General features: G+C 71.4%; 100 protein-coding genes, 7 tRNA genes and 1 other RNA gene (2 of these 108 only partly in view). 39 read left to right on the plus strand and 69 right to left on the minus strand.

The features are described from left to right. A protein-coding gene (locus BQ6202_RS06355) for an ABC transporter permease (RefSeq protein WP_072313609.1) crosses the window boundary here: on the minus strand, positions 1–994 show its 5' portion. It extends 20 nt beyond the left edge of the window; the window shows 994 of its 1,014 coding nt (coding positions 1–994); its start codon is at positions 992–994; the stop codon falls past the left edge of the window. Continuing rightward, positions 991–2,517, minus strand: a complete 1,527-nt coding sequence (locus BQ6202_RS06360) for a sugar ABC transporter ATP-binding protein (protein ID WP_072313610.1) — start codon at positions 2,515–2,517, stop codon at positions 991–993. Before BQ6202_RS06360 ends, BQ6202_RS06355 begins: the two co-directional genes overlap by 4 nt. A gap of 96 nt (positions 2,518–2,613) precedes the next feature. On the opposite strand from BQ6202_RS06360, the gene BQ6202_RS06365 reads away from it, so the two are divergent. Then, the gene (locus tag BQ6202_RS06365) at positions 2,614–3,795 is read left to right on the plus strand and encodes an ROK family transcriptional regulator (RefSeq protein WP_072313611.1); all 1,182 of its coding nucleotides are present in this window, start codon (positions 2,614–2,616) and stop codon (positions 3,793–3,795) included. On the opposite strand, the gene BQ6202_RS06370 is transcribed toward BQ6202_RS06365, so the two are convergent. The 6 genes from BQ6202_RS06370 to ruvA form a co-directional block, all read right to left on the minus strand. Next, positions 3,774–6,017, minus strand: a complete 2,244-nt coding sequence (locus BQ6202_RS06370) for a RelA/SpoT family protein (protein ID WP_072313612.1) — start codon at positions 6,015–6,017, stop codon at positions 3,774–3,776. The genes BQ6202_RS06365 and BQ6202_RS06370 overlap by 22 nt on opposite strands. Positions 6,018–6,045: 28 nt before the next feature. Next, positions 6,046–7,017 carry a protein translocase subunit SecF gene (gene secF, locus BQ6202_RS06375; RefSeq protein WP_072313613.1) on the minus strand — a complete coding sequence of 324 codons (972 nt, stop codon included), beginning with the start codon at positions 7,015–7,017 and terminating at the stop codon, positions 6,046–6,048. After that, entirely contained in the window at positions 7,017–8,678 is a 1,662-nt protein-coding gene (secD, locus tag BQ6202_RS06380; RefSeq protein WP_072313614.1) for a protein translocase subunit SecD, read from the minus strand. Before secD ends, secF begins: the two co-directional genes overlap by 1 nt. 3 nt (positions 8,679–8,681) lie before the next feature. Next, complete coding sequence (locus BQ6202_RS06385) at positions 8,682–9,050, minus strand: preprotein translocase subunit YajC (protein WP_072313615.1); 369 nt, start codon at positions 9,048–9,050, stop codon at positions 8,682–8,684. A 93-nt stretch (positions 9,051–9,143) separates the two neighbouring features. Next, positions 9,144–10,172 (minus strand): Holliday junction branch migration DNA helicase RuvB, encoded by a 1,029-nt coding sequence (ruvB, locus tag BQ6202_RS06390; RefSeq protein WP_072313616.1) that lies wholly within the window; start codon positions 10,170–10,172, stop codon positions 9,144–9,146. Beyond that, positions 10,169–10,765, minus strand: coding sequence for a Holliday junction branch migration protein RuvA (ruvA, locus tag BQ6202_RS06395; protein WP_072313617.1), 597 nt, complete (start codon positions 10,763–10,765; stop codon positions 10,169–10,171). The genes ruvB and ruvA overlap by 4 nt, the downstream gene beginning before the upstream one ends. A gap of 113 nt (positions 10,766–10,878) precedes the next feature. On the opposite strand from ruvA, the gene BQ6202_RS06400 reads away from it, so the two are divergent. Beyond that, a complete protein-coding gene (locus tag BQ6202_RS06400; RefSeq protein WP_072313618.1) occupies positions 10,879–11,073 on the plus strand; it encodes a hypothetical protein in 195 nt (64 codons plus the stop codon). A gap of 18 nt (positions 11,074–11,091) precedes the next feature. Here the strand turns inward: BQ6202_RS06400 and ruvC are convergent, their stop codons facing one another. The 9 genes from ruvC to BQ6202_RS06445 all read right to left on the minus strand — a co-directional run bounded on the left by ruvC (position 11,092) and on the right by BQ6202_RS06445 (position 20,020). Beyond that, the gene (gene ruvC / locus BQ6202_RS06405) at positions 11,092–11,685 is read right to left on the minus strand and encodes a crossover junction endodeoxyribonuclease RuvC (protein WP_072313619.1); all 594 of its coding nucleotides are present in this window, start codon (positions 11,683–11,685) and stop codon (positions 11,092–11,094) included. A gap of 4 nt (positions 11,686–11,689) precedes the next feature. Next, on the minus strand, positions 11,690–12,454 hold the full coding sequence (locus BQ6202_RS06410) for a YebC/PmpR family DNA-binding transcriptional regulator (RefSeq protein ID WP_072313620.1): 765 nt from the start codon (positions 12,452–12,454) through the stop codon (positions 11,690–11,692). A gap of 85 nt (positions 12,455–12,539) precedes the next feature. Next, complete coding sequence (locus BQ6202_RS06415) at positions 12,540–13,145, minus strand: hypothetical protein (RefSeq protein ID WP_143143660.1); 606 nt, start codon at positions 13,143–13,145, stop codon at positions 12,540–12,542. 171 nt (positions 13,146–13,316) lie between these two features. Next, positions 13,317–14,264 (minus strand): DMT family transporter, encoded by a 948-nt coding sequence (locus BQ6202_RS06420; protein ID WP_234946137.1) that lies wholly within the window; start codon positions 14,262–14,264, stop codon positions 13,317–13,319. A 12-nt stretch (positions 14,265–14,276) separates the two neighbouring features. Continuing rightward, positions 14,277–14,894 (minus strand): pyridoxal 5'-phosphate synthase glutaminase subunit PdxT, encoded by a 618-nt coding sequence (gene pdxT / locus BQ6202_RS06425; RefSeq protein ID WP_072313623.1) that lies wholly within the window; start codon positions 14,892–14,894, stop codon positions 14,277–14,279. Between the two features lie 2 nt (positions 14,895–14,896). After that, positions 14,897–15,787 (minus strand): pyridoxal 5'-phosphate synthase lyase subunit PdxS, encoded by an 891-nt coding sequence (pdxS, locus tag BQ6202_RS06430; RefSeq protein ID WP_072313624.1) that lies wholly within the window; start codon positions 15,785–15,787, stop codon positions 14,897–14,899. Between the two features lie 45 nt (positions 15,788–15,832). Beyond that, positions 15,833–16,351, minus strand: coding sequence for an HIT family protein (locus BQ6202_RS06435; protein WP_083587118.1), 519 nt, complete (start codon positions 16,349–16,351; stop codon positions 15,833–15,835). Between the two features lie 152 nt (positions 16,352–16,503). Continuing rightward, positions 16,504–18,429 carry a threonine--tRNA ligase gene (gene thrS, locus BQ6202_RS06440; protein ID WP_083587119.1) on the minus strand — a complete coding sequence of 642 codons (1,926 nt, stop codon included), beginning with the start codon at positions 18,427–18,429 and terminating at the stop codon, positions 16,504–16,506. Positions 18,430–18,559: 130 nt separating this feature from the next. Beyond that, positions 18,560–20,020 (minus strand): protein adenylyltransferase SelO, encoded by a 1,461-nt coding sequence (locus BQ6202_RS06445; RefSeq protein WP_072313965.1) that lies wholly within the window; start codon positions 20,018–20,020, stop codon positions 18,560–18,562. 111 nt (positions 20,021–20,131) lie between these two features. Between BQ6202_RS06445 and BQ6202_RS06450 the strand changes: the two genes are divergently transcribed. Beyond that, positions 20,132–20,374: a hypothetical protein gene (locus BQ6202_RS06450; protein ID WP_072313626.1), complete on the plus strand. Its 243-nt coding sequence runs from the start codon at positions 20,132–20,134 to the stop codon at positions 20,372–20,374. Between the two features lie 37 nt (positions 20,375–20,411). On the opposite strand, the gene BQ6202_RS06455 is transcribed toward BQ6202_RS06450, so the two are convergent. The 3 genes from BQ6202_RS06455 to BQ6202_RS06465 form a co-directional block, all read right to left on the minus strand. Further along, positions 20,412–20,486 (minus strand) — tRNA-Val (locus tag BQ6202_RS06455). A 14-nt stretch (positions 20,487–20,500) separates the two neighbouring features. Continuing rightward, positions 20,501–20,571: transfer RNA gene (locus BQ6202_RS06460), tRNA-Cys, on the minus strand. Between the two features lie 37 nt (positions 20,572–20,608). Beyond that, positions 20,609–20,680: transfer RNA gene (locus BQ6202_RS06465), tRNA-Gly, on the minus strand. 158 nt (positions 20,681–20,838) lie between these two features. Here BQ6202_RS06465 and BQ6202_RS06470 point away from each other — a divergent pair. Next, a tRNA-Val gene (locus BQ6202_RS06470) sits at positions 20,839–20,914 on the plus strand. A gap of 94 nt (positions 20,915–21,008) precedes the next feature. Here the strand turns inward: BQ6202_RS06470 and BQ6202_RS06475 are convergent. Both BQ6202_RS06475 and BQ6202_RS06480 read right to left on the minus strand, forming a co-directional pair. Then, positions 21,009–21,503, minus strand: coding sequence for a DUF4126 family protein (locus BQ6202_RS06475; protein ID WP_072313627.1), 495 nt, complete (start codon positions 21,501–21,503; stop codon positions 21,009–21,011). 125 nt (positions 21,504–21,628) lie between these two features. Continuing rightward, positions 21,629–22,855, minus strand: a complete 1,227-nt coding sequence (locus BQ6202_RS06480) for an ammonium transporter (protein WP_072313966.1) — start codon at positions 22,853–22,855, stop codon at positions 21,629–21,631. Positions 22,856–23,034: 179 nt separating this feature from the next. Here BQ6202_RS06480 and BQ6202_RS06485 point away from each other — a divergent pair, with 179 nt between their 5' ends. Continuing rightward, complete coding sequence (locus tag BQ6202_RS06485; protein ID WP_072313628.1) at positions 23,035–24,243, plus strand: Na+/H+ antiporter NhaA; 1,209 nt, start codon at positions 23,035–23,037, stop codon at positions 24,241–24,243. Between the two features lie 9 nt (positions 24,244–24,252). On the opposite strand, the gene zapE is transcribed toward BQ6202_RS06485, so the two are convergent. After that, on the minus strand, positions 24,253–25,254 hold the full coding sequence (zapE, locus tag BQ6202_RS06490; protein WP_072313629.1) for a cell division protein ZapE: 1,002 nt from the start codon (positions 25,252–25,254) through the stop codon (positions 24,253–24,255). A gap of 117 nt (positions 25,255–25,371) precedes the next feature. Between zapE and BQ6202_RS06495 the strand changes: the two genes are divergently transcribed. Both BQ6202_RS06495 and BQ6202_RS06500 read left to right on the plus strand, forming a co-directional pair. Further along, entirely contained in the window at positions 25,372–26,262 is an 891-nt protein-coding gene (locus tag BQ6202_RS06495; protein ID WP_072313630.1) for a sulfurtransferase, read from the plus strand. Further along, positions 26,259–26,687 (plus strand): SufE family protein, encoded by a 429-nt coding sequence (locus BQ6202_RS06500; RefSeq protein WP_072313631.1) that lies wholly within the window; start codon positions 26,259–26,261, stop codon positions 26,685–26,687. The genes BQ6202_RS06495 and BQ6202_RS06500 overlap by 4 nt, the downstream gene beginning before the upstream one ends. Positions 26,688–26,870: 183 nt before the next feature. On the opposite strand, the gene BQ6202_RS06505 is transcribed toward BQ6202_RS06500, so the two are convergent. After that, positions 26,871–28,085: an alpha/beta hydrolase family protein gene (locus BQ6202_RS06505; protein ID WP_143143662.1), complete on the minus strand. Its 1,215-nt coding sequence runs from the start codon at positions 28,083–28,085 to the stop codon at positions 26,871–26,873. Positions 28,086–28,110: 25 nt separating this feature from the next. Here BQ6202_RS06505 and BQ6202_RS06510 point away from each other — a divergent pair, with 25 nt between their 5' ends. The 5 genes from BQ6202_RS06510 to BQ6202_RS06530 all read left to right on the plus strand — a co-directional run bounded on the left by BQ6202_RS06510 (position 28,111) and on the right by BQ6202_RS06530 (position 34,961). Continuing rightward, positions 28,111–28,707 (plus strand): DUF3000 domain-containing protein, encoded by a 597-nt coding sequence (locus tag BQ6202_RS06510; RefSeq protein WP_072313632.1) that lies wholly within the window; start codon positions 28,111–28,113, stop codon positions 28,705–28,707. Between the two features lie 91 nt (positions 28,708–28,798). Then, positions 28,799–29,977 carry an HRDC domain-containing protein gene (locus BQ6202_RS06515; protein ID WP_072313968.1) on the plus strand — a complete coding sequence of 393 codons (1,179 nt, stop codon included), beginning with the start codon at positions 28,799–28,801 and terminating at the stop codon, positions 29,975–29,977. Between the two features lie 73 nt (positions 29,978–30,050). Next, the gene (locus BQ6202_RS06520) at positions 30,051–31,259 is read left to right on the plus strand and encodes a thiolase family protein (protein ID WP_234946164.1); all 1,209 of its coding nucleotides are present in this window, start codon (positions 30,051–30,053) and stop codon (positions 31,257–31,259) included. Next, entirely contained in the window at positions 31,256–33,397 is a 2,142-nt protein-coding gene (locus tag BQ6202_RS06525) for a 3-hydroxyacyl-CoA dehydrogenase NAD-binding domain-containing protein (RefSeq protein ID WP_072313633.1), read from the plus strand. Before BQ6202_RS06520 ends, BQ6202_RS06525 begins: the two co-directional genes overlap by 4 nt. 52 nt (positions 33,398–33,449) lie before the next feature. Then, the gene (locus BQ6202_RS06530; RefSeq protein ID WP_072313634.1) at positions 33,450–34,961 is read left to right on the plus strand and encodes a DUF7059 domain-containing protein; all 1,512 of its coding nucleotides are present in this window, start codon (positions 33,450–33,452) and stop codon (positions 34,959–34,961) included. A 24-nt stretch (positions 34,962–34,985) separates the two neighbouring features. On the opposite strand, the gene BQ6202_RS06535 is transcribed toward BQ6202_RS06530, so the two are convergent. The 7 genes from BQ6202_RS06535 to dut form a co-directional block, all read right to left on the minus strand. Beyond that, on the minus strand, positions 34,986–35,786 hold the full coding sequence (locus tag BQ6202_RS06535) for an ADP-dependent NAD(P)H-hydrate dehydratase (RefSeq protein WP_072313635.1): 801 nt from the start codon (positions 35,784–35,786) through the stop codon (positions 34,986–34,988). A gap of 47 nt (positions 35,787–35,833) precedes the next feature. Next, positions 35,834–36,241, minus strand: a complete 408-nt coding sequence (locus tag BQ6202_RS06540) for a hypothetical protein (RefSeq protein ID WP_072313636.1) — start codon at positions 36,239–36,241, stop codon at positions 35,834–35,836. Positions 36,242–36,305: 64 nt separating this feature from the next. Beyond that, positions 36,306–38,282, minus strand: coding sequence for a 1-deoxy-D-xylulose-5-phosphate synthase (gene dxs, locus BQ6202_RS06545; protein ID WP_072313637.1), 1,977 nt, complete (start codon positions 38,280–38,282; stop codon positions 36,306–36,308). A 73-nt stretch (positions 38,283–38,355) separates the two neighbouring features. Next, the gene (locus BQ6202_RS06550; RefSeq protein ID WP_072313638.1) at positions 38,356–41,187 is read right to left on the minus strand and encodes an aconitate hydratase; all 2,832 of its coding nucleotides are present in this window, start codon (positions 41,185–41,187) and stop codon (positions 38,356–38,358) included. Between the two features lie 128 nt (positions 41,188–41,315). Further along, a complete protein-coding gene (locus BQ6202_RS06555) occupies positions 41,316–42,086 on the minus strand; it encodes a DUF3159 domain-containing protein (protein ID WP_072313639.1) in 771 nt (256 codons plus the stop codon). Further along, positions 42,083–42,679, minus strand: a complete 597-nt coding sequence (locus BQ6202_RS06560) for a DUF3710 domain-containing protein (protein WP_072313640.1) — start codon at positions 42,677–42,679, stop codon at positions 42,083–42,085. The genes BQ6202_RS06555 and BQ6202_RS06560 overlap by 4 nt, the downstream gene beginning before the upstream one ends. Further along, positions 42,676–43,128: a dUTP diphosphatase gene (gene dut / locus BQ6202_RS06565; RefSeq protein WP_072313641.1), complete on the minus strand. Its 453-nt coding sequence runs from the start codon at positions 43,126–43,128 to the stop codon at positions 42,676–42,678. Before dut ends, BQ6202_RS06560 begins: the two co-directional genes overlap by 4 nt. 79 nt (positions 43,129–43,207) lie before the next feature. Here dut and BQ6202_RS06570 point away from each other — a divergent pair, with 79 nt between their 5' ends. Beyond that, the gene (locus BQ6202_RS06570) at positions 43,208–43,675 is read left to right on the plus strand and encodes a DUF3093 domain-containing protein (protein ID WP_072313642.1); all 468 of its coding nucleotides are present in this window, start codon (positions 43,208–43,210) and stop codon (positions 43,673–43,675) included. A 1-nt stretch (position 43,676) separates the two neighbouring features. Here BQ6202_RS06570 and BQ6202_RS06575 read toward each other — a convergent pair whose 3' ends face one another. Then, positions 43,677–43,964, minus strand: coding sequence for a DUF4193 family protein (locus BQ6202_RS06575; RefSeq protein ID WP_072313643.1), 288 nt, complete (start codon positions 43,962–43,964; stop codon positions 43,677–43,679). A gap of 246 nt (positions 43,965–44,210) precedes the next feature. Here BQ6202_RS06575 and sepH point away from each other — a divergent pair, with 246 nt between their 5' ends. The 4 genes from sepH to BQ6202_RS06595 all read left to right on the plus strand — a co-directional run bounded on the left by sepH (position 44,211) and on the right by BQ6202_RS06595 (position 49,127). Beyond that, positions 44,211–45,449, plus strand: a complete 1,239-nt coding sequence (sepH, locus tag BQ6202_RS06580; RefSeq protein WP_072313644.1) for a septation protein SepH — start codon at positions 44,211–44,213, stop codon at positions 45,447–45,449. Positions 45,450–45,618: 169 nt separating this feature from the next. After that, on the plus strand, positions 45,619–46,986 hold the full coding sequence (locus BQ6202_RS06585) for an MFS transporter (protein WP_072313645.1): 1,368 nt from the start codon (positions 45,619–45,621) through the stop codon (positions 46,984–46,986). A gap of 105 nt (positions 46,987–47,091) precedes the next feature. Further along, positions 47,092–48,006 carry an NAD(P)-dependent oxidoreductase gene (locus tag BQ6202_RS06590; RefSeq protein WP_072313646.1) on the plus strand — a complete coding sequence of 305 codons (915 nt, stop codon included), beginning with the start codon at positions 47,092–47,094 and terminating at the stop codon, positions 48,004–48,006. Next, the gene (locus BQ6202_RS06595) at positions 48,006–49,127 is read left to right on the plus strand and encodes an alcohol dehydrogenase catalytic domain-containing protein (protein WP_072313970.1); all 1,122 of its coding nucleotides are present in this window, start codon (positions 48,006–48,008) and stop codon (positions 49,125–49,127) included. Before BQ6202_RS06590 ends, BQ6202_RS06595 begins: the two co-directional genes overlap by 1 nt. Here the strand turns inward: BQ6202_RS06595 and BQ6202_RS06600 are convergent. Then, complete coding sequence (locus BQ6202_RS06600; RefSeq protein ID WP_072313647.1) at positions 49,120–49,560, minus strand: hypothetical protein; 441 nt, start codon at positions 49,558–49,560, stop codon at positions 49,120–49,122. The two genes, BQ6202_RS06595 and BQ6202_RS06600, sit on opposite strands and share 8 nt — an antisense overlap. A 257-nt stretch (positions 49,561–49,817) precedes the next feature. Continuing rightward, positions 49,818–50,843, minus strand: coding sequence for an alkaline phosphatase family protein (locus BQ6202_RS06605; protein ID WP_234946138.1), 1,026 nt, complete (start codon positions 50,841–50,843; stop codon positions 49,818–49,820). 77 nt (positions 50,844–50,920) lie between these two features. Here BQ6202_RS06605 and BQ6202_RS06610 point away from each other — a divergent pair, with 77 nt between their 5' ends. Further along, positions 50,921–53,395 (plus strand): DNA gyrase/topoisomerase IV subunit A, encoded by a 2,475-nt coding sequence (locus tag BQ6202_RS06610; protein WP_072313649.1) that lies wholly within the window; start codon positions 50,921–50,923, stop codon positions 53,393–53,395. 198 nt (positions 53,396–53,593) lie between these two features. On the opposite strand, the gene BQ6202_RS06615 is transcribed toward BQ6202_RS06610, so the two are convergent. Continuing rightward, positions 53,594–55,687, minus strand: a complete 2,094-nt coding sequence (locus BQ6202_RS06615) for a DNA gyrase/topoisomerase IV subunit B (RefSeq protein WP_072313650.1) — start codon at positions 55,685–55,687, stop codon at positions 53,594–53,596. Between the two features lie 197 nt (positions 55,688–55,884). Between BQ6202_RS06615 and BQ6202_RS06620 the strand changes: the two genes are divergently transcribed. Then, complete coding sequence (locus tag BQ6202_RS06620; RefSeq protein WP_072313651.1) at positions 55,885–56,106, plus strand: DUF7455 domain-containing protein; 222 nt, start codon at positions 55,885–55,887, stop codon at positions 56,104–56,106. 88 nt (positions 56,107–56,194) lie between these two features. Here the strand turns inward: BQ6202_RS06620 and BQ6202_RS06625 are convergent, their stop codons facing one another. From BQ6202_RS06625 to BQ6202_RS06650, 6 genes are all read right to left on the minus strand, one after another. Then, on the minus strand, positions 56,195–56,959 hold the full coding sequence (locus BQ6202_RS06625; RefSeq protein ID WP_072313652.1) for an amino acid ABC transporter ATP-binding protein: 765 nt from the start codon (positions 56,957–56,959) through the stop codon (positions 56,195–56,197). Then, a complete protein-coding gene (locus BQ6202_RS06630; RefSeq protein ID WP_072313653.1) occupies positions 56,949–57,605 on the minus strand; it encodes an amino acid ABC transporter permease in 657 nt (218 codons plus the stop codon). Before BQ6202_RS06630 ends, BQ6202_RS06625 begins: the two co-directional genes overlap by 11 nt. Before the next feature lie 59 nt (positions 57,606–57,664). After that, the gene (locus tag BQ6202_RS06635; RefSeq protein ID WP_072313654.1) at positions 57,665–58,498 is read right to left on the minus strand and encodes an amino acid ABC transporter substrate-binding protein; all 834 of its coding nucleotides are present in this window, start codon (positions 58,496–58,498) and stop codon (positions 57,665–57,667) included. 104 nt (positions 58,499–58,602) lie between these two features. Then, positions 58,603–60,063, minus strand: a complete 1,461-nt coding sequence (locus tag BQ6202_RS06640; RefSeq protein ID WP_072313655.1) for an RNA polymerase sigma factor — start codon at positions 60,061–60,063, stop codon at positions 58,603–58,605. 186 nt (positions 60,064–60,249) lie between these two features. Next, the gene (locus tag BQ6202_RS06645; protein ID WP_072313656.1) at positions 60,250–61,578 is read right to left on the minus strand and encodes an MFS transporter; all 1,329 of its coding nucleotides are present in this window, start codon (positions 61,576–61,578) and stop codon (positions 60,250–60,252) included. Next, positions 61,575–62,495: a PAC2 family protein gene (locus BQ6202_RS06650; RefSeq protein ID WP_072313657.1), complete on the minus strand. Its 921-nt coding sequence runs from the start codon at positions 62,493–62,495 to the stop codon at positions 61,575–61,577. The genes BQ6202_RS06645 and BQ6202_RS06650 overlap by 4 nt, the downstream gene beginning before the upstream one ends. A 45-nt stretch (positions 62,496–62,540) precedes the next feature. Between BQ6202_RS06650 and BQ6202_RS06655 the strand changes: the two genes are divergently transcribed. The 3 genes from BQ6202_RS06655 to sucB all read left to right on the plus strand — a co-directional run bounded on the left by BQ6202_RS06655 (position 62,541) and on the right by sucB (position 67,452). Continuing rightward, positions 62,541–63,992 carry a leucyl aminopeptidase gene (locus tag BQ6202_RS06655; protein WP_072313658.1) on the plus strand — a complete coding sequence of 484 codons (1,452 nt, stop codon included), beginning with the start codon at positions 62,541–62,543 and terminating at the stop codon, positions 63,990–63,992. A gap of 103 nt (positions 63,993–64,095) precedes the next feature. Beyond that, positions 64,096–65,469 carry a dihydrolipoyl dehydrogenase gene (gene lpdA, locus BQ6202_RS06660; protein ID WP_072313659.1) on the plus strand — a complete coding sequence of 458 codons (1,374 nt, stop codon included), beginning with the start codon at positions 64,096–64,098 and terminating at the stop codon, positions 65,467–65,469. A gap of 24 nt (positions 65,470–65,493) precedes the next feature. Next, positions 65,494–67,452 (plus strand): 2-oxoglutarate dehydrogenase, E2 component, dihydrolipoamide succinyltransferase, encoded by a 1,959-nt coding sequence (gene sucB, locus BQ6202_RS06665; RefSeq protein WP_072313660.1) that lies wholly within the window; start codon positions 65,494–65,496, stop codon positions 67,450–67,452. Here sucB and BQ6202_RS06670 read toward each other — a convergent pair. Beyond that, positions 67,449–68,828 carry a protein kinase family protein gene (locus tag BQ6202_RS06670; RefSeq protein WP_143143664.1) on the minus strand — a complete coding sequence of 460 codons (1,380 nt, stop codon included), beginning with the start codon at positions 68,826–68,828 and terminating at the stop codon, positions 67,449–67,451. The genes sucB and BQ6202_RS06670 overlap by 4 nt on opposite strands. 93 nt (positions 68,829–68,921) lie before the next feature. Between BQ6202_RS06670 and BQ6202_RS06675 the strand changes: the two genes are divergently transcribed. Further along, complete coding sequence (locus BQ6202_RS06675; protein WP_072313662.1) at positions 68,922–69,611, plus strand: DUF4191 domain-containing protein; 690 nt, start codon at positions 68,922–68,924, stop codon at positions 69,609–69,611. Positions 69,612–69,712: 101 nt separating this feature from the next. Continuing rightward, positions 69,713–71,137, plus strand: coding sequence for a type I glutamate--ammonia ligase (gene glnA, locus BQ6202_RS06680; RefSeq protein ID WP_072313663.1), 1,425 nt, complete (start codon positions 69,713–69,715; stop codon positions 71,135–71,137). Positions 71,138–71,364: 227 nt separating this feature from the next. Here glnA and BQ6202_RS06685 read toward each other — a convergent pair whose 3' ends face one another. Genes BQ6202_RS06685 through BQ6202_RS06695 form a run of 3 tightly spaced genes read right to left on the minus strand, consistent with a single transcriptional unit; the run spans position 71,365 to position 75,860 of the window. After that, a complete protein-coding gene (locus tag BQ6202_RS06685; RefSeq protein ID WP_072313664.1) occupies positions 71,365–71,568 on the minus strand; it encodes a zinc-ribbon domain-containing protein in 204 nt (67 codons plus the stop codon). Positions 71,569–71,606: 38 nt separating this feature from the next. Then, on the minus strand, positions 71,607–74,525 hold the full coding sequence (locus BQ6202_RS06690; RefSeq protein WP_072313665.1) for a bifunctional [glutamine synthetase] adenylyltransferase/[glutamine synthetase]-adenylyl-L-tyrosine phosphorylase: 2,919 nt from the start codon (positions 74,523–74,525) through the stop codon (positions 71,607–71,609). A 3-nt stretch (positions 74,526–74,528) separates the two neighbouring features. After that, positions 74,529–75,860 (minus strand): glutamine synthetase family protein, encoded by a 1,332-nt coding sequence (locus BQ6202_RS06695; RefSeq protein ID WP_072313666.1) that lies wholly within the window; start codon positions 75,858–75,860, stop codon positions 74,529–74,531. Between the two features lie 67 nt (positions 75,861–75,927). Here BQ6202_RS06695 and panB point away from each other — a divergent pair, with 67 nt between their 5' ends. Together panB and BQ6202_RS06705 are read left to right on the plus strand one after the other, a co-directional pair. Then, positions 75,928–76,803 (plus strand): 3-methyl-2-oxobutanoate hydroxymethyltransferase, encoded by an 876-nt coding sequence (gene panB / locus BQ6202_RS06700; protein ID WP_234946165.1) that lies wholly within the window; start codon positions 75,928–75,930, stop codon positions 76,801–76,803. Between the two features lie 2 nt (positions 76,804–76,805). Further along, positions 76,806–77,336 (plus strand): DUF1697 domain-containing protein, encoded by a 531-nt coding sequence (locus BQ6202_RS06705; RefSeq protein ID WP_072313667.1) that lies wholly within the window; start codon positions 76,806–76,808, stop codon positions 77,334–77,336. 71 nt (positions 77,337–77,407) lie between these two features. Here BQ6202_RS06705 and BQ6202_RS06710 read toward each other — a convergent pair whose 3' ends face one another. The 3 genes from BQ6202_RS06710 to BQ6202_RS06720 all read right to left on the minus strand — a co-directional run bounded on the left by BQ6202_RS06710 (position 77,408) and on the right by BQ6202_RS06720 (position 80,448). Beyond that, positions 77,408–77,587, minus strand: coding sequence for a hypothetical protein (locus BQ6202_RS06710; RefSeq protein WP_072313668.1), 180 nt, complete (start codon positions 77,585–77,587; stop codon positions 77,408–77,410). An 87-nt stretch (positions 77,588–77,674) separates the two neighbouring features. Further along, positions 77,675–79,558 (minus strand): glycoside hydrolase family 15 protein, encoded by a 1,884-nt coding sequence (locus BQ6202_RS06715; RefSeq protein WP_083587060.1) that lies wholly within the window; start codon positions 79,556–79,558, stop codon positions 77,675–77,677. Beyond that, entirely contained in the window at positions 79,555–80,448 is an 894-nt protein-coding gene (locus BQ6202_RS06720; protein WP_072313669.1) for an SDR family oxidoreductase, read from the minus strand. Before BQ6202_RS06720 ends, BQ6202_RS06715 begins: the two co-directional genes overlap by 4 nt. Before the next feature lie 102 nt (positions 80,449–80,550). Between BQ6202_RS06720 and map the strand changes: the two genes are divergently transcribed. Next, positions 80,551–81,420, plus strand: a complete 870-nt coding sequence (gene map / locus BQ6202_RS06725; protein WP_072313670.1) for a type I methionyl aminopeptidase — start codon at positions 80,551–80,553, stop codon at positions 81,418–81,420. A gap of 65 nt (positions 81,421–81,485) precedes the next feature. Then, positions 81,486–82,241 (plus strand): polyphosphate--glucose phosphotransferase, encoded by a 756-nt coding sequence (ppgK, locus tag BQ6202_RS06730; RefSeq protein WP_072313671.1) that lies wholly within the window; start codon positions 81,486–81,488, stop codon positions 82,239–82,241. Positions 82,242–82,274: 33 nt separating this feature from the next. Here ppgK and rnpB read toward each other — a convergent pair. From rnpB to BQ6202_RS06750, 4 genes are all read right to left on the minus strand, one after another. Beyond that, an RNA gene (gene rnpB / locus BQ6202_RS06735) (RNase P RNA component class A) lies at positions 82,275–82,656 on the minus strand. A 24-nt stretch (positions 82,657–82,680) separates the two neighbouring features. Beyond that, entirely contained in the window at positions 82,681–83,769 is a 1,089-nt protein-coding gene (locus tag BQ6202_RS06740; RefSeq protein ID WP_072313672.1) for a hypothetical protein, read from the minus strand. An 87-nt stretch (positions 83,770–83,856) separates the two neighbouring features. Continuing rightward, a complete protein-coding gene (locus BQ6202_RS06745) occupies positions 83,857–84,597 on the minus strand; it encodes a zinc ribbon domain-containing protein (RefSeq protein WP_083587061.1) in 741 nt (246 codons plus the stop codon). Further along, entirely contained in the window at positions 84,588–85,424 is an 837-nt protein-coding gene (locus BQ6202_RS06750) for a Nif3-like dinuclear metal center hexameric protein (protein ID WP_072313673.1), read from the minus strand. The genes BQ6202_RS06745 and BQ6202_RS06750 overlap by 10 nt, the downstream gene beginning before the upstream one ends. 58 nt (positions 85,425–85,482) lie before the next feature. Here BQ6202_RS06750 and BQ6202_RS06755 point away from each other — a divergent pair. Continuing rightward, positions 85,483–85,555, plus strand: a tRNA-Val gene (locus tag BQ6202_RS06755). Between the two features lie 3 nt (positions 85,556–85,558). Here the strand turns inward: BQ6202_RS06755 and BQ6202_RS06760 are convergent. Next, a complete protein-coding gene (locus BQ6202_RS06760; RefSeq protein ID WP_072313674.1) occupies positions 85,559–86,017 on the minus strand; it encodes a peroxiredoxin in 459 nt (152 codons plus the stop codon). Positions 86,018–86,083: 66 nt separating this feature from the next. Between BQ6202_RS06760 and aceE the strand changes: the two genes are divergently transcribed. The 6 genes from aceE to BQ6202_RS06790 all read left to right on the plus strand — a co-directional run bounded on the left by aceE (position 86,084) and on the right by BQ6202_RS06790 (position 93,597). Beyond that, complete coding sequence (aceE, locus tag BQ6202_RS06765; RefSeq protein WP_072313675.1) at positions 86,084–88,852, plus strand: pyruvate dehydrogenase (acetyl-transferring), homodimeric type; 2,769 nt, start codon at positions 86,084–86,086, stop codon at positions 88,850–88,852. Continuing rightward, positions 88,839–90,095 carry a PucR family transcriptional regulator gene (locus tag BQ6202_RS06770; protein ID WP_234946141.1) on the plus strand — a complete coding sequence of 419 codons (1,257 nt, stop codon included), beginning with the start codon at positions 88,839–88,841 and terminating at the stop codon, positions 90,093–90,095. The genes aceE and BQ6202_RS06770 overlap by 14 nt, the downstream gene beginning before the upstream one ends. 4 nt (positions 90,096–90,099) lie before the next feature. Further along, complete coding sequence (locus BQ6202_RS06775) at positions 90,100–91,020, plus strand: ACP S-malonyltransferase (RefSeq protein WP_072313676.1); 921 nt, start codon at positions 90,100–90,102, stop codon at positions 91,018–91,020. Then, a complete protein-coding gene (locus BQ6202_RS06780; RefSeq protein WP_072313677.1) occupies positions 91,017–92,012 on the plus strand; it encodes a beta-ketoacyl-ACP synthase III in 996 nt (331 codons plus the stop codon). The genes BQ6202_RS06775 and BQ6202_RS06780 overlap by 4 nt, the downstream gene beginning before the upstream one ends. 36 nt (positions 92,013–92,048) lie before the next feature. Further along, positions 92,049–92,297: an acyl carrier protein gene (locus BQ6202_RS06785; protein ID WP_072313678.1), complete on the plus strand. Its 249-nt coding sequence runs from the start codon at positions 92,049–92,051 to the stop codon at positions 92,295–92,297. Between the two features lie 64 nt (positions 92,298–92,361). Next, positions 92,362–93,597: a beta-ketoacyl-[acyl-carrier-protein] synthase family protein gene (locus tag BQ6202_RS06790; protein WP_072313679.1), complete on the plus strand. Its 1,236-nt coding sequence runs from the start codon at positions 92,362–92,364 to the stop codon at positions 93,595–93,597. A gap of 117 nt (positions 93,598–93,714) precedes the next feature. On the opposite strand, the gene BQ6202_RS06795 is transcribed toward BQ6202_RS06790, so the two are convergent. Together BQ6202_RS06795 and BQ6202_RS14755 are read right to left on the minus strand one after the other, a co-directional pair. Further along, on the minus strand, positions 93,715–94,242 hold the full coding sequence (locus BQ6202_RS06795) for a DUF3145 family protein (RefSeq protein ID WP_072313680.1): 528 nt from the start codon (positions 94,240–94,242) through the stop codon (positions 93,715–93,717). Positions 94,243–94,426: 184 nt separating this feature from the next. Then, positions 94,427–95,260: a DUF1684 domain-containing protein gene (locus tag BQ6202_RS14755; RefSeq protein WP_072313681.1), complete on the minus strand. Its 834-nt coding sequence runs from the start codon at positions 95,258–95,260 to the stop codon at positions 94,427–94,429. A 65-nt stretch (positions 95,261–95,325) separates the two neighbouring features. Here BQ6202_RS14755 and BQ6202_RS06805 point away from each other — a divergent pair, with 65 nt between their 5' ends. Further along, positions 95,326–96,138, plus strand: coding sequence for an LLM class flavin-dependent oxidoreductase (locus BQ6202_RS06805; RefSeq protein ID WP_072313682.1), 813 nt, complete (start codon positions 95,326–95,328; stop codon positions 96,136–96,138). A gap of 9 nt (positions 96,139–96,147) precedes the next feature. On the opposite strand, the gene BQ6202_RS06810 is transcribed toward BQ6202_RS06805, so the two are convergent. From BQ6202_RS06810 to BQ6202_RS06825, 4 genes are all read right to left on the minus strand, one after another. Then, positions 96,148–97,236: an alanine racemase gene (locus BQ6202_RS06810; protein ID WP_234946142.1), complete on the minus strand. Its 1,089-nt coding sequence runs from the start codon at positions 97,234–97,236 to the stop codon at positions 96,148–96,150. Position 97,237: 1 nt separating this feature from the next. Further along, positions 97,238–97,311, minus strand: a tRNA-Ile gene (locus BQ6202_RS06815). Positions 97,312–97,338: 27 nt separating this feature from the next. Continuing rightward, positions 97,339–98,538, minus strand: a complete 1,200-nt coding sequence (locus tag BQ6202_RS06820) for a glycosyltransferase (RefSeq protein WP_072313683.1) — start codon at positions 98,536–98,538, stop codon at positions 97,339–97,341. Then, on the minus strand, positions 98,531–99,472 hold the full coding sequence (locus BQ6202_RS06825; RefSeq protein ID WP_234946143.1) for a DMT family transporter: 942 nt from the start codon (positions 99,470–99,472) through the stop codon (positions 98,531–98,533). The genes BQ6202_RS06820 and BQ6202_RS06825 overlap by 8 nt, the downstream gene beginning before the upstream one ends. A 42-nt stretch (positions 99,473–99,514) precedes the next feature. Here BQ6202_RS06825 and def point away from each other — a divergent pair, with 42 nt between their 5' ends. Continuing rightward, on the plus strand, positions 99,515–100,078 hold the full coding sequence (gene def / locus BQ6202_RS06830; RefSeq protein ID WP_072313684.1) for a peptide deformylase: 564 nt from the start codon (positions 99,515–99,517) through the stop codon (positions 100,076–100,078). A gap of 51 nt (positions 100,079–100,129) precedes the next feature. Here the strand turns inward: def and BQ6202_RS14890 are convergent, their stop codons facing one another. Continuing rightward, entirely contained in the window at positions 100,130–100,300 is a 171-nt protein-coding gene (locus tag BQ6202_RS14890; protein WP_159433621.1) for a hypothetical protein, read from the minus strand. A gap of 162 nt (positions 100,301–100,462) precedes the next feature. Continuing rightward, positions 100,463–100,535, minus strand: a tRNA-Asn gene (locus BQ6202_RS06835). Positions 100,536–100,650: 115 nt separating this feature from the next. On the opposite strand from BQ6202_RS06835, the gene BQ6202_RS06840 reads away from it, so the two are divergent. After that, positions 100,651–101,364, plus strand: a complete 714-nt coding sequence (locus BQ6202_RS06840) for a hypothetical protein (RefSeq protein WP_072313685.1) — start codon at positions 100,651–100,653, stop codon at positions 101,362–101,364. Positions 101,365–101,404: 40 nt separating this feature from the next. Here BQ6202_RS06840 and dnaG read toward each other — a convergent pair whose 3' ends face one another. Genes dnaG through BQ6202_RS06860 form a run of 4 tightly spaced genes read right to left on the minus strand, consistent with a single transcriptional unit; the run spans position 101,405 to position 107,024 of the window. Continuing rightward, positions 101,405–103,255, minus strand: a complete 1,851-nt coding sequence (gene dnaG / locus BQ6202_RS06845) for a DNA primase (protein ID WP_072313686.1) — start codon at positions 103,253–103,255, stop codon at positions 101,405–101,407. Positions 103,256–103,262: 7 nt separating this feature from the next. Further along, positions 103,263–104,519, minus strand: a complete 1,257-nt coding sequence (locus BQ6202_RS06850; RefSeq protein WP_072313687.1) for a deoxyguanosinetriphosphate triphosphohydrolase — start codon at positions 104,517–104,519, stop codon at positions 103,263–103,265. Beyond that, the gene (gene dusB / locus BQ6202_RS06855) at positions 104,494–105,648 is read right to left on the minus strand and encodes a tRNA dihydrouridine synthase DusB (RefSeq protein ID WP_072313688.1); all 1,155 of its coding nucleotides are present in this window, start codon (positions 105,646–105,648) and stop codon (positions 104,494–104,496) included. The genes BQ6202_RS06850 and dusB overlap by 26 nt, the downstream gene beginning before the upstream one ends. Next, positions 105,645–107,024, minus strand: a complete 1,380-nt coding sequence (locus BQ6202_RS06860; RefSeq protein WP_072313689.1) for a glycine--tRNA ligase — start codon at positions 107,022–107,024, stop codon at positions 105,645–105,647. Before BQ6202_RS06860 ends, dusB begins: the two co-directional genes overlap by 4 nt. A gap of 195 nt (positions 107,025–107,219) precedes the next feature. Here BQ6202_RS06860 and BQ6202_RS06865 point away from each other — a divergent pair, with 195 nt between their 5' ends. Next, on the plus strand, positions 107,220–107,822 hold the full coding sequence (locus BQ6202_RS06865; RefSeq protein ID WP_072313690.1) for a nucleotidyltransferase domain-containing protein: 603 nt from the start codon (positions 107,220–107,222) through the stop codon (positions 107,820–107,822). Between the two features lie 225 nt (positions 107,823–108,047). Here BQ6202_RS06865 and BQ6202_RS06870 read toward each other — a convergent pair whose 3' ends face one another. The 4 genes from BQ6202_RS06870 to BQ6202_RS06885 form a co-directional block, all read right to left on the minus strand. Next, complete coding sequence (locus BQ6202_RS06870; protein WP_072313691.1) at positions 108,048–108,827, minus strand: isoprenyl transferase; 780 nt, start codon at positions 108,825–108,827, stop codon at positions 108,048–108,050. Beyond that, the gene (recO, locus tag BQ6202_RS06875) at positions 108,824–109,555 is read right to left on the minus strand and encodes a DNA repair protein RecO (RefSeq protein ID WP_072313692.1); all 732 of its coding nucleotides are present in this window, start codon (positions 109,553–109,555) and stop codon (positions 108,824–108,826) included. The genes BQ6202_RS06870 and recO overlap by 4 nt, the downstream gene beginning before the upstream one ends. A gap of 18 nt (positions 109,556–109,573) precedes the next feature. Continuing rightward, positions 109,574–111,361, minus strand: a complete 1,788-nt coding sequence (gene leuA / locus BQ6202_RS06880; RefSeq protein ID WP_072313693.1) for a 2-isopropylmalate synthase — start codon at positions 111,359–111,361, stop codon at positions 109,574–109,576. Between the two features lie 149 nt (positions 111,362–111,510). Then, positions 111,511–112,337, minus strand: the 3' portion of a protein-coding gene (locus tag BQ6202_RS06885) for an ABC transporter permease (RefSeq protein WP_072313694.1). 637 nt of this gene lie beyond the right edge of the window; 827 of the gene's 1,464 nt are visible here — the last part of the coding sequence; its start codon lies beyond the right edge, outside the window; its stop codon occupies positions 111,511–111,513.

A 112,337-nucleotide genomic window follows, 5' to 3' on the forward strand; every position in this document is an offset into this window, starting at 1 on the left:
CATGGAACCTCGGTGGTCGGCGCTGCAGGCTGCGCCAGGCGTACAGGGCGACGGCCACGATGATGACGGCGCCGCGCACGAAGTCCTTGAAGAACGGGTTGACCTCGAGCGCACCCATGGTGTGGTCGAGCACCGCGAAGATCGCGACGCCGCCGATCGTGCCGAGCACGCCGCCCGAGCCGCCGGCGAGCAGCGTCCCGCCGAGCACGACCGCGGCGATCGACATGAGGTCGTAGCCGCCCTGCGAGCCGATCGTCGGGCTGCCGACGGAGGTGCGCGCGAGCAGCAGGAGCCCAGCGAGGCCCGCGAGGGTCGAGCACAGGATGTGCGAGACGACGACCGGCACCTGCGTGCGCACGCCCGAGAGCCGTGCGACGTGGGCGTTGCCGCCGACTGCGTAGATGTGGTGCCCGAGCGCCGTGCGGTGCAGCAGCAGTGCCGCGAGCCCCGCGCACACGAGCATGATGATGGTCGAGAGCGGCACGCCGGCGATCGTGGTCGCGCCGAGCAGGCGGAACTCGGGCGGAGCCGAGCCGAAGGAGCCTTGGAAGCTCGTGCCGAGCCAGCCGGAGATGATGAGCCCGACGCCGAGCGTGGCGATGAAGCCGTGCACGCGCAGCTTCGTGACGATCAAGCCGTTGACGGCGCCGATCGCAGCGGACACCAACAGCGCGGCGGCGACGCCGGGCACGATGCCCCCGGTGCCCTGGGCCATGATGCCCGCGCCGACGATGGATGCGGTGCTCACCACGTAGGGCACCGACAGGTCGAGGCTGCCAGAGATGATCACGAGCGTCTGCCCGATCGCGACGAAGCCGAGGATCGACATGAGCGTCAGGATGCTCGTGAGGGTGCCGCCCGTGAAGAACGACTTCCCGGCGGCAGCGACGAGCACGGCGCTGAGGGCGATGACGCCCACGAGCACGATGTAGACGATGGCCGTCGTCGAGATGCGCGTGCGACGCACGGGCCTGGTGCCGGTGATGGCGGTCATGCCGCGACCTCCTCGTCGGCGCCGGTCGCAAGCGCCAGCACGTCTTCCTCGCTCGATGTCCTGGGCAGCTCGCCCGCGAGCCTGCCGTCCCGCATGACCAGGATGCGGTCGCTCATGCCGAGCACCTCCGGCAGCTCGCTCGAGACCATCAGGATCGCGACGCCGGAGGCGGCGAGCCGTCGCATGACCTCGTAGACGCCGTACTTCGCACCCACGTCGATGCCGCGCGTCGGCTCGTCGAGGAGCACGACACCCGGTGCCACCGCCAGCCATCGCGCGAGCACGACCTTCTGCTGGTTGCCGCCCGAGAGGAACTGCACCTCCTGGTCGAGGCCACGCGCCACGAGCTCGAGCTCGGCGAGCGAGGCAGGCATGGCGGTGCGCGCTGCCGCCGCGCGGGACGGGAAGACCGCGCGCACGACGCCGAGCGCGTTCTGCAGCACCGTCAGGTTGAGCGAGAGGCCCTGCGTCTTGCGGTCCTCGGTGATGAGCGCGAGACCGGCACGCACCGCGTGGCGCGGCGAGCGCGGCCGGAAGGCCTTGCCGTCCACCCGCATCGTGCCCCGCGTGAAGGGGTCGGCGCCGAAGATGCCGTGCAGCAGCTCCGTGCGTCCGGCGCCCTGGAGTCCGGCGATGCCGACGATCTCGCCAGCCCGAGCGGTGAGCGAGACGTCGTCGACGAAGTCGTTGCCGGCGGCCTCGAGCTCGAGCATCGGCGCGCCGGGCTCGGTGCCGGCGACCGGGTCGGGGAAGAAGGCGGAGAGCTCGCGGCCGACCATGCGGCGCACGAGCGTGCGCTCGTCGAGCTCGGCAGTGGGCCACGTGCCCACGAGCTCGCCGTCCTTCAGCACGGTGATCGTGCTGCAGAGGTCGAAGATCTCGCGCAGCCGGTGGGAGACGTAGAGGATCGCGATGCCGCGGTCGGTGAGGCTGCGGATGATGCGCGCGAGCAGCGCCACCTCGTGGTCGGCGAGCGCGGCCGTCGGCTCGTCCATCGAGATGACCTTGGCGTCGAGGCTCACGGCCTTCGCGATCTCGACGACCTGCTGCTCTGCCACGGAGAGCTGGCGCACCGGGAGCGAGGGGTCCAGGTCGGGCACGCCGATGGTCGCGAGCAGCTCGCGCGTGTCGCGCAGCATGCGGGCGCGGTCCACCAGCGGGCCGCGCCGCGGCTCGCGGCCGAGCCAGATGTTCTCGGCGATCGTCCGATCCACCAGCAGCGTGAACTCCTGGTAGACGGTGGCGATGCCCGCACGCTGCGCCTGCAGCGGCGAGGAGAAGCTGATGGCCTCGCCGTCGAGCTCGAGCGAGCCTCTGTCCGGCTGGTGCACGCCCGCGATGATCTTCATCAGCGTCGACTTGCCTGCGCCGTTCTCGCCCACGAGCCCGTGCACCTCGCCCCTGCGCAGCTCGAGGTCGATCCCGTGCAGCACGGTCGTGCCGAGGAACGACTGCACGATGCCCTCAGCGCGCAGCACGATCGCTCGGGTGCCCGCGGCGGTTGTCTTGACGTCTTCGTCCACGGCGCTACTGTGACACACCTTCAGCACTTTTGTCGACTGCTGGCAAAAGTTGCGTACGGCGTGTCGGAAGTCGACTCGTGTGCTTCACTGATCGTCATGCGAACGAGCGAGATCTTCGACCTGCTGCGCGACGGGCGGGCTCGCACCCGCTCCGAGCTCGCGCGCGAGTCAGGGCTCGCGCGGTCGTCCGTGGCGCTCCACATCGACACGCTGATGAGCCTGGGCTACGTCGCCCCCGTCGGCGACGCGGCCTCGACCGGCGGCAGGCCGGCATCCCTCTTCGCGCTGAACCCGAGCGCGCGCCTGGTGGTCGGCGTCGACGTCGGCGCGACCCACGTCATCGTCGAGCTCGCCGACCTCAGCGGTGTCGGCATCGCCGCCGCTCGGGCTGAGCTCGAGGTCTCCGAGGGTCCGGAGGCGGTGCTCGGCTGGGTCGCGGAGGCCGCGCTCGCGCTCGTCGCCGAGCAGGGTCGCGCGCTCGACGACGTGGTCGCGGTCGGCATCGGCCTGCCCGGCCCCGTCGAGCACGCGACCGGCCGGCCCATCAGCCCGCCGATCATGCCGGGCTGGCACCGCTTCGACGTGGCCGGATGGCTGCGCGAGCGACTCGGATGCCCCGTGCTCGTCGACAACGACGTGAACATCATGGCCCTCGGCGAGCAGCGCACCGCATGGCCGGAGACCGACGACTTCCTGCTCGTGAAGGTCGCGACGGGCATCGGCGCCGGCATCATCTCCGGCGGTCGCCTGCAGCGCGGCGCGCGCGGGACGGCCGGCGACCTCGGGCACGTGCGCGTGCCGGGATCGACGGCCCCCTGCCGCTGCGGCAACCAGGGATGCCTCGAGGCCGTCGCCGCGGGGCCCGCGATCGCTGCCCGCCTGCGCGAGCTCGGCGTCGACGCATCCAGCACGGGCGAGGTCGTCGAGCTCGCCGCGCAGGGCTCGATCGAGGCCGCGCAGGTCCTGCGGGATGCCGGGCGCGCGATCGGCGAGGTGCTCGCGATGGTCGTGAACCTGGTCAACCCATCCGTCATCGTCGTCGGGGGACGGCTCGCCGGCGCCGCGAACGAGCTGCACGCCGGCATCAGCGAGGTCGTCTACCGGCGCTCGCTGCCGCTCGCGACCGAGCACCTGCAGATCGCCGCCAGCGCCACGAAGGGCGACGCCGGCGTCCGCGGTGCGGTCGTGCTGGCCATCGAGCACGCGCTCTCGCCCGACGTGCTCGACGCCGAGCTCATCGCGCTCAGCCGGCCGGCTCAGCCGGTCGTGATGCGGTAGACGTCGTAGACGCCGTCGATGCGGCGCACCGCGTTCAGCACGTTGTCGAGGTGCGTCACGTCGCCCATCTCGAAGGAGAAGCGGCTGATCGCCAAGCGGTCGGTGCCCGTGTGCACGCTCGCCGAGAGGATGTTGACGTGGTGCTCGCTCAGGATCCGCGTGATGTCGCTCAGCAGCGCTGAGCGGTCGAGCGCCTCGACCTGGATGTTGACGAGGAACAGGCCCTTCGACACCGGCGCCCACTCGACCTCGATCATGCGCTCGGGCTCCGCGAGCAGGCCCTGCACGTTGGGGCAGCTGCGCTGGTGCACGCTGACGCCCTGACCACGCGTCACGAAGCCCACGATGTCGTCACCGGGCACGGGCGTGCAGCACTTCGAGAGCTTGACGAGGATGTCGTCGGCACCGCGCACGAGCACCCCGGATGCGCTCGACGGCGGGCGCGGAGCCCTGCTCGGGATGATGGGCTCGGGCGCGTCGTCGCCGCTGCCCTCCTCCGCGCGGATGATCGCCACGACCTTCTCGAGCACCGACTGCGTCGAGACGTGCCCCTCGCCCACCGCCGCGTAGAGCGCCGTGACGTCCTCGTGCTTCAGCTGCGCCGCGACCTGCGCGAACGCATCCCGACCCATGAGCTTCTGCAGCGGCAGGTCGTGCCGGCGCATCGCCTTCGCGATCGCCTCCTTGCCGACCTCGACGGCCTCGTCGCGGCGCTCGCGCTGGAACCACTGCTTGATCTTGCTGCGGGCGCGCGGCGAGGTGACGAACGAGAGCCAGTCCTGGCTGGGGCCGGCGTCGGGGTTCTTCGAGGTGAGCACCTCGACGATGTCGCCGGTGGTGAGCTTGGTGTCGAGCGGCACGAGGCGCCCGTTGACCTTGCCGCCCATCGTGCGGTGGCCGACCTCCGTGTGCACCGCATAGGCGAAGTCGATCGGCGTGGCCCCGGCCGGCAGGCCGATGACCTTGCCCTTCGGCGTGAAGACGTAGAGCTCCTTCGCCCCGATCTCGAAGCGCAGGGAGTCGAGGAACTCGCCCGGATCGGTCGTCTCCTCCTGCCAGTCGTTGATGTGCTGCAGCCACGCCATGTCGGTCGACGACATCTGCCCACCGCTGCTGCTGCCGCTGCCGCCCTGCTTGTACTTCCAGTGGGCCGCGACGCCGAACTCGGCCCGCCGGTGCATCTCCTCGGTGCGGATCTGGATCTCGACGTGGTGCCCGCGCGGGCCGATCACCGTCGTGTGGAGCGACTGGTAGAGGTTGAACTTCGGTGTCGCGATGTAGTCCTTGAGGCGGCCAGGCATCGGCTGCCAGCGCGCGTGGATCGCGCCCAGCACGGCATAGCAGTCGCGCACCGACGGCACGATCACACGCACGCCCACGAGGTCGTAGATGTCGGTGAAGTCGTGCCCGCGCACCTGCATCTTCGTGTAGATCGAGTAGTACTGCTTCGGGCGCCCGGCGATGCGGCCGCGGATGCGGCCCGCCTTCATGTCCTCGCTGAGGGCCGCGACCACGTCGTCGAGGTACCGCTCGCGCTCGGGCGCCCGCGCATCCACGAGGTTCTTGATCTCGAGGTAGACCTTGGGCTGCAGCACCGCGAACGAGAGGTCCTCGAGCTCGACCTTGATGGTCTGGATGCCGAGGCGGTGCGCGAGCGGTGCGTAGATCTCGATCGTCTCGCGCGCCTTGCGCTGCGCCGACTCGCCCGAGACGAAGCCCCAGGTGCGCGCGTTGTGCAGGCGGTCTGCCAGCTTGATCACCAGCACGCGGATGTCCTTCGACATCGCGACGACCATCTTGCGCATCGTCTCGGCCTGCGCGCTCTCGCCGTACTTCAGCTTGTCGAGCTTCGTGACGCCGTCGACCAGCATCGCGATCTCGTCGCCGAAGTCGGCGCGGCACTGCTCGAGCGTGTACGTCGTGTCCTCGACGGTGTCGTGGAGCAGGGCCGCCGCGACGGTGATCGCACCGATGCCGAGATCCGCGAGGATCTGCGCGACGGCGACGGGGTGCGTGATGTAGGGCTCGCCCGACTTGCGGTACTGCGCTCGGTGCGCCTCCTCGGCGATGATGTAGGCGCGCTGGATCAGCCCCGTGTCGGCCTTCGGGTGCTGGGCCTTGACCGAGCGGATGAGCTCGTCGATCGCACCGGCGCGGTGCGACCGCGAGAAGAGGAACGGCAGGAGCGTGCGGAAGCCTCCGCTGGGCTGTGCCTCGCTCATGCTGCTCCTCCCCTCGGGCTGCGCCGGCTCAGACCACCGCGCCCTGGTCGCGCTTGGCCTTCACCTGCTCCTCGCCGATCTCGTCGTTCTGCCGCAGCTGAGCATAGACAGGAGCGGCGACGAAGATCGACGACCAGGTGCCGACGATGGTGCCGATGAACAGCGCCAGCGCGATGTCGCGCAGCGTGCCGGCACCCAGCGCGAAGGCGCCGATGAAGAGGATCGAGGCGATCGGCAGCGTCGCGACGATCGAGGTGTTGATCGAGCGCACCAGCGTCTGGTTCACGGCCAGGTTGATCTGGCCGAGCATCGTGCCGCTCGAGCCCGGCGCCGTGTTCTCGCGCACCTTGTCGAACACCACGACGGTGTCGTAGAGCGAGTAGCCGAGGATCGTCAGGAAGCCGATCACCGCGGCCGGCGTCACCTCGAAGCCGATGATGCCGTAGACCCCGGCCGTCACCAGGAGGTCGAAGCCGAGCGATGCGAGCGCGGCGAGCGACATCTTCCAGGTGCGGAAGTAGACCGCGAGCACGACCGAGACGATCGCGAGGAAGACGACGAGCGCAAGGAGCGCCTGGCGCGAGACGTCCTGGCCCCACGACGGGCCGATGAACGAGAACGCGACGTCGCCGGTCTCGACCCCGTACTCCTCGGCGAGCGCTGCGCGGATCTCCGCCGCCTGCTCCTCGGTCACGACGTCGGTCTGCACGCGCACCGTATCGGTGCCGAGCGTCGCAGCGCGCGAGTCGCTGCCGGGCACGATCGACTCGACCACCTCGGTCGCGCCCTCGGTCGTGGCCGCCTCGAGCTCCGCCACGCGGAACTCGCTGCCGCCGGTGAACTCGATGCCGAAGACGAAGCCGCCGCGCACGACGGTGCCGAGCGCCAGCACGATGAGGATGATCGCGGTGACCATGAACCACATCTTGCGCCGCGGGACGACGGGGAGCGAGCGCTCCCCCGTGTAGAGCTCGTTGCCGATGGTGGTGAGCGATGCCATCAGGACTCCTTGCCCGTCGTCGCAGCAGCGGACTTCCGCTCGGCGATGGTCTGGCGCCGCTGCGCCTCCTTGGCCGAGGTCGCGCCCTTGCCCTCGAGGGTCGGCGTGCGGAACTTCGCCCGACCGCGGTAGACGGCGCCGAGCGCCTGCGGGTCGAGGCCCGAGAGCCGGTGGCCGGAGGAGAAGAAGCGCGTGCGCGACAGGATGCGCAGCAGCGGATGCGTGAACAGGGCCACGACGATGATGTCGATGAAGGTCGTGATGCCGAGCGTGTAGGCGAAGCCGCGCACGTTGCCCACCGACAGGAGGAACAGGATGACCGCCGCGAGGAAGCTCACCGCGTCCGAGATCAGGATGGTGCGGAAGGCCCGCTTCCAGCCCGTCTCGAGCGCGGAGCTCAGGTGCTTGCCCTCGCGCAGCTCGTCTCGGATGCGCTCGAAGTACACGATGAACGAGTCGGCGGTGATGCCGATCGAGATCACGAGGCCCGCGATGCCGGCGAGCGAGAGGCGGTAGCCCTCGGTGCTCGACAGGAACGTCACGACGAGGTAGCTGAGGATCGCGGCGACGAGGAGCGAGAAGACCACGACGACGCCGAGCGCGCGGTACTGCAGCACCGAGTAGAAGATGACGAGCAGCAGGCCGATGAGGCCGGCGATGAGGCCCGCCTGCAGCTGGCTCGCGCCGAGCGTTGGCGAGATCGTCTCCTGCGAGAGCACCTGGAAGCTCACGGGCAGGGCACCGAAGCGCAGCTGGTCCGCGAGGCTCTGCGCGCCATCCTGCGTGAAGCCTCCGGTGATCTGCGCGTTGCCGTCCGTGATGATCGCGTTCGACGTGATGGCCAGCAGCACCGTCGCGTCGAGCACGACGGCGAACTGGTTCGTCGGCTCCGGCAGCCCGGTGATCGCTCGCGTCACGTCCTCGAAGTTCGACGGGCCGTCGCCCTGCAGCTCGAGGTTCACGGCCCAGCCGCCGGTCGCCTGGCCCTGGGAGTTGGTCGCGGCAGACACGCCCGCGTCTGCGATGTTGGCGCCGTCGACCGCCACGGGACCGAGGATGAAGCGTGCCGTGCCGTCGTTCGAGCACGTGAGGAACGGCTTCGTCGGGTCGGCGACCTGCGTCGGGTCGACGTCGGAGCACTGGAAGGCGTCGAAGTCGGCCTGCACCTGGGGCGTGATCCACGCCTGATCCCAGGCGTCGGTGGGGGCGGATGCCTCGGCCTCGGCCTCGGGGTCGGCCTCGGTGGGTGCCGGGGTGGCGCCGGGCGCGTTCGCGGCCGCGGATGCCAGCACCGGGCGGAACTCCATCTTGGCGCTCGCCTGGATGCGCTGCAGCGTGGCGGCGTCGGGCTCGCCGGGCAGCGCCACGACGATGTTGCGGCCACCCTGCGTGGTGATCTCGGTCTCCGAGATGCCGGAGGCGTCGACGCGCTGGCGGATGATCGAGACGGCCTGGTCGAGCTGCTCCTGCGAGATCGACTCGCCCTCAGCGAGCCGGGGCTCCAGCACGATCTGCGTGCCGCCCTCGAGGTCGAGCGCGAGCTGCGGCATCCACGAGCCGCCGCCCCACTGCACTGCCGCGAGGTTCGCGCCGGTCAAGCCGGCGATGAGCACGACCAGCCAGACGAGGGCGCGCGCGCCCCGGGTACGAGCCTTGGCCACGACTCAGGCGCGGTCGCGGGGCTCGTCGGCCTCGCCGGTCTCGTCGACCGCGTCGTCGAGCACCGGCTCGTCCTGCACGACGCGGGCGAGGGTCTGGCGGTGCACGCGCACGATCGTGCCGGGAGCGATCTCGATGAGCGCCTCGTTGCGCTCGGTGTCGATCTCGCGCAGCTCGCCGAAGAGGCCGAAGTTCGTCATGACCTCGGCGCCGGGCACCATCTGGTCCTGCAGCTCAGCAGCCTGCGCCTTGCGCTTCTTGTTGCTGCGGAACATGAAGAAGATCATCGCCGCGAGCACGACCAGCATGATGATCGTCAGGGGGTCGAACGTGAACCCTTGCTGGGCGGTGGCGGTCGTCTGCAGGAACAGCATCGTCTGAAGGGGCCTCTCAGGGGTGGTTCGTCCAGCGCAGCTGCGCACAGGACGGATGGTCGCAGGACCGATGGTCGCAGCACCAAGGGCCCATCATACCCCGTCGAGTGTCGTCGCCCCGCTCGGTCCGACCGCCGTGTCGGCGCCCGCGTGCCGCATCCCAGCGATCGTCGCGACACGCCCCCTGGGCGTGCGCCCGATCAGTCCCTCGCGCACCAGGAAGGGCTCGACGACCGACTCGATCGTGTCGGCCTCCTCACCGATCGCCGCGGCGAGCGTCGAGAGCCCGACCGGTCCCCCGCCGAAGCGATGGGCGATGGCGTGCAGCACGGCGCGGTCGATGCGGTCGAGCCCCGCGGGGTCGACGTCGTAGAGCTCGAGCGCCGCCTGCACCCCGTCGATGTCGCTCGAGCCGGCGTGCACGAGCAGCCAGTCGCGCACGCGACGCAGCAGCCGGTTCGCGATGCGGGGCGTGCCGCGCGAACGACCGGCGAGCTCGGCGAGCGCGGCCGGCACGAGGTCGACCTCGAGCAGCCGAGCGGAGCGCACGAGCACGCGCTCGAGGTCGTCGGTCTCGTAGAACTCCAGGTGCGCGGTGAAGCCGAAGCGGTCCCGCAGCGGCGCGGGCAGCATGCCGGAGCGCGTGGTCGCGCCGACGAGCGTGAAGGGTGCGAGCTCGAGCGGGATCGACGACGCGCCAGCGCCCTTCCCGACCATGATGTCGATGCGGAAGTCCTCCATCGCGAGGTACAGCATCTCCTCCGCGGCGCGCGACATGCGATGGATCTCGTCGATGAAGAGCACCTCGCCCGGCACGAGCGCAGAGAGGACGGCCGCGAGGTCGCCGGCGTGCTGGATCGCGGGGCCTGAGGAGTAGCGGATCGGTCGCCCGGTCTCGGCGCCGATGATGGTGGCGAGCGTCGTCTTGCCGAGCCCGGGTGGGCCGGCGAGCAGGATGTGGTCGGGCGCGCGGTCCTGCAGCCGAGCGGCCTGCAGCAGCACCTGCAGCTGCCCCTTCACCCTCGGCTGGCCGACGAAGTCGGCGAGGCTCGTCGGCCGCAGCGCGCCCTCGAAGGCGAGCTCGTCCGGCGATGCGCCGGCGCCCACGAGCGGGTCGGTCACTGTCGCGCCCCCGGTCCGAGGATCGCCAGCGCCGCGCGCAGCAGCGCGCCGGTGGTGCCGACGGTGTCGGGCGCGGCGACGGCGGCGCGCTCGATGGCGTCGACCGCGGTGCGCTCGGGCCACCCGAGCCCCGTGAGGGCCGTGAGCACGTCGGCTCGCGCATCCGAGCCCTGGGCCGTCGCCTGCGCGGCCGGCGCCGCCAGCTTGCCGCTCAGCTGCAGGATGAGCAGCTTCGCGGTCTTCGGGCCGATGCCGCTCACCGCCTTGAAGGCACGCTCGTCCTGCTCGTCGATCGCGCGCGCCAGCGCGTCGGGCGAGAGGTGCGCCAGCACGCCGAGGGCAGACTTCGGGCCAACGCCCGAGACACCGATCAGCAGCTCGAAGGCCTCGAGCTCGGCCTCAGACTCGAAGCCGTAGAGCGAGAGCTCGTCCTCGCGCACCACCAGGTGCGTGTGCAGCGCGACGTCGCGCCCGGCAGCGGCGGTGAGCGAGGTCTGCGGCGTCACGGCGACGGCGTAGCCGATGCCGCCGACGCCGACCACGAGCCGCTGCCCGCGGGCGGAGAGCACGGTGCCGTCGAGCCTGGAGATCACCACGTCAGCCTAGGCGTCGACCACGCGATACGGTGGGTGGCACACCCCTGCGGGCGAAACCGCTGGAGCTCCGGCTCCCGCCCTCGCCACCCGGCACCGCGAAACGGAGTCCCATGAACGTCACCACTGTGCTGAGCTTCGTGCTGGCGATCATCTTCGTCGTCGGCGGGTTCCTGCTCATGGGCTACGCGTTCGAGACGCCCGGGCTCGAGTTTGCGCTCTTCGCGGCAGGCGCTGCCGCCGAGTTCATCGGCTTCTCGCTGCCGCCCGTCATGTGGCGACTCAGCCAGCGCAAGACCCAGCAGTAGGTCGTTCGCACCGCGTCGTCAGCGACGCGCGGCTCTGCCGCCTGCCGTGCCCCTCGGCTTCGACGCGCGCGCCGCGGACTCTGCCGCTGCCCAGGCGCGCTGAGCGGGCGTGACGGCGCTGCCGCCGGCCACGGGCATCCGCGGCTTCCATCCCTCGGCGATCGCGATCGCCAGCGCATCGGCCGCATCAGCGGGCTTCGGCGCCACGTCGAGCCGCAGCAGCCTGCGCACCATCTCGCCCACCTGGCGCTTGTCGGCGGCGCCATAGCCCGTCACCGCCGCCTTGACCTCGGTCGGGGTGAGGAGCGCGATGGGGATCCCGCGCTCGGCCGCGGCGCGCAGCACGATGCCCGAGATCTGCGCGACGCCCATGACGCTCTGCAGGTTCGCCTGCGCGAACACGCGCTCGAGCGCGATGCGCTCCGGCTGATGCGCGTCGATCGCGGCCTCCACACCGCGGGCGATGCGCAGCAGCCGCTGCTCGATGGCCTCGTCGGCGCCCGAGCGCAGCACCTCGACGTGGACGAGGCTCGGCACGCGGTGCTCGACGTCGACCACGCCGACGCCGCAGCGCGTCAGGCCCGGGTCGACGCCGAGCACGCGCATGGGCATGCGGCTACTCGTCGTCCTCGTCGAGCTGCGCCTGCACCTCAGGCGGCACGTCGAGGTTGACGTAGACGTTCTGCACGTCGTCGCTGTCCTCGAGCGCGTCGATGAGGCGGAACACCTTGCGGGCCGTCTCCGCATCGCCCTCGACCTTGAGGTTCGGCACGAACTCGACGTCGGCCGAGTCGTAGTCGATGCCCGCGTCCTGCAGCGCCGTGCGCACGGCGACCAGGTCGCCAGCCTCGGAGAGGATCTCGAAGCCGCCACCCTGATCGGTGACCTCCTCCGCCCCCGCGTCGAGCACGGCGAGCAGGATGTCGTCCTCGGTGACGCCCTCGGTCTTCGTGACCGAGACGACGCCCTTGCGGTTGAAGTTGTAGGCGACCGAGCCGGGGTCGGCCATCGTCCCGCCGTTGCGCGTCATGGCGGTGCGCACCTCGGCCGCGGCGCGGTTCTTGTTGTCGGTGAGGCACTCGACCATGAGCGCCACGCCGTTCGCGGCGTAGCCCTCGTAGACGATCGTGGCGTAGTCGATCGACTCACCCGTCAGCCCCGCGCCGCGCTTGATGGCGCGATCGATGTTGTCGTTCGGCACGCTCGTCTTCTTGGCCTTCTGCACGGCGTCGACGAGGGTCGGGTTGCCGCTCATGTCGGCGCCGCCGATCTTGGCTGCGACCTCGATGTTCTTGATGAGCTTCGCGAACGACTTGGCACGACGGGCGTCGATGACGGCCTTCTTGTGCTTCGTCGTCGCCCACTTGGAGTGTCCGGACATGGTGCTTCCTGGTCGTGGGACGGGGACGCCCCATCCTATGCGCGCCGCCGCGCTGCTCGCTGGCGCTGCGCGTGCGGGGCGCCGCTCAGGCGCGCACCCCCGCCGACCGCAGCTCGATCGCCGCAAGCGCTTCGAGCCCCGCGGCATCCGCCTCGCGGAACGCGCCGACCGGGTCGGGCACGGCGGCGAGCAGGCGCGCCGTCGGCTGCCCGACGAGCGCACGGAGCGCCAGCAGATCACGCCCCTCCCGCGAGCGGGCGAGCCTGCCCGTCGCGCCTGCTCGCACGGCAGAGCGCACGCGCGGCAGCACCCACAGCAGCAGCACCACGAGCACGGGCAGCAGCCAGAGCGCCGTGCCGACCGCCGTCGCGAGCGTGTCGACGCCCGAGCGCAGCGAAACGCCCGCGGCGGCGAGCTCGTCGGCGGGCACCGAGGCGTCGCGGAAGGGCTGCGCAATCCCCTCTCCCACGAGCGGCACCTGCGCGAGGGCCTCGCCCGCGTCCCGCAGGCTCGTCGAGAAGCCGCTCCCGGCATCCTCGATGCGCGTGCCGAGCACGCCGAGCGACGCGATCGCCTCGCGCACGAGCTGCGAGATCCAGATCGAGAGCACGACGATCGCGATCGCGAGCAGATCGCCTGCGATCTGCAGCAGGGCGCGGATGGGCTGGGCCGAGTAGAGCTGCACGGTCACGATCCAAGCACGGCCGGCGCGAGCGGGCGCGGTTGTCCGAGAGTTGCAGTGAGTGGCCCCGGATTCGAAGGTCTTGGCGCCACTCACTGCAACTCTGCGGGGGGAGAGGGGGGAGGCAGGTCGAGCACCCGCGCGTCGCGGCCGAGCGGGTCTCCGAGCGCGCAGGCGGCCTCAGGCCGGAGCAGCCACGCCGGCCTTCGCCTTCGGCCGCTGCCCGACGAGCACGCCGGCACCGATGACGACGACCGCCCCGATCACCTGCCACACGCCGAGCGACTCCCCCAGCACCAGCACGCCGAGCGTCACAGCGACGACCGGGATCAGGTAGGTGACGGTCGCGCCGACCGTGGGACCGACGGCGCGCACCACCTCGAACTGCAGGATGTAGGCGACGCCGGTGCCGACCGCGCCGAGCGCGACGACCGCCAGCAGCGACGACCAGAGCGTCTCGGGGTCGCCGTGCACCGCGACCGGCGACCAGCCCTCGACGAGGCAGGTGGCGAGCAGCGCGACGAGCGTCATCGGGAACCCGGTGATCATGAGGGCGGTGGGATGGGCGATGCCCGGCACCTCCGTGCCGGCGAGCAGGCGGCGGTTCAGCGTCCAGCCGATGCCGTACGAGACGCCGCCGAGCACCGCGATGCCGAAGCCGAGCAGGTCGGGGCCTCCCTCGGCGCTCCACGGCTGCGCGATGAGCACGACGCCGGCGAGCCCCAGCAGCACGGCGGTGAGCTTGCGCGGCGTCAGCCGATCGCTCGGCAGCAGCAGCAGCAGCGCGAACAGCACGGTCGCGACCGGCGAGATCGCGTTGCCGAGCCCCGCCGCCGCCGAGGAGATGCGCGTCTCGGCGACCACGAAGCAGGTGAAGGGCAGTGCCGTGAGGAAGAAGGAGCAGAGGCTCAGCAGCCCCCAGGTGCGCCGATCCCCCGGCAGCCTGGTGCGCGTCGCAGCCACGAGCACGAGCAGCGTGATCGCAGCGATGCCGACCCGGAGCGCCGCGATCTGCATCGGGTGCAGGGCATCGAGCCCGAGCCTCATGAGCAGGAACGATGAGCCCCAGATGACGGCGAGGACGATCCACATCGCCTGCCACGGGATCCGACTGAGCGCACTGGTCACCGGTGCATCAGATCACACACTGGTGACGCGGGCGACATGCGCGAGGAAGCGGCGGTGGAAGCGCAGCTCGCCGTCGACCTCGGGGTGGAAGGCCGTGCCGAGGAGCGCCCCCTGCTCGACCGCCACGACGCGATCGCCGACGCTCGCCAGCACCTCGACGCTCGCGCCCACGCGCTCGACCGCCGGCGCCCGGATGAAGGTGGCGTGCAAGGGCGCCTCCCCCATCGCCGGCGCGTCGAGCAGCGCCTCGAAGGAGTCGACCTGGCTGCCGAAGGCGTTGCGCCGCACGTCGACGTCGAGGCCGCCGAAGCTCTGCTGCGTCGGCAGACCGTCCAGGATGCGGTCGGCGAGGAGGATGAGGCCGGCGCACGTGCCGAGGGCGGGCATGCCGGCGGACAATCGATCGACGATCGGCCGGCGCAGCCCGAACGAGCGCGCGAGCTTGTCGATCACGCTCGACTCGCCGCCGGGGAGCACCAGCCCATCGACGGCCGCGAGCTGCGCGGGCGAGCGCACGAGCACGACCTGCGCGCCCAGCGCCGCGAGCACCGCAGCGTGCTCGCGCACGTCGCCCTGCAGCGCGAGCACGCCGACCCGCGGCGCGCCGCTCGTGCGGCGCCCGCCGTCCACCCCTACCAGCCGCGGTCCGCCAGGCGGTGCGGCGCCGGCAGGTCGGCCACGTTGATGCCGACCATCGCCTCGCCGAGCCCCCTGGACGCATCCGCGATCGCCTTGGGATCGTCGAACGCGGCGGTCGCCCGCACGATCGCCGCTGCGCGCCGCTCGGGCTCGCCCGCCTTGAAGATGCCGGAGCCGACGAAGACGCCGTCGGCGCCGAGCTGCATCATGAGCGCGGCATCGGCGGGTGTCGCCACACCGCCAGCGGTGAAGAGCACCACCGGCAGCGCGCCGCGCTCGGCGACCTCGGCGACGAGCTCGTAGGGCGCCTGCAGCTCCTTCGCGGCGACGTAGAGCTCGTCCTTCGCGAGCGTCTGCAGCCGACGGATCTCACCGGAGATGGTGCGGATGTGCTTGGTCGCCTCCGAGACGTCGCCGGTGCCGGCCTCGCCCTTCGAGCGGATCATCGCCGCGCCCTCGGTGATGCGGCGGAGCGCCTCCCCCAGGTTCGTGGCGCCGCAGACGAAGGGCACCGTGAAGGGCCACTTGTCGATGTGGTTGGCGTAGTCGGCGGGGCTCAGCACCTCGGACTCGTCGATGTAGTCCACCTCGAGCGCCTCAAGCACCTGCGCCTCGACGAAGTGGCCGATGCGGGCCTTCGCCATCACGGGGATCGAGACCTCTGCCTTGATGGCGTCGATCAGGTCGGGGTCGGACATGCGGGCGACGCCGCCCTGCGCGCGGATGTCCGCGGGCACGCGCTCGAGCGCCATCACGGCGACGGCCCCGGCGTCCTCGGCGATGCGCGCCTGCTCGGGGGTGACGACGTCCATGATGACGCCGCCCTTCAGCATCTCGGCGAGGCCGCGCTTGACGCGTGCGGTGCCGGTGGTGGGTTCTGCCATGGTGCGTCTCTCTCCTGGCCGCGCCGGGCTGGGCGCGGCATGCTGTCAGGCCGGCCAGGCCGCCTGGATGTCGCGCCGCATGTCCTCGAGGAGGATGGGCAGCGCCTTCGTCTTCGCGATGATCGGGAAGAAGTTCGAGTCGAGGCTCCAGCGCGGCACGATGTGCTGGTGCAGGTGGTCGGCGATGCCGGCACCGGCGATGCGCCCCTGGTTCATGCCGATGTTGAAGCCCTGGCAGTGGGTCACCTGCGAGAGCACGCGCATGGCCGTCTGCGTGAGGACGGCCATCTCGGCGACCTCCTCGGTGGTCGCCTGGTCGTACATCCCGACGTGCCGGTACGGGCACACCATCATGTGGCCGGTGTTGTAGGGGTAGAGGTTGAGCAGCACGAAGCACGTCTCGCCGCGCGCCACGATGAGCCCCTGATCGTCGCTGAGCTCCGGCGCGCGGCAGAACGGGCAGGCGTCCTCCTCGGGCATCTGCCCCTGCTGGATGTAGACCATGCGGTACGGGGTCCACAGCCGCTGGAAGTGGTCGGGCACCCCTGCCAGCTCGCTCGACATCTGCGTCGGGGCGCCCCACGCGTGCTCGGCCACGAGCGGCGCATCCTGCTCGGGCGCGGGCACGAAGCCTGGCAGCGCGTCGCGGTGGAGCGCGGCCCGCTCGGCGGGCTCGTCGCGCGCGGGATCGTCGCCGTGGCGGTGCCCGTGCTCGCTCACACGTGCGCCTTCGTCTCGATGGCCTCGAGGATGCGCGCGATGGCCTCGTCGACGGGCACGCCGTTGTCCTGCGTGCCGTCGCGGAACCGGAACGAGACGCTGCCGGCCTCGCTGTCGGTCGCGCCGGCGATGAGCTGGAACGGCACCTTCGCGAGCGTGTGGGTGCGGATCTTCTTCTGCATGCGCTCGTCGGAGCGGTCGACGTCGATGCGCACGCCCTTGGCGCGCAGCTTGGCCGCGATCTCCTCGAGGTAGTCGGCGTAGTCCTCGGCGACGGGCACGGCCACGACCTGCACGGGAGCGAGCCAGACGGGGAAGGCGCCGGCATAGTGCTCGAGCAGGATCGCGAAGAAGCGCTCGATCGAGCCGAAGAGCGCGCGGTGGATCATGATGGGCCGCTGCTTCGAGCCGTCGGCGGCGGTGTACTCGAGGTCGAAGCGCTCCGGCAGGTTGAAGTCGAGCTGCACGGTCGAGAGCTGCCAGGAGCGGCCGATCGCGTCGGTCACCTTGAGGTCGATCTTCGGCCCGTAGAAGGCGGCCTCGCCCGGCTCCTCGACGACCTCGAGGCCGGACGAGCGCGCGACGCGCCGCAGCGCATCCGTCGCCGTCTCCCAGATGGCCTCGTCGCCGATCCACTTCGCCTTCTCGTCGTCGCGCATCGACAGCTCGAGGCGGAAGTCGGTGAGGCCGAAGTCCCCCAGCAGCGACAGCACGAACTCGAGGACCTTCGTGGTCTCCTCCTCGAGCTGCTCGGGCGTGACGAACAGGTGGGCGTCGTCCTGCGTGAAGCCGCGCACGCGAGTGAGGCCGTGCAGCGCGCCGGAGAGCTCGTTCCGGTAGACGGTGCCGTTCTCGGCGAGCCGCAGCGGCAGGTCGCGGTAGCTGCGCGCGCGATCCTTGTAGACGAGGATGTGCATCGGGCAGTTCATGGGCTTGAGGTAGTAGTCCACGCCCTGCTTCGTGACGTTCCCCGCCTCGTCGCGCTCCTCATCCATGTGGATGGGCGGCCAGATGCCCTCGGCGTAGGTCGCGAGGTGCCCGGAGGTGGCGAAGAGGTCCTGCTTCGTGATGTGGGGCGTGTAGACGTAGCTGTAGCCCTGCTCGATGTGGCGCTTGCGAGCGTGCTGCTCCATCTCGCCGCGCGCGATGGCGCCGCGCGGGTGCCAGACGGAGAGGCCGCTGCCGATCTCATCCGGGAACGAGAAGAGGTCGAGCTCGCGGCCCAGCTTGCGGTGGTCGCGCTTCGCGGCCTCCTCGAGGCGCTGCTGGTAGGCGCGCAGCTCGTCCTTCGAGGGCCATGCGGTGCCGTAGATGCGCTGCAGCTGCGGCAGGTCGGTCTTGCCGCGCCAGTAGGCGCCAGCGACGCGGGTGAGCGCGAAGCCGTTGGCGATCAGGCGTGTCGAGGGCAGGTGCGGGCCGCGGCAGAGATCCTTCCACTGCACCTCGCCCGTCTTCGGGTCGACGTTGTCGTAGATCGTCAGCTCGCCGGCGCCCACCTCGACGGATGCGCCCTCCGCAGCCTTGTCGGCGCCGCCCTTGAGGCCGATGAGCTCGAGCTTGTAGGGTTCGTCGGCCAGCTCGGCGCGTGCCTCGTCGTCGGTGACAGCGCGGCGCACGAAGCGCTGGCCGGCCTTCACGATGCGCTGCATCTCCTTCTCGAGCGCCTTCAGGTCGTCGCTCGAGAACGCCTCAGCGACGTCGAAGTCGTAGTAGAAGCCGTCCTGCACCGGCGGACCGATGCCGAGCCGCGCCTCCGGGTTCACCCGCTGCACGGCCTGCGCGAGCACGTGCGCCGCGGAGTGGCGCAGGATGTCGAGGCCGTCGGGGCTGTCGATCGTCACCGGCTCGACGCGCCCCGACTCGACGGTCTGCGTCTCGCTCACCTCGCGTGCGAGATCCTGCAGCTCGCCGTCGACGCGCATGGCGACGATGGCACGGTCGGTGAAGAGATCGAATCCGGTGGTCACTCGACCATCGTAGATCGCGCCGGGTCAGCGTGCCGACGACACCGGCTGGCGGTGGCTCCTGGCCCTGCTCGCGCCGGGACGGGGCTCAGGTGCCGCAGAACGTGCGGTAGGCGCGGAAGCTGCGCTCCGGGCTCGGCGCCGCGTAGCGCTCGAGCCCCGGGCGCTCGTCGAACGGCCGCGTCACGACGTCCACCAGCTGGGCGAAGGGGTCGAGGTCACCATCCGTGGCGGCGGCCAGCGCCTCCTCCACCAGGTGGTTCCGAGGGACGTAGGCGGGGTTCGCCCGGTCCATCGCATCCGCATCAGGCGCCAGCGGCAACCACCCCGCCGCCCAGGCGTCGAAGGCATCGCGGTGCAGGAACAGGTCGCGGGCAGCATCCGGCCGCCCGCGCGCGGCCGAGCCGAGGGCGCGGAAGGCGGAGGTGAGGTCGGTCCGCTCCGACTCCAGCAGCGCGACGAGCGCATCCGCGACCTCGGCGACCGTGGCGTCGTCGACCGCTGCCGACAGGCCGAGCTTCGCGCGCATCCCGGCGACCCAGGCGTCTCGGTATCGCGCCGGGAACGCGTCGAGGGCCTCCATCGCGATGGCGATCCCCTCCTCCTGCTCGTCCGCGAGCAGCGGCAGCAGGGTCTCGGCCAGCCGGGCGAGGTTCCAGTGGGCGATGGCCGGCTGGTTCCCATAGGCATAGCGGCCCTGCGCATCGATCGAGCTGAACACCGTCGCGGGGTCGAAGCCCTCCATGAACGCGCACGGCCCGTAGTCGATCGTCTCGCCCGAGATCGTCATGTTGTCGGTGTTCATGACCCCGTGCACGAAGCCGACGAGCATCCAGCGGGCGACGAGGCCCGCCTGGGCCGCGATCACCGATTCGAGCAGCGCGAGGGGCGGATGCTCGGCGCCCGCGGCATGCGGCGCGTGGCGAGCGATCGCGTGGTCGACGAGGCGGCGCAGCAGCGCCAGGTCCCCGGTCGCCCTGGCGTACTGGAAGCTGCCGACGCGCAGGTGGCTGCCGGCGACGCGCGCCAGCACAGCGCCCGGCAGCAGCTCCTCGCGGCGCACGTCGCGCCCCGTCGCGACCACGGCGAGCGCGCGCGTCGTCGGGATCCCGAGCGCGTGCATCGCCTCGCTGATCACGTACTCCCGCAGCATCGGTCCGACCGCGGCGAGCCCGTCGCCGCCGCGAGACAGCGGCGTGCGGCCCGATCCCTTCAGGTGCAGGTCGAGCAGGCCGCCCTGACCGTCGGACAGCTCGCCCAGCAGCAGCGCGCGCCCGTCGCCCAGGATGGGCGAGTAGCCGCCGAACTGGTGCCCCGCGTAGACCTGGGCGACGGGCGAGGCGCCCTGCGGCACCGCGGTGCCCAGGAGGAGCCCGAGCCCCTCGGGGCTGCGCAGGCTCTCGGGGTCGAGCCCGAGCTCGGTCGCGAGCTGCGCGTTGAGCGCCAGCAGCGACGGCGCCGGCGCGGGCGCCCCCTGCCACGGCACGGCCAGCTCCGGCAGCTCGCGGGCGAAGCGGCTGCCGAGCTCGATCGTCGGTGCGGAAGCCATCACACGGCGAGGCTAGCGCGTGTACCCCACCAAGTGCACGGGTGCCCAGCTCGTGCACAGGCCGCGTCCCCGGGCACGCGTGGCGGACTCCCCCGGGCCTACGCTTCGGAGATGGACCATCCCACGCAGCACTCCGTCTACACCGCCGCCGACATCGCCGAAGTGCTCGCAGAGCTCCACGCCTGCGGTCCGGATCCGCTCGATCTGCGGCGGTGGGCGGCGCGGCGAGAGGTCAGCACCGCACTCGTCCGTGCAGGCAGGGCGCTGAGCTCCGTGCGGCTCCCGGGCAGGACGGCGGGCGGCGGATGGGTCGAGTTCGGCCTGGTCGAGGGAGTCTGGGCGCGCACCCGCTGACGGCACGAGAAAGCCCCCGGCAGGACCGGGGGCTTCGTGGTGGGCGATACTGGGTTCGAACCAGTGACCTCTTCCGTGTCAGGGAAGCGCGCTACCGCTGCGCCAATCGCCCTTGCGGTGTGTTCGAGGTGGAGACGGGATTCGAACCCGCGTAGACGGCTTTGCAGGCCGCTGCCTCACCACTCGGCCACCCCACCAGGTGGTGTGAGATTGACTCTCATGACATTGCTGTCGAGCGGATGACGAGATTCGAACTCGCGACCCTCACCTTGGCAAGGTGATGCGCTACCACTGCGCCACATCCGCGGGGCTCATCGCTGAGCACTCGAATGACTATACCCATGCATGGGGCCGGTGCCAAATCGACCCGCGCCCAGCCCTCACCGCGGCGGATGTGGCACGAGCGGCCCGCGAGATGTGGCAGACTTGTGCGGTCCGCACGGAGCACAGCTCTGACGCGAGACGGGCGATTGGCGCAGTTGGTAGCGCGCTTCCTTCACACGGAAGAGGTCGTGGGTTCGAGTCCCGCATCGCCCACCATCAGGGCCGGCATCGCGAGATGCCGGCCCTGATCCTCTCACTCAGCAGCGCCCGGCGCATCGCGCCGCCCCTCGAGAGCGAGCATCTGCAGTCCTCAGCCGGCCGTCGCCCTGCGGGCGATCGCGATCGCAGCGACGTCCTCGAGCACGGCGATCGCGGCATCCGGTGCGCCTGACGCCTCCGTGACGGCACCGCGAGCCCAGAAGCCACCGAACGCCCCGATGACAGCGCCGACCGCCGCGACGGCGGCACCGCGCCGGGCCGCTCGGCCCTCGCTCGACGCCAGCGCCGCCCCCGCGAGGGCGGCAGCCGCGACGCGCCCCACGAGCGCGGGCGGCGAGAGGCGTGACGGGGTGATCGGCAGCTTGTCACCGACGAGCTCGGCCGCAGCGCCGAGCACCACGAGCGCGCGTCCCCAGCGATGCCGCAGCACGGGCCAACCCCGCCAGTCGGTGTCCTCGCCGCCCGAGGTCGACGAGAGCACGACCACCGCGAGCGGCGTCAGCGAGCGCATCCCGCCCGCTGCGCCGAGGAGCAGGCTCCTGCCGTCCGACGACCTGACGTCCACTGATGCATCTCGATCCCGCATGCCTCCACGATCGCACCCGAAGCCGCCGCTGCCAATGCCCTGCTCCGCATCCGTGCGACGCCGAAGAGGGCCGGCACGCGGCCGACCCTCCCCTCTTGTGCGTCGCCCAGCGACGCGAGCGATGCTCAGGAGCGCTCGAGCTCGTACTCGTAGGCCTCTTCGCCGTGCACGATCTGGTCGATGCCGGCCAGCTCGTCCTCGTCCGTCACGCGGAAGCCGATCGTCTTCTGGATCGCGAAGCCGATCACGTAGGCGACCACGAAGGCGAAGACCATGACGCCCACCGATGCGAGCACCTGCACGATCAGCTGGCCGACGCCGCCGCCCAGGAACAGGCCGGTCTCGGTCGCGAAGAAGCCGAGGTAGACCGTGCCGAGCATGCCGCCGACCAGGTGGATGCCGACGACGTCGAGCGAGTCGTCGAAGCCGAGCTTGAACTTGAGCTCGACGGCGAGGGCGCAGATCGCGCCAGAGAGCGCACCGAGCAGCAGCGCCCAGCCGGGCGTGAGGTTGGCGCATGCGGGGGTGATCGCGACGAGCCCGGCGACGGCGCCGGAGGCGGCGCCGACCGAGGTGGGCTTGCCGTCCTTGAGCTTCTCGATCAGCATCCAGGCGCAGATCGAGGCCGCGGTCGCACCGATGGTGTTGAGCGTGATGAGCCCGGCGTTGCCGAGGCCGTTCAGCCACTCCGCCCCCACGTTGAACCCGAACCATCCGAACCACAGGATGCTCGCGCCGAGGATCACGAACGGCACGTTGTGCGGCTTGTGCGCACCCTTCGTGAAGCCGTGGCGCTTGCCCAGCACGAAGGTGAGCGCGAGCGCAGCGGCGCCGGCGTTGATGTGCACGGCGGTGCCGCCGGCGTAGTCGATCACGTCAGGCAGCCCGAGCATCTCGCCGAGCGAGAAGGCCCAGCCGCCACCCCACACCCACGCGGCGATCGGGAAGTAGCCCAGCGTCGCGAAGACACCGGCGAACAGCATCCAGGCTCCGAACTTCGCGCGGTCCGCGATGGAGCCGGAGATCAGCGCGACGGTGATGATCGCGAAGGTCGAGCCGTAGGCGACGCCGATGAAGTCGGTGTTCGCGCTCTCCCCCGCCGCCATCGTGGCGAGGCCGAAGTCGCTGAAGGGGTTGCCCGAGAAGGCCATCGGCGACTCGACGGCCGCCATGTTGTAGCCGTAGAGGATCCAGAGCGTGCCCACGAGGCCGATGGCCCCGAACGACATCATCATCATGCTGATCACGCTCTTCGAGCGCACGAGGCCGCCGTAGAAGAACGCGAGGCCTGGCGTCATGAACAGCACGAGGGCTGTCGCGACGACGCCGAAGGCCATGCTGCCTGCATCGATTTCGGGCATGGGGGGTGCTCCTTGGGGGTGTGGACCTGCGGGGATACGCCGAGCATCCTCCGTGCGGGTTTCGCCGCCAGTGCCGCCTTCGTTTCCAGGTCGTTACGGATGCGGCAGTCGTGTTTCGCGCGTGTTGCCCGCGGTGCGAGCGGCAGCGATCCCGGTGGGAGGATGGCGGCATGAAGCTGTCGTGGATCCGGAACCCGCAAGTCTCGGCGATGCTGCTGCTCGGCGCCGCCATCGTCGGTCTCGTGATCGCGAACACCGGGCTCGGACCCGCGCTCGACGACCTCAAGCACGCGCACCTGCCCTTCACGATCTTCGGCCTCGACCTCTCTGCCGCGCATTGGGTGACCGACGGGCTGCTCGTCGTCTTCTTCTTCGTCGTCGCTGTGGAGCTGCGCTACGAGTTCACCCAGGGCGACCTCAACTCGGTCTCGAAGGCGGCGGTGCCGACCATCGCCGCGCTCGGCGGGGTCGCGCTCCCAGCCATCATCTACTTCAACGTCGCGGGGGCGGACGGCGCGCAGGGCTGGCCCATCCCGACGGCCACCGACATCGCCTTCGCGCTCGGTGTGCTGGCCCTGTTCGGCCGCCGACTGCCCTCCAGCGTGCGAGCGCTGCTGCTGGCGCTGGCCGTCATCGACGACCTGATCGGCATCTTCTTCATCGCGGTGTTCTTCACCGAGTCGGTCTCGCTGCCCCACCTCGGCCTCGCCGCGGTCGGCATCGCGGCGTTCTGGATGCTCGGGCGCATCTACCGCGGCAAGCGCGGCAGCTGGCCGCTGCGCATCGCGCTCGTGGTGATCGCTGCCGTCACCTGGTGGCTCGTGGCCTCGAGCGGCATCCACGCCACCATCGCGGGCGTGCTGCTCGGGCTCGTGCTCGCACCCGCACCGGCGGAGTCGGCGCGCGAGAAGCTCGAGCCGTTCACGAACGGCATCGTGCTGCCGCTGTTCGCCTTCACGAGCGCCTCTGTCGCGATCCCGCAGGTCGGCATCGGCGAGCTGAGCCCGGTCTTCTGGGCGATCGTCATCGCGCTCCCCGTCGGCAAGCTCTTCGGCGTGACGATCGCCGGCCTGATCGGCCAGGCGGCCCTGCGGGTGCCGAAGGCGGAGCGCGTGCGACTGCCGGAGCTCATCGGCATCAGCCTGCTGGCCGGCATCGGGTTCACGGTGTCGCTGCTCATGAACGAGCTCGCCCACCGGACGGCGGAGGAGCTGATCGTCGAGGGCACGCTGGGCGTGCTGACCGGCTCGCTCATCGCCGCAGTCATCGGCGCCGTCTACATCGCGGTGCTCAGCCGCCGCTACCCGCCGGTCGAGACGGCGGCGATCCAGGCGCAGAACGCGGCCGAGTACCTGCGTCGCACCGACGCGGAGGGCTGAGCCCGCCTGCTACTCGTTCGCGAGCGCGACGAGGCGTGAGATCGCCCGCAGGTACTTCTTGCGGTATCCGCCGCCGAGCATGTCCTCGCTGAAGACCTCCGACAAGGTGGTGCCGCTCGACCTGATCGTCACCTGCGCGTCGTACAGGCGGTCGACGAGCGCGACGAAGCGCAGCGCGTCGTTCTGGTCGGTGAGCGTCCGCACCCCGCGCAGGCCGAGCGCATCCACGCCCCGCACGACTCCGACGTAGCGCGAGGGGTGCACGTGCGAGAGGTGCGAGACGAGCGCGTCGAAGTCGTCGAGCGCGACGGTGCCACCGATCGCGTCGAGGGCGGCCTCCAGCTCATCCGGCTCGACCGTGGGCGCGCTGCCGGTGATGTCGCGCTGGCGGTAGTCGTCGCCGTCGATGCGCATGATCTGGAAGCGGTCGGCGATCGCCTGGATCTCGCGCAGGAAGTCGGCAGCGGCGAAGCGGCCCTCTCCGAGCGCGTTCGGCGGGGTGTTGCTCGTCGCCGCGAGCTTCGTGCCGCCGGCGGCGAGCTCGCCCAGCAGTCGGGTCATCACCATCGTGTCGCCCGGGTCGTCGAGCTCGAACTCGTCGATGCAGATGATGCGGGAGCTCTGCAGCTGCCGCACCGTCTCGGCATAGCCGAGCGCTCCGACGAGCGCCGTGTACTCGATGAAGGTGCCGAACCGCTTCGGCCCCGGCATCGCCTTCCAGAGCGAGGCGAGCAGGTGCGTCTTGCCGACGCCGAAGCCGCCGTCCAGGTAGATGCCGGGCTTCACCTCCGGCGCCTTCTTCTTGAACAGGCCGCCGCGCTTCGGGGCCGTCCACGCCTCGACCAGCTCCTGCATGCGCTCGAGCGCCTCGGCCTGCGACGGATGCGCGGGGTCGGGGCGATAGGACTCGAACGTCGCGCCGTCGAACTGCGGCGGCGGCACCAGGCTCGCCACGATCTGCTCTGCGCTCACCTCGGGGCTGCGCTCGACGAGCGAGATCGGTGCTGGCATGCGGACTCCTTGGCTGCGCGATCGGATCGCGCGGAAGATTCGATGGGAGGATGGCGTTTGCCCCGATGAGCCTACTTGAGGCGTCATCCACCACACCGCCGCGCAGAAGGAGGAACCGTGCCCGATTCCGAGTCCCGGATCAGCGAGTACGCCGCACCCGATCGCGTCGTCACGACCGAGTGGGTGGCCGCGCACCTCGACGACCCCGACGTCGTGATCGTGGAGTCCGACGAGGACGTCCTGCTCTACGAGGTCGGGCACATCCCCGGCGCCGTCAAGATCGACTGGCACACCGACCTGAACGATCCGGTGCAGCGCGACTACCTCTCGCCGGAGGCGTTCGCGGCGCTGCTCGGCTCGAAGGGCATCGGTCGCGACACGACCGTCGTGTTCTACGGCGACAAGGCGAACTGGTGGGCGACGTACGCGCTGTGGGTGTTCGCGCTGTACGGCCACGAGCGCACGCGCATCATGGATGGCGGTCGTGACCTCTGGATCGCGGAGGGCAGGGAGCTGACGCGCCAGGCGTCGACGCGCGCCGCCGTCGACTATCCGCTCGTCGAGCGCGACGACGCGACGGTCCGGGCGTTCCGCGACGACGTCCTTGCGCACCTGGGCCAGCCGCTCGTCGACGTGCGCAGCCCCGAGGAGTACTCGGGCGAGCGCACCACCGCACCCGCGTACCCGGAGGAGGGCGCTCTGCGGGCCGGCCACATCCCGACCGCCGCGAGCGTGCCCTGGGGCAGGGCTGCGAACGAGGACGGCACCTTCCGGTCTCGCGCCGAGCTCGAGGCCATCTACCTCGACGGCGCCGGGCTGCGCGGAGCGGACGACGTGATCGCCTACTGCCGCATCGGCGAGCGCTCGAGCCACACGTGGTTCGTGCTCACGCACCTGCTGGGGCTGCCGAAGGTGCGCAACTACGACGGCTCGTGGACGGAGTGGGGCTCGCTCGTCGGCGTGCCGATCGCGGTCGGCGCTGAGCCGGGAGAGGCGCGCGCCCGATGACGCTGACCCCCGCGCTGCAGCAGACGGTCGCAGACTTCCACGCGATGGCGGAGCAGGACCGCCTGCAGCTGCTGCTCGAGTTCTCGGACGAGCTGCCGCAGCTGCCGCAGCGCTTCGCTGACCACCCCGACCTGCTCGAGCGGGTGGCGGAGTGCCAGTCCCCCGTGTTCCTCTTCGTCGAGGTCGAGGGCGGCGTGGTGCACGTGCACGCGACCGCGCCGGAGGAGGCGCCGACGACGCGCGGCTTCGCCTCGATCCTCGCGCACGGACTGGAAGGCGTCAGCCTCGAGGCAGCGCTCGAGGTGCCGAGCGACTTCCCGCGCGAGCTCGGCCTCGACCGGGTGGTCTCGCCGCTGCGCCTGCGCGGCATGGTCGGCATGCTGGGCCGCATCCAGCGCCAGCTGCGCGCCCACGTCGCCGTCTGACGCCCCGCTGGCTCAGGAGCGCGCGGCCGCAGGCCGCACGAGTCGCCCCGCTGGCTGAGGAGCGCGCGGCCGCAGGCCGCACGAGCCGCCCCGCTGGCTGAGGAGCGCGCGGCCGCAGGCCGCACGAGCCGCCCCGCTGGCTGAGGAGCGCGCGGCCGCAGGCCGCACGCGTCTCGAAGCCCGTCAGCCGAACGCGCCGATCCCCCGCGCATCGAGCCAGTCGCCCACCTCGGTCTCGTAGCGCGCCCGGTCGAGGTTCCAGAGCTTCGTGTGCCGGGCCTGCCGCCACTCGTGGTACTCGACGAGATCCGGCCGGGCTGCCGCGAGCTGCCGCGAGGCATCCGGCGGCACGTAGCCGTCGTCTGCCGAGTGGAGCAGCAGGATCGGCTGCGAGAGCGCGTCTGCGTGCAGCACGTTGTCGAGCTCGTCGAAGTCGAGGCTGCGGCTGCCGCTCAGCACGGCCGCGGGCGACTCGAGCAGCCCCACCGCGGTGTCGACGAGCCAGGCGGGCATCTTGACCAGCGCGACCTGCAGCAGCAGGGTCGGCCGCCAGCCCACCACGGGAGAGTCGAGCACGACAGCCGCGATGCGGCGGCGATGGCGCGAGCGCCGGGCCACCTGCAGCGCGATCTGCCCGCCCATGGACCAGCCGTGCAGCACGATGCGCTGCGCACCGCGCGCGACGATGCCGATCGCGTCGTCGATGTCGCGCCACTCGTCGAGGCCGAGCCGATACTTGTTGCGCCTGCTCGGCGGCGCCTCGGTGTCGTTGCGATACGAGGCGGCGAGCACGGGGATGCCGCGCCGCAGATAGATGGGCGCAGCACGCAGCGTCTCGTGGCGGGTCACGCCGCGACCGTGCACCTGCACGCACCAGGTCGTGGCCTCCTGGTCGCCCATGATCCAGGCCGGGGCGGGACCGAGCTCCGTGCCGACGTCCACGGTCTCCACCTCATCCGTCACCTGCTCGGGCTCGAACAGCGCATAGCCCGACCACCGCGCGGTCGCGACGCCCTCGAGCAGCGACCGCGAGCGCTCGTCGATCGAGCGCTCGACGCCCTCCGCGTCCTTCGAGACGACGGCGCCGAGCGCTGCGATCCGCTGCCCCACCCACAGCGCATAGGTGCCGGGCAGCACGGTGTCGGGCGTCAGCCCGAGGCGCACGGTGCGCTCGCCGAGGCCGAGGATGCGGATGTCGTCGAGCTGTGCGCGCGGCGGCGTCACCAGCATCGATGCGAGCACCGCCGACATGCCGGTGACAGCGAGCGCGGCGCCGGCCGCGACGACGCCGCCGGCGATCAGTGCCGGCCGCGTCAGCGTCGGCCGCGCACGCCTCGGATCGGGTGCTGACCGTGCTCCGCGCCGCTCTGCCGCGGCGGCGCGCCTCGCTCCCTGCATCACGCTGGAATCGTAGTCTTTCCAGGTGGACACGAGCAGTGCAGCACCCGCCCCCGAGCCGGAGGCGTTCCGCGCTGCCGTCGAGCAGCTGCGCCGCGCAGAGCTGCGCAGCGAGCTCTCGGTCCGAGAGATCCCTGCGCCCGGGCGCATCGCCCCGCACTCGTTCGCGATCGCCGCAGACGTGGGCGTGCCCGCGCACGGCCGCGACTCCGACATCGGCACCGGCCGCTTCATCCTGATGCACGACCCCGAGGAGCCGGAGGCGTGGGGCGGCGACTTCCGGGTGGTCAGCTTCACGCAGGCGACGCAGGATCGCGAGATCGCGGCTGACGAGTTCCTCGCCGAGGTCACCTGGACCTACCTGATCGAGGCGCTCGACCAGCGCGGCGCCGAGTACCACTCCGAGTCGGGCACCGCGACGAAGATCCTCTCGAGCGGCTTCGGCGAGCTCGCGGCCCAGGGCGACGGCGCGCAGATCGAGCTGCGCGCCTCCTGGTCGCCGACGGGCCACGACTTCGGCGCCCACCTCACCGCCTGGACCGACATGCTCTGCGCGATCGCCGGCCTCTCGGTGCAGCCTGGTGCGACCGGCCTCGACGCCCATCGGCGCACTCGTGGCTGACCCGGCCGCTGCGACCCACGACGCCGGGGCGCAGGCGCCCGCCGACGTCGAGCCCGAGCTGCCCCTCGCCCAGGCGCAGGGGCCGCTCGACGTGATCGTCGATGCCGACGAGCTGGCGCGAGCTGCCGAGCGCCTCGCCGACGGCAGCGGCCCGGTCGCGGTCGATGCCGAGCGCGCCAACGGCTTCCGCTACTCGGCACGCGCCTACCTCGTGCAGCTGCATCGCCGCGGGGCGGGCACGGTGCTCGTCGACCCCACCGCCTTCGACGACCTGTCGGTGCTGCAGGAGGCGATCGGCGGCGAGGAGTGGATCATCCACGCCGCGAGCCAGGACCTGCCGTGCCTGCGCGAGGTCGGCCTCGAGCCCGCGCGCCTGTTCGACACCGAGCTCGGGGCGCGCCTCGCGGGCTTCGAGCGCGTCGGCCTCGCCGCCGTCACCGAGCGGCTCGTGGGCCTGCGCCTCCGCAAGGAGCACGGTGCGAGCGACTGGTCGACCAGGCCCATCCCCGAGTCCTGGCTCGAGTACGCCGCCCTCGACGTCGAGGTGCTTCCGGATGCGCGTGACGCGCTGGCGGCGGAGCTCCGGGAGCAGGGCAAGCAGGAGCTCGCCGAGCAGGAGTTCGCCTACGCGCTCGAGCGCCTCCCGAAGCCACCGGCCGAGGAGCCGTGGCGTCGGCTCTCCGGTGTCCACACCATCCGCGACCGCCGCCAGCTCGCCGTCGCTCGCGAGCTGTGGCTCGCCCGCGACGAGCTCGCGAGCTCGACCGACACGGCGCCCGGCCGCTTGGTGCCCGACCGCTCGCTGCTGGCGGCCGCGACCGCCGATCTGCAGTCGAAGAGCCGCCTCGCCGCGCGGCGCGACTTCTCCGGCAGGGCGAGCCGCAGCGAGCTCGACCGCTGGTGGTCGGCGATCGAGCGCGGCCGCTCGACCGAGGATCTGCCGCAGCTCCGCGTCCGCTCCGACGAGCCGCCGCCCCCGCGCTTCTGGAAGGGGCGGCGCCCGAGCGCCGACGCGCGCCTCAAGGCTGCGCGCGCCGTCGTGCAGCAGGTAGCCGCCGAGCTCTCGATGCCGGCCGAGAACCTCCTCATGCCCGACACGCTGCGGCGGGTCGCGTGGGAGCCCACCGAGCCGACTGCGGATGCGGTGGCGAGCGTGCTGCGGGAGCGCGACGCACGCGAGTGGCAGGTTGCCGCGACTGCACAGAGGATCGCTGCCGCATTTGTAGAGGCAGACCAAGCCCCGGCGGAGCCCTCGGACCCCGACTCGTAGGAAGCGGCAAGCGCCGAGCGGCCGGTGGCGGGCGCTTCCTACACTGGTGCCGCAATCACCCCTATCAGGAGGCATCGTGGCCAACGACGACGTCGTGTTCGTGGACGGCGTCCGCACCCCATTCGGGCGAGCGGGCGAGAAGGGCATGTACTGGAGCACCCGTGCTGATGACCTCGCGGTCAAGGCACTGACCGGTCTGCTGGAGCGGAACCCGAGCCTGCCGCTCGACCGCATCGACGAGGTGGCCATCGCCGCCACGACGCAGACGGGTGACCAGGGCCTCACCCTCGGGCGCACGGTCGGCATGCTCGCCGGCCTGCCGGTGACGGTGCCGGGCTACGCCATCGACCGCATGTGCGCCGGTGCGATGACCGCGGTCACCGCAGTGGGAGGCGGCATCGCCTTCGGCGCCTACGACGTCGCGATCGCCGGCGGTGTCGAGCACATGGGCCGGCACCCGATGGGCCTCGACGCCGACCCGAACCCGCGGTTCGTCGCCGAGAAGCTCGTCTCGATGGATGCCCTGAACATGGGCAAGACCGCCGAGCGCATCCACGACCGCTTCCCGCACCTGACCAAGGAGCGAGCCGACCGCTACGCGATGCGCTCGCAGCAGAAGTACGCCGCTGCGCTCGCCGCTGGCCACATCGATGCCGACCTCATCCCCGTCGCGACGCAGTCCGAGTCGGGCTGGGGCCTCGCGACCGCCGACGAGGCACCGCGCCCGGCGACGACCATGGAGGGCCTCGCGGGTCTGAAGACCCCGTTCCGCGACCACGGCCGCGTCACTGCCGGCAACGCATCCGGCCTCAACGACGGCGCGACGATGTCGATCGTCGCCTCGTCGTCGGCCGCCAAGGAGCTCGGCCTCTCGACGAAGATGCGGATGGTGTCGTTCGCGTTCGCGGGCGTCGACCCCGACATCATGGGCATCGGCCCCGTGCCCTCGACGGAGAAGGCGCTGCGCAAGGCCGGCCTGTCGATCGAGGACATCGGCCTGTTCGAGCTGAACGAGGCGTTCGCCGTGCAAATCCTGTCGTTCACCGACCACTTCGGCCTCGACGACGACGACTCGCGCATCAACCCCTACGGTGGCGCGATCGCCATCGGCCATCCGCTCGCCTCCTCGGGCGTGCGCCTGATGCTGCAGCTGGCCCGCCAGTTCGAGCAGCGCCCGGATGTGCGCTACGGCGTCACCGCGATGTGCGTCGGGCTGGGCCAGGGCGGCACCGTGATCTGGGAGAACCCGCACCACAAGCGCTTTGGGAAGGGCAACCGATGAGCCTCCGCGACGAGTTCCCGCTGCTCGCAGCAGCCGAGTTCGACGAGGTCGTGACGCACAGCCTCGTGCGCGACGTGCGGCTGGCCTCCGGCCGGACGATCGCCCTCGTCACGCTCGACAACGGCCGCGACCACACGCGTCCGACGACGCTCGGTCCGGCCACCCTGTTCGAGTACGGCGACGTGCTCGAGGCGCAGCGCTCGCGCGCCTCGAAGGGCGAGATCGATGCGATCGCCGTGACGGGCAAGCCCTACTTCCTCGCAGCCGGCGCCGATCTGTCGAACGTGACGGCGCTGCCCGATCGCGCGACCGCAGCCGAGCTGCCGAAGCTCGGCCACCGGGCGCTCGGCCTCCTCCACCAGGCGCCGGTGCCGACATTCGTGTTCATCAACGGCCTCGCGCTCGGCGGCGGCCTCGAGATCGCGCTCAACGCCGACTACCGCACGATCAGCTCGGCTGCCCCCGCCGTCGCGCTGCCGGAGACCTTCCTGGGCCTCGTGCCCGGCTGGGGTGGGGCCACGATCCTGCCGAACCTCATCGGCATCGAGCGAGCGCTCAAGGTCGTGATCGAGAACCCGCTCAAGCAGAACCGCGTGCTCAAGCCGCAGGAGGCCTTCGAGCTCGGCATCGCTGACGCGATCTTCGGCCCGGCGAACTACCTCGAGGCCTCGCTGCGGTGGGCAGACGAGGTGCTGGGCGGCAAGAAGGTCGAGCGCAAGCACGCGCCCGGCACGCTCGAGCGCACCGTCAAGTGGCCGATCGCGCTGAAGATCGCGCGGGAGGCGCTCGAGAAGAAGCTCGGCACCGTGCCGCTCGCGCCCTACCGCGCGCTCGACATCATGGAGCTCGCGCGCAAGAACGACCGCCAGGCAGGCTTCGCCGCCGAGGACGCGGCGCTCGCAGAGCTGATCCCGGGCGACCAGTTCGTCGCGTCGATCTACGCCTTCGACCTGGTGCAGAAGCGGGCCAAGCGCCCCGCGGGCGCACCGGACAAGGCGCTCGCGAAGCCCGTCTCCAAGGTCGGCATCATCGGTGCCGGGCTGATGGCGAGCCAGTTCGCGCTGCTCTTCGTGCGCCGGCTGCAGGTGCCGGTGCTCATCACCGACCTCGATCAGGGGCGCGTCGACGCGGCGGTCGCCGGCATCCACGGCGAGATCGACAAGCTCGCCGACAAGGGCCGCATCTCGACCGACGAGCAGCACCGCCTGCGCGCGCTCATCACCGGCACGGTCGACAAGGCCGACTTCGCCGACTGCGACTGGGTGATCGAGGCGGTCTTCGAGGAGCTGGGCGTGAAGCAGCAGGTCTTCCGCGAGGTCGAGCCGCACCTGCGGCCCGAGGCTGTGCTGGCGACCAACACCTCCGGGCTGTCGATCGAGGCCATGGCCTCGGCGCTGACGCACCCGGAGCGGCTCGTCGGCTTCCACTTCTTCAACCCCGTCGCGGTCATGCCGCTCATCGAGGTCGTCAAGACCCCGTCGACCGACGACGCGACGCTCGCGACCGCCATGCGCGTCGCGAAGGACCTGAAGAAGACGGCCGTCATCACGCGCGACACACCCGGCTTCGTCGTCAACCGCATCCTCGCCAAGCTGCTCGGCGAGGCCATGCACGCCGTCGAGCAGGGCGCGAGCTTCGAGGATGTCGTCGAGGCGCAGCGCGCGTTCGGCTTCCCGATGGATCCGTTCGTGCTGCTCGACCTCGTCGGGCTCAAGGTCGGCGCGCACGTGCTCGACACCCACCACGCGGCATTCCCGGAGCGCTTCTTCGAGTCGAAGGCGCTCCACGAGCTCGCCGAGCAGGGCATCCTGCTCGACAAGGATGCGAAGGGCGAGGTCAAGGGCATCGACAAGCGCGCCCGCAAGATCGTCGCGAAGCACACGCCCGCCGCCGCGGTGCGACTGTCGGCCGACGAGCTGCGCCTGCGCATCGAGGACGGCCTGGCCGACGAGATCAAGCGGATGCTCGACGACGGCGTGGTCGAGGCGGCTGAGGACATCGACCTCTGCATGATCCTCGGTGCCGGCTGGCCGTTCCAGATGGGCGGCATCACGCCCTACCTCGACCGCTCTGGCGCATCGCAGCGCGCGTTCGGCGGCACCTTCCACGAGCCGCAGATCGCCGGCCCGAAGGCCTGAGCCGCTTCGGCGCGCGCCAGCGCGACGTGCCCCGGTCGGGCAGACTGGCAGGATGCTCGACCGCTCCCTCACCGACGCCCTCGCCCGTGATCTCGCAGCCGCGAGCTTCACGAGCGAGGGCGTCGCGGCACTCGTGGGCGAGAGCGCGGCGGCAGCGCTCACCCGCATGATCGCGCACCCCGCACGCCGTGCCGCACTGCGCCGGCCGGGGCCGCTGTCCACCCTCGTGCGAGCGCTCTGGCTCGGCGACGCCGTCGACGAGGCGGCGCTGGCGGATGCGCTGCCGCAGCTGGGTGTCGACGGCGCGATCGCGCTCGGCCTCGTCGAGCGCCGCGGCGGCACCGTCGCGCCGCTGATGGCGATCCGCCCGCACGACTACGCGGACGCGCTCGGCGAGGGCAGCTGGTGGATCGCGAGCGATCTCGATGAGCTGGCGGGCCTCTGGCCGCTGCGCCCCGACCACGTGCTCGGCGTCGGCGGTGCGGCTCGCACGCTCGCGCACCTCCTCCCCCTCGAGCCCTGCAGCCAGGCGCTCGACCTCGGCACCGGCTGCGGCATCGTGGCGCTGCACCTGCGCCGCATCGCCGAGCGCGTCGTCGCGACCGACATCTCTGCGCGCGCCCTGGGCTTCGCCGAGCTCACCGCCGCGCTGAACGGCGTCGACGGCATCGAGCTGCGGCTCGGCTCGCTCTTCGAGCCCGTCGCGGGTGAGCGATTCGACCTCATCGCCTCGAACCCGCCCTTCGTCATCACGCCGCGCACCGCTGGCGTGCCCGAGTACGAGTACCGCGACGGCGGCGAGCCCGGCGACGCGCTCATGGCTGCCGTGGTGGCGGGCCTCGCCGAGCACCTGGTGGAGGGCGGCCAGGCTCGCCTGCTGGGCAACTGGGAGACCGTCGGCGACACGACCGGCCTCGAGCGCGCGCGAGGGTGGAGCGAGGGCGGCGACGTCGACGCCTGGGCCATCGAGCGCGATGCGCTGAGCCCCGTCGGCTACGCCGAGCTGTGGCTGCGCGACGGGGGCACGCTGCCCCGCGACGCCGATCACGATCGACTGCTCGACGCCTGGCTGGACGACTTCGAGGCTCGCGGGGTGCGCGAGATCGGCATGGGCTGGCTCGCGCTGCGCAAGCACGGCGGCGCACCCAGCCTCGAGCGCTTCGAGCGCATCGGCCACCCCGTGCAGCTCGAGCACGTGGGAGCGCACCTGGCGTCCGCGTTCGCCGATGCCGCAGCGCTTGCCGCACTCGACGACGAGGCGCTCACCGCAGCGCACCTCGTGGTGTCGCCGGATGTGACGGAGGCGCGGCACCAGCTGCCGGGTGCCGCGGGCCCGACCGTCATCGAGCTGCGGCAGGGTGGCGGCCTGGGCCGCACCCTGTCGGTCGACACCGCGCTGGCCGCACTCGTCGGCGCGTGCGACGGAGAGCTCGCGATCGGTCAGCTGGTCGCGGCCATCGCGGGCCTGCTCGAGGTCGACGGAGACGTCCTCGGCGCCGATCTCCTGCCGCGCGTGCGCGAGCTGCTCGTGACCGGCTTCCTCCGGGGAGTCACCGAGCGGTGACGCAGGCTGCGCCGGCCCACGCGCTCAGCGCTGGCGCAGACGCTCCGCGATCGCCTGTGGCAGGTGCTCGGCCACGTCGAGCGCAGTGATGGGCCGATCGCCTGCCGCGGCGAGCGCCGCCGCCTCCCCGTGCAGCCGCACGCCATCCGCGCTGATGGACGCGAGCGCTGCCGGGTCCGCGGCCGCTCCCGCGTTCGCGGCCACGAGCGCCCCGAGCACGCCGCCCAGCACGTCGCCGGTGCCGGCGGTCGCGAGCCGATGGGTTCGGGCGTCGACGGATGCCGTCGTGCCGTCGGGCGCGGCGACCAGGGTGGGGGCGCCCTTGGCGACCACGACCGCGTCGAGCGTCGCAGCCGCGCGCAGCGCAGCGGCGGCCCGATCACCGAGCGCATCCCGGTCGACCCCCAGCAGTCGCGCGAGCTCACCGTCGTGGGGCGTCACGACGGTCGGCCCCGCGTGGCCCGCGACGAGGTCGAGCGCTCCGGCATCGACGACGCACGGCGCTGCCCCGCCCAGCGCCTCGAGCAGGAGCGACCGCAGCGCCGGGTCGCGCTCGCGCGCATCCTGCCCGGAGCCGAGCAGCCAGGCGTCGACGCCCGACGGCGCCTCGTCGAGCGCGTGGCAGACGGTCTCCGGTCGTCGCGCGAGCACGAGGTCCTGCACGCGTCGCGGAGCCCAGAGCCGCACGTAGCCGATGCCCGTCCGCCACGCCGCCTCCACGCCGAGCACCGCAGCACCCGGGTAGCGCGCCGATCCCGTCACGACGCCCAGCACGCCCATGGAGCGCTTGTCGTCGTGGGCATCGGGCGAGCGCAGCCAGGTCATGCCGCCAGCGTACGCGGCGAGGCTCGCGCTCCTCCCGGCGCTCGCGCTCATCCCATCGCCGCGACCCCTGCGCGGTGCGCGAGCAGCACGCCGCGCAGCGCGACCGGGAGGCCACGAGCAGCGGCGACGATGGCGTGGTGCCACGCCCAGTCGTCGGGGCTCGGCTCGGCGCCCGCAGGCCGCTCGATGACGAAGACGACGTCTTCGTCGTCCCCGAGGAGGTAGCCGAGGATGCCGCGCAGCGCCAGCACCGCGTGCGCATCCGGCGAGACCGGGATGCCGTCGATCTGCTGCAGGTCGCGCCGCAGCGAGCCGTCGGCCTCGACGACGAAGATCCACAGCCGCGGCACGATGCCGTGCTGCACGAGCGCGGCGATGTCGTCGAGGAGCTCATCGTCGGGCGAGTCGTGAGGGGCCAGGTCTGCGCGGCGTGCGCGCGATGTCTCGTCGTCCATGCGCCGCAGGCAACCGCATCCGCCGCACCCGGCGCACCGCGAGGGCTGACGGCTGTGGAGAACGTCAGTCGCTGGCGGGGCGCGGCGACGCCTCGCTGTCCGCCTCCTGCGCATCGAGCCGCAGCTCCTGCTCGCCGGGGATCGGGCGCGCGATCGGCACGCGGCCGGTGCCGAGCACCTGCTGCACGATGTTGCGCGCGATCACCTGCGCCGAGAGGCCGACGTCGTCGAGGATCTCGCCGCGCTCCGCGTGGTCGATGAACGCATCCGGCAGACCGAGCTCGTCGACGGGCGTGTCCACGCCGGCGGCGCGCAGGTCCTGCCGCACGCGCGTGCCGATGCCGCCGACCCGCACGCCGTCCTCGAGGGTGATCACGATCCGGTGCTCGCGGGCGAGATCGATGATCGACGTCGCGACGGGCACGACCCAGCGCGGGTCGACCACGGTCACGCCGATGCCCTGCGCCTCGATGCGCTGCGCGACATCCATCGCGAGGTGCGCGAACGAGCCGATCGCGACGATCAGCACATCGCGGTGTGGCGCCTCGAGCAGCACGTCGACGCCGTCCTCGGTGCGGCGGAGGGCATCGAGCTGGTTCGGCACCGAGCCCTTCGGGTAGCGGATGACGGTGGGCGCGTCGTCGACGGCGACAGCCTCGCGCAGCGCCTCCTCGAGGCGCGCGGCGTCGCGCGGGGCAGCCAGGCGGATGCCCGGCACGAACTGCAGCAGCGCGAGGTCCCACATGCCGTGATGGCTCGGGCCGTCGGGACCCGTCACGCCGGCCCGGTCGAGCACGAAGGTGACGCCCGCGCGGTGCAGCGCCACGTCCATCAGCACCTGGTCGAAGGCGCGGTTGATGAAGGTCGCGTAGATGGCGACCACCGGGTGCAGCCCGCCGTAGGCGAGGCCGGCAGCCGTCGTGACGGCGTGCTGCTCGGCGATGCCGACGTCGAGCACCCGCGACGGGTCGAGCGCGGCGAGCCGGTCGAGGCCGGTCGGCCGCAGCATCGCCGCAGTGATGCCGACGATGCGCTCGTCGGCGCGCGCGAGCGACACGAGCTCGTCGGCGAACACCGAGGTCCAGGACGGGCGCCCGGCACTGGCTATCGACTCACCGGTCTCCGGATCGATCTGGCCGACCGCGTGGAACTGATCGGCCTCGTCGTTGATCGCCGGATCGAACCCCTGGCCCTTCTGCGTGATGACGTGCACGATCACGGGCGAGCCGTAGTCGCGCGCCTGCGTCAGCACCTCCTGCAGGGCCTTCAGGTCGTGGCCGTCGACCGGGCCGAGGTACTTGATGTCGAGGTTCGAGTAGAGCGCCTCGTTGTTCGCGAAGCGCGAGAGGAAGCCGTGCGTCGCGCCGCGCACGCCGCGGTAGACCGCGCGGCCGGGGTGCCCGAAGTGCGAGAAGAACCGCTCGGAGGTGCCGCGCAGCGCACGGTAGGACTGCTGGGTGCGCACACCGTTGAGGAAGCGCGCCATGCCGCCGATCGTCGGCGCGTACGAGCGGCCGTTGTCGTTGACCACGATGACGAGCCTGCGGCGGTTGTCGTCGGAGATGTTGTTGAGCGCCTCCCACGTCATGCCGCCCGTGAGCGCGCCGTCGCCGACGACCGCGACCACCGAGCGGTCGTGCTGGCCGGTGATGTCGAAGGCTCGGCTGATGCCGTCGGCCCAGGAGAGCGACGAGGATGCGTGGCTCGACTCGACGATGTCGTGCTCGCTCTCGGAGCGCTGCGGGTAGCCGGCGAGGCCGCCGCGCTGCCGAAGGCGCGAGAAGTCCTTGCGTCCGGTGAGCAGCTTGTGCACGTAGGACTGGTGGCCCGTGTCGAACACGAAGGCGTCCTGGGGCGAGTCGAAGACGCGGTGCATGGCCATCGTCAGCTCGACCACGCCGAGGTTCGGACCCAGGTGCCCACCGGTGCGGGAGACCTCGCGGATCAAGAACGCGCGGATCTCTGCTGCCAGCTCCGTGAGCTCGGCCGGCGCGAGCCGGTCGAGGTCGCGCGGGCCCGTGATCTGTTCGAGGATCGCCATGATCCCTCCATCGTACTGCCGCACGCGCGAACGGCCCCGCTCCACGAGGGGGCGGGGCCGTTCGCGCGCTGGATCAGACCAGCGAGCGCAGCACGTACTGCAGGATGCCGCCGTTGCGGTAGTAGTCGGCCTCACCGGGGGTGTCGATGCGCACGATCGCGTCGAACTCGACGGTCTGCTTGCCCTCGGCGCTGTGCTCGGTCGGCTCCGCGACGACGTGCACGGTCTTCGGGGTGCGCCCCTCGTTCAGCTCGGTCAGGCCCGAGATCGAGATGCTCTCGGTGCCGTCGAGCCCGAGCGAGGCCCACGACTCACCGGCTGGGAACTGCAGCGGCACCACGCCCATGCCGATGAGGTTCGAGCGGTGGATGCGCTCGAACGACTCGGTGATGACCGCCTTGACGCCCAGCAGGTTCGTGCCCTTCGCGGCCCAGTCGCGGCTCGAGCCCGAGCCGTACTCCTTGCCGCCCAGCACGACGAGCGGGGTGCCCTGCTCCTGGTAGTGCTGCGAGGCGTCGTAGATCGCTGCCTGCTCGCCGTCTGCCGTCGTGAAGTCGCGCGTGAACCCGCCCTCGACGCCGTCGAGCAGCTGGTTCTTCAGGCGGATGTTCGCGAAGGTGCCGCGGATCATGATCTCGTGGTTGCCGCGACGCGAGCCGTAGGAGTTGAAGTCCTTGCGGTCGACGCCGTGCTCCGTGAGGTAGCGGCCTGCCGGGCTGTCGGCCTTGATCGCGCCGGCGGGCGAGATGTGGTCGGTCGTGACGGAGTCGCCCAGCGCGGCGAGCACGCGAGCGCCCTGGATGTCGACGACCGGCGTGAGCTCCATGGTCATGCCGTCGAAGTACGGGGGCTTCCGCACGTAGGTCGACTCGGCGTCCCACTCGAAGACGTCGCCGTCGGGCGTCGGCAGGCTCTGCCAGCGCTCGTCGCCGTCGAAGACCGCCGCGTACTGCTTGTCGAACATCGCGGTGTCGATCGACGAGTCGATCGTCGACTGCACCTCCTCGGCCGTCGGCCAGATGTCGGCGAGGAAGACGTCCTGGCCGTCCTTGCCCTTGCCGAGCGGCTGGCTCGCGAAGTCGAAGTCCATCGTGCCTGCGAGCGAGTAGGCGATGACGAGCGGCGGCGACGCGAGGTAGTTCATCTTCACGTCGGGGTTGATGCGACCCTCGAAGTTGCGGTTGCCAGAGAGCACCGCGGTGACCGCGAGGTCGTGCTCGTTGACCGCTGCGGAGACCTCTTCGATGATGGGACCCGAGTTGCCGATGCACGTCGTGCACCCGTAGCCGACGGTGTAGAAGCCGAGCGCGTCGAGATCCTTCGTCAGGCCCGACTTGTCGTAGTAGTCGGTGACGACCTTCGAGCCCGGCGCCAGCGTCGTCTTGACCCACGGCTTCGCCGTCAGGCCCTGCTCGACCGCCTTGCGCGCCAGCAGACCCGCGGCGAGCATCACGGAGGGGTTCGAGGTGTTCGTGCACGAGGTGATCGCCGCGATCGTCACGGCACCGTTGTCGAGCGTGTAGGTCTCGCCGGCCGGTGTCGTCACCTCGACGGGGTTCGACAGGTCAGCGGGGATGCCGGTGGTCCGGCTGCCGCTGCTGATGTGCACCTCGCGCGTGCTGTGGTCCTCCTCGCCCGGGACGGCACCCGGGTCGGAGGCCGGGAACGAGTGCTTCGACTCGAGGTCGACGATGTCCTGCGACGTCGAGGCCGTCGCGTAGTCGACGATGTCCTTCGAGAACTGCGCCTTCGCGTTCGACAGCTCGATGCGGTCCTGCGGGCGCTTCGGGCCTGCGATCGAGGGCACGACGGTGCTCAGGTCGAGCTCGAGGTACTCCGAGAAGGTCGGCTCCACCTCGGGGTCGTGCCAGAGGCCCTGCTGCTTCGAGTAGGCCTCGACGAGCGCGACCTGCTGCTCGGAGCGGCCCGTGAAGCGCAGGTAGTCGAGCGTGACATCGTCGATCGGGAAGATCGCTGCCGTCGAGCCGAACTCCGGGCTCATGTTGCCGATCGTGGCGCGGTTCGCCAGCGGCACGGCGCCGACGCCGGTGCCGTAGAACTCGACGAACTTGCCGACCACGCCGTGCTTGCGCAGGATGTCCGTGATCGTGAGCACGACATCCGTCGCCGTCACACCCGTGGCGATCTCGCCCGTCAGCTTGAAGCCGACGACGCGCGGGATCAGCATCGAGACGGGCTGGCCGAGCATCGCGGCCTCGGCCTCGATGCCGCCGACGCCCCAGCCGAGCACGCCGAGGCCGTTGACCATCGTCGTGTGCGAGTCGGTGCCGACGACGGTGTCGGGGTATGCCGTGAGCTCGCCGCCGAACTCGCGGGCGTAGGTGACCTTCGCGAGGTTCTCGATGTTCACCTGGTGGACGATGCCGGTGCCCGGCGGGACGACCTTGAAGTCGTCGAAGGCCGTCTGGCCCCAGCGGAGGAACTGGTAGCGCTCGCCGTTGCGCTGGTACTCGATCTCGACGTTGCGCTCGAACGCGTCGGGCGTGCCGAACAGGTCGGCGATCACCGAGTGGTCGATCACGAGCTCTGCCGGGGCGAGCGGGTTGATCTTGGTCGGGTCTCCACCGAGCTCGGCCACGGCCTCGCGCATGGTGGCGAGGTCGACGATGCAGGGCACGCCGGTGAAGTCCTGCATCACCACGCGCGCCGGCGTGAACTGGATCTCGACGTTGGGCTCCGCCGAGGCGTCCCACGAGCCGAGCGCCTCGATCTGGCCCTTCGTGACGTTCGCGCCGTCCTCGGTGCGGAGGAGGTTCTCGAGCAGCACCTTGAGGCTGAACGGCAGGCGCTCATGGCCCGCGACCTTGTCGATCCGATAGAGCGTGTACTCGGTGTCACCCACCGAGAGCGAGCTCTTGCTGTCGAAGCTGTTCGGGTTCGCCATCGTGACTCCTTCAGGTCTCACGGGATGCGCTGGCTGCGCCTCGAGTGTATGCCGGGCGCGACCTGTTCGGGCGGCATCCGGTCGAGATATCTTGACGTCAAGATATCTTATCGGATCCGCGGCCCCGCCTACGCGGCGGGCGTGTCGGGCGCTGCCTCGGCATCCGCCGTCCCGAGCACCGCGCGCACCATCAGCCACGTCACCCACAGCGCTGCGAGGTAGAGCGGCACGCCCATCAGCAGCTTCGTCGCGGCGAGCGCCTCGACGGCGCCAGGCGTGCCCTGGCTGGCGGCGAGGTACATCGGCACCTGCACCGCGAGTCGCGCGCCCACGACGACGAGCCAGAGGATCGTGGCGCGCCAGGCGACCGTGCGCTTCGCCCGCTCGGTGCGCCACGCGTAGGGCGTGCCCGTGAGCGCGCCGGCGATGATGCCGACGAGCGGCCGCCGCAGGATCATGCTGAGCAGCAGCACGAGCACCACGATGCTGTTGACCGTGAAGCCCCAGAGGAAGTTGTCCTCGCCCTGACCGGTGATGAGGGCGACCGCCGCCGAGATGCCGACGCCGATCAGGCCCGCGAAGGCGAGCACAGGCTGCCCCTTCTGCAGCACGCGTGCGGCGACGAAGACGACAGACACCGCGAGCGGCACGAGCACCGAGAGCCCGACGTCCTTGGTCACCGTGTAGAGGACGAGGAAGAGGATGCCCGGCAGCAGCGACTCGAGCAGGCCGCGGACACCGCCCATCGCTCCCAGCAGCGCGTTCGCCGAGGGCTTCGCGCCCGGGTCCAGCTGGCCGAGCTTGGAGCCGCGGATCGCCGCGCCCACCTGGTCCGAGAACGACGGCTCGGGCTCCGGATGCGCGGTGTCGCACTCGCCGGGCTCCTGCGGCACCGTCACACCGACTTCGGCGCGCGCAGCGGGATCAGCTCGCGGGGCGGCATCGGCTCCACACCGCGGCACACCACGGTGGAGCGGAAGAGGTCGATCGCTGCTGCCGCCTGCACGTCGTCGATCGCAGCCTGGCCGCCGATCAGTCCCTGCAGCATCCAGCGCGGGCCGTCGACGCCGATGATGCGCACGGCGCGCGGCATGCTGTCCGGGCCGCTCTGCAGTCGTGCCCGCAGCTCTGGGCCCAGCAGGCCCGCCGTCTCCTCGACCGTGGCGCCCTGGCGCTCGAGCTGCGATCGGAGCACCTCGCGCACCGGCCCCCAGATCCCCTCGCTGCGCGGCGCCGCGAACGGCTGCAGCTGCACCGTGGAGCCCTCGTGCTCGAGCGTGACGGCGACGATGCGCTTCGTCTTCTCCTCGACCTCGAGCCGCATCTGCATGCCCGGGCGGGGCACGATCCGCAGCCCACCGAGGTCGACGTAGGGGCGCACGGGCGCCTCGCCCTCATCGAGCGGTCCGAGCTCCGAGCGATCCTCGGGAGCGCTCTTCTCGACGAGCTCCTCGTCCTCGGGCAGCTGCTGGTCGTCTGTCGTGTCCGTCATCGTGCGATCCCCTCTGGCGTGGCGCCGAGCCCCGTCGACCCGTGCCCGCGCTCGCCGCGGTCCGATCCCGGCAGTCGCTCGACCTCGATGAAGCGAGCTCGCTCGACGCGCTGCACGATGAGCTGCGCGATGCGGTCGCCCACCTCGATCCTGTGCGCCTCGCTGCCGGTGTTGAGCAGGTTGACCTTGATCTCCCCGCGGTAGCCGGCATCCACCGTGCCCGGCGCGTTGACGATCGTGATGCCGTGCTTGGCGGCGAGGCCGCTGCGCGGGTGCACGAAGGCGGCATAGCCCTCCGGCAGCGCGATCGCGATGCCCGTCGCGACCAGCGCGCGCCGACCGGGCTCGAGCGTCAGCGCCTCGGCGGCATGGATGTCGGCACCGGCATCCCCCGGGTGCGCGTAGGCGGGCACCGGCGATCCGGTGATGAGGACTTCGACCTGCTCCATCGCAGTCGAGGCTAGCCGAGGCTGACGCTCGCGGCGAACCGGCGCTCGGCCGGCCTCGGCGGCGCGAGATGATGGAGGCATGGAATCCGCCCCCTCGCACCGCGAGCGGCTCGTGCCCTCGTGGTGGCTGCCGCTCGTCCTGCTCCTCATCGTGCCCGCGTCGCTGCTCGTCTTCCTGCCCGTCGGCATCGAGATCGGCATCGGGGTCGCCGCAGCGCTCTACGCCGTCATCATGCTCGCGCTCTGGTTGGGCGCGCCGGTGATCGAGCTGCGCGACGGCGTGCTGCGAGCCGGCCGCGCCCGGATCGGCGTCGAGCACCTAGGCACCGCGGATGCTCTGGAGGGCGTCGAGGCACGGACCGCGATGCGCTCGGGCTGGGATCCGGCCGCCCACCACGTCATCTCGCCGTGGATCAAGTCGCTCGTGCGCGTGCCGGTCGCGGACGAGGCGGATCCCACTCCCACGTGGGTCGTGAGCACGCGGCGCCCGCAGGCGCTCGCCGCGGCGATCACGGCGGCGCAGCGCACCGCGGAGCGCAGCGCCTAGCTCAGGAGGCGCACTCCTGGCAGATCGGGCCGAGCTTCGTGTCGTGGTCGAACTGCAGGCGATCCTTCACCAGGAAGCAGTTGACGCACGTGAACTCGTGCTCCTGCGGGGGCAGCACGACGACGTCGAGCTCGACGTCCGCGAGGTCTGCTGCAGAGAGGTCGAAGCTGCCGGGGTTGTCGGCGTCGTCATCCGTGGCGACGCTCTTCGCCGGCACGCGCTCCTTCAGCGCCTCGATCGACTCGTTCTCATCGTCGGTCTTGCGCGGGGCGTCGTAATCCGTGGCCATCAGGGCTTCCTTGCTGGGAGTGAGTGAGCGTCGTCGGCGCACATTCTGCACGAATCGAGCGGGGGTAGCAAATCAGATATCTGAACAGCGTTTGTACCCCGCGCTCTGTACCCCAACGAGCGGGTGCGCACCGGGTGGGTGCACCGAACGGAACGCGCGGCGCGCCCGCCGCATTCCCGCTCAGAGCGCTCCCTGCGTGCGATGCTGACAAGACCCGACAACCACGCCAGGAAGGACCGACGAATCATGCAGCAGCTGAGCGTCATCGGCGTCGAGGACGACGTGCTCATCCTCGAATCCGAGTCCGGCGAGCGCTTCCGCGTGCCCGTCGAATCCCTGCCGGAGCACCGCAGGCCGGCAGCCGCGATCCCCGCGAGAGAGCGGAAGGCGAGGCCCCGCGACATCCAGTCCCTGATCCGCGGCGGCATGACCGCCGAGGAGGTCGCGTCCACGACGGGCGAAGAGCTCGCGTACATCGAGCGCTTCGAGGGACCGGTGGTCGCCGAGCGGGAGCACGTGCTCGACTCCGCGCTCTCCATCCCGGTCGCGTCCGGCGACATCGACCCGCTCGCGGGCGAGACGACCTTCGGTGCCGCGATCGGTGAGCGCCTCGACGACCTGCGCGCGACCGACCGCTCCTGGTCGGCCTGGAAGGACGGCGACGGCGGCGCGTGGTCGGTGCGGCTCCGGTTCACGACCGAGGCGATCCAGCACGAGGCCCTGTGGGGCTACGAGCCCAAGAAGGCGACGCTGACGCCGCGCGGCAAGGAGGCGACGTCGCTGAGCCAGACGGGCGACGCGACGAGCGTGCTGGTCCCGCGGCTCCGCGCCATCGACCGGCAGCAGCGGCCGACGACACCCGACGCAGCTCCTGCGCCGACGCCCGCACCGGCGGAGGACGGCGGCGCGCCGCCGATCTCGCAGCGCGCGACGCCCGACGCCGCGCGCCGGGACACGGGCCGCTTCGATTCCGACGCCTTCCGCATCCAGCGCGGCACCGCGCGTTCCGCACCGGCCCCCGTCGAGCCCGGCGTCGGGCTGGAGCAGGCTGTCGAGTCGTCGCGAGCGACCGAGCAGAGCGCCAGCGAGCGCACGAACGAGCGCGCCCCCGAGCGTCCCAAGGAGCCGACGAAGGCCGACAACCCGTGGCTGCGCCGCCGCGGCGGCGAGGTCGGCAGCCAGCCCGAGAACGTGCAGGCCGCCGCGATCAACCGTCCCGCCGCATCCACGCAGCCCAACCACACCGCCGAGCTGCTCGACGCCCTGCGCCGCCGCCGCACCGAGCGCGAGGCGGCGCTCCGCACCGCGGAATCCGGCCCGGCCCCGGTCGAGCCCGAGCAGCAGCCGATCGTGGAGCCCGCCGCCGAGGCCGAGCGCCCGCAGCGCGCCAACGGCACGGGGCCAGTCGGCACCCGCAAGCGCGGGTCCCGCGCATCGATGCCGAGCTGGGACGAGATCGTCTTCGGCTCGCGCTCCGACGACTAGCACCGCAGCCGCACAGCAGGAGAGGAGGGCGTCCGAGAGGGCGCCCTCCTCTCCTGCTGTGCGGCAGGATCGATCGCTCGCGTCCACGGACGAGTCGCCGCCCACCTGAACGAATCGTCATGTTAGGTTGCTCCCTGGCACAGTCCCGTGCACCTACAAGGAGGTAGGCATGACACAGTCCGTCAACGGCGCGGCGAGAGACAACGACCGCAAGGGTCTCGGCCGCGTCGTCACCGCCGCCATGGCCGGCACGGTGGTCGAGTGGTACGAGTTCTTCCTCTACGCCACCGCCTCGACCATCGTCTTCAACCTCATCATGTTCCCGCCGTCGGACGACCCGTACGCGGCCATCATCAACGCGTTCCTCATCTACGGCGTCGGCTTCATCGCGCGCCCGCTCGGCGGCATCGTCTTCGGTCACTTCGGCGACAAGTTCGGTCGCAAGAAGCTGCTGCAGGTCGCGATCATCCTGGTCGGCGTCGCCACCTTCCTGATGGGCTGCCTGCCCACGTTCGCCCAGATCGGCTACTGGGCTCCTGCACTGCTCGTGCTGCTGCGCTTCGCGCAGGGCTTCGCGGTCGGCGGCGAGTGGGGCGGCGGCGTCCTGCTCGTGGCGGAGCACTCCCCCAACAAGGAGCGCGGCTTCTGGTCGTCGTTCCCGCAGGCCGCCGTGCCTGCCGGCAACCTGCTCGCGACGGTCGTGCTGCTGGTGCTGCAGTGGACGCTCTCCGACGACGACTTCCTCGCATGGGGCTGGCGCATCGCGTTCTGGCTCTCCGTCGTGATCGTGGCGGTGGGCTACTACATCCGGACGCGCGTCGAGGATGCGCCGATCTTCCAGGCGGTGCGCGACGAGGTCGCCGAGTCGAAGGCGCAGTCCTACGGCGTGCTCGAGGTGCTCAAGCGCTACCCCCGCGGTGTGTTCACGGCGATGGGCCTGCGCTTCGCGGAGAACGTGCTGTACTACCTCGTCGTCACGTTCTCGATCGTGTACCTGCGGACCTACCTCGAGTACGACGTCTCCCGCATCCTGGGCCTGATGGCGATCGCGCACATCGCGCACTTCATCTTCGTGCCGATCGTGGGTCGACTCACCGACGTCGTGGGCCGCAAGCCGATGTACCTCGCCGGCGTGCTCCTGGGCTCGACCTGGGGATTCATCGCCTTCCCGATGTTCGAGACCGGCAACGACATCGTCATCCTGCTCGGCATCATCATCGGGCTGGCGTTCCACGCGCTCATGTACGCGGGGCAGCCGGCCATCATGGCCGAGCTGTTCCCGACGCGCATGCGCTACTCGGGCGTCTCGCTGGGCTACCAGGTCACCTCGATCGTCGCCGGCTCGCTCGCGCCGATCATCGCGACCGCCCTGCTCAGCGCCTTCGGCAGCTACATCCCGGTCGCGATCTACATCGTGGTCGCGTGCGCCATCACGCTCGTCGCCGTCCTGGCGCTGCGGGAGACGAAGGGCATCTCGCTGCACGACGTCGACGACGAGGATCGCGAGCGACTGCTGGCGGAGAAGGGCACGCTCTGATCGTCTGAGCGGCAGCTGCGACCGAGCGGGCGACGAGGGCTTCCTCGCCGCCCGCTCGGTCGTCTCGGGATAGCCTCGGAACCACACCTTCGGAAGGGAACGACGATGACGTCAATCGCCTGGATCGGCCTCGGCAACATGGGCAGCCGGATGTCCGCACACCTCGTGGACGCGGGGCACGAGGTGCGGGGGTTCGACGTCGTCGACGCCTTCCGCGAGGCTGCCGGCGCCCGGGGCATCGTGCCCGTCGGCTCGGTGGGCGAAGCGGTCGACGGGGCGGAGGTCGTCATCCTCAGCCTGCCGAAGGGCGAGCACGTGCGCGCGGTGCTCGCAGGCGACGGCGGCGTCTTCGCGCACGCAGCGCCAGGCACGCTCATCCTCGACACCTCGACGGTCGACCTGGAGACCTCCGCCTGGAGCCACAGCGAGTCGCGCTCGCGCGGCTTCCGCTTCGTCGACTCCCCCGTCTCCGGCGGCATCCAAGGCGCCGAGGCGGCGACGCTCGCGTTCATGCTGGGCGGCGAGAGCGCCGACGTCGAGGCCGCGACGGCGATCGTCACCCCCATGGCCGGCAACGTGCTCGCCGTCGGCGAGGCGACGCACGGGATCGCCGCGAAGCTCGTCAACAACATGATGCTGGGCGTCTCGATCCTGGCGATGTCCGAGGGCGCGACGCTCGCGAAGCACCTCGGCCTCGACGCGCAGTCCTTCTTCGACGTCGCCCGCGTCTCCTCCGGCGATTCGTGGGCGGTGCGCACCTGGTACCCGGTGCCGGGCGTCGTGCCAGGGGCCGCCGCCAACGCCAACTTCGACGCCTCCTTCTCGGCCATGCTCTGCCACAAGGACGTCGAGCTCGCGGTCGCCGGCGCTGCGGCCGCGGGCGTCGAGGTGCCCGCGGCGACGCTGATCCGCGATCAGCTGCAGCGCCTGCTCGACGACGGCTTCGGCGGCAAGGACTGCACGCTCGTGATCCGCGAGGCGAGCCCGGACGGCACCGTCGACGGGTGGGACGGCCGCTGATGCGCATCCGCGGTGCCGTGCTGCGGGCGATCGGCGCCGAGCACCCCTTCGCGACGACGCAGCCGCTCGAGCTCGTCGACCTCGAGCTCGACGCACCCGCCGCCGGCGAGGTGCTCGTGCGGATCGAGGCTGCCGGGCTCTGCCACAGCGACCTCTCGGTCGTCGAGGGCGCCAGGCCCCGGCCCGTCCCGATGCTCCTCGGGCACGAAGCAGCGGGCATCGTCGAGGCGGTCGGCGCCGGTGTCCACGACATCGCGATCGGCACCCGGGTCGTGACGACGTTCCTGCCGCGCTGCGGCGAGTGCGCGGCCTGCGCGACCGACGGCCGGCTGCCGTGCGAGCGCGGGAGCGCCGCCAACGCCGCCGGCGAGCTGCTGGGCGGCGGCCGCCGACTGCACGAGGTCGCGGAGGACGGCAGCAGCATCGAGGTGCACCACCACCTCGGCGTCTCCGCCTTCGCCACGCACGCCGTGCTCGATCGCCGCTCGGTGGTGCCGGTCGGCGCCGACGTGCCGCCGCACGTCGCTGCGGTGCTCGGATGCGCGATGCTCACCGGCGGCGGTGCTGTCGTGAACGCGGGCAAGCCGAGCGCCGGCGACGACATCGTGATCGTGGGGCTCGGCGGTGTGGGCATGGCGGCGCTGCTGGCCGCTGCGTCGCTCGGGCTCGGCAGGGTCATCGGCGTGGATGCGGTGCCCGCCAAGCTCGACGCGGCACGAGCGCTGGGCGCGCACCTCGCGCTCTCGCCCGACGAGGCGATCGGGCAGGGGCTCCGCGCCCCCGTCGTCATCGAGGCAGCGGGTCACCCGAAGGCCTTCGAGACGGCGTTCGCCCTCACGGCGCCCGGCGGCACGACCGTGACCGTCGGCCTGCCGCATCCAGACGCTCGCGCATCGCTGTCGCCGCTGACGTTCACGGCTGAGGCGCGGACGGTCGTGGGCTCCTACCTCGGTTCCGCGGTGCCCTCGCGGGACATCCCGCGCTACGAGCAGCTGTGGCGCGAGGGCAGGCTGCCGGTGGAGTCGCTCGTGACGGCCGAGATCGGGCTCGAAGGGCTCAACGAGGCGCTCGACACGCTGGCCGAGGGCCGCGCGATCCGGCAGGTCGTGCGCTTCAGCTGAGCCCGTCGCCCTCGCCGTCATCGCCGACGCCGTCGCACACGAGGTTCCAGCCCGGCACGATGGCCTCGACGTCCTCCGGCGGCACTGCCGCCAGCTCGACCGACGGCACGGCCTGCGGGTAGCCGCACAGGCCGACGACGACCCACTGCGCGAACTCCGGTCCTGGGGCGCCGTCGATGACGGACTGCGCCGAGCCGACGCCCGCGGCCACGCGCGCATCGATCATGCCGATCGTGCCCTCCGGCGCGAGCGCGAGCGCCTCACCCACGGTGAGCTCACCCACGGCGCCGCCGTTCGCGGCGAAGACCGCGTCGATCTGCTGCTGCTCGAGCGGCAGCGGGCCGGGCGGGGCTGGGGTGCAGCCGACCAGCACCGCGGCGGCGAGAGCCGCGGACAGCATCGCTGCGTGCGTGCGGCGCAGTGCGCGTGCCATGTCGCCTCCTCGCGAGCAGATCACCCGCTCCGCACTGTGCGACACCTCAGCGCTCGCCGCTGGACGAGCCCCGGGCGGAGCGACGCCTAGCGGCGGGGGTGGCCGCCGCGGCCGCGGCGCTCGGCGATGCGTCGGCTGATGAAGCCGACGACGGCGGTCGCGATCGTCATGATGAGCCATCTGCGCATGGTGGTTCCCTCTCCTCGGTGATCAGCCCATCCTGGTGCGCGCACCTGGATGTCCGGTCCGCGAGGGGCTCAGGCGAAGGCGCCGAAGCGACGCAGCGGCACTCGCAGCTCGTCCGGGGTGAGCGAGCCGTGCTGACCGAGCATGCCCCTGGCGGGGTCGGACTCGTCGAAGTAGATCGCGCGCCGACCCCTGGCCGCGATGAACACGTCACCGATCCGCGGCGCGACCTCCGGGTGCACGGTGCCGAGCCAGCCCGCCTCCACCACGTCCTGCTGCGTGGCGACCCACGCCGCGTCCCCCAGCCATGCCCGCCAAGCGTGCGCCACGTCATCCGCCGTCGCACCGTCGGCCAGGTGCAGCTGCAGGCAGCGGGGCTCGCCCGCGACGTGCGCGATGCCGCCGTGGAGCTCTGAGGGCACGATGAGGTGCCCGGATGCGTCGACGTCGACCATCCCGTGGTCTGCGGTGACGACGAGACCGGTACCGCGAGGGAGCGCGGCGACGAGCTCGCGTACGTGGGCGTCGAGCTGCTCGAGCGCGCCGACCCAGCGGTCGCTCTGCCAGCCGTGCTCGTGGCCGAGGCGGTCGAGCTCTGGCACGTAGAGGTAGACGAGGGCGCGCTCGCGCGCGGCCCGCTCGGCGAGCGCGAAGCGGTCGGCAATGGTGCGGCCGCCGCGATACTCCGCGCCGCGCAGCACGGCGTGCGTGAAGCCGCTCGTCGCGTGCTTCGGCTCCGAGATCACGATCGACGGCTGCTGCGGCTGCTGCTCGAAGAGGGTGGGCATGCGCTGCCAGAGCGCGGGATCCATCGACCCACCCCAGTCGCGCAGCTGGTTGCGCACGCCCTCCCCCGGCACGAGCGCGTCGTAGCCGACGAGGCCGTGCTCCCCCGCGAGCGCGCCCGTGGTGAGGCTCGCGAGAGCCACCGCGGTCGTGGAGGGGAAGCCCGCGTCGAACGAGCCTCCGCCGGCGGTCGAGAGCGTGCGCGCGTGGCCGGCTCGCTGGCCGAGCTGCGCGGCACCGAGTCCGTCGACGAGCAGCACGACGGCGCCCGTCACGGTCGGCAGCCCCAGAGGGTTCTGCTCGCCGCGCATCGCGAGCGACGAGCTCCGCAGAACGTCGGCAAGGCTCCGGGATCCTGGCGCCCTGGTCGGTAGCATTCCGTCAGCCTATGACTGCCACACCCGCCTCCGACGCCGCTGAGCGCATCGACGACATCGACGTCGCTGCCGAGATGCAGGATTCGTTCCTCGAGTACGCGTACTCCGTCATCTACGCTCGCGCGCTGCCCGACGCCCGCGACGGGCTGAAGCCCGTGCAGCGCCGCATCCTCTTCCAGATGTCGGAGATGGGGCTGCGCCCCGAGAAGGGGCACGTCAAGAGCGCCCGCGTCGTGGGCGACGTGATGGGCAAGCTGCACCCGCACGGCGACACCGCGATCTACGACGCGCTCGTGCGCCTCGCGCAGCCGTTCAGCCTGCGCCTGCCGCTCATCGACGGGCACGGTAACTTCGGCTCGCTCGACGACGGGCCCGCAGCTGCCCGCTACACCGAGGCGCGGCTCGCAGCCGCGGGCCTCTCGCTCACCGAGGGCCTCGACGAGGACGTCGTCGACTTCGTGCCCAACTACGACAACTCGTACCAGCAGCCCGACGTGCTGCCGGCCTCCTACCCCAACCTGCTCGTCAACGGCGCGAGCGGCATCGCGGTGGGCATGGCGACGAACATGGCGCCGCACAACCTCGTCGAGGTCGTGCAGGCGGCCAAGCACCTGCTCGCGCACCCGAGCGCATCCACCACCGACCTCATGCGGCACGTGCCCGGGCCCGACCTGCCGGGCGGCGGCGTGATCGTCGGGCTCGACGGCATCCGGGATGCCTACGAGTCAGGCCGCGGGGCGTTCCGCACCCGGGCGCGCACCTCGATCGAGCGCCAGGGCCGCAAGACCCAGATCGTCGTCACCGAGCTGCCCTATCAGGTGGGCCCCGAGCGGCTGATCGAGAAGATCAAGGACGGCGTCGTCGCGAAGAAGCTGCAGGGCCTCTCGGACGTGCAGGACTTCACCGACCGCAAGCACGGCCTGCGGCTCGTGATCGGCATCAAGACGGGCTTCGACCCCGAGGCCGTGCTGGAGCAGCTCTACCGCTTCACACCGCTCGAGGATGGCTTCTCGATCAACAACGTGGCGCTCGTCGAGGGACGCCCGCAGACGCTCGGCCTCAAGGCGCTGCTGCAGGTCTACCTCGACCACCGCGTCTCCGTCGTGCGCCGACGCAGCGAGTACCGCCTCGCGCGCAAGCGCGATCGTCTGCACCTCGTCGAGGGCCTGCTGATCGCCATCCTCGACATCGACGAGGTCATCCAGGTCATCCGCTCCTCCGACGACGGCGAGCAGGCGCGCGGGCGGCTGCAGGGCATCTTCGACCTCTCGGAGGCGCAGGCCGAGTACATCCTCGAGCTGCGGCTGCGCAGGCTGACGAAGTTCAGCCGCATCGAGCTGGAGGCCGAGCGCGACGAGCTGAAGGCGCAGATCGCCGAGCTCGAGCGCATCCTGGGCTCGGAGGCCGCGCTGCACCTCGTCGTCTCCGAGGAGCTCGACGAGGTCGCCGAGCGGTTCGGCACTCCGCGGCGCACGCTGCTGACGGAGGCGAACGGCCAGCAGGCGACGAGCGGCCGGGCCTCCGCGGCGAAGCTCGCCGCGAGCCTCGAGATCGCCGACAGCCCGACGCGCGTGCTGCTCTCGGCGACGGGCCGCGTCGTGCGCGTCGACGGCGAGGAGCCGATCCCCGTGCCGTCGCGCCGCAGCCGCCACGACGCCATCCGCTCGGTGATCGAGACGACGACGCGCGGCGCCTTCGGCCTCGTCACCTCCTCGGGCGCCGTGCTGCGCCTCACGCCCGCCGACCTGCCGTCGGTGCCCCCGGCGTCGGTCGGGCTCACCGCCGGGGTGAAGGTCAAGGACCTCGGTGCGCTCGAGCGCGGCGAGGAGGCGGTCGGCCTCATCGATCTCGCCGCCCCCGCCGAGGGCGAGGCCGTGCCGTGGCTCGTCGCCACGGCCGGCGGCATCGTCAAGCGCGTGCGGCCGACCGAGCTGCGCGACCGCGACCGCGAGCTCCTCATCTCGCTCAAGGCCGGCGATCGGGTGGTGGGCATCGCGCCCGCGACCGACGACGCATGGATCGTGCTCGTGACGAGCGACGCGCAGCTGCTGCGATTCTCTGCGAGCGCCGTGAACCCGCAGGGGCCGGGCGCCAGCGGCATGAAGGGCATCGGGCTCAAGGGGGATGCGACGGTGCGGTTCGCGGGCGCGGTGGACGAGGGCGCTGAGGTCGTCACGGTCACCGAGGCGGCGGAGACGCTCGCGGGTCTCGACGAGCCGCGCGTGAAGGTCTCCGACCTGTCGGAGTTCCCGGCCAAGGGCCGCGGCACGGGCGGCGTGCAGGCGCACCGGCTGCTGAAGGGCGAGGTCGGGCTGTCGCTCGCGTGGGCCGGGCCCGTGCCGCTCGCCGTCGGCAGCGACGGCTCGCAGCGCCAGCTGCCGCCGGGCGGCTCACCGCGCGCAGGCTCGGGCCTCGCCATCGACGGCGCGATCGGTGCGATCGGCTCGCGCCTCGGCTCGCCGCCCGCGCCGTCGCTCGCGGAGTGACCGGGCGCCGCACAACTGCGGCTTCGAGGGCAGCCGCGGGCCTGGGCGCCATGACGGCCACAGGCCGAGCAGCACGCCGACGCGCCACGACGACCGCCAACCGGCCACTCCGCCTGCCGAGCGAATGGTCCGGTCGCGTGACCGCCTCACCGGTTGAGCGTCACGCCCGGGCGAGCTTCGCCGGCCAGCGGCGCCGACTCAGGCGTCGATGCGGTCGCGATCGATCTGGCTCGAGACGATGAGGTCGCGGCGGGGCGCCACCTCGTTGCCCATCAGCAGCTCGAAGACCTCGCTCGCGCGCTCGGCATCGCTGATGGTCACGCGTCGCAGCGTCCGGCGCGAGCGATCCATCGTCGTCTCCGCCAGCTGGTCGGCATCCATCTCGCCCAGGCCCTTGTAGCGCTGCGGCGGCTCGTGCCAGGTCTTGCCCGCCTTCTTCAGGCGCGCGAGCGTGCGGTGCAGCTCAGCGTCGGAGTAGGTGTACACCGCCTCGTCGGGCTTGCCGCGATGCTTGACGAGCACCCGGTGCAGCGGCGGAACGGCCGCGAACACGCGACCCTCGTCGATGAGCGGCCGCATGTAGCGGTGGATGAGCGTCAGCAGCAGGGTGCGGATGTGCGCACCGTCGACGTCGGCGTCCGACAGCATGATGACCTTGCCGTAGCGCGCCTGGCTGAGGTCGAACGAGCGGCCGGAGCCCGCCCCGATCGACTGGATGATCGCCGCGCACTCGGCGTTGCCGAGCATGTCGCCGATCGACGCCTTCTGCACGTTCAGGATCTTGCCGCGGATCGGCAGGATCGCCTGGAACTCGCTGTCGCGCGCGGGCTTGGCGGTGCCGAGCGCGCTGTCGCCCTCGACGATGAAGAGCTCGGTCTGCGCGACGTCGTTCGAGCGGCAGTCCACGAGCTTGACCGGCAGCGACGAGGACTCGAGGGCGCTCTTGCGACGCGCCGTCTCCTTGAGCGAGCGCGCCGAGATGCGCGCCTTCATCTCGCTCACGACCTTCTCGAGCAGCTGTCCCGCCTGCGCCTTCTCGTCGCGCTTCGACGAGGTGAGGATCGCGGCGAGCTCGCGCTGCACGACCTGCGCGACGATCTGGCGCACGGCGGGGGTGCCGAGCACCTCCTTGGTCTGGCCCTCGAACTGCGGCTCCGGCAGCCGCACCGTCACGACCGCGGTGAGCCCGGCGAGCGCGTCGTCCTTCTCGATCCGGTCGTTGCCGGCCTTCAGCTTGCGGGCGTTCGCCGCGACCTGGTCGCGGATCAGCTTCAGCAGCGACTGCTCGAAGCCGGCCAGGTGCGAGCCGCCCTTCGGCGTCGAGATGATGTTCACGAAGCTCTGCACGACCGTGTCGTAGCCGGTGCCCCAGCGCAGCGCGATGTCGACCTCGCAGGTGCGCTCGACGTCGCGGGTGACCATGTGCCCGGTCGCCTCGTCGAGCACCGGGATCGTCTCCTGGAAGTCGCCCTCGCCGGTCAGCCGCCACGTGGCGGTCAGCGCGGGGTCGGGCGCCAGGTACTCGGCGAACTCGCTGATGCCGCCGTCGTAGCGGAAGTCGTGCACGACCGGCTCGTCACCGCGCTCGTCGATGATCTGGATGCCGAGCCCCGGCACCAGGAAGGCCGTCTGCCGGGCGCGGCGCGCGAGCTCCTCCCCGAGGAACTCAGCGCCCTTCGTGAACACCTGCGGGTCGGCCCAGTAGCGCACGCGGGTGCCGGTGACCGCCTTCGCGACCCTGCCGACCTTGCGCAGCCTCGACGCATCCGTGAACGGGACGAAGGTGGCATCGGGCGAGGGCTCGCCCTCATCGAGGAACTCGCCCGGCTCGCCGCGGTGGAAGGACATCGCCCAGGTCGCGCCCTCGCGGTCGACCTCGACGTCGAGGCGGGCAGAGAGGGCGTTGACGACGGATGCGCCGACGCCGTGGAGTCCGCCGGAGGACTTGTAGGCGCCCCCGCCGAACTTGCCCCCGGCGTGCAGCTTGGTGAAGATGACCTCGACGCCGGTGAGGCCGGTGCGCGGCTCGACGTCGATCGGCAGGCCGCGCGCGCGGTCCCGCACCTCGACGGAGCCGTCGGCATGCAGCACCACCGTGATCTCGGTGCCGTGTCCGCCGAGGGCCTCATCGACCGAGTTGTCGATGATCTCCCACAGGCAGTGCATCAGGCCGCGCGAGTCGGTCGATCCGATGTACATGCCGGGGCGCTTGCGCACGGCCTCGAGACCCTCGAGCACGGTCAGGTGCCGTGCCGAGTAGTCGGATCCAGCGTTCGCCAACCGATCCCCCATCTCCTGCGTCGAAGGCGCTCGAGCAGCGACGATGTCGGTGCGAGCGCGCCTGCCAGCCTATGGCCGACCGCGCCCGCGCCGGCGCAGGCCACGCGGCTCGTCCGGCGTTGCGCCGCTGGCGAACCGCGGGCGGAATCACCGGGTTCTGTCACCCAGACATGCGACGATGGATGCAACGCAAGAGTGAGGAGGGCAACGTGAACGACATCCAGACCACGACGCTCGAAGTCGATGAGGCGACGGCACCGCTGGGCGGCCTCGACCGCTGCGACAGCTGCGGAGCGCAGGCGTACGTGCGCGCGACGATGGAGAGCGGCACGCTGCTCTTCTGCGCGCACCACGCCGCGAAGCACCGCGAGGCCCTCCAGCCGCTCGCCAAGGTGTGGCACGACGAGTCCGAGAAGCTCAACGAGCGCTGACCCGTCGATCGCACAGTGAAGCGGCCCGCCCCCATCCGGGGCGGGCCGCTTCCTCGTCGGCCCGGCGGCCGGCTCTCGCGGGCCGCGGCTAGCGCCCGAACGGGCCCTGCAGCCGCTGCAGGAAGCGCTTCGTGCGCTCCTGGCGCGGCGCGCCGAACACCTCATCGGGGGTGCCCCGCTCGACGACCACGCCCTCGTCGAAGAACGACACCTCATCCGCGACCTCACGAGCGAAGCCGAGCTCGTGCGTGACGACGGCCATCGTCCAGCCCTCGCCCGCCAGCTCGGTCATGACCGCCAGCACCTCGCCGACGAGCTCGGGATCGAGCGAGGACGTCGGCTCGTCGAACAGCAGCATCGAGGGCTGCAGCGCGAGCGCGCGCACGATGCCGACGCGCTGCTGCTGGCCCCCGGAGAGCGACGAGGGGAAGGCATCCGCCTTCTTGCGCAGCCCGACGCGCTCCAGCAGCGCGAGCGCGTCGGCCCTCGCCTCGTCGCGGTCGCGGCCCTGCACCCGGATGGGACCGATCGTGACGTTGCCCAGCACCGTCAGGTGCGGGAACAGGTGGTGCTGCTGGAAGACCATGGCGGATGCGCGGTGCAGCGCCGCTCGCTCGCGGCGGGTGCGCGGCTTCGACAGGTCGAGCTCGACCTCTCCGATCCGGAGCGTGCCGGCCTCAGGCGACTCGAGGCCGTTGAGCGACCGGAGCACCGTCGTCTTGCCGGAGCCGGACGGGCCGATGAGCGCGTGCACCGTGCCCGGCGCGATGTCCAGGTCGACGCCGCGCAGCACGTGGTTGTCGCCGAACGACTTGTGCAGCCCGCGGGCCGAGAGGAGCAGGTCAGACGGCATAGCGATCCAGCTTCTGCTCGAGGCGGTCCTGGCCGGCGGCGAGCGCCAGGCAGATGAACCAGTAGACGACCGCCGCCACGATGTAGATGGTGAGGAACTCACCGCTCGGGGCGGCGATGCGCTGCGCGACGCGGAAGAGCTCGGTCATCGTGATGACGGAGGCGAGCGACGTGTCCTTCACGAGCGAGATGAGCGTGTTCGACAGCGGCGGCACCGACACCCGGGCGGCCTGCGGCAGCACGATGCGCCACAGCGACTGGCCGCGCGACATGCCGATCATCGAGGCCGCCTCCCACTGCCCTCGCGGGATCGACAGGATCGCGGCGCGGATGATCTCGGCCGCGTAGCCCCCGACGTTCATCGACAGGGCGATGATGGCGCTCGGCCACGGGTCGAGCGTGATGCCGATCTGCGGCATGCCGTAGAAGATGACGAACAGCTGGACGAGCAGCGGCGTGCCACGGATCGCCGAGATGTAGGCCCTCGCGATGCCGGAGAGCCACGCGATGCCGGAGATGCGCGCGAGCGCGAGCCCGATCGCGATGAGCAGGCCGAGCACGAACGACGCTGCCGCGAGCGGGATCGTCCCGGCCACCGCTCCGAGCGCGATCGGCCCGATCGACTCGAGGATCAGCTGCCAGTTCACGCGGCGAGCCTACGCGGCCGCGCCGGGAGCCGCGGCCGCCGCCACGGTGCGGGCGAGCGTCACGGCTGCGAGACGTCCTCGCCGAAGTAGCGCTCCGAGATCTCTGCGAGCGTGCCGTCCTCGGCGAGCGCGACGAGCGCCTCGTCGACCGCGGTCACGAGCGAGTCGCTGCCGGCGCGGAAGGCGAGCGCGTTCTCGCTCGTCTCCTCGGTCTCGGCGACGTCGACGAGACCCGTCTCCCCACCCTGCGACTGCACGTAGTCGAGGTAGGTGAGGCGGTCGTTGATCGTCGCGTCGACGCGGCCGGAGCGCAGCAGCTCTGCAGCCTGCGCGAAGCCCTCGACCTCCTCGACGTCGGCCCCCGCCTCGGTCGCGATCGTCGCCCAGTTGCTCGTGAGCGACTGCGCGCTCGTGCGGCCTTCCAGATCCTCGAACGACGCGATGTCGCTGCCTTCGGCCACGATCAGCACGCCCGGCGAGTAGGTGTAGGGCGCGCTGAAGACGTAGCGCTCGAGGCGCTGCGGCGTGATGGAGACCTGGTTCGCGATGACGTCGACGCGACCCGCGTCGAGCGCGGCGAAGATCGCATCCCACTGCGTCTCGACGAACTCGACCTTGACGCCGAGCTCCCCGGCGACCGCGGTGATGATCTCGACGTCATAGCCGGTGAGCTCACCGGCCCCGCCCTCGTGGAAGGAGAACGGCGAGTAGGTGCCCTCGGTGCCGACGACGAGCACGCCCGCCTCCTGCACCTGCTCGATCGACAGTCCCGTCGATGCCGTCTCCTCGGCGCCGGGCTCGCCGCCGGTCGAGCACCCGACGAGGGCCACGGATGCGGCGGCGAGCGCGGCGATCGGTGCCAGTCGGGACAGGGACGTGCGGGGACGAGGCATGAGCGCTCCTTCTCGGGGGTATCAACACATCCTAGAACGCCACGAGGCCCCTCGGATGTTCCGAGGGGCCTCGTGACGAAGCGTGACGGCGCGTGCCGCCCGGCTCACTCCAGGTAGTCGCGCAGCTGCTGCGACCGCGAGGGGTGGCGCAGCTTCGCCATGGTCTTCGACTCGATCTGACGGATGCGCTCGCGCGTGACGCCGAACGTGTCACCGATCTGGTCGAGCGTCTTCGGCATGCCGTCGCCGAGACCGAAGCGCATGCGGATCACGCCGGCCTCGCGCTCGGACAGGGAGTCGAGCAGCGACTCAAGCTGGCGCTGCAGCATCGTGAAGCCCACGGCGTCCGCCGGCACGACCGCCTCGGTGTCCTCGATCAGGTCGCCGAACTCGCTGTCGCCGTCCTCGCCGAGGGGGGTGTGCAGCGAGATCGGCTCGCGGCCGTACTTCTGCACCTCGATGACCTTCTCAGGGGTCATGTCGAGCTCGCGCGCCAGCTCTTCCGGGCTCGGCTCGCGGCCGAGGTCCTGCAGCATCTGGCGCTGCACGCGGGCGAGCTTGTTGATGACCTCGACCATGTGCACGGGGATGCGGATCGTGCGAGCCTGGTCTGCCATGGCACGCGTGATCGCCTGACGGATCCACCAGGTGGCGTAGGTGGAGAACTTGAAGCCCTTCGTGTAGTCGAACTTCTCGACCGCACGGATCAGGCCCAGGTTGCCCTCCTGGATCAGGTCCAGGAACTGCATGCCGCGACCGGTGTAGCGCTTGGCGAGCGAGACCACCAGGCGCAGGTTCGCACCCAGCAGGTGGCTCTTGGCGCGCTGGCCGTCGCGAGCGATGCGCGTCAGGTCGCGCTTGACCTGCCAGTCGAGGTCGTCGCCGTCGATCGACAGCTTCTCCTCGGCGAACAGGCCCGCCTCGATGCGCATCGCCAGGTCGACCTCCTGCTCAGCGTTGAGGAGGGCGACCTTGCCGATCTGCTTCAGGTAGTCCTTGACCGGGTCGGCGGTGGCACCCGTGATCTGCGTCGGAGCAGGCTCGTCGTCGTCACCCGAGAGGCGCAGCGCGCCGGTCGGGAGCTTCTCGACGTGGACCTTCTCCTCGTCCTCCTCGGTCTCGACCTCCTCGGGCGTCTCCTCGGCCTGCGCCTCCTCGACCGGGTCGGCAGCCTTGCGGCGCGTCGTGGTGCGCTTGACGGGAGCCTTCTTCGCCGCACCCTTCGCGGGCGCCGACTCGTCCGTCGACGCCGTCGATGCCTCGGCAGCGGCGGCCTTGGCCTTCGCAGCGGTCGTCTTCGCCGCGGTGGTCTTGGCAGCCGTGGTCTTCGCGGCCGTCGTCTTCGCGGCGGCCGCCTTCGCAGCAGGCTTGGTGGCAGCGGTCTTGGCGGCCGTCGTCTTCGTCGGCGCCTTCGCGGCAGCGGTCTTCGCCGCGGCAGAGGCGGCGGGCGCCTTCTTCGCGGCAGCCTGCTTCGTGGCGGCAGCCGTCGTCGCCTCGGGCGTGGCGTCAGCGGCAGCCGCTGCGGTGCTGCGGCTCGCTGTCTTGGTGGTGTCCTTGGCTGGCATGCGGCCTCCGGTCGGTCTCGGGCGCCCAGACTCGGTGCAGTCGGACTGAGGGCAGTCGAAGGACCCAAGTCAAGTCCTGCGCTTGGCGCCGGTCTCGACTGGGTCGGTCTTGACAGTATAGCGCCGGATGTGGCATAGGCATTCCCCGATCGTCCAGGTACGGGCCCGGGTCCCCTCCGGACTTGCCTACTCGCCCCGGCGACGCATCCGGTTCGCGATCGCCTGCCACAGCGGCGCGACCTCGATGCCCTCGTCGCGCAGCCTCGACCGCGTGATGCGACGCATCCGCACCACCATCGCGAAGCCGAGCACCAGGATCACGAGCTGGAAGGCGAAGGCGATGCGGAAGCCGTCCCAGTCGTAGAGGCCGACCGCCTCGCCCGCCCGCACGCGGACGGTGTGCACGACGTCGAGCACGATGCCGACGACCGGGATGATCGCGAAGGCCGCGATGAAGCCCCCGATGTTGACGACCCCGTTGGCGGAGCCCAGCAGGCGCAGCGGGTTCGAGGTGCGCGCGAAGTCGAAGCCGACGGTCGAGCCCGGGCCGGCGATGCCGAGCACGACGACGAGCGCGATGACGAGCCAGGTGGGCGGATGCCCGGGCCAGATGAGCACGACGCTCCAGGCCGCGATGACGAGGCCGACGATGCAGAGCACGAGCGTGGACCGGCGCAGCGGGAAGCGCGCGGTCGTGATGCCGAGCAGGGGGCCCACGACCATGCCCGTGAAGACGACGATCGACATGAAGCCCGCCGCCTGCGCAGGGGCGAAGCCGAGGCCCTCGACGAGCATCGGGAAGCCCCACATGAGGAGGAACACGTTGGTCGTCGACAGCAGCGAGAAGTGGGTCCAGAAGCCGAGCCTGGTGCCCGGCTGGCGGAAGGCGGTCTGGAGCCGCGGCCACCAGCCCTCCGGCAGGTCGATCGTGCCCGTGGGCGGCGTGCCGCCGGGCGGCGAGTCAAACACGAGCAGCAGCACGAGCGCGAGCACGACGACGCCGACGACCGCGAGCGTGCCGAAGGAGAGCGTCCAGCCGACCTGCGCGAGCAGCCAGACGAAGGGCACGGTCGAGAGCAGCTGGCCGAGCTGACCGCACACCGCCGTCCACTGCGACATCTGCGCGAGGATCGGCCCCGAGAACCAGCCCGCCTGGAGCCGGATCACCGAGATGAAGGTGGCGGCGTCGCCGATGCCGAGCAGCACGCGACCGGCGACCGCGAGCGGCAGGTCGTCGGCGAGCGCCACCATGGACTGACCGACGACCATGACGGCGGCGCCGGAGGCGATGAGCATGCGCGGGCCGAAGCGGTCGAGCAGCACACCGACCGGGATCTGCATGGCCGCGTAGACGCCGACCTGCACCGCGCCCAGGGTCGAGAGCAGGGCAGCCTGCACCTCGAAGCGCTCAGCGGCAGCGGGTCCCGCGACGCCCAACGAGGAGCGGTGCAGGACGGCGACGATGTAGGCGATCGCGCCGATCCCCCAGACGAACCAGGATCTGGCGCTGTTCATGCCAGCGGATCCGCCCCCGGACGACCGCGCTGCTGCAGGTAGCGCTCCAGCTCCTCGGCGATCTCGTCGGCGCTCGGCAGGGTGCCGTCCTCATCGGTGAGCGGCGAGCGCACCGACGACTGCGCCATGAACGCGTCGTACCGGGCCTCGAGCGTGTGCACGATGCGCTGGAGCTCCTCGTTCGTCTCCATCTGCTGCGCGACCAGCTGCTGGAACTCTCGATCCGCCTGGCGGAGCTCCTCGGTGCGGAAGGCGAGCGAGGTCGCGCTCGTCACGCCCTCGAGCGCGGCGAGCGCCGGTCCGGCCGAGCCCGACTCGCCGACGTAGTGCGGCACGAGCACGGTGAAGGTCGTGACCGGCGCGACGTCCTGCAGGCGATGCTCGATGCGGTGGATGACGGATGCCGGCACCGACGAGACGGGGCGCCAGGCGGAGTACTGCTCGATGAGCTCCGCACGATTGCCGGAGACGGTCGACACGAGCGGCCTCGTGTGCGGCACGGGCATGCCGATCGACGTCATGATCGTGGTGGTGGCGACCTCGAGCTGCGTGTGCAGCTCGAGCAGCGCATCCGTGAACCGCTCCCACATCCAGTCGGGCTCGGGGCCCGTGAGCAGCAGGAAGGGCGCGCCGGCGTCGTCCTCGACCTGCAGCAGCGTGAGCGTGTGCGGCAGGTACTCGTCGATGCGGTCCTCGTTGAAGAGGATCCGCGGCCTGCGCGAGCGGTGATCGATCAGCAGATCGGTGTCGAACTCGACGATCGCGCGGTAGGGCAAGGTGTCGAGGATGGCGGCTGCCGCGGCCTCGGCGGCAGCGCCCGCGTCGACGAAGCCGTGGATGGCGATCACCAGATCGAGGCCGCGCGGCACCGTCTCCAGCGCTTCGAGGGGCAGCGTCAGCTCGTGGGGATCGAACACCCCTCCAGCCTAGTGAGGCTCACGACGCGGGTATCCTCGTGACCCATGCCCTTCCCCGCACTCTCCATCATCGCCAGCACCGAGGACGCCACCGCCGAGCTGACCGTGCACGGCGTGCTCGCCGGTGAGGCCCCCTCCGCAACCGGCTTCGACCCCGAGCTGCTCGACGCGCTCGGCATCACCGGCAAGCGCGAGCAGGTCACCCGCGCCGTCGTCGACGGCCGCAGGATCGCCTTCGTCGGCCTCGGCGACACCGTCACCCGCGATCGCCTGCGAGAGGTGGCGGGTGCCGCGATCCGCGCGCTGCGCGGCATCACCTCGGTCGCGATCTCGCTGCCGGTGAGCGATGGCGACGACGTGCAGGCGGTGCTCGAGGGCGCCGCGATGGGCGCCTACCGCTACTCGGTCCGCCCGCTCGAGGACGATGCGCCGCAGGTGCGCGAGATCGCCGTCGTCGCGGGCGACGCCGAGTGCACGGCCTACGCCGTCCAGAGCGCCAGCATCGCCGCACAGGCGGTCTGGCGCACGCGCGACCTCTCGAACACGCCGCCGAACCTGCTGAGCCCCGTCGACTTCGCCGACCGCGTCGTCGCCGAGGCCCAGGAGACGGGCCTGAGCGTGGTCGTGCGCGATGAGGATCGCCTCCGCCGCGAGGGCTTCGGCGGACTGGTGGCGGTCGGGCAGGGCTCCAGCCGCCCGCCGCGGCTCGTAACCGTCGAGCACGCGCCCGAGAACGCCACCCGCCACATCGTGCTGGTCGGCAAGGGCATCACCTTCGACTCCGGCGGCCTGTCCCTCAAGCCCGCCGCCTCGATGCAGCACATGAAGTACGACATGACGGGCGCCGCCACCGTCTACGCCGTCACCGCCGCAGCCGCCGCGCTCCAGCTCCCGATCCGCATCACCGCCCACCTCTGCCTGGCCGAGAACCTCGTCTCCTCGACGTCGACGCGACCCGACGACGTCATCACCCTCCGCGGCGGCACGACCGTCGAGGTGACGAACACGGATGCCGAGGGTCGCCTGGTCATGGCTGACGGACTCGTGCTCGCCAGCGAGGCGCAGCCCGACGCGATCATCGACGTCGCGACGCTCACGGGCGCGCAGGTGATCGCCCTCGGCGACCGGGTCAGCGGTGTGATGGGCAACGACGAGGCCTTCGTGGAAGCGGTGCTCACCGCCTCCCGCGAGGTCGGCGAGCAGGTCTGGCCGATGCCGATCCCCGACGAGATGCGCGGCATGCTCGACTCGAACGTCGCGGACATGATGAACGCCAAGGTCGGCAACCGCGCCGGCGGCATGCTCGTCGCGGCCGCGTTCCTCCGGGAGTTCATCGGCGAGCGCGACGGCTCGCCCATCCCGTGGGCGCACCTCGACATCGCCGGCCCGTCGACCAACACCGGCTCGCCGTTCGGCTTCACGCCGTCGGGATCGACGGGCGTCGCCGTCCGCGGCCTGCTGCGCACCCTGTCCAAGATGTCGCGATCGGCCGAGTGACCCTGATTCCTCCAGGCGATCCGACTAGGCTGTCATAGGCAGGAACTGCCGTGCACCGTCGCGTCCACCGGCGTGACAACGAAGACTCATAAGGAGCAAGTGCGTGTCCGATCAGAGCTTTGACATCGTCGTCCTGGGCGGAGGCAGCGCGGGCTACGCCGTGGCGCTGCGCGCCGTGCAGCTCGGCAAGACCGTCGCCATCGTCGAGAAGGACAAGCTCGGCGGCACGTGCCTCCACAAGGGCTGCGTCCCCACGAAGGCGATGCTGCACTCGGCAGAGGTCGCCGACGAGGTGCGCGCTGCCGGCCACGCGGGCGTCGACGCCGAGCTCAAGGGCATCGACATCGCACGCGTCACCGCGTTCCGCGAGGGCATCGTCTCGAAGAAGTTCAAGGGCCTGCAGGGCCTCATCAGCGCCAAGGGCATCGAGGTCATCGCCGGCGAGGGCAAGCTCACGTCGCCCACGACCGTGCAGGTCGGCGAGCAGACGCTGACCGGCAAGAGCATCGTGCTCGCCACCGGCTCCTACTCCCGGACCCTCCCGGGCCTCGAGATCACCGGCAACGTCATCACGAGCGAGCAGGCGCTCCGCCTCGACTGGATCCCGCAGCGCGTCGCGATCCTCGGCGGCGGCGTCATCGGCGTGGAGTTCGCGAGCGTCTGGCGCGCCTTCGGCGCCGAGGTCACGATCATCGAGGGCCTCCCCCACCTCGTCGCCAACGAGGAGGAGTCGGTCTCGAAGCAGTTCGAGCGCGCCTACAAGAAGCGCGGCATCCAGTTCAAGCTCGGCTCCCGCTTCTCGGGCGTCACGCAGGACGACTCCGGCGTGCACGTCTCGCTCGAGAGCGGCGAGACGATCGACGCCGACCTGCTCCTGGTCGCGGTCGGCCGCGGCCCCGTCACGCAGGGCCTCGGCTACGAAGAGGTCGGGGTCGAGATGGACCGCGGCTTCGTCACGGTCAACGACCGCCTCGAGACCAGCGTCAAGGGCGTCTACGCCGTCGGCGACATCGTCCCCGGCCTGCAGCTCGCGCACCGCGGCTACCAGCACGGCATCTTCGTCGCCGAGGAGATCGGCGGGCTCGAGCCGCGCATGGTCGAGGACGTCAACATCCCGAAGGTCACCTACTCCGACCCCGAGATCGCGTCCGTCGGCTACACCGAGGCCAAGGCCAAGGCCCAGTTCGGCGATGACAAGGTCGAGAGCTACGAGTACTCGCTCGGCGGCAACGCCAAGAGCGAGATCGTCGGCACGACCGGTTCTGTGAAGGCCGTCCGACTGAAGGACGGCCCCGTGGTCGGCGTGCACATGATCGGCCGCCGCGTGAGCGAGCTCGTCGGCGAGGCGCAGCTGATCGTCAACTGGGAGGCATACCCGGAGGACGTCTCGCAGCTCATCCACGCGCACCCGACCCAGCACGAGGCACTCGGCGAGACGATGATGAAGCTCGCCGGCGCTCCGCTGCACGCCATCTGATCGAACGCCACAGGAGACAGAACCATGACTGACATCAAGCTCCCTGAGCTCGGCGAGAGCGTCACCGAGGGCACGATCACGCGCTGGCTGAAGGCCGTCGGCGACGAGATCGCCGTCGACGAGGCCATCGTCGAGATCTCGACCGACAAGGTCGACACCGAGGTGCCCTCCCCGATCGCCGGCACGATCACCGAGCTGCTCGTCGGCGAGGACGACACGGTCGAGGTCGGCGCCGTCATCGCGCGCGTCGGCGACGCGGGCGACGCGCCGGCCGAGGGTGGCTCTGCCGAGGAGGCAGCCCCCGCCGAGGAGGCTGCTCCCGCTGAGGAGGCAGCCCCGGACGAGACCGCCACCGAGGCGGCGACGGACGCCACTGACGCGGAACCCGCGCAGGAGGCCGACGAGGAGTCGGCCGCCGAGGCGCAGGAGTCGCCCTCGCGCGAGGCCGACGAGCAGGCCGCTCAGGACGCGCAGCCTGCTGCGCAGTCGGCCGACGGCGGAGCAGGGCAGGACATCACGCTGCCCGAGCTCGGCGAGAGCGTCACCGAGGGCACGATCACGCGCTGGCTGAAGGCCGTCGGCGACGAGATCGCCGTCGACGAGGCGATCGTCGAGATCTCGACCGACAAGGTCGACACCGAGGTGCCCTCCCCGATCGCCGGCACGATCACCGAGATCCTGGCGCAGGAGGACGACACCGTCGAGGTCGGCGCGGTCATCGCCCGAGTCGGCGGCCAGTCCGGCGGCGCAGCCCCGGCATCCGACGACGCCAAGACCGACGAGCCCCCCGCCGAGTCGTCCGGATCCGCGCAGTCGCAGGACGCGACGCCGGCGGAGCAGCCCGAGCCTGCCGCTCCCTCGACTGAGCAGCCCGAGGCGGCCAAGGACCCAGCTGCGGAGGAGTCGAAGCCCGCCGAGGAGTCGAAGGCCGCTGAGGAGTCGAAGCCGGCCGCAGAGCCCGCTCCGAAGCAGGACGCCGCACCGGCGCAGCCGAAGGCTGCGCAGCCCGAGGCGGAGGCCCCCAAGGCCGTGCAGCCGGGCACCGAGACGCCCAAGGCGGCCACGCAGACCGCGTCGGCGCCGTCGACCTCGGCGGGCGCGTACGTCACGCCGATCGTGCGCAAGCTGGCCAACGAGAAGGGCGTCGACCTGGGCGCGCTCAAGGGCACGGGCGTCGGGGGTCGCATCCGCAAGGAGGACGTGCTCGCGGCAGCCGAGACGTCGCCCGCGCAGGCGGCCGACGCGCCCGCAGCCGCACCGGCCGAGGTCGAGGTCTCCGAGCTCCGCGGCACGACCGCTCCGATGTCGCGCCTCCGCAAGGTCGTCGCGAAGCGTGCGGTCGAGTCGATGCAGACCCTCGCCCAGCTCACGACGGTCGTCGAGGTCGACGTGACGAAGGTGGCGCAGCTGCGCGAGGCGAAGAAGGCCTCGTTCCAGCAGGAGACCGGCAACAAGCTCACCTTCCTGCCGTTCTTCACGCAGGCGGCCGTGCAGGCGCTCAAGGCGCACCCGCTCATCAACGCGACGGATGATGGCCAGACGATCACCTACCCCGAGACCGAGAACCTCGCGATGGCGGTCGACACCGAGCGCGGCCTGCTGACCCCGGTCATCCGCGACGCGAGCTCCAAGAGCATCTCGGAGCTCACGGCCGAGATCGCCGACCTCGCCAAGCGGACGCGCGACAACCAGCTGAAGCCGGACGAGCTGGCTGGCGGCACGTTCACGCTGACCAACACAGGCTCCCGCGGCGCGCTGTTCGACACGCCCGTCGTGTTCCAGCCGCAGCGCGCGATCCTCGGCGTCGGCACCGTGGTCAAGCGCCCGGTCGTGGTGACCGTCGACGGCCAGGACTCGATCAGCATCCGCTCGATGGTGTACCTCGCGCTCTCGTACGACCACCGCATCATCGATGGTGCAGACGCGGCCCGCTACCTGGGTCAGGTCAAGGCGCGCCTCGAGTCGGGTCAGTTCGAGGTCTAGTCCGCCCAGGCGTCACGCAGCGTCCAACCGGCCTCGGTGCTCATCGCGAGCACCGAGGCCGGTTTGCGTTCGGACACCACCCGCAGCAGCCAGGCGTCGCCGAGGCGCTGCACGAGCTCGAGCGTGCCGTCATCGGGCATCCGCCACGGCTCCGCAGTCGTCAGCTGCGGGCTGCCCGGCTCGTGCAGGGCGACGAGGCATGCAGCATCCCCGGCTGCGAGGCAGGACTCGCGCTCGGCCAGCAGCGTGCTTACCGCGGCGACGGCGGCTTCCGGGTTGGCGTCGACAGGGGGTACGAGGTCCGCCGCAGCGGGCTGCGACCCAGCCGCATCGCTCACCGGCGTCGCCTCGGGCGCAGGACGCTCCGCCGCGATCACCTCCGGGCCGCCCGTCGGTGAGGCCGCGGGCGAGGCCGCAGACGGCGACGACTCGTCGCTCGCGGTGGGCCAGAGCAGCATCGCAGCGACCACCGAGGCGACAGCCCCGATCGCTGCGACCACCCAGAACCTCGGCCGCACGGCCCTCGCGCCCTCAGCGATCCTCGACGCTCGCGGCCCGCCCCGCTCGACGAGCCGCTCTGCCGCCAACGCGAGGCGCGACAGCAGCGCGTCGACGGCGCCACCTCGACCGCGGTCGCGCATCCGCACCGCCTGCCTCGGCTGCGCGGCCCTCCGGGCGCTCGCCGAGCCCCAGGGCTCCGCCGAGGACGAGGGCGCCAGCGTCAGCGGCAGCGCCGACCACGCCGCCAGGAGCGCGGCTCCTGCGCCAGCCATGTCACGCGCGACCAGAGCCGCCTCCACCTCCGCCGGCAGCGCGCATCCGCTCATCTCGAGCATCGCTCTCGCCAGCCGGCGCCAGCCGTCTACGTCGGAGGCCACGCCGTCGCTCGACTCCAGCCACGCCTGCGTCGGGCGCGTGGTCTCGATCCGCGCGCCCTCCCCGAGCAGCATCGGGGCGCCGTCGCCGTCGAGGCGCACGTCGGCCGCGGAGCAGCCGCCCGCGCTGGCGCCGACCGCGTGCAGCGACCCCAGAGCCGCAGCGATCGGCGCGAGGGCCGTCACCGCCTCCCCCGCAGCCGGCGCCTGCCGCTGGATGAGCCAGTCGGCGAGGCTCATCGGCAGCAGCGGTCGCACGAGCACCGCTCCGCCGTCGGTCGCGAGGTCGAGGATGGGCACGACATGCGGATGCCCGGCCGCGACCAGCGCCTCGACCTCTCTCGCGAGGACCGACTCGGCGCCAGGGAGGCTCCGGTGCAGCTCGACGCCCTCGGCGTCGCCGCCCGGTCCGTCAGAGGCCACCCAGACCTCGCGCTCGGCGTCGCGCCGCAGCGCCCGCACGAGCGGATGGCCGGCGATCTGCGCACCCTCGTCACTCACGGGGCCGACCATGCCACCGCATCCGAGCCCCGGGCGCTGGCGGGGCCTGCGACTGTGGAGAGCGCTGGCACCGCGCCCCGGTATCCTGATGGCATGGCACGCGACAGCGAGAAGGAGCCCGGCAGGCTCAAGACGATGTGGTCCATCTACAAGATGACCCATGAGAACGACAAGAAGGCGCTGCCTCTCATGGCGCTCGCCTTCCTCGGGCCGATCGCCGTGATCACGACGCTCGCGATCGTCTTCCGCCAGGACACGCTGTTCCTCGTCCTGTGGATCATCTCGGGCGTGCTCATCGGCCTGATGCTGATGATGATGACCCTCACCTGGCGCGCCGAGAAGATCGCCTTCGCGCAGATCGAGGGCCGCCCCGGCGCTGTCGGTGCCGTGCTGAAGAACGGCCTGCGCGGCAACTGGAACACGAGCGAGATGCCCACGGGCGTCAACCCGAAGACGCAGGATGCCGTGTATCGAGCCGTCGGCAAGCCCGGTGTCGTGCTGATCGCGGAGGGCCCCAAGGATCGGGTCGCGCGGATCCTGAGCGAGGAGCAGCGCAAGGTGAAGCGCATCGTGCCGAACGTGCCGATCCACGTGCTCGAGATCGGGCCGCAGTCGTCCCTCGAGCTGCGCAAGCTGACGAAGTCGATGCGCCGCCTCAAGAAGACCCTCACGCGCGCAGAGGTCATGGCTGTCGCCAACCGCCTCACCTCGCTCGGCCAGACCAGCCTGCCGATCCCCAAGGGGATCGACCCCCGCCGAGTTCGGCCCGGCCGCCCACGCTGACGTAACACCGCTGAAACATCGGCGTCACGGTAGGGCAACCGCTCTCGCGTAGCGTCGAGGTCACGGCATCCGCCCACCCCCAACGCACGTCAAGGAGCAGCATGTTCAAGGATTCCTCCGAGGTCCTCGCCTTCATCAAGGACGAGGGGGTGCAGTTCCTCGACATCCGCTTCACCGACCTCCCCGGTGTGCAGCAGCACTTCAACATCCCCGCCTCGACGGTCGATGAGGAGTTCTTCAGCGTCGGCCAGCTCTTCGACGGCTCGTCGATCCGCGGCTTCGCGAGCATCCACGAGTCGGACATGCAGCTGATCCCCGACGTCACGACCTCCTACATCGACCCCTTCCGCGACGCGAAGACGCTCGTGATGATCTTCGACATCTACAACCCGCGCACGGGCGAGATCTACCACCGCGACCCGCGCCAGGTGGCGCACAAGGCCGAGCAGTACCTCGCATCGACGGGCATCGCCGACACCGCGTTCTTCGCGCCCGAGGCTGAGTTCTACGTCTTCGACGACGTGCGCTACGAGACGAAGTCGAACCAGTCGTTCTACGCGGTCGACTCCGAGGAGGGCGCCTGGAACTCCGGTCGCGTCGAGGAGGGCGGCAACCTGGGCAACAAGACGCCGTTCAAGGGCGGCTACTTCCCCGTCTCCCCCGTCGACAAGCAGGCCGACCTTCGCGACGACATCGTGCTCAAGCTCGAGGCGATCGGCCTGCAGGTCGAGCGCAGCCACCACGAGGTCGGCACCGGCGGCCAGGCCGAGATCAACTACCGCTTCAACACGATGGTGAAGGCCGCGGATGAGATCCTCGCCTTCAAGTACATCGTCAAGAACACCGCGGAGCAGTGGGGCAAGACGGCGACGTTCATGCCCAAGCCGCTCTTCGGCGACAACGGCTCCGGCATGCACACGCACCAGTCGCTGTGGCTCGACGGCACGCCGCTGTTCTTCGACGAGAACGGCTACGGCAACCTCTCCGACACGGCCCGCTGGTACATTGGCGGCCTGCTCGCCCACGCTCCCGCGGTGCTCGCGTTCACGAACCCGTCGATCAACTCCTATCGCCGCCTCGTGAAGGGCTTCGAGGCGCCGGTCAACCTGGTCTACTCGGCCGGCAACCGCTCGGCGGCCATCCGCATCCCGATCACCGGGTCGAACCCGAAGGCGAAGCGCATCGAGTTCCGCGCCCCCGACGCGGCGTCGAACCCCTACCTGGCGTTCGCGGCGCAGATGATGGCCGGCCTCGACGGCATCAAGAACCGCATCGAGCCGCACGAGCCGGTCGACAAGGACCTCTACGAGCTGCCGCCCGAGGAGGCGAAGAACATCCCCCAGGTGCCCGGCACCCTCGAGGAGGCGCTCGTCGCGCTCGAGAATGACCACGAGTTCCTGCTCGAGGGCAACGTCTTCACCAAGGACCTCATCGACACCTGGATCTCCTTCAAGCGGGAGACCGAGATCCTGCCGATGGCGCTGCGCCCGCACCCCTACGAGTTCGAGCTCTACTACGGGGTCTGACGAGACGCGCTGCGTCTGACGCACACACACGGCGGGGCCGGATCTCTTGGGGGGATCCGGCCCCGCTCTCTCGTCCCCCACCGCTCTGCGGCCGGCTCATCCCTGCCTCGCGCCTCTCCCCCGCGCTGGTCGCGTCAGGCAGATGTGCACGCACCTGCTGCCTGCACGCGTGTGCGACGACCGATGGGTGCACCTCTCTCGCGGTTGGGCGCGTCGAGCGGGCCGATTCAGACCGTGACGGCGTTGCCGCAGATGGTGCAGACCTCGAGCTCGCGACGGCCCCAGCGGGCGATCGGGATGAAGAAGAGCGTGAACTGCTTCGCCGTGCGAAGGCGGTTCCACACGGTCGTGTTCCCGCAGCGGCCGCACGTGCGCGTCTGACCCGCACCGAGCTCGTGCTCCTTGCTGCCGAAGCCGAAGATGAAGAACATCGCGCCAGCCTAGGGCGCGACGCGGCGCAGCACCTGGTTCAGCCCTCGTAGAAGACGCGGTCGAAGACGCGACGGGAGCGACGCGTGGTCGCGAGGTACTGCTCCTCCAGCGCCGCTGCCGAGCCCGAGGGCAGCCCCACGAGCCGAGCGACCGCCTCGAGCTCGCCACGATCCTCCGGGAGCAGGTCGATCGAGCGGGCGCGCGAGAGCGCGAGGGCGTTGCGGATGCGCGTGGCCAGCAGCCACGCCTCGCGCAGCACGCGCGCGTCGCGGTCGGCGAGGAGGTCGAGCCGCGCCGCGGCGCCGAGCGCCTCGAGCGTGGAGGGCGTTCGCAGGCTCGGCTCGCGGCCGGCGTGCCGCAGCTGCAGGAGCTGCACGAGCCACTCCACGTCGCTCAGCGCCCCGTCGCCCAGCTTCAGGTGGCGACGGCGGTCGGCGGCCTGCGGCAGGCGCTCGGTCTCAACCCGGGCCTTGATGCGGCGCACCTCGCGCACCGACGACGAAGGGAAGTCAGCCGGGTAGCGCCGCTCGTCGATGATCGCCATCAGCTCATCGGCGAGCTCCGCGTCGCCCGCGAAGGGTCGCGCGCGCAGCAGCGCCTGCGCCTCCCACGGTTCTGACCAGCGGTCGTAGTAGGCGCGATAGCTGTCGACCGTGCGCACGAGCGGGCCCTGGCGACCCTCGGGCCGCAGCCCGGCATCCAGCTCGAACGGCAGCGAGGGATCGGCGAGCGTCTCCTGCACCTTGCGCACGACCACGGTCGCGGCCGCGATCGGGTCGTCGTCGCCGCGCGCGACGTGCATGACGTCGATATCGCTGCCGAAGCCGATCTCGCGGCCGCCCGTGCGGCCCATGGTGATGATCGCGAACCGCAGGCCCTCGGGCGTGTGCAGCGTCACTGCCGCGTCGACGAGCGCGGCGGCGATCGCGGTGAGCGCGGCCCCGACGCCCGCCTCGTCGATGCGCTGCAGGGCGCTCGCGGTCGCGACGCGCAGGTGCTCGCGGCGCCGGAGGCCGCGCAGTGCCCGCTGCACCGCATCCGCATCGCCCTCGTGGCGCCGCAGGATCGCCGCGGTCTCCTCTCGCAGCGCCTCCTCGCTCCTGGGCCGCAGCTGCTCGTCGCTGTCGAGCCAGGACGCGGCCTCCGGCAGGCGCTCCATGAGTGAGCCGATGAGCCGCGACGACGAGAGCAGGTTCGTGAGGCGCCGCGCCGCGACGGGCGAATCGCGCAGCATGCGCAGGAACCACGGGCTGTCGCCGAGCGCCTCGCTCAGGCGGCGGAACGCCAGCAGACCCATGTCGGGGTCGGCACCCTCGGCGAACCAGCCGAGCAGCACCGGCAGCAGCAGCCGTTGGATCTGCGAGCGCCTCGAGACGCCGCCGGTGAGCTCGCCGATGTGCGCGAGCGCGCCCTTCGGGTCGACGTAGCCGGATGCCCGCAGGCGTCGCTGCGCGGCCTCGGGCGTCAGGTGCACGTCGTCGCGGTCGAGCGAGGCGACGGCGCCGAGCAGCGGGCGGTAGAAGATGCGCTCGTGCAAGGTCCGCACGGCCCGGCGCACCGCCTGCCACCGCTTCGCGAGCTCGTCGGCGCTCTCGAGCCGCGCGGTGCGGGCGAGCCTGCGCTGGTCGTCGGCGTCGATCGGCATGAGGTGGGTGCGCCGCATGCGCCAGAACTGGATGCGGTGCTCGAGCATGCGCAGGAACCGGTAGTGGTCGCTGAACTCGTCCCGGTCGCTGCGCCCGACGATGCCCCGGGCGGCGAGCGCGTCGAGCGCCTCGAGCGTGCCGCGCTGACGCAGCGACTCGTCGTCGGCGCCGTGGACGAGCTGCAGCAGCTGCACGGTGAACTCGATGTCGCGCACGCCCCCGGGGCCGAGCTTCAGCTGTCGGTCGACCTCGTCGGCGGGGATGTGCTCGGTGACGCGCTCGCGCATCCGCTGCACCGACTCGACGAAGCCGTCCCGGCTCGACGACTCCCACACCTTCGCGCGCACGGCGCCGTCGTAGGCAGCACCGAGGTGCTCGTCGCCCGCGATCGGCCGCGCCTTCAGCAGCGCCTGGAACTCCCACGACTTCGCCCAGCGGTCGTAGTAGGCCACGTGCGAGGCGAGCGTGCGGGTCAACGCGCCGTCCTTGCCCTCGGGCCGGAGGTTCGCATCGACCTCCCACAGCGGCGGCGCCTTCTGGAAGGCCGCGCACGCGGCCGTGGTCTCGCGCGCCAGCAGCGTCGCGATCTGCGTCGCGCGCGTCTCGTCGAGCTCGGCGTCGTCGGCGACGGCGTGCACCCAGATGACGTCGACGTCGCTGACGTAGTTCAGCTCGCGAGCGCCGGTCTTGCCCATGCCGATGACCGCGAGCCGCACGAGGTCGGCGTCGGCGCCGAAGCGCTCGCGCGCGACGGCACGGGCGATGGCGAGGCCGGCGTCGAGGGCGGCGGAGGCGAGGTCCGCGAGGGCGGCGGAGACCACCTGCACGCGCTCCTTCGGGTCCTCGAGCGCGAGATCCCACGCGACGAGCTCTGCCAAATGTCGGCGGTAGCGGCAGCGCATCGCTCCGACGGCCTCGGCCTGCGGCATGGTGGATGCGCCGTCACGGACCGCGACCGCCTGGAGCAGGCTGTCGCGATACTCGGCGGCCTCGCGCGGCGGCTGGGGGCGCAGGACGACGTCGAAGTCCTCCGCGTGGCGCTCGAGGTGCTCGGCCGTCCCGAGCGACCCGCCGAGCACGCGCAGGAGCGACGCCCGCCCCGCGTCGTCGCCCACCACATCCGACAGATCGATCCCGGCGCGCACGAAGCGCACGAGCATCTGCAGCGCCGTGTCGGCGTCAGCGGTGCGCGCGCACTCCTCGGCCGCGTCCTGCAGCTCCTCCGGCAGCTCCTGCAGCAGCGCCTCTGCCCTGTCGGGCTCGCGGTATCCCAGCCGCGCGAGCCGCGTGCGCGGCGATGGGATGCGCATGGGCTAGAGCGAGAGCAGGTTCGACTCGAGCTCCACGCGCGTCACCTGGTCGCGGTAGCGGCGCCAGTCCTCGCGCTTGTTGCGCAGGAAGTAGGAGAAGACCTGCTCCCCGAGCGTCTCGGCGACGAGCTCCGACTCCTCCATGGCGCGGATCGCCGCGTCGAGGCTCGTGGGCAGCGGCGTGTAGCCGAGGGCCTTGCGCTCCTTGTCGGAGAGCTGCCAGATGTCCTCGATCGCCTCGTCGGGCAGCTCGTAGCCCTCTTCGATGCCCTTGAGCCCAGCTGCCAGCAGCACCGAGAAGGCCAGGTAGGGGTTCGCCGCCGAGTCGAGGCCGCGGTACTCGACCCGCGCCGACTGCGCCTTGTTCGGCTTCGACAGCGGAACCCGCACGAGCGCCGAGCGGTTGTTGTGGCCCCAGCTGACGAAGCTCGGAGCCTCGTCGCCGGCCCACAGGCGCTTGTAGGAGTTGACGAACTGGTTCGTGACGGCCGTGAACTCGGGCGCGTGCCGCAGGAGGCCGGCGACGAAGTGGCGGCCCACCTTCGACAGCTGGTACTTGCCGCTCGGGTCGTGGAAGGCGTTCCGCTCCCCCTCGAACAGGGACATGTGCGTGTGCATGCCGCTGCCGGGGTGCCCTTCGAAGGGCTTCGGCATGAAGGTCGCGAAGACGCCCTCCGAGATCGCGACCTCCTTGACGATCGTGCGGAAGGTCATGATGTTGTCGGCGGTCGACAGCGCGTCGGCGTAGCGCAGGTCGATCTCGTTCTGGCCGGGGCCGGCCTCGTGGTGGCTGAACTCGACCGAGATGCCGATGTCCTCGAGCATCCGCACGCTCGCGCGACGGAAGTCGTGGGCGGTGCCGCCGGGCACGTTGTCGAAGTAGCCGGCGCGGTCGACGGGCTCGGGATGCTGGACGTCGGCCGACTTCAGCAGGTAGAACTCGCACTCGGGGTGCGTGTAGAAGCTGAAGCCGCGGTCGGCGGCCTTCGCGAGCGTGCGCTTGAGCACGCGGCGCGGGTCTGCGGCGGCGGGCTCGCCGTCGGGCGTGTAGATGTCGCAGAACATGCGGGCGGTCGGATCGACCTCACCGCGCCACGGGAGCACCTGGAAGGTCGAGGGGTCGGCCTTCGCGATGACGTCGGCCTCCGAGGAGCGCGAGAGGCCCTCGATCGACGAGCCGTCGATGCCCATGCCCTCGAGGAACGCGCCCTCGACCTCTGCCGGGGCGATCGCCACCGACTTCAGCGAGCCCAGGACATCCGTGAACCACAGCCTCACGAACTTGACGCCGCGCTCCTCGATCGTGCGAAGCACGAAGTCCTGCTGCTTGTCCATCCCGGCCCCTCTCTGCCTCTCATCAGGCTAGTGGGCGCGCGCTGCGGGTTAGGCTCGGGACATGGCGATGAACGAGAGCATGCCGACCGCGCCCGGTGAGCCCCAGGAGGTCGCAGCGCCCTACGGCGGCGCGAGCAGCGGGCCGAAGCGCGTGCGCATCAGGCACTTCGAGCGGGCGAAGCAGGATGGCGTGAAGATCGTGGGCCTCACCAGCTACGACTACCTGTCGGCGCAGATCTTCGACGCCGCGGGCATCGACTTCCTGCTCGTGGGCGACTCGGCCGGCAACACCGTCTTCGGCTACGACACGACCCTGCCCGTCACGGTCGACGAGCTCATCCCCCTCACGCGCGCCGTCGCGCGGGCCGCGAAGCGCGCGCTCGTCGTCGCCGACATGCCCTTCGGCTCGTACGAGGTGAACGCGCGCGAGGCGCTGCACACCGCGATCCGCTTCATGAAGGAGACGGGCGCGCACGCGGTGAAGATGGAGGGCGGCGAGCGCACGGCCGAGCAGATCCGCCGCGTCGTCGAGGCGGGCATCCCGGTGATGGGGCACGTCGGCTACACCCCGCAGTCGGAGCACGGCCTCGGCGGCCACGTGATCCAGGGTCGCGGTGAGGCGGGCGCCGAGCAGCTCATGCGCGATGCGGTCGCCGTGCAGGAGGCGGGCGCCTTCGCGGTGGTGCTCGAGATGGTGCCCTCTGAGTCGGCGAGGGCCGTCACCGAGGCGCTCCGCATCCCCACGCTGTCGGTCGGCGCCGGCCCGCACTGCGACGGCCAGCTGCTGGTGTGGAGCGACTGGGCCGGCATGACCACCGGTCGCATCCCCAAGTTCGTGAAGCAGTACGCGCAGCTGGGCGCCACGCTCGAGGCCGCCGCGATCGCGTTCCGCGAGGATGTCGCGAGCGGCGTCTACCCAGCGCGCGAGCACGAGTACGAGTAGCCGTGCGGGTCGCCCTGCTGCTGCGCGGCGTCAACGTCGGCGGCGTCACCGTGCGCTCGGCCGAGCTGCGCGCGCTGCTGGCTGATGCGGGGCTGGGCGACGTCTCCACGGTGCTCGCGAGCGGCAACGCGGTGGTGACGGCGTCGGATGCGGCGGGTGCCGCACGCACGGCGGAGCGCGCCTTGGAGGCGCGGTACGGCAGGCGCATCCGGGTGCTCGGCATCGGGGTCGAGGACCTCGCCGCGGCCGTGGCGGCCTATCCGCACGGCGAGGACGACGAGCACACGCCCTACGTCATCTTCGAGCTCGACCCCGGCGTCGCCGATGCGCTCGCACGCATCGAGACCGCACCGAACGAGGCGACCGCGGCGGGCGACGGCGTGCTCTACTGGTCGAATCCGAAGGGCACGACGCTGACGAGCGGGTTCGCGAAGGCCACGGAGCGCGCGGGGCGCGGCAAGGGCGGCGCCGGGAAGGACTCGACAACGACGCGCAACCTGCGGACGCTGCGGAAGGTCCTCGCGGCGGCCTGAGGCGTGCGCGTGCTGGGTCTCGAGACGCGAGCGCCTGCGGCGCGCGCTTCTCTACCGGCAGAGGTGACGTGTCAGTCGTCCTCGGCCGCGTCCTCCGCGGCCCAGGCGCGCGAGCGCTCCTTGATGATCTCCGGTGCTCGTGCGGCCTCGTCGCGCGAGGCGAAGGGCCCGGCCCGGTCGTAGCCGGGCGAGACCATGCCCTCTTCGACCACTCCGGTCTCGAGGTTGTACCAGTACTCGGCAGCGTTCATGCCTCCCGAGTGTAGGCGCACGACCTCCCGGCCCCGGCGAGCGGGACGCGGCGACGCCACTGCTCTGTGCGCTCGTCGCCGCCGGCGCTAGCCTCGCCCCGCCCGCTGTCCGCTCGGCGCGCCTCCGTGCTCGACGTCGTCGATGGTGAGCGCGGCGTTGACGAGAGCCAGGTGGCTGAGCGCCTGCGGCAGGTTGCCGAGGAACGCGCCCGTGTCGGCGTCGAGCATCTCGGCGAGCAGCCCGACGTCGTTCGGCGCCTCCGCGAGCAGCAGCTCCATCCGCTCCCGCGCCATGTCGACCTGCCCGCAGTGCGCACGCGCCGCGACCATCCAGAACGAGCAAGCGACGAACGAGGACTCCTCGTCGCCCGCGCCCGAGTAGCGCACGAGGTGCGGCCCCTCGCCGAGCTCGCCGTCGAGCGCGTCGAGCGTGCGACGCATCCGCTCGCCGCGGTCGAAGCCGCTGATCGCGTGGAGGAGGATCGACGCGTCCAGCCGATCGGTGCCGGGGTACCAGACGTACGCCCCGCGTTCCTCCGACCAGCAGTGCTCCTCGACCCAGTCGCGGATGGCGTCGGCCTCGAAGCGCCAGCGCTTCGCGTCACCGGGGATCTGCCCGAGCTCAGCCAGGTGCGCCGCCTGCTCCAGCGCGTGCCAGCAGCCGAGCTTCGAGGTCGTGTAGTGCTGATCCACCTCGAGCTCCCACATGCCGGCGTCCTTGCGGCGCCAGCTGTCGGCAGCGAGGTCGGCGATCTCGGCCATCAACCGCCCGGTCGGGGCATCGAGCACGTTGCCCGCGTCGACGTACATCGCGACGATGTTGAACACGTCGCCGTAGACGCCCAGCTGCAGCTGCGAGGCCGCGCGGTTGCCGGAGACCACCGGCTGCGCGCCACGCCAGCCTGGCACGTCGTGCTCGGTCACCTCGTCGCCGGGCACGCTGCCGTCGAGCCCGTGCAGCACGGCCGTCGCGTCGTCCTGCCCGCGGAGCAGCCGCAGCAGCCAGGTCATGGCCCCGTGCACCTCCTCGGTCGCGCCGAGCTGCAGGAGCACGGAGAGCGAGTAGGCCGTGTCGCGCACCCACGAGTAGCGGTAGTCCCAGTTCTTGCCCCCAGCGAGCGACTCCGGGAGCGAGGTCGTCGCAGCGGCCGTGATCCCCCCGGTCGGCCCGTAGATGAGCTGCTTGAGCAGCAGTGCGCTGCGATGCACGGCCTCCTGCCACTCGCCGCTGTAGTCGCACGACTCCGACCAGCGCGTCCACGACGCGATCGTGCGGTCGATGCCCGCATCCATCGACGCCGGGTCGGGCAGCAGGAGCGGCTCCTCATCGGTGGCGACGAGCCCCAGGAAGTGCCGCGAGCCAGGCGAGGTGCGGAAGCGAGCGACGACGCCGCGGGGCCCGGTCTCGAGCGCCTCGTGCCCGAGGACGCGGGGCGCGAGCGAGAGCCCGTCGAGCCGCAGCACCACGCCGTGCACGGTGTCGCTCGCCCACGGCGATGCCGCGCCCAGCAGCGTGCCGGGGGTGATCTCGCCGCACAGCTGGACCTCGCCCTCGACACCGTCGATGCGCCGCGCGAGCTCGCACCACGGCAGGCGCCCGGACTGCCCGGTGTTCAGCGCGTCGGTCACGCGCACGACACCGCTCGCCGTGAAGAACGTCGTCTCCAGGACGTTGGTGCCCGGCAGGTAGCGCCGCTCGACCTCGTGCGGCTCGACGGGCGCGAGCGCGATGCGCCCACCCGCCTCGGCGTCGAGGAGGGCGGCGAAGGCGGGCGGTGAATCGATCGCGGGCAGCGGCAGCCAATCGATGCTGCCGTCGCGCGCGACGAGCGCGATCGTCCGGCCGTCGCCGATCGGCGCGTACGTGCGCAGATCGGCGTAGCCCTCCGGATCGCGCTCGTCGAGCGCCACGCGCACCGGCGCGCCGCCGTCCCAGCGCAGCTGCGTGCCGACGGCGGCGCTCCTCGTCATGGCGTCGGCATCCCACCGTTGACGTGCAGGGTCTCGCCGACGACGTAGCTCGACTCGGCCGAGGCGAGGAACACGAACGCTGGGGCGAGCTCGGCCGGCTGCCCAGCACGCCCGAGCGGCGTCTGCTCGCCGAACTCGGGCAGCGCCTCGGTGGGCTGGCCGCCCGCCGTCTGCAGCGGCGTCCACACGGGGCCAGGGGCCACGACGTTCACGCGGATGCCGCGGGGGGCCAGCTGCTGCGAGAGCGCCTTGCTCATCGTGTTCATGGCGGCCTTGGTGGTCGCGTAGTCGACGAGGTGCTCCGAGGGCTGATAGGCCTGGATGGACGAGGTCGCGATGATCGAGGAACCGGGCGGCATGTGCGGCACGGCATCCTTCGACAGCCAGAAGAGCGGGTAGACGTTCGTCTTGAAGGTCTCGTCGAACTGCTCGTCCGAGAGGTCCTCGAGGCGCTCGACGTACTGCTGCTTGCCGCCGTTCGAGACCAGGATGTCGATGCCCCCGAGCCGCTCGACGGTCGTGCGCACGAGCTCCGAGCAGTACGCCCGGTCGGTGAGGTCGCCGGGGATCGCGACCGCGGTGCGGCCCGCCTCCTCGATCAGGGCGACGATGCGCTGCGCATCGCTCTCCTCCTCCGGCAGGTAGGAGATGGCGACGTCGGCGCCCTCGCGCGCGAACGCGATCGCCGTCGCGGCGCCGATGCCGGAGTCACCGCCGGTGATGAGGGCCTTGCGACCCTCGAGCTTGCCTGAGCCGCGGTAGGTGTGCTCGCCGAGGTCGGCCGTGTCGCGCATCTCGGAGTCGAGCCCGGGGCCCTCCTGCGAGATCGCCCGCGTGGTGATGTCGGCGTAGAGCTTAGTCGGGTCCTGGAACGTGTACTGATCAGCCATGCTTCGACCCTATGGACGGCACCTGATCGCGATTCGGAGCCGGTGCACTGCCAGCACCCAGGTGCGGGCTGCCGGCGCTCCGCTGTCCCTAGGATTGAGCGCATGCCGAAGGACGCCGCTGGCCACCTCATCCCCGGCCGCGTCGGCCCCCTCCGTCGGGTCGACGCATCCGTCACCCGGCCGGAGTACGTGGGCAAGCCCGCTCCGGCCAAGCACACCGGCGGCGACGTCTACGACGACGCCACGATCGAGCGCATCCGTGCCGCGGGCACCATCGCCGCGGATGCGATCGCGGCCGTCGGCGCGGCAGTGCGGCCGGGCATCTCGACCGACGAGCTCGACGCCATCGGGCACGAGGCGGTGACGAGCCGCGGCGCCTACCCCTCGACCCTCGGCTACCGCGGCTTCCCGAAGTCGGTGTGCTCGAGCGTCAACGAGGTGGTGTGCCACGGCATCCCGGACGACACCGTGCTCGAGGCCGGTGACATCGTCAACATCGACATCACGGCCTTCAAGGAGGGCGTGCACGGCGACTCGAACCGCACGTTCATCGTCGGCGAGGCCTCCGACGAGGTGACGCAGCTCGTCGAGCGCACCGAGGAGTCGCTGCGTCGAGCCATCAAGGCCGTCGTGCCGGGGCGCCGCGTCAACGTCATCGGGCGCACGATCGAGATGTACGCGAGGCGCTTCGGCTACGGCGTGGTCCGCGACTTCACCGGCCACGGCGTCGGCACCTCGTTCCACTCCGGGCTGATCATCCCCCACTACGACACCGATCGCTTCGACGCGGAGATCCTGCCCGGCATGGTCTTCACCATCGAGCCGATGCTCACGCTCGGCACGCACGAGTGGGAGATGTGGGACGACGACTGGACGGTGGTGACGAAGGATCGCTCGATCACCGCCCAGTTCGAGCACACGATCGTGGTGCGCGAGTCGGGAGCCGAGATCCTCACGCTGCCCTCCGCCTGAGGCTGCCAGCACCCCGTCACCGCGAAGCGCCGCGACGGAACCGATTCCATGGCAGGATCGACCGCGTGGCGAAGTCAAAGCACAAGGCAGTCGGAGTCGACATCGGCGGGACGGGCGTCAAGGCCGCTCTCGTCGACGTGCACAGCGGCGAGCTCCTCAGCGATCGCGTGAAGGTGCCGACGCCCGCGGGTGGCGAGCCGGACGCGATCCGCGACGCCGTCGTCGAGCTCGTTGGACGCCTCGACATCGAGGAGACGACGCCGATCGGGGTCACGTTCCCGGCCATCGTGCGGCACGGCCGCACCATGAGCGCCGCGAACGTCTCGAAGGCCTGGATCGGCCTCGAGGCCGAGCAGCTGTTCGAGCGGGCGCTCGGTCGCGACATCCACTTCGTGAACGACGCGGATGCGGCGGGCTTCGCCGAGGACCACTACGGCGCGGCCAAGGACGCCTCGGGCCTCGTCATCATGACGACGCTCGGCACCGGCATCGGCGGCGCGCTGATCTACAACGGCACGCTGATCCCGAACGCCGAGCTCGGGCACCTCGAGGTCGACGGGCACGACGCGGAGACGCGCGCATCGAACCGCGCGCGCGAGCGCGAGGAGCTCAGCTGGGAGGTGTGGGCGCAGCGCCTGCAGCGCTACTACAGCCACCTCGAGTTCCTCTTCTCCCCCGACCTCTTCGTCGTCGGCGGCGGGGTCTCGAAGTCGGCAGACCTCTTCCTGCCGCTGCTCGACCTGCAGACGCCGATCGTGCCCGCGATGCTGCGCAACAACGCCGGCATCATCGGCGCCGCCGCCCTCGCGCGCGGCGTCTGACGGCGCGCCGGCAGCAGCGCGTCGCGGTGAGGGCGAATCGGCCGGCCGATACGCCGGGTTCTGTCGTGGACGGTCATCTCTCTACGGGATGCATTGCTGCAGCCCTCTAGCGACCTACCCGCGGATGGGACGAGCAGCCCCGTGATCCGCTGTCTGGTCTTGCTCCGGGCGAGGTTTGCCTAGCCGCGGCGCTCGCACGCCACGCTGGTGGGCTCTTGCCCCACCGTTTCACTCCTGGCCTGCCGATGCCCGAGGGCGCCGGCTGGTGGATCTGCTCTCTGTTGCACTTGCTCGCGGGTTGCCCCGGGTGGACGTTATCCACCGCCCTGCTCTGTGGAGCCCGGACGTTCCTCGGCACCGTCCGCCGCACCCCGAGGGCTGCTGCGACCGATGACGCGACCGCCTGGCCGACCGATTCGCTCCTCGCAGGATACCGCGATCAGTCCTCGAGGCGCTTCCGGTAGTAGGCGGTCGCGTGCAGCGGCCGCCCGCCGAAGCGCGAGAACTGCCGCGCCGACCCGGGGTTCTGCCGCCCGACCGGGGTCGACCGCAGCCGCTGGCAGCCGATGTCGGCGAGGTTCGCGTGCAGGCGACGGCTCAGGAGCGAGACGATGCCCTTGCCCTGCGCATCCGGCCTCGCGCCCTGGATCACGAGCACCGCATCCGGCCGCAGGCCCTTGCGGCTCGTGACCAGCTGCCACCGCTCGCGAGCGCCCAGGCGACCCCCGGACGCCTGCAGCAGCGGCGTCGCGTCGAGCACGGCGAGGACGAAGGCGAGCGGGTGCTCCTGCTCGTCGCGCGCGATCAGGAACAGGCCGGGCTCGTGCAGCAGCCACAGCCCCGCGAACTGCGCGCGCAGCTCGGCGGCGGTGAACGGCGTGAAGTAGGGCAGCAGCGCGAAGGAGTCGTTGAGGAGCGGCAGCAGCGCGCGCAGCCCGCGCCCCAGGCCAGCGCGCGTCACCTCGTCGATGCGGATGCCGGCGGCGTCGAGCTCCGCGACGCTCGGCCCGTCGTCGTCGACGACGTCGACCAGCCAGGTGTCGCCCTCGTACCAGCGCGACATGCCGCGGGCCTCGAGCGCCTCCGGCAGCCACTCGGCGTTCCACGGGGCGTCGGGGAACGCGCGCTCCTCGAAGCCCGTCGTGATGACACCGCCCGACTGGTTCGGCAGCAGCTGTGCCGGGCCGAAGAGCTCGTCGGCCCCGGCCGCCCGCGCGCGTCGTTCGATGTCGTCGAGCAGTGTGGCGAGCACGGATGCGTCCGGCGCCGCGAGCGCGCCGAACACGAGCGCGCGGGCGTGCAACCGGGCATCGAGCCGATCGTCGCGGTGCACGATCGCCCGGCCGACGTGCTCGTCGCCGTCGCGCGCCAGCAGGAGGGTGATGCGGTGCGGATGCGGGGCGCTGCCCCGGAACCAGGCTCGCACGGTGCGCTCGAGGAGGGGCACGGAGCGGCCGCCGTGCGTCTCGCGCCCGAGCCGGAGGAACGCGGCGAGGCCCGCCTCGTCGGCGACCTCGACGACCTCCATGCGGCACCCCCTGACGACGATGCTATGTCGCGCAGGGGCCCTGCGGGGCGGGTTCGGGCCCGCTCGGGAGGCGGGATCCTGCGCGGCTCAGATCCCGCTCTCCTCCGTGCGCACCAGGATCGCCGAGGAGTTCGGATCCAGCAGCACGTCGTCCTCGCCGGCCTGGCGGATCTCGTGCAGCTCGGACGAGGTGAGCTCGACGCCGGACGCCGTGGACGTGCGGTGCTGCAGCAGGGTGGCCCCGATGCCGTAGCGCTCGCGCTGGCGGTCGTAGAGCGCGAGCAGCTCGGCAGGCACCGTCGCGGCGCGATCGCCGCGCTCGGCGCGCGCCTGCTCGAGCTCTCCCTGGAGCCCGGCCGCCTCGACGTCGCGCTCGCCCGCCAGTCGCTCGCGCTCGGAGCGCGCGCTGTGGGCGGCCTCGCGTGCGGCGGCGAGCGCAGCCGCCGCATCCTCCTGGCGCTGCATCGCCTCGAGCTCGAGGTCCTCGAGGTCGCTGCGCCGCTTCTCGAGCGTGACGATCTCGTGCTCGGTCGCCGTCGCGACCTTCGCGTCGGTGATCGCCGGCAGCCGGTCGCGGTTGCGCTGCAGCCGCGCCTCGACGGTCTGCACGTCGTTCTCGATGCGCGCGACATCAGCGCCGATGTCGTCGTGCTCGCCGAGGCGCTCGAGCACCGTGCGATCGAGCCGCATGAGCTCGGTATCGAGCTCGTCGATGCGCTTCGTCTGCGGCAGCGCCTTGAGCTTGCCGGTGAGCCGCACGATGCGCGTGTCGACCTCCTGCAGCGTCAGCAGCCGCCGCTGATCCTGGTTGGTCGCCTTCAGTGCCATGCCTGCTCCTCCTGCGGGACCGCGAAGTCCCATGGGTCTGTCCTGATCTCGCTCACGATGACGTCGACGCCGGGCAGCGCCTGGCGCAGCTGCTCGGCCGCCGGCCGCAGCCACAGCGACTCGCTCGCCCAGTGCGAGACGTCGACGAGCGCGGGACCGTCACCCGCCTCATGACGCTCGCGCGCATCCGACGCGGGGTGGTGGCGCAGGTCGCTCGTGATGTAGACGTCGGCGGCGGCGACCGCGGGCTCGCGCAGCAGCGAGTCGCCCGCGCCCCCGCAGATCGCCACGCGCGCGACCGGGCGCTCCGGATCGCCCGCGGCGCGCAGCCCTCCCGCGACGGCCGGCACGAGTCCGGCGAGCCGCTCGACCAGGTCGCGGAGCGCGACGGGCTCGGGCAGATCGCCCACCCGGCCGAGCCCCTTGGAGGGGTCGACGCGGTTGACGACGATCGGCTGCACGTCGACGAGGCCGAGCATCGAGGCCAGCTCGCCGCTCGTGCCCCTGTCGACGGCGTCCGCGTTGGTGTGCGCGGCGAGCAGGGCGACGCGCTCGCGCACGAGCCGCGTGATGACGCGCCCGGCTGGCGTCGTGGCGGCGACGCTGGTCGCGCCGCGCAGCAGCAGCGGGTGGTGCACCAGCAGCAGATCCGCGCCGCGCTCGACCGCCTCGGCGGCGGTGGCGCCGACGGCGTCGACGGCGAGCAGGATGCGCTGCACGCCATCGGCCGGATCACCGGCCACGAGCCCCACGGCGTCCCAGTCCTCTGCGGTGGCGGCGGGCCAGAGCGACTCCACCGCCAGCTGCACATCGGCGACGCTGGTCATGCGCTCCATCCTAGGGATGCGCGGCGGGCGTCCCGGACGGGTGGCAGGATGGCCGAAGGGGCGGTTGGCGCAGCTGGTAGCGCACTTCGCTTACACCGAAGGGGTCGCCGGTTCGAGCCCGGCACCGCCCACCGCTAGCGGAGCCGCGCGAGCGCCTCGCGATAGGCCGCCATGTCGCGCGTCTCTGAGGGGCTCACCCTGAAGTGCGCCGCGATCCTGCCGTCGGCGTCGATCACGTAGGTCGCTCGCGTCGCGACGCCGCGCTCGGGCAGGAAGGCGTCGTAGGCCTTTGCGACCGCACCGTGCGGCCAGAAGTCGCTCAGCAGCGGGAACCCGAGGCGCTCCTGCTCGTGGAAGACCGCGAGCGATGCCGCCGCATCCACCGAGACGCCGAAGACCCTCGCGCTCGCGCCCTCGAAGTCGGCCAGCTCGTCCCTGATCGAGCACAGCTCCCCCGTGCAGCGGCCGGTGAACGCGAGGGGGTAGAAGACCAGCACGACCGGGGTGCCGCGCAGCTCCGAGAGCGTGACCGCCTCGCCGGTGTGGTCGGTGAGCGTGAAGTCGGGGGCTTGGTCGCCGATCTGCAGTGCCATGCGCGTCCTCTCTGCAGGTGCTCGTAGGTGCACCCATCGTGGCACCCGCGGTCGATAGGGTGGAGGATGCGGGCGCCGACACCCAGGCGCGCCTCCAGATCGACGTCAGGAGCTTCGGTGCTGAACGACCAGGACCCCTACTCGGGCCACACGAACGACGCAGACCCGAGCGAGACCGCGGAGTGGCAGGAGTCGCTCGACCAGCTGGTCGAGGCGCACGGTCCGCAGCGCGGCCGCGAGATCATGCTCAGCCTGCTCAAGCGCTCGAAGGAGCTGCACCTGGGCGTGCCGATGGTGCCCACGACCGACTACCTCAACACCATCGCCGCGGAGGACGAGCCCGAGTTCCCCGGCGACGAGCAGCTCGAGCGCACCTACCGCCGCTGGATCCGCTGGAACGCCGCGATCATGGTGCACCGCGCACAGGCGCCCGGCATCGGCGTCGGCGGTCACATCTCCACCTACGCGTCGTCGGCTGCGCTCTACGAGGTCGGCCTCAACCACTTCTTCCGCGGCCAGGACGCCCCCGACGGCGGCGACCAGATCTTCTACCAGGGCCACGCCTCCCCCGGCATGTACGCCCGCGCGTTCCTCGAGGGCCGTCTGACCGAGGCGCAGATGGACGCCTTCCGGCAGGAGAAGTCGAAGGCCTCCGACGGCATCCCCTCCTACCCGCATCCGCGCATGATGCCGGAGTTCTGGCAGTTCCCGACCGTCTCGATGGGCCTCGGCCCCATCAACGCGATCTACCAGGCGCAGGCGAACCGCTACCTCGCGAACCGCGGCATCAAGGACGTCGCCGACTCGCAGGTCTGGGCGTTCCTCGGCGACGGCGAGATGGATGAGGTGGAGTCGCGCGGCGCGCTGCAGCTCGCGGCCAACGATGGCCTCGACAACCTCAACTTCGTCATCAACGCCAACCTGCAGCGCCTCGACGGCCCGGTGCGCGGCAACGGCAAGATCATCCAGGAGCTCGAGTCGTTCTTCCGCGGCGCGGGCTGGAACGTCATCAAGGTCGTCTGGGGCCGCGAGTGGGACTCGCTGCTCGACAACGACCACGAGGGCGCCCTTCGCGACCTCATGAACGCGACGCCTGACGGCGACTTCCAGACCTACAAGGCCGAGTCGGGGCTGTTCGTGCGCGAGCACTTCTTCGGCCGCGACCCGCGCACGCTCGAGATGGTCAAGCACCTGAGCGACGACGAGATCTGGGCGCTGAAGCGCGGTGGACACGACTACCGCAAGGTCTACGCCGCCTACAAGGCAGCCACCGAGCACAAGGGCCAGCCGACCGTCATCATCGCGAAGACGATCAAGGGCTACGGCCTCGGCAAGAGCTTCGAGGCACGCAACGCCACGCACCAGATGAAGAAGCTCACGCTCGATGACCTGCGCGACTTCCGCGACGCCATGCAGCTCGACATCTCCGACAAGCAGCTCGAGGCCGACCCGTACCACCCGCCGTACTGGAACCCGGGCACGGATGCTCCCGAGGTGCAGTACATGCTGGAGCGCCGCCGCGAGCTCGGCGGCTTCACGCCGGAGCGCCGCGCGAAGCACACGATCATCCCGCTGCCGGAGGCGAAGACCTACGACATGCCCAAGAAGGGCTCCGGCAAGCAGGAGGTCGCCACGACGATGGCGTTCGTCCGGCTGCTGAAGGACCTGCTGCGCGACAAGGGCTGGGGCGACCGCATCGTCCCGATCATCCCTGACGAGGCGCGCACCTTCGGCATCGACGCGTTCTTCCCGACGGCGAAGATCTACAACCCCAAGGGCCAGAACTACACCTCGGTCGACCGCGACCTGCTGCTGAAGTACCGCGAGGCGCCCGACGGCCAGATCGTGCACGTCGGCATCAACGAGGCCGGCGCGATGGCGGCCTTCACCGCCGCCGGCACGTCGTACTCGACGCACGGCGAGCCGCTCATCCCGATCTACGTCTTCTACTCGATGTTCGGGTTCCAGCGCACGGGCGACTCCATCTGGGCGGCGGCGGACCAGCTCTCGCGCGGCTTCCTCATCGGAGCCACCGCCGGTCGCACGACGCTCGCCGGTGAGGGCACGCAGCACGCGGACGGCCACTCGCCGCTCCTCGCGTCGACGAACCCCGCCGTGCTGGCCTACGACCCGGCCTACGGCTACGAGATCTCGCACATCGTGCAGATGAGCCTCGAGCGCATGTACGGCGAGCAGCCTGAGAACGTCATCACGTACCTCACCGTCTACAACGAGCCGATGGTGCAGCCCGCCGAGCCCGAGGGCGTCGACGTCGAAGGCATCCGCCGCGGCATCCACCGCGTCTCGGTGAGCGACCACCACCCGATCAAGGTGCAGCTGCTGGGCTCGGGCGTCGCCCTGCCATGGCTGCACCACGCGCAGGAGCTGCTCGGCAGCGACTGGGGTGTCTCGGCCGACATCTGGTCGGTCACCTCCTGGAGCGAGCTGCGCCGCGACGGCATCGCCGCCGACGAGCACAACTGGCTGCACCCGCAGGCCGACTCGAAGGTGCCCTACGTCACGCAGCGCCTGTCGGAGGCCGAGGGCCCGTTCATCGCGACGACCGACTACATGCGCGCGGTCCCGGATCAGATCCGCGAGTGGGTGCCGGGCGACTACGCGACGCTCGGCGCCGACGGCTTCGGCTTCGCCGACACCCGCGCTGCCGCTCGCCGCTTCTTCACCATCGACAGCCACTCGGTCGTGGTGCGCGCCCTCGACGCGCTCGCCAAGCAGGGCAAGGTGCCGCTCGGCATGGTGCAGCAGGCGATCGAGAAGTACCGCCTGCACGACGTGAACGCGGGCGTCTCCGGCACTGCCGGTGGCGACGCCTGAGGCGCTGACGCTGACGGAGCAGGAGACCCTGAAGGCGCAGCAGCTCGCGTGGCTGCGGCGCATCTCCGGCGATCTCTCGACGCAGGTGACACGGGCGCTCGACGACCGCCTCCCCTGGTATCGCACGATGCCGCCGTCTCGTCGCAGCGCGGTCGGACTCGTCGCGCAGTCGGGGATCACCTCCTTCATCGCCTGGCACGAAGACCCTGAGGCGCAGCCCTGGATCGCCGCCGACGTCTTCGCGGCGGCGCCCAGGGAGCTCCTGCGCAGCGTCAGCCTGCAGCAGACGCTGCAGCTGATCCGCACGGTGGTGGCGGTCTTCGAGGAGCGCATCGGCGACGCCGACCCGGCGATGCGCGAGCCGATCCTGCGCTACTCGCGCGAGATCGCCTTCGCCGCCGCCGACGTCTATGCCCGCGCCGCCGAGTCGCGAGGCCTCTGGGACGCGCGGCTCGAAGCGCTCGTCGTCGACTCGATCCTCACGGGCGAGCACGACGACGAGCTGCCGAGCCGCTCCGCAGCGCTCGGGTGGCACGGCCGCGGCGAGTGCGCCGTGCTCGTCGGGCTGGCCCCGCGCACGCTCGACGTCGACGTCGTCCGCCGCAAGGCGAGGCACGCCGGATGCGACGTGCTGGTCGGGGTGCAGGGCACGCGGCTCGTCGTCGTGATCGGCAGGTCAGCCGAGAACGACGAGACCGCAGACGCCCCCATCGAGTTCCTGGCGATCGCCTCTCAGCTGGCGGAGGGCTTCGGCGAGGGACATCTCGTGCTGGGTCCGGCCGTGCCGGGCATCGTCGAGGCCGCGCGCAGCGCGAAGGCGGCGCTGGCGGGCTTCGCGGTCGCCGACGCCTGGCGCCGCACGCCGAGGCCGGTGCGCGCCGATGACCTGCTGCCCGAGCGGGCGCTCGCCGGCGACCCGCTGGCCCGCACCGAGCTCGTGCGCGGCATCTACCAGCCGCTCCGCGACCACTCGAGCGATCTGCTCGTGACACTGGCTTGCTACCTCGACACGGGCAGGTCGCTCGAGGCCACCGCCCGCGAGCTCTTCGTGCACCCGAACACCGTGCGCTACCGCCTGAAGCGCATCAGCGAGATCATCGGCTGGGACGCCACGGGGGCGCGCGAGGCGCTCGCGCTGCACACCGCGATCATCCTCGGCTCCATCCACGACGCGAGCCGCGATCGGGCCCAGCGACAGGCCAAGGGGCATGCCGCCCGAGGCAGTGGCGCGGTGGGAGGATGAGTCAGTGATCGTCATCGTCGCCCCAGGCCAGGGCTCGCAGAAGCCCGGCTTCCTCTCCCCCTGGCTCGAGCTCCCCGGCGTGCCCGAGCGCCTGCGCGCGCTCAGCGACGCCGCCGGCATCGACCTCGTCGAGCACGGCACGGTCTCCGACGCCGACACCATCCGCGACACGCTCGTCGCGCAGCCGCTCATCGTCGCCGCAGGCATCCTGACCCTCGATGCGCTCGGCGAGCATGCCTCTCGCGCCGCGGGATTCGCCGGCCACTCGGTCGGCGAGATCACCGCTGCGGTCGCAGCCGGCGTCCTCGACGCCCAGAGCGCCATGGCGCTCGTCGGCGAGCGAGCGCGCGCGATGGCGGATGCGGCGGCCGAGACCCCGACGGGCATGGCGGCGGTGCTCGGTGCCGACGAAGCGGTGCTCGAAGCGCGCCTCGCCGAGCTCGGCCTGCAGCCCGCCAACTACAACGGTGGCGGCCAGATCGTCGTCGCGGGAGCGCTCGACGCGCTCGCAGCCCTCGCCGAGGCACCGCCCGAGCGCGCCCGAGTGATCCCGCTGCAGACGGCCGGCGCCTTCCACACGCACTTCATGGCCCCGGCTGTCGAGCGCTTCCGCGCGAAGGCGGCGGCGACCACGGCGACCGACCCGAGCTCGACGCTCTGGACGAACCGCGACGGCAGCACCGTCGCATCCGGCGTCGAGTACCTCGAGCTGATCGTCGGCCAGGTCTCGAGCCCGGTGCGGTGGGACCTGTGCATGGCGGCCTTCGCCGACGCCGGCGTCACGGGCATCGTCGAGCTGGCCCCCGCTGGCGCGCTCACCGGGCTCGCCAAGCGCGGCCTGCGCGGCGTACCCTCGGTCGGCATCACCACCCCCGACGACCTGGAGGCAGCGGCAGCGCTGCTGGAGACCGGAGCGGCAGCATGAGCAAGATCACGAGCCTTCCCACGCGCGCGGGGTCGCGCATCCTCTCGGTCGGCGCCGCGCGCGGCGACCGCCTGGTGCCCAACGACGAGCTCGTCGGCCCGATCGACTCCTCGGACGAGTGGATCCGGCAGCGCACGGGCATCATCACCCGCGCCCGGGTGTCGGACGGTTCGGAGGCCGTCGACCTGGCAGAGGCGGCGGCTCGCGAAGCGCTCGAGCGCGCAGGGCTCGAGGGATCGCAGATCGACGCCGTGATCATCTCGACCATCAGCAACACGGTGCAGACGCCGTCGATGGCTGCGCTGCTCACCGAGCGCATCGGCGCGACCCCCGCGCCCGCATTCGACATCTCGGCGGCGTGCGCCGGGTATGCCTACGGCGTCGCGCAGGCCGACGCGCTCGTGCGCAGCGGCATGGCAGAGCACGTGCTCGTCGTCGGCGTCGAGAAGCTCTCGGACGTCGTCGACCCGACCGACCGGTCGATCAGCTTCCTGCTGGGCGACGGCGCCGGTGCGGTCGTGATCGGCGCAGCGGACGAGCCGGGCATCAGCCCCTCGGTCTGGGGCTCCGACGGCTCCCACTGGGAGACCATCCGCATGACCAACACGCTCGGGTCGATGCGTGACGGCGCGGCGTGGCCGACGCTGCGGCAGGACGGTCCGACGGTCTTCCGCTGGGCGGTGTGGGAGATGGCCAAGAAGGCGCGCGAAGCGCTCGAGGCGGCTGGCCTCGAGCCCGGCGACCTCGCAGCGTTCATCCCCCACCAGGCCAACATGCGCATCATCGACGAGTTCGCGAAGCAGCTGCAGCTGCCGGACACGGTCGCCATCGCGCGCGACATCGCGACCACCGGCAACACCTCGGCGGCCTCCATCCCGCTCGCGATGCACCGCCTGCTCGAGGAGCAGCCGGAGCTCTCGGGCGGCCTCGCGCTGCAGATCGGCTTCGGCGCCGGGCTCGTGTACGGCGCCCAGGTCGTCGTGCTCCCTTAGACTCATCCCGTCCAATCCATCAGAAGGAGACACCCAATGGCATTCACCAAGGACGAGGTCCTCGCCGGGCTCGCCGACCTCGTGAACGACGAGACCGGCATCGCGACCGAGAACGTGCAGCTCGAGAAGTCGTTCACCGACGACCTCGACATCGACTCGATCTCGATGATGACGATCGTCGTGAACGCCGAGGAGAAGTTCGACGTCAAGATCCCCGACGACGAGGTCAAGAACCTCAAGACCGTGCAGGACGCGGTCGACTACATCACGGGCGCACAGGCCTGAGGACCGCTCTTGCGATCGCGTGCGGCCGGGTGACCGGCCGCACGCGGCATCTTGGAGGACAGGCATGACGAAGAAGATCGTCATCACCGGCATCGGTGCGACGTCGCCGCTCGGCGGCACCGCGCGCGAGAGCTGGGAGGCGCTGCTCGCCGGCGAATCCGGCGCACGCAGCCTCGAGCACGACTGGGTGCACCAGTACGAGCTGCCCGTCACCTTCGCCGCCGAGGCGAAGGTGCGGCCCGACACGGTGCTGGAGCGCCCGGTCTGGAAGCGGCTCGACCCCTCGAGCCAGTTCGCCCTCATCGCGGCCAAGGAGGCGTTCGCGGATGCGGGCTCGCCCGAGATCGAGCCCGAGCGCCTCGGCGTCGACTTCTCGACCGGCATCGGCGGGCTGTGGACGCTGCTCGACGCCTGGGACACCCTGCGCGAGAAGGGCGCTCGGCGCGTCATGCCCATGACCGTGCCGATGCTCATGCCGAACGCGCCCTCTGCGGCGATCTCCATGCACTTCGAGGCGCGTGCCTACGCACGCACCGTCGCCTCCGCGTGCGCCTCGAGCACCGAGGCCCTCGTCAACGCCTACGAGCACCTGCAGGCAGGGCTCGCCGACGCGGTGATCGCGGGCGGCAGCGAGTCGGCGATCCACCCGATCACGCTCGCCTCCTTCTCCTCCATGCAGGCCCTGTCGCGTCGCAACGACGACCCTGCCACCGCATCCCGGCCCTACGACATCACGCGCGACGGCTTCGTGATGGGCGAGGGCGCAGCGGCGCTCGTGCTCGAGACCGAGGAGCACGCGCTCGCGCGCGGCGCCCGGATCTACGCAGAGCTCGCCGGCGGCGCCGTGACCGCGGACTCGTTCCACATCACCGCACCCGAGCCGGAGGGCAAGGGCGCGAGCCGCGCTGTCGAGCTCGCCCTCAGTGCTGCCGGAGCCACGGCCGACGACGTCACGCACATCAACGCGCACGCGACGTCGACGCCTGTCGGCGACGTGGCGGAGGTGCGCGCGCTGCACCGCATCTTCGGCGAGCGCGTGCGCGACATCCCGGTCTCTGCGACGAAGGCCGCGCACGGGCACCTGCTGGGCGGCACCGGCGCGCTGGAGGCGGTCTTCACGACGCTCGCGCTCGTGGAGCGCTCTGCGCCGCCGACCATCAACGTGACGGAGCAGGATCCGGATGCGCCGCTGCAGATCGCGCCGACGCCGATCCCGCTCGGCGAGGGCCCGCAGCTGGCGATCTCGAACTCGTTCGGGTTCGGCGGGCACAACGCCGTGGTGGCCATCCGCTCCGTCTGAACCGCGCACCTCCGTCTGCTCGGCGCAGGCATGGCCGAGGGCCCCGCTGTACGCAGCGGGGCCCTCAGCTGTCTGTGGGGTCGGCGACCGCCGACGCGGCGCTCGACCGACGCGTGGTCAGCCGACGCGGTGCAGGGCGATGACGGGCGAGCCGTCGGAGGCGCGGCGGTAGGCCTCGAGCTCGCGATCCCACGCGCCGCCCATCGCATCGTCCAGCGCGGCGACGAGGGCGCGCGAGTCTGGTCCGGCGGCCTCGATGGCTCCGCGGATCCGCTCCTCCGGGACGACGAGCGAGCCGGTTGCGTCGATCCGCTGCCCCGTGATGCCGAGCGTGGGGGTGTGCATCCAGCGCATGCCGTCGCAACCGGGCGCGGAGTCCTCGGTCACCTCGAAGCGCACGTCGCGCCAGCCTGCGAGCGCGGAGGTGATCGATGCGCCGGTACCTACGGGGCCCGACCAGTGCACCTCGGTGCGCTCCATGCCGGGCTCCGCCGGCTGCGGCTGCCAGACGAAGCGCAGCGCATCTCCGACGGCGTGGCCGACGGCCCACTCGAGGTGGGTTCGCAGGGCGCGCTGGGACGCGTGGATCCAGACGACCCCCGTGGTGATCGCGGGACGTCGTCTGAGCGTGTTCGCAGCAGTCATCGTCTCTCCCTCGTTCGATGCGACTTCCCCATCGGTCGAACGGTGTTCGAGACATCCTGAGTGTGCCACATGCGGCTGAGGAACGACAAGGCTGTGGTTCGGCAGCACGCCGTCGCGGATCGAGGAGCGGCGGCACCCGCTGGTCGAGGAGCGCGCGGCCGCAGGCCGCACGCGTCACGAGACCCTACTCGGCGTACGTCGGCCGCTGCTCCCCCGCGCGGATCGCGAACGGCAGCCGGTTGCCGGCCGGCGGCAGCGGGCAGTTGTACTGGTCGCTCATGGAGCACGGCGGGATGATCGCCCGGTTGAAGTCGAGGTCGACCGATCCGTCCTGCCGCGGGCGCACGAAGAGGAAGCGGCCAACGTCGTAGGTCTCCTCACCGGTCGTCGCGTCGGCGAAGACGATCTGCAGGCTGTCGCCGTCGGGCAGCGCGACGAGCTCGACCTGCTCGCCCTCGTGCTCGAACCGGATGCGCCCGGGCGACAGCGCCGTGCGCAGCGACCCGCCCTGCGACTTCCCGTACTCGAACGCGACGCCACCCTCCACCGGTTCGAAGGTGCCGTGCTTCTGCCATGCAGGGTCGTGGTCGAACGCAGAGATGCCGGTGAAGCCGCGCTCGTCGGCGGCCTCGGCGTCCCACACCCGCAGCGCGAAGCGCCCGTTGAAGTCGGGCCCGATCACCGTGCCCGTGCGCCGGTCGTCGAAGCGCACGGAGCTGGGCGTCATCGAGCTCTGGCTGTAGGCGATCGCGTCACCGTCGACGGTCTCGCGGTCGACGACGATCTCGGCCGACGCATCCGCCGTGACCTGGAGGCCGTCGCCCGTGGGCGCGGGCGCCCAGGTGCCGGGCACCCCTTCGACCTCGGTCGGCTCAGCGACCCACGCGGTCGTGGTGAGCGCGAGCGCGCCCTGCGGTGCGCGCACGGTCTGGTCGCGCTTGCGGCGGAACGCCTCGAGCTGCGCGAGGGCGGTCTCGCGCTGGGCGTCGTCGGGTGCTGTCACGAGGGCGTCGGTCATGGATCCAGCGTAGCGATCAGCGCTGACGAGCCGCGCTGTGGGCGCGCCCGTGTAGCGTCGGCCGCATGGACGCATCCCCCGCTCTCGGCCTGATCCTCCCTCCCGACCTGGCACCGGAGCGCATGCTGCCTGCCGCGCGCGCCGCAGAGGCCGCGGGAGTCGACGAGCTCTGGCTCTGGGAGGACTGCTTCGCCGAGTCGGGCGTCGCGCCAGCTGCCGCGATCCTGGCGGCGACAGGAGTCATGCGGGTCGGCATCGGCCTGCTGCCCGTGCCGCTGCGCAACGTCGGGCTCGCGGCGATGGAGATCGCGACCATCGAGCGCATGTTCCCCGGGCGCTTCATGCCGGGCATCGGCCACGGCGTGCTCGACTGGATGGGGCAGGCGGGCGTGCGCGCGGCGTCGCCGCTGACGCTGCTGCGGGAGTACGCGACAGCGCTGCGTGCGCTGCTCGCAGGCGACGAGGTGAGCGTCGACGGGCGATACGTGCAGCTCGACCGCGTGCAGCTGCGGTGGCGGCTCGACGCGGCGCCGCCGGTGCTGATGGGTGCCGAGCGCCCCAAGACGCTCGCGCTCGCGGGCGAGCTCGGCGACGGGGTGATCCTCGTCGGCGACCGCGGACCGGAGGGCACCCGAGAGGCACTGGGCATCATCGGCGAGGCGCGCGCGGCTGCCGGTGCCGACCGGCCGTTCGAGGTGGTGCAGTTCGGCGAGATCCGAGCGGATGCGTCGGTCGCGCAGGTGCGCGAGCTCGCGGCCGCCTATGGCGAGGCCGGCGCGACGCGGGTGCCGCTGCTCGCCATGGACGCCGAGGGCAAGCCCGACGCTGGCGACGGCATCCTGCAGCTCGCGGAGACGATCGGCGCAGCCATCCGCTAGCGCACGTCGTTAGGTGTTGCGCCCTCGCGCAGCGACGCTCCAGCGCGCGGAAGGATCTGCATCGTCGCCTCGGTCGTAGACGAAGAGCTCGTCGACCAGGTTGACGGCCGTGCAGACGTGGTTCGGCACGACGCGCACGACGCTGCCGAGCGCCGGGAGCGCTGCCGTCGTGACGCCGGGCAGCTCGACCACGGCGTGGTGCTCGCTCAGCTGCACGATGCGCGCCTCCGGGTGGTCGAGCAGGCGGCCGTGCCCGGTCGACCAGGCGGCGCGGTCGGGGCCGAGCACCTTGGAGCCGGCGTCGAGCACCAGGCGACCGCCGGCATGCGACACGACGGTCGCGTGGCAGGTCAGCGCGACGTGCTCCGGCGCCATGGTGCCGAGCTCCCACTGCTGGGCGTCACCGAAGACGCTCACCCCCGGGCGGAGCTCGGTGACGGGCGAGTCGATCTCGAGGGCGGCCGCGAAGCTCGGCGTGGAGCCGCCGGAGATGACCTGCGGCGGCACCCCCGCCGCCCGCATCGAGTCGGCAGCCACCCGCAGCGCCTCAGCCTCATCGCGCGCGGCACGCTCTCGCGCGCCGGGCGCATACGCGTGCCCCGGGAACGAGAAGACGCCCTCGATGTCGACACCTGCCCGCGCCGCGGCCGACGCGACCTCTCCCGCGGCGGCGGGCGCGCATCCGGACCTGTGGTGCCCCGCGTCGACCTCGACCCGCACCGCCACCCGGCCCGCGAGACCAGCGTGCACCAATCGCGCGACACCCTCGACCGAGTCGACGCCGATCGAGACCGACGCGCCCCGCGCGGTCATCGCGCTCAGCCGCGCGGCCTTCGCGGCGTCGATCCAGAGCGGATAGGCGATGAAGAGGTCGTCGAGGCCTGCTGCTGCGAAGACCTCGGCCTCGCCGACCGTGGCGACCGAGAGCCCATGGGCGCCAGCCGCGACCTGCATGCGGCCGATCTCGACGGTCTTGTGCGTCTTCGCGTGCGGCCGCAGCGCGATGCCGCGCTCCGTGGCAGCCTCGGCGACGCGGGCGATGTTCGCCTGCATCCGCTCGAGGTCGATCGCGAGGTGCGGCGTCGGTGCAGCGTTCACGTAGGGCGGACGGGACTTGAACCCGTGACCGAGGGATTATGAGTCCCCTGCTCTGACCAGCTGAGCTACCGCCCCGTGGGCCCTGCGGCCCGGCATCCGAGCCTAGTCGGCGATCTCCACGTGCGTATCGGGGTCCGCGATCTGCTCGCCGCGGTACAGGCGCTCGAAGGCCGTGATGGTCGCCTCGATGTCGTGCGGCGCGACCATCTGCAGGCTGTGCTGCTGGTACTTCGCGTACTCCTCATCGCTCAGGCGCAGGATGCGCTCGAGCTTCTGCGCGAGATCGGCGGCATCGTCGGGCACGAACAGCCAGCCGTTGACGCCGTCCGTGACGAGGTGCGGCAGCGCCATCGCGTCGGCGGCGACGACGGGCAGGCCGGTGGCCATCGCCTCCATGGTGGCGATCGACTGCAGCTCGGCGGTCGAGGGCATCGCGAAGACCTCTGCGCCCCGCAGGCGCTCGCGCAGCTCCGCGTCGGAGACGAAGCCGGTGAGCGTGACGCGGTCGGCGATGTGCAGCTGGCGGGCGAGCGCGGCCAGCTCGTCGATCTGATCGCCACCGCCGACGATGTCGAGGTGCCAGGCGAGATCCTCGGGCAGCTGGCTCGCGGCGCGGACGAGCGTCTCGAGGCGCTTCTCGCTCGTGACGCGGCCGACGAAGACGATGCCGCCGCGCTGGCGCACCGGGTGCGGGCTGTACTCGTCGCCGGGCAGGCCGCAGGAGATCGCGTGCACGCCGCGCAGGCCGGTCTTCAGCTCGAGGTAGTCGGCGCTGCGACGGGTGGGGGTCGTGACCACGTCGCAGCGCTCGAGCACCGCTGCGGCGTCGCGCCAGAGCCGGTCGACGGCCTGGTCCTGCAGGACCTTCGGGATGTTCGAGTGATCCATGAGGTTCTCGAACATCAGGTGGTTCGTGCCGACGACGCGGATGCCGCGCTTCTTCGCCTCGGTCGAGAAGGCACGGCCGAGGATGATGTGCGACTGGAAGTGCACGACGTCGGGCTTGAGCGCATCCAGCAGCGAGGCGGCGTTCTGGAACATCCGCCACGGCTCGGCGAAGCGCAGCCACTCGTGCCCCGGGTAGAGCAGGGAGCGCAGGCGGTGCACCGAGAACCGCTGACCCTCGTGCTCCTCGACCTTCGTGCCCTGCTTGCCGCGGCCGAGCGCAGACGCCACCACGTGCACCTCGTGCCCCCGCGCCGTCAGGCGCGCTGCCAGCCGCGTCGTGAACTTCGCCGCGCCGTTGACGTCGGGCGCGAAGGTGTCGGTGGCGATGAGGATGCGGAGGGGGCGTTCAGTCATTGTTCTCCTCGGGCGCCAGGGGCGTCCGGATCTGTGGGTGATGCCGTGCGAGCTGGAACACGCCCAGGACGGCGAGGGCACCGGCGCCGGCGAAGACGATGATCGCCCACGGCGGCGTCGCAGCCGCCTCTCCGAGCACGGTGACGCCGATGAGCACGGCGATCAGCGGGTCGACGACGGTGAGACCGGCGATGACGAGGTCGGGCGGGCCGGATGCGTGCGCCAGCTGCACGGCGTAGCTGCCGACGAGCATGGCGACGACCAGGGCGACGCCGCAGACGATCGTCAACCAGTCGAAGTTGCCGGAGATGACGCGGTTGATGACGATCTTCGAGAGCGTCACGACGAAGCCGTAGAGCACGCCAGCGGCGACGATGTAGAAGATCGCGTTGGCGCGGGCGCGGTACATCCACCAGACGATCCCCAGGCCCACGAGGGCGACGACCAGCAGCGACAGCACGGTGAGCAGCTGCTGATCGCGGATCGGCCGCTCGATCGCGAAGATCGCCGCGACCGTGACGAAGATGCCGATGCCGATGAGGCAGAGCGCGATGGCGCGGATCGTGCGGTGGTCGAGCTTGATGCCTGCCAGGCGGGAGTTGAGGATCGCGGTGACGACGAGGGCGACGGCGCCCAGCGGCTGCACCACGATGAGCGGCGCGAGGGCGAGCGCGCCGAGCTGCAGCACGATCGCCAGGCCGAGCAGCAGCGTGCCGACCACCCACGCTCGGTTCTTGAGCAGTCGCACCAGCGCAGAGCCGCCGAGGTGCGCTCCGCGCTGGTCGCCGCCCTCGAAGTCGCCGACGCCGCGGTGCTGGAACTGCGTGCCGACCGACAGGAAGATGGCGCCCACGATCGCGACCGGGATCCCGAGGGCCTGCATGGGCGTGAGCGAGATCTCGGCCGCCAGGTCGTCGAGCGCGGTGAACAGCACGCGACGACCGTACTGCCCAACGGCCTCGATACGCTGGAGGACATGACCGTTCTGCCCATCTGCATCACCGGCGAGCCTGTGCTGCACCGCGAGGCCGCACCCGTCGTCGACTTCGATGCGGGCCTCGCGACGCTCGTCGAGGACATGTTCGAGACGATGGAGGCTGCGCCCGGCGTCGGCCTCGCGGCCCCGCAGGTGGGCATCGGCTCGCGCCTGTTCGTCTACGACTGGACCGACGAGGAGGGGGTGCGCACTCGCGGCGTCGCCGCCAACCCTGAGCTCTGGATCTCCTCCCCGCCCCTCGGTGTCGCCGACGACGACGAGGAGGAGGGCTGCCTCTCCATCCCGGGCGAGCGCTTCGCGCTGAAGCGCAGCGAGCGAGCCCTGCTGCGCGCGCAGGACGAGCGCGGCGAGCACTACGAGCTCGAAGCCTCCGGCTGGCTCGCTCGCATCCTGCAGCACGAGTTCGACCACCTGAACGGCATCCTCTACGCCGACCGGCTGGATGCGTTCGGCACGAAGGGCGTGCAGAAGGCCATCAAGCGCAACAAGTGGGGTGGCGCGGGCAACGCCTGGCTGCCGGGCGTCGACGACCTCGAGGGCTGAGCGCCGAACCTCCTGCTGCCGCGCCGGCACGACCACCGCGGGCGAAGCGCATCAGCGACGGCAGGTGACCAGCCCGGCGTCCTCCGTGATCCGATCGTTCTCGGGCAGCTCCAGCACGCCCCGGCCGCAGCACGCGGCGACCAGCGTGCCCGCCCGTGGGCACAGGTGCACCGCCCCGCCCCGTCGCACATCCACCTGCAGCATCGTCGATCGCTTCGACATCCGTCTCCTCCTCCGGCCCGCGGCCGTACATCCTGAGACGACACCGGGGGATGATTCGTCACAGATCCGTCGAAGGATTGTCGGGAGGCGGCGCTCGGCCACGACGGCGACCCGCACGAGCGCACGAAGAAGGCCCCCACCCCGAAGGGTGAGGGCCTGTCGCTCCCCGAGATGGACTCGAACCATCAACCTGCCGGTTAACAGCCGGCTGCTCTGCCAATTGAGCTATCGAGGATCGCTGCGGGAGCGACGTCAATCGTAGCATCACTCGCGGGCCCGGGTCACACTCGCAGACTGCCGCGATAGCCTGCGACGCAAGACAGGGTCGCCTACCGCCACAGGAGCACCGCATGCCCAACTCTCCCCGCCGCGCCCTAGGCGCACCCCTGCTGCTGCTCACGGCCTGCGCCTCGCTCGCCCTCACGGGCTGCATCACACCGCCCGCCGTGCCGACGAGCGCGCCCAGCGGCGCGCCGACCTCGACGGCCGCGCCGAGCGGCGCGCCGACGGAGACTTCAGCGGCTCCCACGCCGTCGGCCTCAGCCGCTCCATCCGCAGCCCCCGGGGACATCCCCGAGCTCGTCGCGATCGGCACCGAGCTCCCGCCCGGCACGGTCGGCGGCTGGGAGACGAGCATCATCACCGACGACGCGTTCGAGGTGCAGCCCGACTCCGACTTCCCGGCGGGCCCGACCATCAGCGTCGTCGAGACGGCGACCGGCTGCACCTTCTGGGCCTACCAGGGCGCCGCGGACAGCGACTCGACCGACGAGGCCGAGAGCTCGGCAGCGACGCTCGCCCTGCTGTCGAGCTCCTCCCCCGATGACTGGGATCCGGACGTCTTCACCCTCGACCGCTCGGCATCGCAGGGCGCTGCCGTCGAGATGCTCTCGATCGTCCAGGAGGTCGAGGGCGACCCGGCGAAGGCCTGGTATGCCCGCAACTTCCAGTCGGGTGGCACCACGAGCTCGATCATGGCGATGTGCCCCGCGGGCACCGGCGGCATCGACCACATCGACGAAGTGATCATCGAGCACCTGCAGATCAACTTCCTGGTGCCCTGACCGGCGGCCGATGCCCCGGCTCGCGCGGGGCATCGGCGCCTCACTCCGAGCGCAGCGTGCGCCGCTCGCGCTCCAGCTCCATCAGCTGCTCCTGCATGCGCTTCGAGGCCTCGGGATCGGTGACCCCCATGCGCTGCAGGCTGCCGAGCAGCTCTGCCTTCCGCCGCAGGATGTCGCGGTCCACGAGCGACGACACGATGCCTCGCACGTAGGCGGTGACGCCGTCGGCGGTCGACTGCGGGATGGGCGCCATCGCGAGGGTGCGCACGAGCGGCACGATCTCGGCCGGCACGGTGTCGGCCACGCGCTCGGAGAAGTCGGATGCGTCGATCGCGTCGAGCGAGGCGAGCACGCCGTCGCGCACGACGGCGAGCGAGGGGTTCGACACGTAGGCCGAGGCGCCGCGCGCGGCCAGATCCTTGCCGAGCACCTGCGGCTGCTGCAGCATCGCCGCGATCGCGTCCCGCTCCATCCGCGACGCCGGGTCGCGCGCGAGCTGCTGCAGCGCGACGTCAGCGGGCGGATGCTCGGGAGCGGCCCCGGGAGACGTCGGGGTCGGGCGCGGCCCGGCCTGGCGCACCGCGCGCTGCACCTCCTCGGGTGCGACGCCCAACCAGCCGGCGACGGTGCGAACGTAGCCGTCCGCGAGCGCGCGGTCGCGGATCGACTGCAGCACCGGTGCGGCCCGCCGCATCGCCGCGACCCGGCCCTCCACCGTCTCGAGGTCGTGCTCCGCGACGATCCGCCGCAGCATGAACTCGAACAGCGGGCGGCGCTGCTGCACGAGCTTGCGCACCGCGTCGTCGCCGCGCTCGAGCCGCAGGTCGCACGGGTCGAGCCCCTCAGGCGGCACGGCGACGAAGGTCTGCGCAGCGAAGCGCTGCTCCTCGGCGAAGGTGCGCGCGGCGGCCTTCTGGCCCGCCTCGTCGGGGTCGAACGTGAAGATCACCCGGCCGAGCGAGCGCGTGTCGGTCGTCGACACGTCGCCCAGCACGCGGCGCAGCACCTTGATGTGGTCGACCCCGAACGCCGTGCCGCAGGTGGCGACCGCGGTCGTGACGCCCGCGAGGTGGCAGGCCATCACATCCGTGTAGCCCTCCACCACGACCGCCTCATGCTCCTTCGCGATCTCGCGCTTGGCGAGGTCGAGGCCGTAGAGCACCTGGCTCTTCCTGAAGATCGGCGTCTCCGGTGAGTTGAGGTACTTCGGGCCCTTGTCGTCGTCGGAGAGCCGTCGCGCACCGAAGCCGACGGTCGCACCGGCGACGTCGCGGATCGGCCACATGAGCCTGCCGCGGAAGCGGTCGTAGCTGCCGCGCTGCCCCTCGCTGAGGAGCCCGGCCCCGAGCAGCTCGGCCTCGCTGAACCCCTTGCCGCGCAGGTGGCGCTTCAGCGCGTCGAAGGAGGCGGGCGCGAACCCGACGCCGAAGCGCTGGGCAGCCGCGAGGTCGAAGCCGCGCTCCCCCAGGAACTGCTGGCCGAGCGCCGCCGCGGGCGTGAGCAGCTGCGCCTGGAAGTAGGACTCCGCCTCACGGCTGGCCTCCAGGAGCCTGAGCCGTCCGCTCGTCTCCTCCTGCGGCTTGCCGTCCTCGTAGTGCAGCGTATAGCCGAGCTGGGCTGCGAAGCGCTCGACGGTCTCGGCGAACGAGGTGTGATCCGTCGCCATCACGAACTGGAAGGCGTCGCCATCCTCGCCGCAGCCGAAGCAGTGGTAGCGGCCGACGGCCGGCCGCACGTGGAAGGAGGGCGTGCGCTCGTCGTGGAACGGGCACAGCCCCTTCATGCTGCCGACACCCGCCGACTTCAGCGTGACGTGCTCACCAACGACGTCGACGATCGAGATGCGAGCGCGCAGCTCGTCGATGTCGCTCCGTCGGATCCGCCCTGCCACGATCGCCTCAGTCCCCGACGTAGCGCTCGTGCCAGGCGAACGCGCCGCGGTCGGTGAGGCTGGCGACCTGGTCGACGACCACGCGGGCGCGCGCGGCCTCGTCGGGCGCGGCCTCCCAGTCGTCGGCGTGCACGCGATCGAGCGCCGACGGGCCGATGCGCAGCAGCGCGTCGCAGAGCTCCTGCAGCACGCGCCGCTGGCTGGCGTAGATCGGCTGGCGCCGCTCGGCGAGGATGAAGCTCGCGGCCGTGCCCTTGAGCACCGCGATCTCGGCACGCACCTCGCGCGGCACCTCGACCGTGCCGCCGAAGCGCACCAGCGGACCCTCGTGCGCCTCCCGCGTGCGCGAGACCGCCGCGTTCGCGAAGCGCCCGATGAGCTTCGACGTGAGGTTCTTGAGCCGCGCGTGGTCCTCGCGCGAGCCGTCGAAGCTGCGCAGCCAGGTCTCGAGGTCGTCGAGGCGGTCGAACGCGCCGAGCAGGTCGTCGCGCGTGAACTCCGGCCCCACCCACGTGAGCATCATCGACACGAGCTCGTCGTGCCCCACCCGGCTCTGCAGCTTCGCGACGTCGACGTAGCCGCCGACCACCGCATCCTCGAAGTCGTGCACCGAGTAGGCGATGTCGTCAGCCAGGTCCATGACCTGCGCCTCGATGCTCGGCCGCCCCTGCGGCGCACCCTCGCGCATCCACTCGAAGGCATCGCGGTCGTCGGCGTAGTAGCCGAACTTGATGCGGCCGGATGCGTCGTGGACGTCGGTCGCGGCCGGCCACGGGTACTTGCACGCGGCATCGACGCTCGCGCGCGTGAGGTTCAGCCCGAAGGGGCGGTCCCCGATCACCTTCGGCTCGAGCCGCGTGATGACCCGCAGGGTCTGCGCGTTGCCCTCGAAGCCGCCGATGGCGAGCGCCCACTCGTTCAGGCCCTTCTCGCCGTTGTGGCCGAAGGGCGGATGCCCGATGTCGTGCGCGAGGCACGCGGTGTCGACCACGTCCGGGTCGAGGTCGAGCGAGACCGCGAGCTCACGGCCGATCTGCGCGACCTCGAGCGAGTGCGTGAGGCGCGTGCGGGAGTCGTCGAAGCCCATCGTCGGCGAGAGCACCTGCGTCTTCTGGCCGAGCCGGCGGAAGGCGCTCGAGTGCAGCAGCCGTGCGCGGTCGCGCGCGAAGTCAGTGCGCGAGGAGCGGTGCACCTCCGGCAGCCGGCGCTCGGCGTCGTGCGCGTCGTACCCCCGCGCGTCAACCACCTCGGGTGTCGCTCTCATCCTCGATCAGCGCCTCGCGCTGCGCGGGGCTCAGCTCGGGGCTGTCGAGCCAGCCGTCCGGCAGCGCGGGCCTGCGCGGGCTGCCCGCGCGGCCGCGCTGGCCCTCGACGCCCTCCGCGTTGTAGGGCGAGGCATGGTCGAGCGCGCCGAGCAGCTCGTCGAGCTGCGCGAGCGACTCGACCGCAGCGAGCGCGCGGCGGGCGTCGCCGCCGATCGGGTAGCCCTTGAAGTACCACGCCACGTGCTTGCGGATGTCGCGGCAGGCCCGATCCTCCTCGTCGAAGAACTCGACCAGCAGCTCGGCGTGACGACGGAAGGCATGCGCCACCTGGCCGAGGTCGGGCCGGTAGCGCCGGTCGCTGCCGTCGAACGCGGCGGTGAGGTCGCCGAACAGCCACGGGCGGCCGAGGCAGCCGCGCCCGACCACGACGCCGTCGACGCCGGTCTGCTCGACCATGCGCAGCGCATCCTCTGCCTGCCAGATGTCGCCGTTGCCGAGCACCGGGATCGAGGTCACGGCCTCCTTGAGCTTCGCGATCGACGCCCAGTCGGCCGTGCCCGAGTAGTGCTGGGCCGCCGTGCGGCCGTGCAGCGCCACCGCGGCGACGCCGGCATCCTCGGCGATGCGACCGGCGTCGAGGTAGGTGAGGTGGTCGTCGTCGATGCCCTTGCGCATCTTGACGGTGACGGGGATGTCGCCGGCGCGCTGGACCGCGCGCTGCACGATCGCGGCGAAGAGGTCGCGCTTCCAGGGCAGCGCCGAACCGCCGCCGCGCCGCGTCACCTTGGGCACGGGGCAGCCGAAGTTGAGGTCGATGTGATCGGCGCGGTCCTCGTCGACCAGGATCGCGACAGCCTGCTCGACCGTCTTCGGGTCGACGCCGTAGAGCTGCACCGATCGCAGGGACTCCGAGGGGTGGTGGCTGATGAGCCGCATCGTCTCCGGTGTGCGCTCGACGAGGGCGCGCGTCGTGATCATCTCGCTCACGTACAGCCCCGCGCCGTACTCGCGGCACAGCCTCCGGAACGCCGTGTTCGTGATGCCGGCCATGGGCGCGAGGACGACCGGCGTGTCGAGGGCGATCGGCCCGATCGACAGCGCCGGCCGCGTGCTGGTCACCGCGCTCAAGCTCCGATGAGCCCCTGCGCCAGGTGCGCCTCGAGCTCCTCGACCTTGACGCGGGTCTGCTGCATCGAGTCGCGCTCGCGCACCGTCACCGCGCCGTCCTCCAGGGAGTCGAAGTCGACCGTGACGCAGAACGGCGTGCCCACCTCGTCCTGACGGCGGTAGCGACGGCCGATGGCGCCGGCGTCGTCGAAGTCGATCGCCCAGAGCCTGCGGAGGCGGGCCGCGATGTCGCGGGCGAGAGGCGAGAGCTGCTCGTTGCGGCTGAGCGGCAGCACCGCGACCTTCACGGGCGCGAGGCGCGGGTCGAGGTGCAGCACGGTACGGGTGTCGGTGCCGCCCTTGGCGTTCGGCACCTCCTCCTCGTCGTAGGCGTCGACGAGGAAGGCCATCATGCTGCGCGTCAGGCCGAAGGAGGGCTCGATGACGTAGGGCGTGTACTTCGCGCCGGAGGCCTGGTCGAAGTAGACGAGGTCCTTGCCGGAGGCGCTCGAGTGCGACGAGAGGTCGAAGTCGGTGCGGTTCGCGACGCCCATCAGCTCGCCCCACTCGGAGCCTTGGAAGCCGAAGCGGTACTCGAAGTCGATCGTGCCCGCCGAGTAGTGCGCGCGCTCCTCCTCCGGCACGTCGAAGCGACGCATGTTCGCCTCGTCGATGCCGAGGTCGAGGAACCACGCCCAGCACGCCTCGACCCACGCGTCGAACCACTCCGGCGCCTCATCGGGGTGCGTGAAGAACTCGATCTCCATCTGCTCGAACTCGCGCGTGCGGAAGATGAAGTTGCCGGGCGTGATCTCGTTGCGGAACGCCTTGCCGACCTGGCCGATGCCGAACGGCGGCTTCTTGCGCGAGACGGTGACGACGTTGAGGAAGTTCGTGAAGATGCCCTGCGCGGTCTCGGGGCGCAGGTAGTGCAGGCCGGCCTCGCTGTCGACGGGACCGAGGTTCGTCTTCATGAGGCCCGAGAACATCTGCGGCTCGGTCCACTTGCCGGTCGTGCCGCAGTCGGGGCACGTGATCTCCTCCATCGAGGCGGCGGCGCGGCCCTTCTTCGCCTCGTACGCCTCCTCGAGGTGATCCTGGCGGTGGCGCTTGTGGCACTGCAGGCACTCGACGAGCGGGTCGGTGAAGGTCGCGACGTGCCCGGATGCGTGCCAGACGGCAGTGGGGAGGATGATCGACGAGTCGAGGCCCACCATGTCGTCGCGGCCCTGCACGAAGGTCTTCCACCACTGGCGCTTGATGTTCTCCTTCAGCGCCACGCCGAGGGGCCCGTAGTCCCACGCGGAGCGGGAACCGCCGTAGATCTCGCCCGCCTGGAACACGAACCCGCGGCGCTTCGCGAGGTTGATGACGGCATCGAGACGGTTCTGGACCACGGGTGCTCCTTGCGATCGGCCGTGCGCCCCTGGCTGGGGTGCGGCACATGAACCTCGATTCTATCGAGGCGAGCACGTCGCCGTGGCGTCGGCTCGTGCCGGGGTGGATCGCCGCCGCGGAGTGATGGCGCATGGAACGCTGAGCTAGGCTCCTGGATGGGCGTGCGCGCCCGGCGAGCCTGGCGAGGAGGTCCGATGCAGAGCGATGAGCAGCTCGAGCTCTACGGTGCATGGGCGGAGCGATGGCCCGCCGACGCGGCAGAGCTGCTCGACGGCTACTCGGGAACCTGGTGGATCGGTGGCGGCTGGGCGATCGACGCCGTGACCGGCACCTCGCGCCCGCACGGCGACATCGACATCGTGATCCCCCGCAGCGAGCTGAGCCTGCTGCGCGGCTGGCTGGGCGGCAAGTGGCAGCTCTGGAGCGCCTTCCAGGGCGCGCTGAAGCCGCTGCTGCCCCACGACTCCGACGTGCTGCCCATCGGCACCTCGAGCATCTGGCTGCGGCGGAGCGCCTACAGCCTGTGGGAGTTCGAGGTGCTGCTCGACCCGAGCGACAGCGAGACCTGGCGCTTCCGTCGCGACACGGCCGTGACGATGCCGCTGGCCGACGCGCTCATCGAGTCGCGCGGCATCCGATATGCCAAGCCCCAGATCGTGCTGGCCTACTCAGCCGCGGAGCACGCCGACATCGGCTGGCTCGACGAGGCCCTGCCGGCGCTCGACGACGAAGCGCGCGCGTGGCTGGTCGACCGGCTCGCCGACGACCACCCCTGGCGCGAACGGCTCACCCCGTAGGTCGAGGAGCGCGCGGCGCAGCCGCACGCGTCACGACTCGTAGGTCGAGGAGCGCGCGGCGCAGCCGCACGCGTCACGACTCGTAGGTCGAGGAGCGCGCGGCGCAGCCGCACGCGTCACGAGACCGGATCCTCGCGACCCCTGCGGTCTCGTGACGGCAGCGGCGCTGGGCGCCGCGGCCTCCTCGACCTACGGGGTTCCTCCTCGACCTACGGACGGGGCGGGCTACGGCGTCGGCTTGTCGACCGCGCCGCCGAAGCGGCGGTCGCGGCCGGTGTAGAGGTCGAGGGCGTGCCACAGGTCGGCTCGGCGGAAGTCTGGCCAGAGCCGGTCGAGGAAGACCATCTCGGCGTATGCGCCCTGGTAGGTCAGGAAGTTCGAGATGCGCTGCTCGCCCGAGGAGCGGATGAACAGGTCGACGTCCGGCACGTCTGGGTTGTACATGCGGCTGCGCACGAGCCTGTCGGTCACGCTCGAGGGCTTGAGCCTGCCCGACGCGACGTCCGCTGCGATCGAGCGCACCGCATCCGTGATCTCCATCGTGCCGCCGTAGTTCACGCACATCTGCAGCGTCATGGTGCGATTGCCGGCCGTCCGGCGCTCAGCCTCCTCGAGCTCGCGGATCACGCTCGGCCAGAGCCGCGGCCGCCTGCCCGCCCAGCGCACGCGCACGCCCCACGCGTCGAGCTGGTCGCGCCGACGGCGCAGCACGTCCTTGTTGAAGCCCATCAGGAACCGCACCTCGTCGGGGCTGCGCTTCCAGTTCTCGGTCGAGAAGGCGTAGACGGAGAGGTGCTCGACGCCTGCCTGCAGCGCACCGGCGACGACGTCGAGCAGCACCGCCTCGCCTGCGGCATGCCCCTGCGTGCGCGTGAGCCCGCGCTGGTTGGCCCAGCGCCCGTTGCCGTCCATGATGATCGCGACGTGCTTCGGCACGCTGCCGCGCGGGTATTGGGGCGGCTGCTCCCCCGTCCAGTCGACGGGCTTGCGCTCGATCTCGGTCACCGCTCGCCCCGGTCGACGTACTCCAGGCTGCGCAGGCCCCGCTCGAGGTGCCACTGCACGTAGGCGGAGACGGCGCCGGACGCGCGGTTGCGCACGCCGTCGACGCTCGCCTCCGCGTTCGCCCAGTCGCCCGTCAGCAGCGCGCCGAGCAGCTCGAGCGTCGCGGCGTCGATGCGCAGCGACCCGGGCGGCGCCGAGTGGTCGGCCACCATGCCGCCGAGCTGCGGCACGAACGCGCGGTGCGGGCCCGGCTCGCCGGTGACGGCGCAGTCGCCGAACGACGGCGCCCAGCCAGCGATCGAGAGCGCGCGCAGCAGGTACGAGTCGAGCGTGAGCGAGGGGTCGTGCTCGGCGCGCGAGAGGCTGCGCAGCGCCCCGACGAGCAGCAGGTACTGCTGCCTGGAGCCGTCGTCGTCGGTGAGCCGATCGGCGGTCTCGACCATCGCGGTCGCCGCGGTGTAGGCGCGGTAGTCGCTCACGATGACGGGCGCGTAGGAGCCGAGCGTCACCGCCTGCGTGACGATGTCGAGGCTGCGCCCCACCGCCAGCTGCAGGTCGGCGACCATGAACGGCTCGAGCCGTCCGCCGAAGCGCGACGAGGTGCGCCGCACGCCGCGCGCGACGGCGCGCACCTTGCCGTGCTCGCGCGTCAGCAGCGTGACGATGCGGTCGGCCTCCCCCAGCGAGTGGGTGCGGAGGACGACGCCCTCGTCACGGTAGGTCGGCATCGCGGTCGCTCGGCCCGCTCAGCCGACGGGCAGCGCCCGACGGTCGTGGATGCGCAGGCCGCGGTTGACGCCGGAGACGATCGCCTGCAGCGAGGCAGACGTCGAGCTCGGGTCGAGGCCGACGCCCCACACCGTCGCGCCGTCGACGTCGAGCTCGATGTAGCTCGCGGCCGTCGCGTCGGAGCCGGCGCTCATCGTGTGCTCGACGTAGTCGGTGAGCGTGACCGCGACGCCCTCGGCGCGCAGCATCGTGAGCACGGCGTCGATCGGGCCGTTGCCCGTCGCCGAGACCTCGCGCACGAACTCGCCGTCGCGCAGGCGCGCCGTCAGCTGCGTCTCCCCGTCGTCCGAGGAGCTCGTCGAGAAGCCGACGAGCTCGAAGCGGCCCCACTGCGAGGCGATCCCCTCGTCGCCGTCGCGCTGCTCGCCGCCGCCGTGCGAGGGCAGGTACTCGTCGCCGAAGATGCGCCAGATCTCGTCGCTCGAGACCTCGCCGCCCTCGCTGTCGGTGCGCGATTGCACGGTGTTCGAGAACTCGATCTGCAGCCGGCGGGGCAGGTCGAGCCCGTGGTCCGACTTCAGCAGGTAGGCGACGCCACCCTTGCCCGACTGCGAGTTCACGCGGATGACGGCCTCGTAGCTGCGCCCGACGTCCTTCGGGTCGATCGGCAGGTAGGGCACCGCCCAGGTGATCTCGTCGATGCTCTTGCCGGCGCGCTCGGCCTCCTCGGCCATCCGCTCGAAGCCCTTCTTGATCGCATCCTGGTGCGACCCGGAGAACGCGGTGTAGACGAGGTCGCCCGCCCAGGGGCTGCGCTCGTGCACCTTCAGCTGGTTGCAGTGCTCGGCGACGCGGCGCACGTGGTCGAGGTCGGAGAAGTCGATCTCGGGGTCGATGCCCTGCGTCAGCAGGTTGAGCCCGAGCGCGACCAGGTCGACGTTGCCGGTGCGCTCGCCGTTGCCGAAGAGGCAGCCCTCGATGCGGTCGGCGCCCGCCAGGTAGCCGAGCTCGGCCGCCGCGACCCCGGTGCCGCGGTCGTTGTGCGGGTGCAGCGACAGGATCACCGAGTCTCGGCGAGCGAGGTTGCGGTGCATCCACTCGATCGAGTCGGCGTAGACGTTGGGCGTCGCCATCTCGACCGTCGCGGGCAGGTTGATGATGACGGGTCGCTCGGGGCGCGCGTCGAGGGTCTCGATGATGGCGTTGCAGACCTCGACGGCGTAGTCGAGCTCGGTGCCCGTGTACGACTCGGGGCTGTACTCGTAGAAGACCCGGGTGCCCGACAGCATGCCCTCGAGCTCCAGGCAGAGCTTCGCGCCGTCGACCGCGATCTGCTTCACGCCCTCGCGGTCGGAGCGGAAGACCACGTCGCGCTGCAGCACGCTGGTGGAGTTGTAGATGTGCACGATGGCCTGGTGCGCGCCGTCGATCGACTCGAAGGTGCGTCGGATGAGGTGGTCACGGCACTGCGTCAGCACCTGGATCGTCACGTCCTCGGGGATGAGGCCCTCGTCGATCAGCTTGCGCACGAAGTCGAAGTCGGTCTGGCTCGCCGAGGGGAACCCGACCTCGATCTCCTTGTAGCCCATCTGCACGAGCAGCTGGAACATCTCGAGCTTGCGATCCGGCGTCATCGGGTCGATGAGCGCCTGGTTGCCGTCGCGCAGGTCGACCGCGCACCAGCGCGGTGCGCGCTCGATGCGCTTCGAGGGCCACGTGCGGTCGGGGAGGTCGACCGAGATCTGCTCGTGGTAGGGGGTGTAGCGGTGCGCCGGCATCCCGCTCGGCTGCTGCATGTTCTTCATCGATCGCTCCTGTCGCTCGCTCCATGGTCCGGGCAGGACAGCCTCCGCGACGAGGAAGCCCGGAGTCAGGCCTCGCCGCGGCGACGAAGGAGCAGCACGCTCTGCATGGCGATCAGACTACACCCACCCTCTGCCGCCGGAGCATCCGCTCAGTCGGTCGCGACCGCCGCGAGCGGAGGCACGGATGCGGCGCGAGCGCCCGCGGGCAGGCTCGCGGCGAGCGCGACGGCGAGGCCTCCGACGATGAGCGACACGGGCAGCAGCCAGGGGATGGTCGGCGCCGTCGAGACGACACCGCCGATGGATCCGACGAGCGACTGCGTGCCGATCCAGCCGTAGAGCGCACCGACGCAGAAGCCCGTCACGACCGCGACGATCGTGATCGAGCCCGCCTCGGCGAGCAGCATGGTGCGCGTCTGGCCGCGGCGGAGGCCCAGCATGCGCAGCAGCCCGATCTCACGCGTGCGGCGCCGCACCGACAGCAGCATCGCAGCGACGAAGCCGAGCACCGCGAGCACCGCGGAGAAGCTGACGATGCCCGTGATGATGCCCGTCACTCCCCCGTAGATCGCCTGCAGCTCTGCCCGGAACTCGGGGCTGCGCTCGATCGAGACGACTGCCGTGGTGAGCGAGGTGCCGGCCGTGACCATCATCGTGACGACGGCGGCACCCGCGAAGAGCGAGAGCACGAGCGCAGCGGTGCGACCCGGATGCGTCGCGAGCGTGCCAGCCGCGGCGCGCGCGGGAACGCCGCGGCCGAAGGCTCGCGATGCGAGCGCGACGAGCGGTGGGGCGATCGCCGGGGCGAGCCCGATGATGCCGGTGACGGACACGATGCCGCCGGCGAAGCCGACCAGCACGGCGAGGGGCGACAGCGGCGACAGCGCGACGGCTGCGGCGAGCAGGAGCGCTCCCGCGACGAGGGCGACACGAGCACCGAGGCGACGTCGCCGCGCGGTGGTCTCCACGTCGACGC

It is taken from the genome of Agrococcus sp. Marseille-P2731, assembly GCF_900117395.1.
Taxonomy (GTDB): domain Bacteria; phylum Actinomycetota; class Actinomycetes; order Actinomycetales; family Microbacteriaceae; genus Agrococcus.

Coding starts and splice junctions, on each gene's coding strand:
- BQ6202_RS06365 (WP_072313611.1), top strand. CDS start 2,614: ATGCGAACGAGCGAGATCTTCGACCTGCTGCGCGACGGGCGGGCTCGC.
- BQ6202_RS06370 (WP_072313612.1), bottom strand. CDS start 6,017: ATGAGCGAGGCACAGCCCAGCGGAGGCTTCCGCACGCTCCTGCCGTTC.
- secF (WP_072313613.1), bottom strand. CDS start 7,017: ATGGCATCGCTCACCACCATCGGCAACGAGCTCTACACGGGGGAGCGC.
- BQ6202_RS06385 (WP_072313615.1), bottom strand. CDS start 9,050: ATGCTGTTCCTGCAGACGACCGCCACCGCCCAGCAAGGGTTCACGTTC.
- BQ6202_RS06400 (WP_072313618.1), top strand. CDS start 10,879: ATGAACGTCACCACTGTGCTGAGCTTCGTGCTGGCGATCATCTTCGTC.
- ruvC (WP_072313619.1), bottom strand. CDS start 11,685: ATGCCCATGCGCGTGCTCGGCGTCGACCCGGGCCTGACGCGCTGCGGC.
- BQ6202_RS06410 (WP_072313620.1), bottom strand. CDS start 12,454: ATGTCCGGACACTCCAAGTGGGCGACGACGAAGCACAAGAAGGCCGTC.
- pdxS (WP_072313624.1), bottom strand. CDS start 15,787: ATGGCAGAACCCACCACCGGCACCGCACGCGTCAAGCGCGGCCTCGCC.
- BQ6202_RS06435 (WP_083587118.1), bottom strand. CDS start 16,351: ATGTCGAGCGAGCTGGCAGGGGTGCCCGACCACTTCCAGCGGCTGTGG.
- thrS (WP_083587119.1), bottom strand. CDS start 18,429: ATGCGCGTCGACGGCGAGCTGCAGGATCTCGCACGCGAGGTGAGCGAG.
- BQ6202_RS06445 (WP_072313965.1), bottom strand. CDS start 20,020: ATGGCTTCCGCACCGACGATCGAGCTCGGCAGCCGCTTCGCCCGCGAG.
- BQ6202_RS06450 (WP_072313626.1), top strand. CDS start 20,132: ATGGACCATCCCACGCAGCACTCCGTCTACACCGCCGCCGACATCGCC.
- BQ6202_RS06475 (WP_072313627.1), bottom strand. CDS start 21,503: ATGCGGGATCGAGATGCATCAGTGGACGTCAGGTCGTCGGACGGCAGG.
- BQ6202_RS06485 (WP_072313628.1), top strand. CDS start 23,035: ATGAAGCTGTCGTGGATCCGGAACCCGCAAGTCTCGGCGATGCTGCTG.
- zapE (WP_072313629.1), bottom strand. CDS start 25,254: ATGCCAGCACCGATCTCGCTCGTCGAGCGCAGCCCCGAGGTGAGCGCA.
- BQ6202_RS06500 (WP_072313631.1), top strand. CDS start 26,259: ATGACGCTGACCCCCGCGCTGCAGCAGACGGTCGCAGACTTCCACGCG.
- BQ6202_RS06505 (WP_143143662.1), bottom strand. CDS start 28,085: ATGCAGGGAGCGAGGCGCGCCGCCGCGGCAGAGCGGCGCGGAGCACGG.
- BQ6202_RS06525 (WP_072313633.1), top strand. CDS start 31,256: ATGAGCCTCCGCGACGAGTTCCCGCTGCTCGCAGCAGCCGAGTTCGAC.
- BQ6202_RS06530 (WP_072313634.1), top strand. CDS start 33,450: ATGCTCGACCGCTCCCTCACCGACGCCCTCGCCCGTGATCTCGCAGCC.
- BQ6202_RS06535 (WP_072313635.1), bottom strand. CDS start 35,786: ATGACCTGGCTGCGCTCGCCCGATGCCCACGACGACAAGCGCTCCATG.
- BQ6202_RS06540 (WP_072313636.1), bottom strand. CDS start 36,241: ATGGACGACGAGACATCGCGCGCACGCCGCGCAGACCTGGCCCCTCAC.
- dxs (WP_072313637.1), bottom strand. CDS start 38,282: ATGGCGATCCTCGAACAGATCACGGGCCCGCGCGACCTCGACCGGCTC.
- BQ6202_RS06550 (WP_072313638.1), bottom strand. CDS start 41,187: ATGGCGAACCCGAACAGCTTCGACAGCAAGAGCTCGCTCTCGGTGGGT.
- BQ6202_RS06560 (WP_072313640.1), bottom strand. CDS start 42,679: ATGACGGACACGACAGACGACCAGCAGCTGCCCGAGGACGAGGAGCTC.
- dut (WP_072313641.1), bottom strand. CDS start 43,128: ATGGAGCAGGTCGAAGTCCTCATCACCGGATCGCCGGTGCCCGCCTAC.
- BQ6202_RS06570 (WP_072313642.1), top strand. CDS start 43,208: ATGGAATCCGCCCCCTCGCACCGCGAGCGGCTCGTGCCCTCGTGGTGG.
- BQ6202_RS06575 (WP_072313643.1), bottom strand. CDS start 43,964: ATGGCCACGGATTACGACGCCCCGCGCAAGACCGACGATGAGAACGAG.
- sepH (WP_072313644.1), top strand. CDS start 44,211: ATGCAGCAGCTGAGCGTCATCGGCGTCGAGGACGACGTGCTCATCCTC.
- BQ6202_RS06585 (WP_072313645.1), top strand. CDS start 45,619: ATGACACAGTCCGTCAACGGCGCGGCGAGAGACAACGACCGCAAGGGT.
- BQ6202_RS06590 (WP_072313646.1), top strand. CDS start 47,092: ATGACGTCAATCGCCTGGATCGGCCTCGGCAACATGGGCAGCCGGATG.
- BQ6202_RS06595 (WP_072313970.1), top strand. CDS start 48,006: ATGCGCATCCGCGGTGCCGTGCTGCGGGCGATCGGCGCCGAGCACCCC.
- BQ6202_RS06600 (WP_072313647.1), bottom strand. CDS start 49,560: ATGGCACGCGCACTGCGCCGCACGCACGCAGCGATGCTGTCCGCGGCT.
- BQ6202_RS06605 (WP_234946138.1), bottom strand. CDS start 50,843: ATGCGCGGCGAGCAGAACCCTCTGGGGCTGCCGACCGTGACGGGCGCC.
- BQ6202_RS06610 (WP_072313649.1), top strand. CDS start 50,921: ATGACTGCCACACCCGCCTCCGACGCCGCTGAGCGCATCGACGACATC.
- BQ6202_RS06615 (WP_072313650.1), bottom strand. CDS start 55,687: ATGGGGGATCGGTTGGCGAACGCTGGATCCGACTACTCGGCACGGCAC.
- BQ6202_RS06625 (WP_072313652.1), bottom strand. CDS start 56,959: ATGCCGTCTGACCTGCTCCTCTCGGCCCGCGGGCTGCACAAGTCGTTC.
- BQ6202_RS06635 (WP_072313654.1), bottom strand. CDS start 58,498: ATGCCTCGTCCCCGCACGTCCCTGTCCCGACTGGCACCGATCGCCGCG.
- BQ6202_RS06640 (WP_072313655.1), bottom strand. CDS start 60,063: ATGCCAGCCAAGGACACCACCAAGACAGCGAGCCGCAGCACCGCAGCG.
- BQ6202_RS06645 (WP_072313656.1), bottom strand. CDS start 61,578: ATGAACAGCGCCAGATCCTGGTTCGTCTGGGGGATCGGCGCGATCGCC.
- BQ6202_RS06655 (WP_072313658.1), top strand. CDS start 62,541: ATGCCCTTCCCCGCACTCTCCATCATCGCCAGCACCGAGGACGCCACC.
- sucB (WP_072313660.1), top strand. CDS start 65,494: ATGACTGACATCAAGCTCCCTGAGCTCGGCGAGAGCGTCACCGAGGGC.
- BQ6202_RS06675 (WP_072313662.1), top strand. CDS start 68,922: ATGGCACGCGACAGCGAGAAGGAGCCCGGCAGGCTCAAGACGATGTGG.
- glnA (WP_072313663.1), top strand. CDS start 69,713: ATGTTCAAGGATTCCTCCGAGGTCCTCGCCTTCATCAAGGACGAGGGG.
- BQ6202_RS06685 (WP_072313664.1), bottom strand. CDS start 71,568: ATGTTCTTCATCTTCGGCTTCGGCAGCAAGGAGCACGAGCTCGGTGCG.
- BQ6202_RS06690 (WP_072313665.1), bottom strand. CDS start 74,525: ATGCGCATCCCATCGCCGCGCACGCGGCTCGCGCGGCTGGGATACCGC.
- BQ6202_RS06695 (WP_072313666.1), bottom strand. CDS start 75,860: ATGGACAAGCAGCAGGACTTCGTGCTTCGCACGATCGAGGAGCGCGGC.
- panB (WP_234946165.1), top strand. CDS start 75,928: ATGAACGAGAGCATGCCGACCGCGCCCGGTGAGCCCCAGGAGGTCGCA.
- BQ6202_RS06710 (WP_072313668.1), bottom strand. CDS start 77,587: ATGAACGCTGCCGAGTACTGGTACAACCTCGAGACCGGAGTGGTCGAA.
- BQ6202_RS06715 (WP_083587060.1), bottom strand. CDS start 79,558: ATGACGAGGAGCGCCGCCGTCGGCACGCAGCTGCGCTGGGACGGCGGC.
- BQ6202_RS06720 (WP_072313669.1), bottom strand. CDS start 80,448: ATGGCTGATCAGTACACGTTCCAGGACCCGACTAAGCTCTACGCCGAC.
- map (WP_072313670.1), top strand. CDS start 80,551: ATGCCGAAGGACGCCGCTGGCCACCTCATCCCCGGCCGCGTCGGCCCC.
- BQ6202_RS06740 (WP_072313672.1), bottom strand. CDS start 83,769: ATGGAGGTCGTCGAGGTCGCCGACGAGGCGGGCCTCGCCGCGTTCCTC.
- BQ6202_RS06745 (WP_083587061.1), bottom strand. CDS start 84,597: ATGGCACTGAAGGCGACCAACCAGGATCAGCGGCGGCTGCTGACGCTG.
- BQ6202_RS06750 (WP_072313673.1), bottom strand. CDS start 85,424: ATGACCAGCGTCGCCGATGTGCAGCTGGCGGTGGAGTCGCTCTGGCCC.
- BQ6202_RS06760 (WP_072313674.1), bottom strand. CDS start 86,017: ATGGCACTGCAGATCGGCGACCAAGCCCCCGACTTCACGCTCACCGAC.
- aceE (WP_072313675.1), top strand. CDS start 86,084: ATGCGGGCGCCGACACCCAGGCGCGCCTCCAGATCGACGTCAGGAGCT.
- BQ6202_RS06780 (WP_072313677.1), top strand. CDS start 91,017: ATGAGCAAGATCACGAGCCTTCCCACGCGCGCGGGGTCGCGCATCCTC.
- BQ6202_RS06785 (WP_072313678.1), top strand. CDS start 92,049: ATGGCATTCACCAAGGACGAGGTCCTCGCCGGGCTCGCCGACCTCGTG.
- BQ6202_RS06790 (WP_072313679.1), top strand. CDS start 92,362: ATGACGAAGAAGATCGTCATCACCGGCATCGGTGCGACGTCGCCGCTC.
- BQ6202_RS06795 (WP_072313680.1), bottom strand. CDS start 94,242: ATGACTGCTGCGAACACGCTCAGACGACGTCCCGCGATCACCACGGGG.
- BQ6202_RS14755 (WP_072313681.1), bottom strand. CDS start 95,260: ATGACCGACGCCCTCGTGACAGCACCCGACGACGCCCAGCGCGAGACC.
- BQ6202_RS06805 (WP_072313682.1), top strand. CDS start 95,326: ATGGACGCATCCCCCGCTCTCGGCCTGATCCTCCCTCCCGACCTGGCA.
- BQ6202_RS06820 (WP_072313683.1), bottom strand. CDS start 98,538: ATGACTGAACGCCCCCTCCGCATCCTCATCGCCACCGACACCTTCGCG.
- def (WP_072313684.1), top strand. CDS start 99,515: ATGACCGTTCTGCCCATCTGCATCACCGGCGAGCCTGTGCTGCACCGC.
- BQ6202_RS14890 (WP_159433621.1), bottom strand. CDS start 100,300: ATGTCGAAGCGATCGACGATGCTGCAGGTGGATGTGCGACGGGGCGGG.
- BQ6202_RS06840 (WP_072313685.1), top strand. CDS start 100,651: ATGCCCAACTCTCCCCGCCGCGCCCTAGGCGCACCCCTGCTGCTGCTC.
- BQ6202_RS06850 (WP_072313687.1), bottom strand. CDS start 104,519: ATGAGAGCGACACCCGAGGTGGTTGACGCGCGGGGGTACGACGCGCAC.
- BQ6202_RS06865 (WP_072313690.1), top strand. CDS start 107,220: ATGCAGAGCGATGAGCAGCTCGAGCTCTACGGTGCATGGGCGGAGCGA.
- recO (WP_072313692.1), bottom strand. CDS start 109,555: ATGCCGACCTACCGTGACGAGGGCGTCGTCCTCCGCACCCACTCGCTG.
- leuA (WP_072313693.1), bottom strand. CDS start 111,361: ATGAAGAACATGCAGCAGCCGAGCGGGATGCCGGCGCACCGCTACACC.